108 protein-coding genes and 5 pseudogenes (2 of these 113 only partly in view) are annotated in these 113,183 nt (G+C 60.5%); 58 read left to right on the top strand and 55 right to left on the bottom strand.

The features are described from left to right. The 5 genes in view from FHT82_RS04155 to FHT82_RS04175 are tightly spaced (at most 34 nt apart) and all read right to left on the bottom strand, a layout consistent with a single transcriptional unit that may run on beyond the window. A protein-coding gene (locus tag FHT82_RS04155; RefSeq protein WP_183726555.1) for a hypothetical protein crosses the window boundary here: on the bottom strand, nucleotides 1-70 show its beginning. Its footprint begins 2,720 nt before the window's first position; 70 of the gene's 2,790 nt are visible here — the first part of the coding sequence; it begins with the start codon at nucleotides 68-70; the stop codon falls past the left edge of the window. Between the two features lie 16 nt (nucleotides 71-86). Further along, nucleotides 87-1,562 (bottom strand): cytochrome c, encoded by a 1,476-nt coding sequence (locus FHT82_RS04160; RefSeq protein ID WP_183726557.1) that lies wholly within the window; start codon nucleotides 1,560-1,562, stop codon nucleotides 87-89. Next, a complete protein-coding gene (locus tag FHT82_RS04165) occupies nucleotides 1,559-1,990 on the bottom strand; it encodes a hypothetical protein (protein ID WP_183726559.1) in 432 nt (143 codons plus the stop codon). Before FHT82_RS04165 ends, FHT82_RS04160 begins: the two co-directional genes overlap by 4 nt. Further along, nucleotides 1,987-3,513 carry a cytochrome c gene (locus tag FHT82_RS04170; protein ID WP_183726561.1) on the bottom strand — a complete coding sequence of 509 codons (1,527 nt, stop codon included), beginning with the start codon at nucleotides 3,511-3,513 and terminating at the stop codon, nucleotides 1,987-1,989. The genes FHT82_RS04165 and FHT82_RS04170 overlap by 4 nt, the downstream gene beginning before the upstream one ends. A 34-nt stretch (nucleotides 3,514-3,547) precedes the next feature. After that, nucleotides 3,548-4,933 (bottom strand): NADH:flavin oxidoreductase, encoded by a 1,386-nt coding sequence (locus FHT82_RS04175; RefSeq protein ID WP_183726563.1) that lies wholly within the window; start codon nucleotides 4,931-4,933, stop codon nucleotides 3,548-3,550. An 888-nt stretch (nucleotides 4,934-5,821) separates the two neighbouring features. Between FHT82_RS04175 and FHT82_RS04180 the strand changes: the two genes are divergently transcribed. After that, nucleotides 5,822-7,066, top strand: coding sequence for a hypothetical protein (locus FHT82_RS04180; protein ID WP_183726565.1), 1,245 nt, complete (start codon nucleotides 5,822-5,824; stop codon nucleotides 7,064-7,066). 182 nt (nucleotides 7,067-7,248) lie between these two features. Then, a complete protein-coding gene (locus FHT82_RS04185; RefSeq protein WP_183726566.1) occupies nucleotides 7,249-7,455 on the top strand; it encodes a hypothetical protein in 207 nt (68 codons plus the stop codon). A 156-nt stretch (nucleotides 7,456-7,611) separates the two neighbouring features. On the opposite strand, the gene FHT82_RS04190 is transcribed toward FHT82_RS04185, so the two are convergent. From FHT82_RS04190 to FHT82_RS04225, 8 genes are all read right to left on the bottom strand, one after another. Beyond that, on the bottom strand, nucleotides 7,612-9,606 hold the full coding sequence (locus tag FHT82_RS04190; RefSeq protein ID WP_246698047.1) for a nucleoside-diphosphate sugar epimerase/dehydratase: 1,995 nt from the start codon (nucleotides 9,604-9,606) through the stop codon (nucleotides 7,612-7,614). Between the two features lie 116 nt (nucleotides 9,607-9,722). Continuing rightward, entirely contained in the window at nucleotides 9,723-10,271 is a 549-nt protein-coding gene (locus FHT82_RS04195; protein ID WP_183726568.1) for a sugar transferase, read from the bottom strand. A 360-nt stretch (nucleotides 10,272-10,631) separates the two neighbouring features. Beyond that, nucleotides 10,632-11,843: a plasmid replication protein RepC gene (gene repC, locus FHT82_RS04200; RefSeq protein ID WP_183727294.1), complete on the bottom strand. Its 1,212-nt coding sequence runs from the start codon at nucleotides 11,841-11,843 to the stop codon at nucleotides 10,632-10,634. A gap of 207 nt (nucleotides 11,844-12,050) precedes the next feature. Then, entirely contained in the window at nucleotides 12,051-13,043 is a 993-nt protein-coding gene (gene repB, locus FHT82_RS04205; protein ID WP_183726570.1) for a plasmid partitioning protein RepB, read from the bottom strand. A gap of 190 nt (nucleotides 13,044-13,233) precedes the next feature. Further along, nucleotides 13,234-14,454: a plasmid partitioning protein RepA gene (repA, locus tag FHT82_RS04210; RefSeq protein WP_183726572.1), complete on the bottom strand. Its 1,221-nt coding sequence runs from the start codon at nucleotides 14,452-14,454 to the stop codon at nucleotides 13,234-13,236. 721 nt (nucleotides 14,455-15,175) lie between these two features. Next, on the bottom strand, nucleotides 15,176-16,453 hold the full coding sequence (locus FHT82_RS04215) for an L-fuconate dehydratase (protein WP_183726574.1): 1,278 nt from the start codon (nucleotides 16,451-16,453) through the stop codon (nucleotides 15,176-15,178). A gap of 63 nt (nucleotides 16,454-16,516) precedes the next feature. After that, on the bottom strand, nucleotides 16,517-17,251 hold the full coding sequence (locus tag FHT82_RS04220) for an SDR family oxidoreductase (protein WP_183726576.1): 735 nt from the start codon (nucleotides 17,249-17,251) through the stop codon (nucleotides 16,517-16,519). Beyond that, on the bottom strand, nucleotides 17,248-17,388 hold the full coding sequence (locus FHT82_RS04225; protein WP_183726578.1) for a hypothetical protein: 141 nt from the start codon (nucleotides 17,386-17,388) through the stop codon (nucleotides 17,248-17,250). The genes FHT82_RS04220 and FHT82_RS04225 overlap by 4 nt, the downstream gene beginning before the upstream one ends. A 227-nt stretch (nucleotides 17,389-17,615) precedes the next feature. Between FHT82_RS04225 and FHT82_RS04230 the strand changes: the two genes are divergently transcribed. From FHT82_RS04230 to FHT82_RS04240, 3 genes are all read left to right on the top strand, one after another. Continuing rightward, a complete protein-coding gene (locus tag FHT82_RS04230; RefSeq protein WP_183726580.1) occupies nucleotides 17,616-18,401 on the top strand; it encodes an IclR family transcriptional regulator in 786 nt (261 codons plus the stop codon). Between the two features lie 76 nt (nucleotides 18,402-18,477). Next, nucleotides 18,478-19,302 (top strand): amidohydrolase, encoded by an 825-nt coding sequence (locus FHT82_RS04235; protein WP_183726582.1) that lies wholly within the window; start codon nucleotides 18,478-18,480, stop codon nucleotides 19,300-19,302. A 220-nt stretch (nucleotides 19,303-19,522) separates the two neighbouring features. Beyond that, on the top strand, nucleotides 19,523-19,930 hold the full coding sequence (locus FHT82_RS04240; RefSeq protein WP_183726584.1) for a helix-turn-helix transcriptional regulator: 408 nt from the start codon (nucleotides 19,523-19,525) through the stop codon (nucleotides 19,928-19,930). 45 nt (nucleotides 19,931-19,975) lie between these two features. On the opposite strand, the gene FHT82_RS04245 is transcribed toward FHT82_RS04240, so the two are convergent. The 10 genes and pseudogenes from FHT82_RS04245 to FHT82_RS04285 form a co-directional block, all read right to left on the bottom strand. After that, nucleotides 19,976-20,242: a hypothetical protein gene (locus FHT82_RS04245; RefSeq protein WP_183726586.1), complete on the bottom strand. Its 267-nt coding sequence runs from the start codon at nucleotides 20,240-20,242 to the stop codon at nucleotides 19,976-19,978. 58 nt (nucleotides 20,243-20,300) lie between these two features. After that, entirely contained in the window at nucleotides 20,301-21,047 is a 747-nt protein-coding gene (locus FHT82_RS04250) for a TfuA-like protein (protein WP_183726588.1), read from the bottom strand. After that, nucleotides 21,044-22,306, bottom strand: coding sequence for a YcaO-like family protein (locus tag FHT82_RS04255; protein WP_183726590.1), 1,263 nt, complete (start codon nucleotides 22,304-22,306; stop codon nucleotides 21,044-21,046). Before FHT82_RS04255 ends, FHT82_RS04250 begins: the two co-directional genes overlap by 4 nt. Nucleotides 22,307-22,319: 13 nt before the next feature. Further along, the gene (locus FHT82_RS04260) at nucleotides 22,320-22,463 is read right to left on the bottom strand and encodes a hypothetical protein (RefSeq protein ID WP_183726592.1); all 144 of its coding nucleotides are present in this window, start codon (nucleotides 22,461-22,463) and stop codon (nucleotides 22,320-22,322) included. A 102-nt stretch (nucleotides 22,464-22,565) separates the two neighbouring features. After that, nucleotides 22,566-24,518 (bottom strand): BTAD domain-containing putative transcriptional regulator, encoded by a 1,953-nt coding sequence (locus tag FHT82_RS04265; protein WP_183726594.1) that lies wholly within the window; start codon nucleotides 24,516-24,518, stop codon nucleotides 22,566-22,568. Nucleotides 24,519-24,723: 205 nt separating this feature from the next. Next, nucleotides 24,724-24,941 (bottom strand): annotated as a pseudogene (locus tag FHT82_RS30275) (glycerol-3-phosphate dehydrogenase); the annotation flags it as partial. A gap of 29 nt (nucleotides 24,942-24,970) precedes the next feature. Further along, complete coding sequence (gene nadC, locus FHT82_RS04270) at nucleotides 24,971-25,870, bottom strand: carboxylating nicotinate-nucleotide diphosphorylase (RefSeq protein ID WP_183726596.1); 900 nt, start codon at nucleotides 25,868-25,870, stop codon at nucleotides 24,971-24,973. Nucleotide 25,871: 1 nt separating this feature from the next. Next, on the bottom strand, nucleotides 25,872-27,416 hold the full coding sequence (locus tag FHT82_RS04275; RefSeq protein ID WP_183726598.1) for an L-aspartate oxidase: 1,545 nt from the start codon (nucleotides 27,414-27,416) through the stop codon (nucleotides 25,872-25,874). Then, entirely contained in the window at nucleotides 27,413-28,384 is a 972-nt protein-coding gene (gene nadA, locus FHT82_RS04280) for a quinolinate synthase NadA (RefSeq protein ID WP_183726600.1), read from the bottom strand. Before nadA ends, FHT82_RS04275 begins: the two co-directional genes overlap by 4 nt. A gap of 71 nt (nucleotides 28,385-28,455) precedes the next feature. Next, nucleotides 28,456-29,352 carry a hypothetical protein gene (locus FHT82_RS04285; RefSeq protein ID WP_183726602.1) on the bottom strand — a complete coding sequence of 299 codons (897 nt, stop codon included), beginning with the start codon at nucleotides 29,350-29,352 and terminating at the stop codon, nucleotides 28,456-28,458. Between the two features lie 154 nt (nucleotides 29,353-29,506). On the opposite strand from FHT82_RS04285, the gene FHT82_RS04290 reads away from it, so the two are divergent. Continuing rightward, complete coding sequence (locus tag FHT82_RS04290) at nucleotides 29,507-29,752, top strand: type II toxin-antitoxin system ParD family antitoxin (protein WP_183726604.1); 246 nt, start codon at nucleotides 29,507-29,509, stop codon at nucleotides 29,750-29,752. Between the two features lie 36 nt (nucleotides 29,753-29,788). Beyond that, nucleotides 29,789-30,061, top strand: a complete 273-nt coding sequence (locus FHT82_RS04295) for a type II toxin-antitoxin system RelE/ParE family toxin (protein ID WP_183726606.1) — start codon at nucleotides 29,789-29,791, stop codon at nucleotides 30,059-30,061. A 36-nt stretch (nucleotides 30,062-30,097) separates the two neighbouring features. Here FHT82_RS04295 and FHT82_RS04300 read toward each other — a convergent pair whose 3' ends face one another. The 4 genes from FHT82_RS04300 to FHT82_RS04315 are packed head-to-tail and all read right to left on the bottom strand — an operon-like array spanning nucleotide 30,098 to nucleotide 33,581. Then, nucleotides 30,098-30,901 (bottom strand): 3-methyl-2-oxobutanoate hydroxymethyltransferase, encoded by an 804-nt coding sequence (locus FHT82_RS04300; protein ID WP_183726608.1) that lies wholly within the window; start codon nucleotides 30,899-30,901, stop codon nucleotides 30,098-30,100. A 19-nt stretch (nucleotides 30,902-30,920) separates the two neighbouring features. Further along, nucleotides 30,921-32,147 (bottom strand): FAD-dependent oxidoreductase, encoded by a 1,227-nt coding sequence (locus FHT82_RS04305; RefSeq protein ID WP_183726610.1) that lies wholly within the window; start codon nucleotides 32,145-32,147, stop codon nucleotides 30,921-30,923. An 8-nt stretch (nucleotides 32,148-32,155) separates the two neighbouring features. After that, nucleotides 32,156-32,470, bottom strand: coding sequence for a MocE family 2Fe-2S type ferredoxin (locus FHT82_RS04310; protein WP_183726612.1), 315 nt, complete (start codon nucleotides 32,468-32,470; stop codon nucleotides 32,156-32,158). Nucleotides 32,471-32,492: 22 nt separating this feature from the next. Beyond that, a complete protein-coding gene (locus FHT82_RS04315; protein WP_183726614.1) occupies nucleotides 32,493-33,581 on the bottom strand; it encodes a fatty acid desaturase family protein in 1,089 nt (362 codons plus the stop codon). Nucleotides 33,582-33,714: 133 nt separating this feature from the next. Between FHT82_RS04315 and FHT82_RS04320 the strand changes: the two genes are divergently transcribed. Beyond that, complete coding sequence (locus FHT82_RS04320; protein WP_183726616.1) at nucleotides 33,715-34,743, top strand: LacI family DNA-binding transcriptional regulator; 1,029 nt, start codon at nucleotides 33,715-33,717, stop codon at nucleotides 34,741-34,743. A gap of 219 nt (nucleotides 34,744-34,962) precedes the next feature. Then, complete coding sequence (locus FHT82_RS04325; RefSeq protein ID WP_183726617.1) at nucleotides 34,963-35,775, top strand: TIM barrel protein; 813 nt, start codon at nucleotides 34,963-34,965, stop codon at nucleotides 35,773-35,775. Nucleotides 35,776-35,779: 4 nt separating this feature from the next. Here FHT82_RS04325 and cobM read toward each other — a convergent pair whose 3' ends face one another. Next, a complete protein-coding gene (cobM, locus tag FHT82_RS04330) occupies nucleotides 35,780-36,538 on the bottom strand; it encodes a precorrin-4 C(11)-methyltransferase (RefSeq protein WP_183726619.1) in 759 nt (252 codons plus the stop codon). Nucleotides 36,539-36,542: 4 nt separating this feature from the next. Further along, nucleotides 36,543-37,772 carry a precorrin-6y C5,15-methyltransferase (decarboxylating) subunit CbiE gene (gene cbiE, locus FHT82_RS04335; RefSeq protein ID WP_183726621.1) on the bottom strand — a complete coding sequence of 410 codons (1,230 nt, stop codon included), beginning with the start codon at nucleotides 37,770-37,772 and terminating at the stop codon, nucleotides 36,543-36,545. Here cbiE and FHT82_RS04340 point away from each other — a divergent pair. Next, on the top strand, nucleotides 37,771-38,541 hold the full coding sequence (locus tag FHT82_RS04340) for a cobalt-precorrin-6A reductase (protein ID WP_183726623.1): 771 nt from the start codon (nucleotides 37,771-37,773) through the stop codon (nucleotides 38,539-38,541). The two genes, cbiE and FHT82_RS04340, sit on opposite strands and share 2 nt — an antisense overlap. Here the strand turns inward: FHT82_RS04340 and FHT82_RS04345 are convergent. The 5 genes from FHT82_RS04345 to cobF form a co-directional block, all read right to left on the bottom strand. Beyond that, nucleotides 38,505-39,269: a precorrin-3B C(17)-methyltransferase gene (locus tag FHT82_RS04345; RefSeq protein WP_183726625.1), complete on the bottom strand. Its 765-nt coding sequence runs from the start codon at nucleotides 39,267-39,269 to the stop codon at nucleotides 38,505-38,507. The two genes, FHT82_RS04340 and FHT82_RS04345, sit on opposite strands and share 37 nt — an antisense overlap. Continuing rightward, nucleotides 39,266-39,991, bottom strand: a complete 726-nt coding sequence (locus FHT82_RS04350; protein ID WP_183726627.1) for a precorrin-2 C(20)-methyltransferase — start codon at nucleotides 39,989-39,991, stop codon at nucleotides 39,266-39,268. The genes FHT82_RS04345 and FHT82_RS04350 overlap by 4 nt, the downstream gene beginning before the upstream one ends. After that, the gene (locus tag FHT82_RS04355) at nucleotides 39,988-40,620 is read right to left on the bottom strand and encodes a precorrin-8X methylmutase (protein ID WP_183726629.1); all 633 of its coding nucleotides are present in this window, start codon (nucleotides 40,618-40,620) and stop codon (nucleotides 39,988-39,990) included. Before FHT82_RS04355 ends, FHT82_RS04350 begins: the two co-directional genes overlap by 4 nt. A gap of 2 nt (nucleotides 40,621-40,622) precedes the next feature. After that, nucleotides 40,623-41,984 carry a precorrin-3B synthase gene (gene cobG / locus FHT82_RS04360; RefSeq protein ID WP_183726631.1) on the bottom strand — a complete coding sequence of 454 codons (1,362 nt, stop codon included), beginning with the start codon at nucleotides 41,982-41,984 and terminating at the stop codon, nucleotides 40,623-40,625. 76 nt (nucleotides 41,985-42,060) lie between these two features. Then, the gene (gene cobF, locus FHT82_RS04365) at nucleotides 42,061-42,825 is read right to left on the bottom strand and encodes a precorrin-6A synthase (deacetylating) (RefSeq protein WP_183726633.1); all 765 of its coding nucleotides are present in this window, start codon (nucleotides 42,823-42,825) and stop codon (nucleotides 42,061-42,063) included. 202 nt (nucleotides 42,826-43,027) lie between these two features. Between cobF and repA (FHT82_RS04370) the strand changes: the two genes are divergently transcribed. From repA (FHT82_RS04370) to FHT82_RS04380, 3 genes are all read left to right on the top strand, one after another. Next, complete coding sequence (gene repA, locus FHT82_RS04370) at nucleotides 43,028-44,224, top strand: plasmid partitioning protein RepA (protein ID WP_183726635.1); 1,197 nt, start codon at nucleotides 43,028-43,030, stop codon at nucleotides 44,222-44,224. Then, the gene (gene repB, locus FHT82_RS04375; RefSeq protein WP_183726637.1) at nucleotides 44,221-45,219 is read left to right on the top strand and encodes a plasmid partitioning protein RepB; all 999 of its coding nucleotides are present in this window, start codon (nucleotides 44,221-44,223) and stop codon (nucleotides 45,217-45,219) included. Before repA (FHT82_RS04370) ends, repB (FHT82_RS04375) begins: the two co-directional genes overlap by 4 nt. A gap of 263 nt (nucleotides 45,220-45,482) precedes the next feature. Further along, nucleotides 45,483-46,613 carry an RHE_PE00001 family protein gene (locus FHT82_RS04380; protein WP_183726638.1) on the top strand — a complete coding sequence of 377 codons (1,131 nt, stop codon included), beginning with the start codon at nucleotides 45,483-45,485 and terminating at the stop codon, nucleotides 46,611-46,613. A 179-nt stretch (nucleotides 46,614-46,792) separates the two neighbouring features. On the opposite strand, the gene FHT82_RS04385 is transcribed toward FHT82_RS04380, so the two are convergent. After that, nucleotides 46,793-47,407, bottom strand: coding sequence for a GAF domain-containing protein (locus FHT82_RS04385; RefSeq protein ID WP_183726640.1), 615 nt, complete (start codon nucleotides 47,405-47,407; stop codon nucleotides 46,793-46,795). A gap of 692 nt (nucleotides 47,408-48,099) precedes the next feature. Here FHT82_RS04385 and FHT82_RS04390 point away from each other — a divergent pair. Then, entirely contained in the window at nucleotides 48,100-48,420 is a 321-nt protein-coding gene (locus tag FHT82_RS04390; RefSeq protein WP_183726642.1) for a hypothetical protein, read from the top strand. 591 nt (nucleotides 48,421-49,011) lie between these two features. Continuing rightward, nucleotides 49,012-49,299, top strand: a complete 288-nt coding sequence (locus FHT82_RS04395) for a hypothetical protein (RefSeq protein WP_183726644.1) — start codon at nucleotides 49,012-49,014, stop codon at nucleotides 49,297-49,299. Between the two features lie 120 nt (nucleotides 49,300-49,419). On the opposite strand, the gene FHT82_RS04400 is transcribed toward FHT82_RS04395, so the two are convergent. Further along, nucleotides 49,420-49,842, bottom strand: a complete 423-nt coding sequence (locus FHT82_RS04400; RefSeq protein ID WP_183726646.1) for a DUF3775 domain-containing protein — start codon at nucleotides 49,840-49,842, stop codon at nucleotides 49,420-49,422. Between the two features lie 419 nt (nucleotides 49,843-50,261). On the opposite strand from FHT82_RS04400, the gene FHT82_RS04405 reads away from it, so the two are divergent. Continuing rightward, complete coding sequence (locus FHT82_RS04405; protein WP_183726648.1) at nucleotides 50,262-50,576, top strand: GYD domain-containing protein; 315 nt, start codon at nucleotides 50,262-50,264, stop codon at nucleotides 50,574-50,576. Nucleotides 50,577-50,774: 198 nt separating this feature from the next. Here the strand turns inward: FHT82_RS04405 and FHT82_RS04410 are convergent, their stop codons facing one another. Then, nucleotides 50,775-51,275: a CBS domain-containing protein gene (locus FHT82_RS04410; protein WP_246698048.1), complete on the bottom strand. Its 501-nt coding sequence runs from the start codon at nucleotides 51,273-51,275 to the stop codon at nucleotides 50,775-50,777. Between the two features lie 356 nt (nucleotides 51,276-51,631). Between FHT82_RS04410 and FHT82_RS04415 the strand changes: the two genes are divergently transcribed. Together FHT82_RS04415 and FHT82_RS04420 are read left to right on the top strand one after the other, a co-directional pair. Next, nucleotides 51,632-52,279: a phosphoribosyltransferase family protein gene (locus FHT82_RS04415; protein ID WP_183726650.1), complete on the top strand. Its 648-nt coding sequence runs from the start codon at nucleotides 51,632-51,634 to the stop codon at nucleotides 52,277-52,279. 208 nt (nucleotides 52,280-52,487) lie between these two features. Then, the gene (locus FHT82_RS04420; RefSeq protein WP_183726652.1) at nucleotides 52,488-52,940 is read left to right on the top strand and encodes a pyridoxamine 5'-phosphate oxidase family protein; all 453 of its coding nucleotides are present in this window, start codon (nucleotides 52,488-52,490) and stop codon (nucleotides 52,938-52,940) included. A 294-nt stretch (nucleotides 52,941-53,234) separates the two neighbouring features. Here the strand turns inward: FHT82_RS04420 and FHT82_RS04425 are convergent, their stop codons facing one another. Beyond that, the gene (locus FHT82_RS04425) at nucleotides 53,235-54,059 is read right to left on the bottom strand and encodes a phosphoenolpyruvate hydrolase family protein (RefSeq protein WP_210276652.1); all 825 of its coding nucleotides are present in this window, start codon (nucleotides 54,057-54,059) and stop codon (nucleotides 53,235-53,237) included. A gap of 10 nt (nucleotides 54,060-54,069) precedes the next feature. Beyond that, on the bottom strand, nucleotides 54,070-55,266 hold the full coding sequence (locus FHT82_RS04430; RefSeq protein WP_183726655.1) for a Tm-1-like ATP-binding domain-containing protein: 1,197 nt from the start codon (nucleotides 55,264-55,266) through the stop codon (nucleotides 54,070-54,072). Between the two features lie 130 nt (nucleotides 55,267-55,396). Here FHT82_RS04430 and FHT82_RS04435 point away from each other — a divergent pair, with 130 nt between their 5' ends. The 7 genes from FHT82_RS04435 (at nucleotide 55,397) to ugpC (FHT82_RS04465) (ending at nucleotide 61,826) form a co-directional block, all read left to right on the top strand. Continuing rightward, complete coding sequence (locus tag FHT82_RS04435; RefSeq protein ID WP_183726657.1) at nucleotides 55,397-56,062, top strand: GntR family transcriptional regulator; 666 nt, start codon at nucleotides 55,397-55,399, stop codon at nucleotides 56,060-56,062. Between the two features lie 81 nt (nucleotides 56,063-56,143). Then, nucleotides 56,144-57,397 (top strand): extracellular solute-binding protein, encoded by a 1,254-nt coding sequence (locus FHT82_RS04440; protein ID WP_183726659.1) that lies wholly within the window; start codon nucleotides 56,144-56,146, stop codon nucleotides 57,395-57,397. A gap of 32 nt (nucleotides 57,398-57,429) precedes the next feature. Continuing rightward, nucleotides 57,430-58,392, top strand: a complete 963-nt coding sequence (locus tag FHT82_RS04445) for a sugar ABC transporter permease (protein ID WP_210276653.1) — start codon at nucleotides 57,430-57,432, stop codon at nucleotides 58,390-58,392. Beyond that, the gene (locus tag FHT82_RS04450; protein WP_183726663.1) at nucleotides 58,389-59,216 is read left to right on the top strand and encodes a carbohydrate ABC transporter permease; all 828 of its coding nucleotides are present in this window, start codon (nucleotides 58,389-58,391) and stop codon (nucleotides 59,214-59,216) included. Before FHT82_RS04445 ends, FHT82_RS04450 begins: the two co-directional genes overlap by 4 nt. Nucleotides 59,217-59,218: 2 nt before the next feature. Further along, nucleotides 59,219-60,310 carry a Gfo/Idh/MocA family oxidoreductase gene (locus FHT82_RS04455; RefSeq protein WP_183726665.1) on the top strand — a complete coding sequence of 364 codons (1,092 nt, stop codon included), beginning with the start codon at nucleotides 59,219-59,221 and terminating at the stop codon, nucleotides 60,308-60,310. 14 nt (nucleotides 60,311-60,324) lie between these two features. After that, nucleotides 60,325-60,705 carry a cupin domain-containing protein gene (locus tag FHT82_RS04460; RefSeq protein WP_183726667.1) on the top strand — a complete coding sequence of 127 codons (381 nt, stop codon included), beginning with the start codon at nucleotides 60,325-60,327 and terminating at the stop codon, nucleotides 60,703-60,705. A gap of 23 nt (nucleotides 60,706-60,728) precedes the next feature. Next, a complete protein-coding gene (gene ugpC / locus FHT82_RS04465) occupies nucleotides 60,729-61,826 on the top strand; it encodes a sn-glycerol-3-phosphate ABC transporter ATP-binding protein UgpC (RefSeq protein ID WP_183726669.1) in 1,098 nt (365 codons plus the stop codon). Between the two features lie 209 nt (nucleotides 61,827-62,035). On the opposite strand, the pseudogene FHT82_RS04470 reads toward ugpC (FHT82_RS04465), so the two are convergent. Next, a pseudogene (locus tag FHT82_RS04470) lies at nucleotides 62,036-62,512 on the bottom strand (FAD-binding oxidoreductase); the annotation flags it as partial. 237 nt (nucleotides 62,513-62,749) lie between these two features. Between FHT82_RS04470 and FHT82_RS04475 the strand changes: the two are divergent. The 9 genes from FHT82_RS04475 to FHT82_RS04515 all read left to right on the top strand — a co-directional run bounded on the left by FHT82_RS04475 (nucleotide 62,750) and on the right by FHT82_RS04515 (nucleotide 74,169). Then, entirely contained in the window at nucleotides 62,750-63,781 is a 1,032-nt protein-coding gene (locus FHT82_RS04475; RefSeq protein WP_183726671.1) for a substrate-binding domain-containing protein, read from the top strand. Nucleotides 63,782-63,853: 72 nt separating this feature from the next. Continuing rightward, on the top strand, nucleotides 63,854-65,398 hold the full coding sequence (locus FHT82_RS04480; protein WP_183726673.1) for a sugar ABC transporter ATP-binding protein: 1,545 nt from the start codon (nucleotides 63,854-63,856) through the stop codon (nucleotides 65,396-65,398). Between the two features lie 28 nt (nucleotides 65,399-65,426). Next, a complete protein-coding gene (locus tag FHT82_RS04485) occupies nucleotides 65,427-66,416 on the top strand; it encodes an ABC transporter permease (protein ID WP_183726675.1) in 990 nt (329 codons plus the stop codon). Between the two features lies 1 nt (nucleotide 66,417). Further along, complete coding sequence (locus FHT82_RS04490) at nucleotides 66,418-67,422, top strand: sugar-binding transcriptional regulator (protein ID WP_183726677.1); 1,005 nt, start codon at nucleotides 66,418-66,420, stop codon at nucleotides 67,420-67,422. After that, nucleotides 67,419-68,414, top strand: coding sequence for an aldo/keto reductase (locus FHT82_RS04495; protein WP_183726679.1), 996 nt, complete (start codon nucleotides 67,419-67,421; stop codon nucleotides 68,412-68,414). The genes FHT82_RS04490 and FHT82_RS04495 overlap by 4 nt, the downstream gene beginning before the upstream one ends. Nucleotides 68,415-68,427: 13 nt before the next feature. After that, nucleotides 68,428-70,176 (top strand): glycerol-3-phosphate dehydrogenase/oxidase, encoded by a 1,749-nt coding sequence (locus FHT82_RS04500; protein WP_183726681.1) that lies wholly within the window; start codon nucleotides 68,428-68,430, stop codon nucleotides 70,174-70,176. Further along, the gene (locus FHT82_RS04505; RefSeq protein WP_183727298.1) at nucleotides 70,173-70,991 is read left to right on the top strand and encodes a class I fructose-bisphosphate aldolase; all 819 of its coding nucleotides are present in this window, start codon (nucleotides 70,173-70,175) and stop codon (nucleotides 70,989-70,991) included. Before FHT82_RS04500 ends, FHT82_RS04505 begins: the two co-directional genes overlap by 4 nt. Before the next feature lie 32 nt (nucleotides 70,992-71,023). Beyond that, the gene (locus tag FHT82_RS04510) at nucleotides 71,024-72,553 is read left to right on the top strand and encodes an FGGY-family carbohydrate kinase (RefSeq protein ID WP_183726683.1); all 1,530 of its coding nucleotides are present in this window, start codon (nucleotides 71,024-71,026) and stop codon (nucleotides 72,551-72,553) included. Next, on the top strand, nucleotides 72,550-74,169 hold the full coding sequence (locus FHT82_RS04515) for a GMC family oxidoreductase (RefSeq protein ID WP_183726685.1): 1,620 nt from the start codon (nucleotides 72,550-72,552) through the stop codon (nucleotides 74,167-74,169). The genes FHT82_RS04510 and FHT82_RS04515 overlap by 4 nt, the downstream gene beginning before the upstream one ends. 266 nt (nucleotides 74,170-74,435) lie before the next feature. Here the strand turns inward: FHT82_RS04515 and FHT82_RS04520 are convergent, their stop codons facing one another. Continuing rightward, a complete protein-coding gene (locus FHT82_RS04520) occupies nucleotides 74,436-75,452 on the bottom strand; it encodes a helix-turn-helix domain-containing protein (protein ID WP_183726687.1) in 1,017 nt (338 codons plus the stop codon). A gap of 141 nt (nucleotides 75,453-75,593) precedes the next feature. Between FHT82_RS04520 and FHT82_RS04525 the strand changes: the two genes are divergently transcribed. From FHT82_RS04525 to FHT82_RS04545, 5 genes are read left to right on the top strand one after another with little or no spacing between them, the layout of a single operon-like run. Further along, entirely contained in the window at nucleotides 75,594-76,454 is an 861-nt protein-coding gene (locus tag FHT82_RS04525) for a sugar phosphate isomerase/epimerase (RefSeq protein ID WP_183726689.1), read from the top strand. Beyond that, entirely contained in the window at nucleotides 76,451-77,968 is a 1,518-nt protein-coding gene (locus FHT82_RS04530; RefSeq protein ID WP_183726690.1) for a sugar ABC transporter ATP-binding protein, read from the top strand. Before FHT82_RS04525 ends, FHT82_RS04530 begins: the two co-directional genes overlap by 4 nt. Then, entirely contained in the window at nucleotides 77,965-78,942 is a 978-nt protein-coding gene (locus FHT82_RS04535; RefSeq protein ID WP_183726692.1) for an ABC transporter permease, read from the top strand. Before FHT82_RS04530 ends, FHT82_RS04535 begins: the two co-directional genes overlap by 4 nt. Beyond that, entirely contained in the window at nucleotides 78,939-79,922 is a 984-nt protein-coding gene (locus tag FHT82_RS04540) for an ABC transporter permease (RefSeq protein ID WP_183726693.1), read from the top strand. The genes FHT82_RS04535 and FHT82_RS04540 overlap by 4 nt, the downstream gene beginning before the upstream one ends. A gap of 54 nt (nucleotides 79,923-79,976) precedes the next feature. Next, nucleotides 79,977-81,107: a substrate-binding domain-containing protein gene (locus FHT82_RS04545; protein WP_183726695.1), complete on the top strand. Its 1,131-nt coding sequence runs from the start codon at nucleotides 79,977-79,979 to the stop codon at nucleotides 81,105-81,107. Between the two features lie 92 nt (nucleotides 81,108-81,199). Here FHT82_RS04545 and FHT82_RS04550 read toward each other — a convergent pair. The 7 genes and pseudogenes from FHT82_RS04550 to FHT82_RS04580 form a co-directional block, all read right to left on the bottom strand. Continuing rightward, nucleotides 81,200-81,398 (bottom strand): annotated as a pseudogene (locus FHT82_RS04550) (IS6 family transposase); the annotation flags it as partial. Between the two features lie 114 nt (nucleotides 81,399-81,512). Next, a complete protein-coding gene (gene ugpC, locus FHT82_RS04555; RefSeq protein ID WP_183726697.1) occupies nucleotides 81,513-82,556 on the bottom strand; it encodes a sn-glycerol-3-phosphate ABC transporter ATP-binding protein UgpC in 1,044 nt (347 codons plus the stop codon). Nucleotides 82,557-82,570: 14 nt separating this feature from the next. Further along, nucleotides 82,571-84,277, bottom strand: a complete 1,707-nt coding sequence (locus FHT82_RS04560) for a GH32 C-terminal domain-containing protein (protein ID WP_183726699.1) — start codon at nucleotides 84,275-84,277, stop codon at nucleotides 82,571-82,573. 2 nt (nucleotides 84,278-84,279) lie between these two features. Then, a complete protein-coding gene (locus FHT82_RS04565; RefSeq protein WP_183726701.1) occupies nucleotides 84,280-85,173 on the bottom strand; it encodes a carbohydrate ABC transporter permease in 894 nt (297 codons plus the stop codon). Further along, on the bottom strand, nucleotides 85,166-86,098 hold the full coding sequence (locus FHT82_RS04570; protein WP_183726703.1) for a sugar ABC transporter permease: 933 nt from the start codon (nucleotides 86,096-86,098) through the stop codon (nucleotides 85,166-85,168). Before FHT82_RS04570 ends, FHT82_RS04565 begins: the two co-directional genes overlap by 8 nt. Nucleotides 86,099-86,162: 64 nt before the next feature. Beyond that, a complete protein-coding gene (locus tag FHT82_RS04575) occupies nucleotides 86,163-87,455 on the bottom strand; it encodes a sugar ABC transporter substrate-binding protein (RefSeq protein ID WP_183726705.1) in 1,293 nt (430 codons plus the stop codon). 54 nt (nucleotides 87,456-87,509) lie between these two features. Continuing rightward, nucleotides 87,510-88,520: a LacI family DNA-binding transcriptional regulator gene (locus FHT82_RS04580; protein WP_183727300.1), complete on the bottom strand. Its 1,011-nt coding sequence runs from the start codon at nucleotides 88,518-88,520 to the stop codon at nucleotides 87,510-87,512. A gap of 368 nt (nucleotides 88,521-88,888) precedes the next feature. On the opposite strand from FHT82_RS04580, the gene FHT82_RS04585 reads away from it, so the two are divergent. The 7 genes and pseudogenes from FHT82_RS04585 to FHT82_RS04615 all read left to right on the top strand — a co-directional run. After that, nucleotides 88,889-89,854: a sugar-binding protein gene (locus tag FHT82_RS04585; protein ID WP_183726706.1), complete on the top strand. Its 966-nt coding sequence runs from the start codon at nucleotides 88,889-88,891 to the stop codon at nucleotides 89,852-89,854. Between the two features lie 78 nt (nucleotides 89,855-89,932). Further along, nucleotides 89,933-91,474: a sugar ABC transporter ATP-binding protein gene (locus FHT82_RS04590; protein ID WP_183726708.1), complete on the top strand. Its 1,542-nt coding sequence runs from the start codon at nucleotides 89,933-89,935 to the stop codon at nucleotides 91,472-91,474. 43 nt (nucleotides 91,475-91,517) lie between these two features. After that, nucleotides 91,518-92,555, top strand: a complete 1,038-nt coding sequence (locus FHT82_RS04595) for an ABC transporter permease (RefSeq protein ID WP_183726710.1) — start codon at nucleotides 91,518-91,520, stop codon at nucleotides 92,553-92,555. 309 nt (nucleotides 92,556-92,864) lie between these two features. After that, nucleotides 92,865-93,341: a hypothetical protein gene (locus FHT82_RS04600; RefSeq protein ID WP_246698049.1), complete on the top strand. Its 477-nt coding sequence runs from the start codon at nucleotides 92,865-92,867 to the stop codon at nucleotides 93,339-93,341. A 510-nt stretch (nucleotides 93,342-93,851) separates the two neighbouring features. Continuing rightward, nucleotides 93,852-94,067 carry a CopG family transcriptional regulator gene (locus tag FHT82_RS04605; protein WP_183726712.1) on the top strand — a complete coding sequence of 72 codons (216 nt, stop codon included), beginning with the start codon at nucleotides 93,852-93,854 and terminating at the stop codon, nucleotides 94,065-94,067. Continuing rightward, a complete protein-coding gene (locus FHT82_RS04610) occupies nucleotides 94,061-94,426 on the top strand; it encodes a type II toxin-antitoxin system VapC family toxin (RefSeq protein WP_183726713.1) in 366 nt (121 codons plus the stop codon). The genes FHT82_RS04605 and FHT82_RS04610 overlap by 7 nt, the downstream gene beginning before the upstream one ends. 141 nt (nucleotides 94,427-94,567) lie before the next feature. Continuing rightward, a pseudogene (locus FHT82_RS04615) lies at nucleotides 94,568-94,858 on the top strand (NAD(P)H-dependent oxidoreductase); the annotation flags it as partial. Between the two features lie 84 nt (nucleotides 94,859-94,942). Here FHT82_RS04615 and FHT82_RS04620 read toward each other — a convergent pair. From FHT82_RS04620 to FHT82_RS04635, 6 genes and pseudogenes are all read right to left on the bottom strand, one after another. Next, nucleotides 94,943-96,706, bottom strand: a complete 1,764-nt coding sequence (locus FHT82_RS04620) for a penicillin-binding protein 2 (protein ID WP_183726715.1) — start codon at nucleotides 96,704-96,706, stop codon at nucleotides 94,943-94,945. Between the two features lie 175 nt (nucleotides 96,707-96,881). Continuing rightward, nucleotides 96,882-97,298: a LysR substrate-binding domain-containing protein gene (locus tag FHT82_RS30510; RefSeq protein ID WP_348647581.1), complete on the bottom strand. Its 417-nt coding sequence runs from the start codon at nucleotides 97,296-97,298 to the stop codon at nucleotides 96,882-96,884. Further along, the gene (locus FHT82_RS30630) at nucleotides 97,225-97,680 is read right to left on the bottom strand and encodes a LysR substrate-binding domain-containing protein (protein WP_348647575.1); all 456 of its coding nucleotides are present in this window, start codon (nucleotides 97,678-97,680) and stop codon (nucleotides 97,225-97,227) included. The genes FHT82_RS30510 and FHT82_RS30630 overlap by 74 nt, the downstream gene beginning before the upstream one ends. A 48-nt stretch (nucleotides 97,681-97,728) precedes the next feature. After that, nucleotides 97,729-97,778, bottom strand: a pseudogene (locus tag FHT82_RS30635) (hypothetical protein); the annotation flags it as partial. A 250-nt stretch (nucleotides 97,779-98,028) separates the two neighbouring features. Beyond that, nucleotides 98,029-99,489 (bottom strand): amidohydrolase family protein, encoded by a 1,461-nt coding sequence (locus FHT82_RS04630; protein WP_183726723.1) that lies wholly within the window; start codon nucleotides 99,487-99,489, stop codon nucleotides 98,029-98,031. 59 nt (nucleotides 99,490-99,548) lie between these two features. Then, nucleotides 99,549-100,499 (bottom strand): LysR family transcriptional regulator, encoded by a 951-nt coding sequence (locus tag FHT82_RS04635; protein ID WP_183726725.1) that lies wholly within the window; start codon nucleotides 100,497-100,499, stop codon nucleotides 99,549-99,551. Between the two features lie 410 nt (nucleotides 100,500-100,909). On the opposite strand from FHT82_RS04635, the gene FHT82_RS04640 reads away from it, so the two are divergent. The 10 genes from FHT82_RS04640 (at nucleotide 100,910) to FHT82_RS04685 (ending at nucleotide 109,819) form a co-directional block, all read left to right on the top strand. Next, entirely contained in the window at nucleotides 100,910-101,560 is a 651-nt protein-coding gene (locus tag FHT82_RS04640) for a TetR/AcrR family transcriptional regulator (RefSeq protein ID WP_183726727.1), read from the top strand. A 236-nt stretch (nucleotides 101,561-101,796) separates the two neighbouring features. Next, nucleotides 101,797-102,651, top strand: a complete 855-nt coding sequence (locus tag FHT82_RS04645) for a 3-keto-5-aminohexanoate cleavage protein (RefSeq protein WP_183726729.1) — start codon at nucleotides 101,797-101,799, stop codon at nucleotides 102,649-102,651. Nucleotides 102,652-102,684: 33 nt separating this feature from the next. Beyond that, entirely contained in the window at nucleotides 102,685-103,827 is a 1,143-nt protein-coding gene (locus FHT82_RS04650) for an alpha/beta hydrolase (RefSeq protein WP_210276655.1), read from the top strand. Nucleotides 103,828-103,843: 16 nt separating this feature from the next. Continuing rightward, nucleotides 103,844-104,155 carry a subunit of meta cleavage enzyme gene (locus FHT82_RS04655; protein WP_183726732.1) on the top strand — a complete coding sequence of 104 codons (312 nt, stop codon included), beginning with the start codon at nucleotides 103,844-103,846 and terminating at the stop codon, nucleotides 104,153-104,155. Beyond that, complete coding sequence (locus FHT82_RS04660) at nucleotides 104,143-104,994, top strand: 2,3-dihydroxyphenylpropionate 1,2-dioxygenase (protein ID WP_183726734.1); 852 nt, start codon at nucleotides 104,143-104,145, stop codon at nucleotides 104,992-104,994. The genes FHT82_RS04655 and FHT82_RS04660 overlap by 13 nt, the downstream gene beginning before the upstream one ends. Then, entirely contained in the window at nucleotides 104,987-106,111 is a 1,125-nt protein-coding gene (locus FHT82_RS04665) for an FAD-dependent monooxygenase (RefSeq protein WP_183726736.1), read from the top strand. Before FHT82_RS04660 ends, FHT82_RS04665 begins: the two co-directional genes overlap by 8 nt. Before the next feature lie 3 nt (nucleotides 106,112-106,114). Continuing rightward, nucleotides 106,115-106,891 (top strand): alpha/beta fold hydrolase, encoded by a 777-nt coding sequence (locus FHT82_RS04670; protein ID WP_183726737.1) that lies wholly within the window; start codon nucleotides 106,115-106,117, stop codon nucleotides 106,889-106,891. Nucleotides 106,892-106,970: 79 nt separating this feature from the next. Further along, nucleotides 106,971-108,215: an MFS transporter gene (locus FHT82_RS04675; RefSeq protein ID WP_183726739.1), complete on the top strand. Its 1,245-nt coding sequence runs from the start codon at nucleotides 106,971-106,973 to the stop codon at nucleotides 108,213-108,215. 172 nt (nucleotides 108,216-108,387) lie between these two features. Then, the gene (locus FHT82_RS04680) at nucleotides 108,388-109,104 is read left to right on the top strand and encodes a CoA transferase subunit A (RefSeq protein WP_183726741.1); all 717 of its coding nucleotides are present in this window, start codon (nucleotides 108,388-108,390) and stop codon (nucleotides 109,102-109,104) included. 1 nt (nucleotide 109,105) lies between these two features. Beyond that, entirely contained in the window at nucleotides 109,106-109,819 is a 714-nt protein-coding gene (locus FHT82_RS04685; RefSeq protein WP_183726742.1) for a 3-oxoacid CoA-transferase subunit B, read from the top strand. Nucleotides 109,820-109,965: 146 nt separating this feature from the next. Here FHT82_RS04685 and FHT82_RS04690 read toward each other — a convergent pair whose 3' ends face one another. Continuing rightward, nucleotides 109,966-110,733 (bottom strand): FadR/GntR family transcriptional regulator, encoded by a 768-nt coding sequence (locus FHT82_RS04690; RefSeq protein WP_183726745.1) that lies wholly within the window; start codon nucleotides 110,731-110,733, stop codon nucleotides 109,966-109,968. 317 nt (nucleotides 110,734-111,050) lie between these two features. On the opposite strand from FHT82_RS04690, the gene FHT82_RS04695 reads away from it, so the two are divergent. Next, nucleotides 111,051-112,154, top strand: coding sequence for a substrate-binding domain-containing protein (locus FHT82_RS04695; protein ID WP_183726747.1), 1,104 nt, complete (start codon nucleotides 111,051-111,053; stop codon nucleotides 112,152-112,154). 131 nt (nucleotides 112,155-112,285) lie between these two features. Beyond that, nucleotides 112,286-113,183: the 5' portion of an ABC transporter permease gene (locus FHT82_RS04700; RefSeq protein ID WP_348647576.1), read on the top strand. The gene runs 143 nt beyond the window's last position; only the first 898 of its 1,041 coding nucleotides appear in the window; the start codon lies at nucleotides 112,286-112,288; the stop codon falls past the right edge of the window.

A 113,183-nucleotide genomic window follows, 5' to 3' on the forward strand; every position in this document is an offset into this window, starting at 1 on the left:
CGGCGAGGGCGACGACGGCCGCTGCCGTCCAACCGAGAAACCGTAGGATGCGCTGTCTGACGTTTGCCATCGACCCCTCCTGATGGTCAAAGTGTCTTCAGATAGGAAAGCAGCTGCTCCTTCGCCTCCGCAGGCAAATCCGTGCCCCAGAGATGACCGCCATTGCCGTTGCCCTGAAGGTTCGTATCGTAGAGCGCACCGTGCCGTTCCCCGGGCGTCCCTGCTGCACTCACGAAGCCGCCATTCTCGGCATCCACGAGATCGTAGCCGCGGTAGAACTGCTTCGGCCGCTCGGCGGGCGGAAGAAGCAGGGCGCGTAATGTCGGGACGCTGCCGTTATGCAGATAAGGACCGCGCAGCCACAGGCCGCCATGACCCGTGGCGACATACCCGTCGGTCTTCTGGAAATTGGCAAAACCCCAGGCATAGCCCGGCTCGTAGGCCGCGTAACGGTCGCGGGCAGCAGGCGTCCACATGTCCAGGCGATGGCGGTCCGTGCCGACCTCGACGATCGGGATCGGGGTCCGGTAGCGGGCGCCCTTGGGATCATGGCAGACGGCGCATTGCGCGATATAGATCGCACGGCCGGCGTCGACATCAGCCGCATCGACATGATAGGGATCGCCGGCAGGCCGCAGGGCAGAAAAGGGTGACGGCGGCGGACCCTGCAGGCGGATGAAATCCGTGATGCGGCGCAGCCCCTCTTCGGTTCCCCCGTAAGACTTATAGGTCATTCCGTCGCCGATCGCGCCGGAGACCACCGTCTCGTAGAGATCGGTCTGCAATCCGTCCCAATGGAGCGAGAAGCGGCGCGTATTGGTGGCGGCGAGATCGGCAAGCGACCACAGCGGCATCATGTCGGAATTGCCGATCGTGTGGTCGTCAGCCAGATGGAGGTTCTGGAATTTGACCGGGTTGAAGGGATCGATCCGGCCCGGACCCCAGTCCGGCCTGTCCTTCATCCAGGCGAAGCTTCGCCCCTGTTCCTGAAGGGCTGACCGGGTCGCGGGGATCAGAATGAAGCGGTAGAGCGCCTGCTCCCAGACCGGCATGTCGTAGATCCTGCCGATCTCCGCCATCACCCGATCGGCCGTGAAGCGCGGATCGGCGCCGACATCGATCAGGAAGCGGATATAGGCCTGCGGGTTGACCCTGTTCCCCGGCCCCGCCTCGACCAGCCGCGCCGGCTCGTCGGCGCGGAGGCGGTAGCTGCCCTGATGGCAGAAGGCGCAGTTCGGCGCGACGCGCTCTATGACGCCGAGCGTCCTGACCGACAGGCCGACCGGAACCTCGTCGCCGGCGCGCCAGTAGAGCCCGAAGGCGCCGTAACCGTCCGCATCGGCCGGCAGGCGGTCGGGAAAGAGCTGCGGCAGGACCCGCCAGATCCAGTAGGGAATTCCCTGCGCCTCTTCATTGCCGATAGAACCGTGATTGAAGACTTCTGCGAGATCATTGGTCTTCGGCTGGGCGACGGGCCGGAAGAGCAGGAAGAACAGCGCGAAGGCGCCGACGACGAGCAGGATCAGAATGGCGAAAAGCCATTTCCAGAAGGCGCGCCTCATGCCTGTCTCCCTTCGGCGATGTTCTGTTCGAGCTTCAGGATGCGCAGGAGACAGAAGAGCGTCGCGATGCCGATCGACCCGTCGAGGAAGACGCCGGCGAGATAGCCGATCGGCTGGCCGAAGACGAAGACGGCGAGAAAGAAGAAAACCGTGCCGAGCGTGCGGGAGGGGAAGACCGCAAGCCAGGCGAAAACGCGGTAGCGGTCGATATCGAGCGTCGCCGGAATGTAGAAGATCGACAGGATCCCGAGCAGCAGGCCGGCAAATCGCGGCCAGATCAGCTGGTTGACGGTGATGCCGAAGAGACCGAGGATCCATTCCGGACAGAAGATGAGCGGCAGGACGAAGGCGAAGTTCAGAAGGATGCCGATCCAGACGAGGACCGCATGCCGTGCCTTCCATTTGCTGAGCGAGCGCGACTGGGTCATAGCGTTTTCATATATTCGACGAGGGCGTCTTTTGCCGCGTCCGGCAGCTCGGTGCCGTAGCGATATCCTTCGTGGCCGGTATTGGCGTTGCCGGGCCGCGTCGTGTCGTAGCGAAAGAGATCGCCGCCGGCCGACTGGTCGGAGCGGTAGCCCACCTTGGCAAGGTCGAACTCGTCGCTGCCGCGCAACCAGACGGACGGCCGCCTGGCGCTCGGCTCAAGCAGGTCTCGCAGGGTGGGCACCGAGCCATTGTGCAGATAGGGCGAGCGCGCCCAGATACCGTCGAGCGGGTGATTGGCATAACCGTCCGTCTTGTGGAAACGGCTGAAGCGCCAGGGATAGCCGGCATAGAGCAGGTTCTGCTCGGCGGCAAAATTTTCCGTATAGGAGGTCCAGCGTCCGACATCGGTGCCGATCTCGGCGAGCGGAACCGTCTTGCCAAGGCGCGTGAAGCGCTGCCTGTCATAGCTGTAGCCGTTGACATCCTTGAAGCCGTGGCAATCGGCGCAATAATGCAGGAAGAGCGTCTTGCCCTCGGCCGCCTTCGCCTGATCGATCCTGTCGGCGGCGGGGAACGGCGGCGAGCGCAGATCCCACATCCAGTCTTCGATGCGCGCGATCGACGCCCGGTCGACCGTCACGGGCGTGACACCGGCGCCGAGTGCGGCACTCAGGTTTCGTTCGGCGACGGAATCGTTGTTGCCGTCCCAATGGAGGTTCATGCCTTCGCGCGGGCGCTGGCGCCAGATGGCGGGATAGTCGGAGGAGCCGTTCAGCGCTGCTCCGCTGATATGGGCCTCGTCCATCGGAAAGTTGAACTGCAGCGCCTTGTAGGGGTTGAACGTATCCACGCGCCCCGGCCCCCATTGCTCCTGGCGCTTGACGAAATCGAGTTGGGTGCCGAGGTCGAGAAAGGCGCTCTTGACCCGCGGGAAGACGACGTAGCGGTAGATCAGCCGCTCGAAGATATTGAGGTCGCCGCCGACCTTGGGACTGTCGATCGTCGCAATCAGCGCATCCGCGGTAAAGCCGGGATCGCGGCCGACATCGATGAAGAAACTGATGAATTCCTGCAGGCGCAGATTATTGGAAGGCGCGCCGGGAATGAGACGGCGAACCGGATCGCCGGGCAGACGATAGGTGCCGACATGACAGACGGAACAGTTGAGCCAGACCCGCTCGACGCCTGAGACCACGCGGCGCGACACCCCGATCGGAAGGTCGTCATCCGGCTTTTCGTAGAGGAAGCCGAAACGGCCCAAGCCTTCCGGCCCGAGCTTGTCGGCATACATGACCGGCAGGGCCTTGAAGACCCAATAGGGCGGTCCCGTCGCCGTCTCGCTGCCGATCGAACCATGCATGAAATGGTCCTTCGGACTGACGAAGGCGACAACATATTGGTTGACGAACACCAGATAGTAGACGAGCCCGAGCAAGATTAGCACGACGATCGCCAGCCACCAGCGCCGGTGGCGGGCAACGGCAATCTCGACGGGCGTCTTGCGGTCGTTGTCGCTGCTCATGGGTCCACTCCGAATGCGCGGGCGATGGCGCGGTTCACTGGAAGGTCGGCGGCTCGTAAACGGACATGACCTGCTTGATCATCCTGTCATAACGCTCCTCGAAACTGTCGCCGTCGAAGCGGCTGAAGTCATAGCAGCCGAGCGGGTTTTCGAGGTCGTTGAGAAGACACTTGTTGCAATAGGTGCATTCCTTTTCCGGGCCGTTCTGTCTGGTCAGGATGTCCGGCAGGTCATTGTTGGCAACCAATGGACGCGCCATCGTTACACCGTCGCAAGCCTTGGAGCGGATCGCGTCGGCGATCCTGTCGGCATGCTGGAATCCGCCCGTACAGAGAACCCTGATGTCGGGATCGATCTTGACGATCTCTTCGGAGACGGCGCGCGCATAGTCGAGGTTGATGCCCTCGATGACCTTGCCCCGGCGCCACCGCCACAGCGCCTGGAAGGCGCGCCCCAGGATCGGATTGGAAAAGATCGCATAGTTCATCGGCGCCCGCGTGCCCTGCGAGAGCATGCCGTCATACCAACGTCGCAGGTCGTTCAGCGGCAGGTCGCCGGCCGGATTACGCGGATGGGGAAAGGTCGAACCGCTCGATATATGGAAGGAATCGACGCCCTTGCCGCCGTCGAGCAACATCGTACAGATCTTCACCGTCTCGTCGAGCGTGTTGCCCTTGCCGATCCAGGGATAGAGCCAGTCATTGTGGTCGACGCCGTTGATCTTCATCTGCAGGTGAAAATCCTGGCCGACCTCGCGGCGGATCGCCCTGACGATCTCAAGCACGAAACGTGCCCTGCCCTCCCAGCCGCCGCCATATTCATCCGTCCGGTCGTTGATGCCGGAGCTCAGGAACTGAGTCAGCAGATAGCCGTTGGCGCCGTGAAGCTCGACACCGTCGAGCCCCGCCTGCCGGGCGCGCCGCGCCCCTTGTGCGAACTGTTCCACCACTTCGGCGATTTCGGGTTTCGTCATCGCCTGGGCGAGCAACCCATGGAAATAGTCGCTCTTGTTGGTCGAACTCAAGCCCTTGTTGAACAGGTTCTCGACGCCGCCCATGTCCTGCTGGCGGCCGGAATGGCTGAGCTGCATGATGAACCGACAGTCATAAGCATGAACACGATTGCCGACTTCGCGCCAGAACGGGATCTTGTCGTCATTGTCGATCATCGCGTAGCGCACGAGGATGCGGCCGCGCACCGAGACCGGCGTAAAAGAGGAGATGATGCAGCCGATGCCGCCGCGCGCGAATTTCTCCTCCCAGTTCAGTCGAGCATGGCCGCCATGGCCGTTATAGTCGTCGAACTGGCCGGAAATATTCGACCGAAACAGACGGTTCTTGACGCGCAGGGAACGGAACGTCAGTTCGTTGAAAATAACCGCTGCGTTATCGGCATGTGTATACTGACTGTCTGGATGCATGCGGGGCTTATCCAAAGTAACGTGCCGCGGCAACGAGAGAAAAGGAAAAGAAACCGAAATGCACTGCTGACTGTATAACTTTCAGGTGTGAGCGACGGTAATTCAATCCTATGTAGTTTGCAAATGGATTTCGGACAGCGACGAAATTTGAATACTTGCGATTGCAAATTTCCCGTATTGCTGAACATTTCGGCTTGAAGGGAACCAATGCGCTGCCGCCGGCAAGTCCTTTACCCGCTGTCGACAAGGCGCCCCAAGCGCGTGGCAACCGGAGATCACCGGGATCTGTGCAAAGCGTTTCGGTTACGAGAGCGTGGCGAGATTATGCGTACTGATAAATTAAAATATTGAAATCACTTGTAATTTTGTCGTCACCCGTCTGTCGGGAGGCCGCCCTTTTGGCCGGAATGGCTGGCAGCGTGGCGTCAATGGCAGAGAGGCGCGCCGAGCCGCACGCCGGAGCACAAAAGCCTTGTCATTGCCAAATGGCGCCTTCCATGGCATCGCAACCGGCTGACTTTTGCACGTAGACCATGCGGTCCTTTGCCGGCTCTTGGCGTATCAATGCAGGACAAGGCCGCGCTGGTCTGTGATCTGGCGGGGCGTCGCGTAAGCCCATGATGCTTGCCGTTTGCGGCATTTGATTAATACTAATGCACCGATTCCTGTGATTTGTACTGTTAATTCTCTTTAAAATTGCATTGTATTCGCGCGCCACTCTGTTAAGACTTCAAGGGGATTTCGACTTGGTCGCGGGTTGAGAAGGATGTGGGGTTGGAGTCATCTCAAGATGCCAATGCGACCCGGTCCAGCGGTCGACTGTCTGGTCGTGCTGTGGGAGGCGTCGGCACCGGCGGGAACGAAGCCAAAGATGGAGAAGGATGTCAGATGAGGCTGATTGCATCTTTCCTGATCGTCATGGCCGCAAGCGTCGGCCATGCTGCGGCAGAAGATCTTGAGATCGGCGGGCAGAAACTGGCCGTGACCGGGTTCGGCATCTCCAAGAGCACCAGCGGACGGCTCGTCAACGTGCTGGCCGACGACCCGCTTGCACAGGCCCAGAAGACGATCAAGGGCGTCTATATTCCGGCCGGAACCCGGCTGGCCTTTCTCGATCGTTCCTATCGCGACAAAGGCCGCATGTGGAACCTCGTTTCAACCGAGGACGGCATTCTGGCCTATGTCCGGGCCGGCGTGAATGGACGCGGCGCCCAGTACTGGACCCAAGACCAGATCGGCAACTTCTTCGCCGCAGGGGCGGACCAGATTGCCGTCGTCCAGGCGCCACAGACGATCAAGACGGACAAATACGGGGCCATTTCGCTGACCGCCTCGGAAATCTACCGTGTCGATCCGGAGGCGCCCCAGGACAATGGACAGGTGCCCCTCGTTCTCGATCGGTCGAAACTCGGGGATGCTTGGAGCGCCAACGAGACGATCTTCGTTCCCGAGCAGATGGTTGCCCTGCTCTCTGCGGAGACCTTCAGGAATGCCGGCGACTTGGAGCAGCCGTTCACCGAGTACGACCCGGCTCGCGAGGTTCTTTCGGCGGTCGATACTGCGCTGCAGGCGAAGACCTTGCCCGATGCAGCCGCCCTGCGCCGGCGGGTTCAGGACTTTCTGACCAGCCGTTTCATTACGAGCAAGAGCTGCGAGAGCGAGATCAGCTTCAGCCTGGATGCGGGGGCCGAGGCCGCGCTGGGCTTGAGCGGGTTGTTGTCTCCGGTCGAGGCGAAGCTCAAATTGACGGGGTCGATCGCAGGTGCAACCAAATACGCCAAGGGCGAGGAATTCGATATCGTCCGCGTGCGCCAGGCCGACAATCCCTATATCTACGAGATCAAGACGTCGTCCAACCGGCCCGACTGCGCAAGCGCCCCAAAATCCCGCATCACCGTCGCCGGCACCGATGGAGTCCGCGGCGAGATCAATGAAGCCAATCTGGAGGAGGCAGGCTTCGGAGAAAAGACACAGGGCTCGCCCGTCTATACGTGCCGTGCCGAATTCTTCGCGCTCAGGGACATTCTTGCAAACAAGGCCTTCCTGCCACAAACGATTTCGACCTTCGTCGTGGCCAACCTCGCGGAATTTCGCGGGGCAAGCGACCCCAGCACCTGCGCAGCGAACAAATAAGCTTCCGGATCCCGCATATCCGAGCATTGTGACAGAATCGTCTTCTCGCGCGGGGATACTAAGCCCCTGCGCCGTCTTCCCTTTCTCCATACAACCCGCGTGACCTCGGACCTTAGTCCGTTCCGGACAGGCATGTTTCCGTGCATGATCCAGAGTTGGGTCGCAACTTGGGGAGGAATACTGTGATCTACGAAAGGCGGAATGTTACCGATAGCTCGACAGAACGGACGCGCTTCGAGAAAGAAGCGGCAGAAGCCCTCAACAGGCATTACCGGCGCCCGATCGCTATCTGGTTTTCCTGGCAGCCGGGTCAGAAGCCCAATACCATCGATCTGCGGGCCACGCCCCAGGTTCTATCTCAAGATGAGAGCCAAGGACCGATCAACTGACATCACTGATCTTCGCTTTTTGAAGTGTGCGCCTATCTCGCCGGCTGCCCGCTCGGTCACAGGCGCCGGGACGATTCGACAATGAAGCGAGCGCCTGAAGGGGCTCAGAATATCCGAAGCGGAAAGAGTGGAAGCCGGCGCAAAAACCGGGCTTGATCACGCGGCGGTATTGGCCTCGGCAGCGCTCAGCGCCAGATCCGTCACCTCGCCGGTCGAGGCATAGCCGGAGACGAGCTCGGCAAGCATCAGGCGGGCAGCCGGTATGTCGTTGCGGTCGAGTGCCGCATCGAGAACCTTCAGCCGCTTGGAAAGCTCCGGCCAGAAGAGGAAATCCTCGCGCGCCTTCATGATGCGCGGATGCTGCGTCGTCTCGGGATTGTCGCCGATCAGCAATTCCTCGTAGAGCTTTTCGCCAGGCCTGAGACCCGTGACGGAAAGCTCGATATCGCCTTCGGGATTGTCGTCGCTGCGCAGCGTCAGGCCGGAGAGATCGATCATCCGGCGCGCCAGATCGGCAATGCGCACCGGTTCGCCCATGTCGAGCAGGAAGACATCCCCGCCATCGGCCATGGCGCCGGCCTGGATGACGAGCTGCGAGGCCTCGGAGATCGTCATGAAGTAGCGGGTGATGTCTGGATGCGTCAGCGTCACTGGGCCACCATCCCTGATCTGCTGGCGAAACAGCGGCACGACGGAACCGGAGGATCCGAGCACATTGCCGAAGCGGACCATCGAGAAATTGGTGTGCGTGCGGCCGGCTGCACGCTCGGATGCCAGCGCCTGCAGCACCATTTCGGCAAGCCGCTTGCTGGCGCCCATGATATTGGTCGGGCGCACGGCCTTGTCGGTGCTGATCAGCACGAAATTCGACACGCCGTATTTTTCGGCCGCCTGGGCTGTTATCAGCGTGCCCATGACATTGTTCTTGATGCCTTCGACGGCATTTTGCTCGACGAGCGGCACGTGCTTGTAGGCGGCGGCATGATAGAGCGCCTGCGGCCGCCAGCTCATGATGATATGCTCCATGCGGTCGCGGTCGCGAACCGAACAGAGGATCGGCACGATCTGTACCGTCTGCTGCTCGTAAAGTTCCGAAAGCTTCTGCAGCTCGCCATGGATCGCGTAAAGCGCGTATTCGTTCTGCTCGACGAGGATGAGATGTGTCGGGCCGCTGCGCAGGATCTGGCGGCAGAGCTCGCTGCCGATCGAGCCGCCGGCACCCGTCACCATCACCACCTTGCCCAGCGTCGCCTTATCGAGCAGCTCCTGGCGCGGCGCCACAGCCTCTCGACCGAGAAGGTCTTCGATTTCGAGTTCACGAATATCGGAAACGGCGATGCGGCCCTGGGCGAGCGCCGTCATATCCGGCAGCGTGCGGACATTCACCCTGGACTTGCGGATCTGCTCGAGGATCTCGTTGCGGCGCTGGCGCGATGCCGAGGGCAGAGCCAGAAGCACGTTGCGGACATCAAGCGTCTGGACGAGTTCGGTCAGGTCGGACGGGTCATAGATCGGCAGGCCGGCCATTATGCCGCCCTTGAGCTTCGGGTCGTCATCGAGATAACCGACGACGTTGAGCTCGGCGCTGTTGGTCAGCGCGGCGGCAAGCTGCCGGCCGGAGCTGCCCGCGCCATAGATCAGCACCTTTGCCATCGCGCCTTTGTGCAGGATGCGCTGATAGGTATCGCCCAGCCAATAGCGGATGCCGAGGCGCGAAAGGCCGATCGCGATCAAGAGCAGGAAGGGCTGCAGGATACCGACCGTACGCGGGATGCCGGGAACGCTGAGCGCCGTGAAGATCGTCGCAAAGGCAACGCCATAGATCGCAATCGCCTTCAGCACTGCCAGAAAAGCGGCAATGCCGGCATAACGGAAGATCGCCCGGTACATGCCCATGACGATGAAGATCGGCAGCGCCAGACACAGCGACACGAGAACCGCGAGCCACTGCACGCCCGTCAGCACCGTCCACTCATTCAGGCGGAAACAATAGGCAAGCCAGATGGTGAGAACACAGAGGCTGGAATCGACGATCAGCGCGAGAATACGCTTGGCCGGGCGCGGCATCGCCAATAGCGGTCCAACCAGTGCCTGCATCGACATCCAGGACCGGCTGGTCTTTGATCCGTCGCTCGAGGGATCATCATGCATTTTTATAGTGTCCACCCATCATCCAGCCTGACTTCTTCTTGTCCTTTTCGATCTTAAGTGCAACCGAATAATCGGTAGTCGCTTACGCAATCTGTTTATAACCTTGGGTAGTAGCCTCAATGGGTTATGCCCTTGCTGCCCAATACCTTGCCGACAGTCATCGCCAGAATGCGCATATCCATGAAGAAGGAGCGGCGTTGTAGATAATCAACGTCGAACTTCACCTTTTCGGGAATCGGCAGCTCGTCGCGGCCGTTGACCTGCGCCCAACCCGTCAGCCCCGGCAGCAGCGTATCGACGCCTTCGGCGGTGCGCTGCGCGATCAGGTCGTCCTGGTTATAGAGCGCCGGACGCGGGCCGACGAAGCTCATCTCGCCCTTCAGGATACACCAGAGCTGCGGCAGTTCATCGAGACTCGACTTGCGCAGGAACCCGCCGATCGGCGTCAGGTAACGGGAGGGCTCATCGAGCAGATGCGTGGCAACCGTCGGCGTGTCGATCCGCATGCTGCGGAATTTCGGCATCCGGAAGATCCTGTTGCCGCGCCCTACCCGGTTCGACCAATAAAGCGCGGGTCCAGGTGACGTCAGGCGCACACAAAGCGCCACGATGCCGATCGGAATGATCAGGATCAGGGCTGCCACCAGAGCCAGGAAAAGATCCATTGCCCGCTTCACGTCCGTCCTCGCGTTTCCGGCCCCCGGCGGCCTGCCCTGCCCTATCGTCTCCTGCCAGTTCACGTCAACGACCCTTTCGGGGGCAAGGGCTCTTTATGCGTTGTTCTCAGCCATTTGCAGCAATTCCGCCACTTCTTCCGAAATGATACTTCCACCAAGCCATTGAGAATACTTGTCTTTCTTACCGTTACGGAAGTTAACAAAGCCATCGTTTCCGACACCTGTTCTTCATCCGAAAAATGACACGTCTTCCAATCGTTCCAATGACAGCACCAAAAAGCAAGTCTTACAGCCTTTTAGTGGCCACCAGCAGTCACGGTGACCAGCTCTCACCTTATTTGAAAGTGTTCAAGCCCTTCGAGCGACCGGACTGTTCTGCCGTACCAGAGCCATCAGCATCGGCCCGAGCGAGAATTCTCCTCGCGCTCCCTTGCGGGTCAGGTCACGCAGATAGCCGCCCGGTGAGTTGATATGGATTGCCCGTTCCAGCATGCAGGCGATGACGACAGCAGCATTTTCCCGGCCCAGACTTTCGCAAGCCGCCTGATAGGTCTCTGGGGTGATCCCAAGCATAGAACGCACGGTGATGGCAGCGGTCACGAGATCTCGCCATCCGCTGATCGATCCTCCCTGAGCATAATCGCTGATCTGCGGGCAGGCCTGCAGGATGAGGGCGAGAGGGAATATTTTCTGGGATGCCGCCGTCTGACTTGGCTCAGCCGTCATCGGCAGCGTTTCCACTTGCACCGTGTTATGAGATTCTAATTCAAGAGAGTTTGTATTTGAATTCTGTATATGCGGTTCATTTTGAACCACACTGGCGCTCGTTTTTTTGAAATTATCGAAGCTGGTCAACAGATTGACGATATCGGCGCGAAGGTCTTCGAGCTTCAGGCGCGCGTCATCCAGGTCGGAAGCCGCGGGATTGCGGGGCAGGCATGCGAGATGGCGGATATAGGCAGCCTCGATGTCGTCCCAGTCGCCGGGAACGCCTTCGTCGACTGCGACATCGATCAGCTTGCGGACGTCGCGACGGCAGATTGTCAGAAGCTCGCGCGAACGCCGAAGTGCCAGCCGATCAGCCTCGATCTTTTGAGCCATGGCAGCCAGCTCCTCGCTGCGGGCGAGAAGCGGCGCCAGACTGAAGCCATAGGCATCCTCCAGTTCACCGGAACTCTTTCGACGGGCAAAACGCTTGCCGTTGGCGCTGTCCTTGCGGATGATCAGGCCGACCTCTACCAGAGCCGCCAGATGCCGACGCAGCGTGGTGACTGCAATGCCGTGCGCCCGGAGCATGAGCTGCCGGTTGGACGGAAAGACGACCATGTTCGCGTCACCGGAGAGATGGCTCTCGGGATAGAAGGAGAGAAGGGCGTTCAGGACCGCAAGTGTGCGATCGGAAATGTCGAGCAGCGGGCGTGCTTCGCAGACATTGCGAAACACTTTCCACTTGTCGACGGATTGATCTGGTTTAACTGATTCGACCTGAAGCTGACCTTTCATCAAGGCGAGCGACATCGGCCGCCGCCCGAAAGGCGTCGTCACAAATCCCGTATCCATCATGGTTCACCTTATACAAAGGCAAATCATCAGCGCCCGCCAAAACGGCGTTCAAAAACCTTGACAGCGATTCCGGGAAGTGCGATTCTCTAGGTGCTAAACGAGAGAAGAGGGCTTCCGGATGTTTTGTTCGGGGGCCTTTTTCTTTGCCTATTGGCTCCTTTTCCTAACAGTCAAATCCTCGTCAGCGGCCTAACCCGCCAACAGTTATCGTTGTGACCTGACGGCGCCGAACTCCTCGAAGAGCTCATCCAGACGGGTCGTGAGATAATCGGCAAATTCAGGCACCATGCGCTCATCGAACGTGATGCGCGTCTTGGTTCCGGAGCGTTCGATCTGCGCTGCCTTCTGGCCCTGCCGCGTTTTCCAGGTCTCGCCCGTCGCCTTCTTCGCATCGCGAGCAGCCATTTTCGACAATACGCGCTGCAGGCGCTGATCGCTGTCGAGATCGGCAAAGGCATCGTCTTCGATGATCGCCTCCACCTTTTTCGGCGAGGAAGAGACCGCATCGACGAGAGCTAGCCACCGTGCGCGGCCCGCTTTCGGTGCGGGACCGATCGCCATGATCACCGTCTGTGGCACGCCACGGGCAACGGAGATGTAACGGCTGAGATCGGCCTTGTCGGTCGAGAGTGCTGCTATGATGACATCGCGGGCGTAACCCGCTTCTTCCAAGCGATGGGCAAACAACGCCTTCTCGATGAAGGAGAGATCCTGCCGGTCGAGATTTTCCTTGCCTTGGGCAATCACCAACTCGTTGTCGCTCAAGTTTTGAACGATCGCCTTGACCTTGAGCCCGAGCTTTGCCGCAGCACGCAGGCGACGTCGGCCGTAGGCGATCTGATACTGCCCTTCCTTTTCAGGGTCGGGACGGACTAGGATCGGCACCTTCTGGCCGTGCTCGGCAATGCTTGCCACCAGAGCGTCGAATTCGGCATCGCGCTCGACTGGGATACGATCGCTGATCAACGAATTGGAAATATCCGAGGGGGTGATCTCAAGAACGGAGAACCCGGATGAAATCTGGGCCTGCAGCCGGCCGGCGGCGCGCGCCGCCTCGGTCATTTCCTGCAGCGAGGCACCCATGGCGGAGACGGCTCCGGCGCGTACGCGGTCAGGGTTCTTCTCGACACCGACGGAAGGCGCCGGCATATCCGCCTTGCGCATGAAGATCGAATTGACAGTATCGCGTCTGCTCATCAATTCTCTCCTTTCCAATTGGATGCGGGCAAGCCGAAAGAGCGCAGTTGGGAGCTCCCAACATGCTCATGGGCTGCCGACCGATGGTCGGATTTCTGCCAGGTGCTCACGCGGCGACCTCCGTTGGGAGTTCCCAACAGGTCGGCCGGCCCGCTCAAACCAGATGAATCGGTGTTGATCGGCGAGAACGTCATGTGCGCCCCCATGCCTGCCGGATCAGCGTCTCGACCTCTCCGTTGACGGCATCGAGCGCTTCCATCGCCCGGTCATAGGTCGAGCGGGTCAGGTTCTCGCGGCCAATCTCGTAGAGCGTCTGCTTGGTAAGGCCGGCATCGGAGACCGCCGCCGATTTCACCATCGCGTTGATCATGACGTGATCGTCGAACAGATTGCGCAAGAGGGCCGCGACCTTCGTCTGTGGAGCATCCTGCGGCTCGTAGCGGGTGAGCAGATAACGAATGAAGTCGTAATTGAGCTCGCCGCCGGCTTCCCGCACGACGGAGAGAAGGTCATGCGTCATCAGCAGGAACTGGCTCATGGAGGCCACATCCAGCATTTGGGGATGCACGGTGACGATCATCGACGTTGCGGCGCAAAGGCCGCTCAGCGTCAGGTAGCCGAGCTGCGGCGGGCAATCGAGTACGACGACGTCGTAATGTTCGCCAACATCCTCGAGCGCCTTGGCGACGCGCATGAAGAACACGCCTTCGCCATCCCGGGAGCCGCGCATCAGCGCGCGCGGCGTCGTGTGCTCGAATTCCATGAGTTCGAGATTGCCGGGAATGAGATCCAGCCCATCGAAATAGGTTTTGCGCACAACCTCCGAGAGGGCGCGTCGCTCCTCGTCGTAACGGATCGCCGCATAAAGCGTCTCGTTCGAGCGGACATCGGTCTCCGGCATGACGCCGAGCATGGCTGACATGCTCGCCTGCGGATCGAGATCGAGGGCGAGCACGCGGTAGCCCTGCAGGGCAAGATATTGTGCAAGATGCACCGATGTCGTGGTCTTGCCCGACCCGCCCTTGAAATTGGTGACGGCGATGACCTGGAGATGTTCGTTCTCCCTGCGGTGCGGCAGGAAGTCATGCGCCTCGCGGCCACGGGCGGAGGCGGCGAGCAGGGCGCGCAATTCATTGAGCTGGCGCAGCGAATAAAGGCGTCGGCCGTTGCTGCTGACATCGGGCTGCGGGCCTTCCCCGGCAAGCGTCATCTTTCGCAAGGTCGAATCCGATACACCGATCAGCTTGGCCGCCTCGCCTGAGGTGAAGCGGCGCAAAGTCTTGCTTGCGGTCGGCGGAAACAGGGCTTCGCTGATCGCCTGCAGCTGCGAACTGATCGTCGACGCATGGGCGCCGATCGTCTCGTCGACGCTACGCTGAAGGGTCCGAGAAGTCCTTTGTGGCTTGCTCACGCTCTAATCTTTCATCACGGAAAAACGCCAGAAACGGCCTTTTATCCGTGACGATTACCGATCGGAGCGATTCTGGCAAGGTGCCCCGGTGAAACAAGACCTTAGCGAGCGGGGCGGTGATCAGCATATTACGACAGAAGGATTACAATTTCTCCTGATATCTCTGTATGTTAACAGAAATCCGCAGTGTTTGGCAAAGCTGTGTCACCCTCATATGATTTCTGGGATGAAACTGGCGACGCGACCGTTTTGATCCTACCAAAGTGGTCTGGCGCATCCCATTGGAAAGAATCAGCTATTACCGATTCCTAAACTTTGCCGGCGAAAGATCATGGCTTTGCGACGCGAAAGGACCCGGTCGCGGCGACTGCGTGGGCATTGACGACGGAGAATGACGCTTTCTCCCTGGGCAATTCAGCCGGGTGTGAGGGAGCAGAGACGAGTGAAATTCCTGCTCACATTATTTTCAGGACGCCGATCGTGCCAAAATCGAACACAGAGGTAACGGAATCAATCCGCTTTATTGATTCCGTATCGATCGAAGATGTGAGAAAAAACAGCGCATTAGCAACACGCTAAATGGGCTAGCCACGGCTCGCAAGAAGGCTCCTTATGAACCACTCGCTTACCACCCAATCATAAGAGATTTCAGGCCCTCTTGCAATGACAGGCGTTTGGCTATCCCCAGCGAGAGGGGGACAGCCAGCCTCTCAGAAGTACCCTATTCGCGGAATGTATAGCCGGCAATCGAGGCCGGTTTCATCTCGATCGAGAAGCCCGGCCGCGTCGGCGGCATATAGGCGGCGTCCTTGATGATGCAGGGATCGAGGAAGTGTTCGTGCAGGTGGTCGACATATTCGATGACGCGGCCGTCCTTGGTGCCCGATACCGCCACATAATCGATCATCGACAGGTGCTGCACATATTCGCAGAGCCCGACACCGCCGGCATGCGGCCAGACCGGCAGGCCGAATTTCGCGGCGACCAGCAAGACGGCCAGCACTTCATTCAGCCCGCCCATGCGGCAGGAGTCGATCTGCACGATATCGATCGCGCCTTCGGCGATGAACTGCTTGAACATGATGCGGTTCTGGCACATCTCGCCGGTCGCGACCTTCACCGGTGTTATACCCTGGCGGATCTTGCGGTGGCCGGCGACATCGTCAGGGCTCGTCGGTTCCTCGATGAAGAAGGGTTTGGCGAAGGAGAGCTGGTTGACCCAGTCGATCGCCTGGCCGACCTCCCAGACCTGGTTGGCGTCGATCATCAGGTAACGGTCCGGGCCGATCACCTCGCGGGCGATCCTCAGGCGGCGGATATCGTCCTCAAGATCACGGCCGACCTTCATCTTGATATGGTTGAAGCCGGCATCGATCGCCTCCTGACAGAGGCGGCGCAGCTTCTCGTCCTCGTAGCCGAGCCAGCCGGCCGAGGTCGTGTAGCAGGCATAACCTTCCTTCTCGAGCGTGGCGATGCGTGCGGCCTTGCCGGCTTCCGCCTTTTTCAGGATGGCGATTGCCTCGTCGCGCGTCAGCACGTCGGTGAGGTAGCGGTAATCGACGATATCGGCGATCTCCTCGGCCGGCATATCCGCAACGAGGCGCCAGACCGGCTTGCCGGCCTCCTTGGCGATGAGATCCCACACCGCATTGACGATGGCGCCGGTCGCAAGATGGATGGCGCCCTTTTCCGGCCCGATCCATCTAAGCTGGCTGTCGCTGGTCAGATGCCGCCAATATTTGCCGGGATGGGCTTTCACCTCGGAAAGTTCGGTGCCGACGACCAGATGGCGCATCGCTTCGATCGCCGCGCAGCAGATATCGTTGCCGCGGCCGATGGTGAAGGTCAGGCCATGGCCGGCGAGGCCTTCTCTGTCGGTTTCGAGGATCACATAGGCGGCGGAATAATCCGGGTCGGGGTTCATCGCATCGGAACCATCGAGGCTTTGCGAGGTCGGAAAGCGAAGGTCGTAGACGCTGATATCGGTGATGCGGGTCATGGTCTTCTTCCCGTTGAGTGGGCCGGCATTCTTGCCTTCGAACGAGCCGGTCGTGCGAAAAAGTCAGATCGTCCAGCCGCCGTCGATGGCGTAGGCCTGGCCGGACGTGTAGGTGGCGCCGGCGAGATAGACGGCGAGATCGGCGATCTCCTCGGGCGTGCCGAGGCGGCCCATCGGCTGGCGGGCGATGAAGGCGGCGCGCGCCGTGTCATAATCGCCCTGGGCGCGCATGCGGTCCTGCAGCGACGGGCTTTCCACCGTGCCGGGGCAGATGCAGTTGCAGCGCACGCCCTGCGTCACGTAATCGGCAGCGACCGACTTGGTAAGGCCGATCACGGCTGCCTTGGTCACACCATAGGCAAAGCGGTTCGGCACGCCTTTGATGCTGGATGCGACCGATGACATGTTGATGATCGCGCCATCCTTGCGCTCCAGCATGCCCGGCAGCACCGCGCGGATGGTGCGGATCATCGCCTTGACGTTGAGATCGAAGGCAAATTCCAGATCGGTATCCTTCATGTCGAGCACGGAGCCGTTATGGACGGTGCCGGCGCAGTTGAAGAGCACGTCGACGGCGCCGATCTCTGCCACCAGCGCCTTGACCGCCTCGTCTTCAAGCACGTTCAGCTTGTGAGTGGAAACCTTGCTCTCTTCGGCCAAGGTCGCCAGCGCGTCGGTATTGATGTCGGTGGCGTGCACCTTGGCGCCGGCAGCGGCGAAGGCGAGCGCGGTCGCACGGCCGATGCCCTGACCGGCAGCGGTGATGAGAACGGTCTTGCCGGAAAGATTGCTTATCATGTCATGGCCTCTTCGGGATTGCGCGCGCGGGCGACGGTGCTGAAAATACTGGAAAAGGATCGGTCAGGATAAAGGCCGTGCTCGACCATCTGCCTCATCGGCAAAGGCGGTTTTATGCAGGCGATCACGATATCCATGCACTGCATGGCTTTCCTCCCTCTCCCGTCATCTTATTTTGATCTCGCCTTGGCGAGCTTTCCGGGAATTTCGGTCGTCCGGCGTGCGAACCATGCCGAGCGATGTCTTCAGACTTGATTTGTCTGTTTATAGACAAACAGACGATAGCTTCACGGTCAAGCGCGAACTTTTTCTTTTCCGCCCGCCTGTCTGCGTATATGCAGAATGATATTCACAGGAGGGAAGAATGGAGACCGAAGAGTCAGATCGCTATCGCGCTCCGGCGCTCGACAAGGGTCTCGATATTCTCGAACTTCTGGCTGGCGTCGATAGCGGCCTGACGCAGGCGGAAATCGCCAAGCGGCTGGAGCGCAGCCCGAACGAATTCTACCGCATGCTCGACCGTCTCGTGAAGCGCGGTTACGTGACGCGGCTCGATGGCGACCGTTATTCGCTCACCCTGAAGCTCTTCGGCCTGGCACAGCTGCATGCGCCGGTGCGCCGGCTCGCCTCCTATGCGACGCCGCTGATGCGCGATCTCGCCCAGCGCTCCCGCCAGGCAAACCATCTGGCGGTCTTCGACCGGGGTTCTGCCGTCGTCATCGCCCAGCAGGAGGCGCCGGACTATTGGGGCCTGTCGATCCGCGTCGGTTCCCATATCAGCCTGTTCGATACCGGCTCCGGCCATGTGCTGCTCGCCTTCCGCAGCGACGAGGAGCGCGAGATGATGATCTCGGAGCATGTGCGCAGCCGCGAGGAGGTCGATCTCGGCCCGGAATTTCACGAGCGGCTGAACCAGATCCGTGAGCGTGGCTATGAGATGATGGCAAGCGTCCAGACGGCCGGTGTCTATAATCTCTCGGCGCCGGTCCTGGGGCCGGACGGACGCGGCATTGCGGCGCTGACCTGCCCCTACATCGCTCTCGTCAATGCGCCGGCGGCACCCGATATCACCCAGGCGATCGGCATGGTGCAGAAGACGGCGGCCGAGCTTTCCGCGCTTGCCGGCGCTACGATCGCCGTGCCGGGTTAAGATCAACAGAATTTCTATTTGAACAATTCATTCACCAGAGATAGGTTGCTGCCAACCACTCTTGGAGGAGAAGAGCGTGTTCATCGACACCCATCTGCACGTCATCGACCGGTCGGCGCTGAACTATCCCTGGCTTGCCAATGTGCCTGATCTCGACCGCGATTTTCTCTACGAGACCTACGCGACCGAGGCCAAACGCTGCGGCATCACCAAAGTGCTGCACATGGAGGTGGATGTCGATCCGGTCATCATGCAGGCCGAGACCGATTATATCAGCCGCCTCGGTGATCTCGTGGCCGGCGCGATCGTCTCCTGCCGGCCGGAAGAAGATGGCTTTGCCGCCTATCTGGAGCGCCAGAAAGCCGATCCCTTCGTCAAGGGCTTCCGGCGCGTGCTGCATGTGGTGCCTGATGATATCTCGGAAGGCGCGCTCTTCCGCGAGAATGTCAGAAGGCTTTCCGGCACCGGCCTGACCTTCGACCTCTGCACGCTGCCGCATCAGGTGAGCAAGGTCGTGGCGCTCGCCGACGCCGCGCCCGACGTGCAGTTCGTGCTCGATCATTGCGGCAATCCGGATATCAAGTCGAACGCCTTCGAGCCCTGGAGCCGCGGCATTGCCGAAATCGCCCGGCGGCCGAATGTCGCCGCCAAGATTTCCGGCATCGTCACCAATGCCGATCCGGCAACCTGGACGGCGGAAAATCTGCGTCCCTATATCGAGCATGTCATATCGAGCTTCGGCTGGGATCGTGTGGTCTGGGGCAGCGACTGGCCTGTCTGCACGCTGGCGAACGGCCTTTCCACCTGGGTCGCGGCGACGCAGGCCGTGCTGTCGGGCACGGCGCAAACGGAGCGTTCGCAGCTGCTTCACGGCAATGCACAGCGGCTGTGGAAACTTTGAACTCTTCCTGTCGCTGTGCGCCTCAGAGACGAATTCTGCAGGATTTTCAACTCCGGTGATCCGTCACCACGTGCAATCCGTAGGGGCTCTCGGATGGCGCGATGTTTTGGCTCAGCCGAAACTACATCCAAACAATTGCTAGGTTGAACTAACTCGGCTAAAAGTTGTTACTGCCGGCCGTGTAAGTTGTCGGGCCGGCTTTCGCAGGAGGGAATATCAGATGAAAGAAGAACCGCATTCCGTGGACGTTCACGTCGGCAAGACGATCCGCATACAGCGACTGCTGAGAAAGGTTTCTCAGACGGAACTGGGCGATCGTGTTGGCGTGACCTTCCAGCAGATCCAAAAGTACGAAAAGGGCTCCAACCGCGTCTCCGCCAGTATGCTCGTCGAAATCGCCGGCGCGCTCAGCGTCGATGTCAGAACCTTCTTCGACGACTTGACGGCCACCGCTGCCAACGCAAACGATAATCCCGCTCCGAGCGAAGAATTCGTCATTTCGCGTGAAGGCGTCCAGCTCAACGCTGCCTTCTTCTCGATCAAGAACGAGCAGCTTCGCAAGAAAATCCTCAAGCTCGTCCAGGCAATCGCCAGCACCGAGCAGATGGACGCCGACGCTGCGGAGTAAAACGTCGGCCTGAATTTTTAGCGATCAGTCGCACCCGCATCGGGATTAATGGCGTTCGATCACGATCAGATTTTCGCCAGCGTCCTTCATTGCGATCTTGGCTTTGCTGCCGACGAGTTTTTCGAGGTTCGCATCGAGTTCCCTATCCGGATCGATGCCGTCCCAATCGATGACGACCTGCAGCAGCGCCATGTTTGTGAGGTGCATGAGATTGCGCAGCTGAAGTTTTTCAGCCTCGTCCTTGGCTGCCGACAGCAGCCGGAAGAGTCTTGCGTATTCTCTGCCTGCACCCTGGTCCCTTTTTTCGAACATTGTTTCCGCCCTCGACGATCATTAAATCCCCACCCAGGATATCTTCGGCGCGGAACCGTTATTCGAGCGTTACAGGCGGCGCCTGCCGCGTGACTTCGGCCTGCAGCAGCTCCCAATGCGAGGTTGCTGCAAAGCTCCAGTCACGCTTTGCTAACGCAAAGCCTCCCTTTTCCAGCCATTCCAGCACGAGCCGTGCGTCGGTGCGCTTGCGTTCGACGCGATTGGCGCGGATCGCTGCCAGGATCTGGTCGCGCCGCGGCTTGCGGGCGAGGTGGCACTCGTCGACCACCTTGGCGTAGGTCCGCTCGGAAAAATGCAGGAAGCGGCCGGCGAGCAGCAGCTTCTTGCGCTCGCTGACGGAAATCTCGCCCCTGGCATGGAGGCCTTCGATCGTCGGCTCGAAATCGACCCACGGGACGGAAAGCGGCAGCCAGCCGAGTTCCTGCGGTGCATGGACGAGCGCCACCGCTTCGTCATCGATGAGCTCGCCGGATTCGTAATCGTCGAAGATCGAGCCGATGCCGACCATGCCGAAAGCGGAACATTCGGCAGCGCGCAGCGCGCCCATGCTGGAGCCGCCGGCAACGGCAATGCCCTTTTCCAGCGCAAAGAGGATTTCCTTGTGCCAGACGGACGGCAGATCGCCGAAATAGCCGTCGATCAGGCCGATTGCGCTCGCCCCCTCATGCACGGCTTTCAGAATGTCGCCGCAGGCTGCGGGCGGGCGGAAATCGATATCGGGATGTTGCTTGCGCGCCTCGGCGATTTCGCTTGCAAGGCTCGGACCGACGAAGAGGACTTTCATGCCGCGGCCTCCCTGATGACGTTGACGGCGCGCAGGCCAAGCTGGATGTATTGGCCGCTGATATCGACCTCGAGGCCCGGCACGATGACGCGCACGACGGAAACCGGAAGGGTCGGATGCGGCAGCGGCACGGCGATGATCTGACTGACGCCCGCGGCCCTCAGCCGGCCGGCAATGTGGCGGATCGTATCCTGGATCGTCATCGGACGTTGCGGGCGCATCGGGAATGGTTTCAGCGCCGCATCATTGCTGCAGAGATCGACGACCTGGCGCATGCCGGCGCTGCGGTCGATCCGCTGGTAGATCCTCGGCGAGAAATCGTCACGGCTGCCGGCAATGGCGGTCAGGCGGCTCTGGGCGGCCTCGGTGATGGCGCGAAGAGCCGCGCGCACCGGATCGGGATGGCAGCCGCAACCGCCGCAGACCTGAGCCCAGCGGGCATCGACGCGATCGGAGAGATTGCCGGGAATGATGACGGCGAGAAAGGCAGGCACACCGATATCGGTGGTCATGTCGATCAGGAGCAGGCGCATGCCGGCCTGGCGGATGCGATCGACCATGACGTCGATGACGGCATCGCCGAAGGCGAGCGGATCGACTCTGCTCTGCTTGAGCTGTTCGGGGGATTTGAGCTGGGTGAGAGCCCAGGCATCGCGCTCGACGAGTTCGCAGAGTCCGTGCAGCACGGCTTCGGCCGGCGTATTGCCCGACGCAAGGCCGTCGCTCGACTGTTCGAAGCCCGGCGGGCGGGCGCCTCGATGGTCGAGGCCGACCAGCCACCAGGGTACGAAACTGGTGCTGCCCGAGAGGAGGTCGAGGCCCGAACACCAGGGGATCTGAGCGTTGTCGATCTCGTCGGGGGCGCAGCGCGCCACGCTGTCGAGGTCGATCATCGCGGCCCGTTCGGCCTTCATGGTCTCGAGGCTGGCGAGCGTCAGGTCGGCAGGTACGGTTTCGGCAATCCGGGTCTCGATCGCCTCCATGGCAGCCGAGGTCATCGCCGCTTCTTTGTCGATACCCTTGCCCTGGAAAACCGACAGCGTGTGGCTGTTCGGCCGTGTGGCGAAGGCAACCGGAATGTTCAGCACGTCGAGCCCGGTCAGCAGTCCGACGCGGGTAATCCCGAAATCGCGCAGATGCGGTTTGATCGCCGCAAAGGTCTGCGCCGGGGTCATCGACCGGTCGTGGTAGCTGTTGACGCCTGCCGATGACCGCTGAAGGTCTTCGGCAAGCAAAGCAAGCTCGGTGAATGCTGACATCAGCTGCTATTCCTTAACGGAATTTCAGGGCGTGCGTCAGGTTTTCAAGGCCGTTCGGTGAAACGCTGAGTTCGTCCTGCTTCATGGCAGCCTTGGCGGCAGCGGAGAAACGGAGCGTCGGGGTCTGGATTGCGGCGTTGGTTTCAACGGTCTTCATGATCTCTCTCCAAAAGGTTGGGCGGCTGGCCGCCGTTAACCATTGGAAGAGAGCATTGCCTGCGTCATTCAAGCGTTACAGGCATTGTTAAAATGCGAGCTATCAGGGCAATCCGGCCAGCTGAAGGGCATGAATCAGCCTGTTCGTGTGAACTTGCTCGCGGTCGGGTATGAAGTGACGGATATTCTCGCTGCGGAAATCCGGGAAATTCTCAAGCACGACCTTGGCATATTTCTGCGCCTTCTTGAGGTCACCGGCCATGGCGTGCGAGGCAGCGAGCAACCGGGCCGTAGCCTGTTTGGTCTTCACGGGCTCCAGCGCCTCGATCGCTTCCTCATATTCCTCGCGGTCGAAATGAATGCCGCCGAGGTTCCAGTAATAATAATCCGGCGGCAGCGGATTGAGCTTGAAGGCTGCCTTGCTCAATTCCAGCGCCTTGTCGAATTCGGCATTGTGCAGCAGCGCGTCGGCATAATCGGCAAGGATGTCGGCATCGTTGGGATTGAGCTCGCGCGCCTGCTCGAACATTTCGAGGCTTTCCTCGAAGCGGCGGCGATAAAGCGCCACGAAGCCGAGCTCGCGATAGGCCCGGCCGCTGTTCGGGTCGGTCTGCCGTGCCATCCTTGCGCAGGCGTAGGCTTCATCCAGCAGGTCCCGGTCGTGCATGCCGCGGATCAGCCATTCCATGCCGAGTGCGCGCGACATGCCGGCATGGGCCGGCGAGAAATGCTCGTAACGGCTGAGCGACGACTTGAACCATCTGCGCGCCTGGCGCAGGTGCTGCAGGTCGGTCTGGGCAATCAGCCGCTTGCCTTCGAGATAGAGGCGATAGGCCGAAGCCGGCACGTCGCCGAGCGGCATCGCCAGTTCGTAGCGCTCGATCGTATCGGCGAGCGTCATGACGATGCGCCGCGTGAGCTGGCTGAAGGCTTCGCTGATCTTCTGCATCGCAAAAGGAATTTCGACCGCCCAAAGCACTTCTGATGTCGAGGTGCGCGTCAGCCGGCAGGTGGTATAGACATCCTCGTCGCGCCCCTGGATCGTCACATAAACGGCATAGTCGAAGGACAGGTCGAGCGGGCCGATGGTCGGGCGCGACGGATCGAGCGCGCGGCTCAGCATTTCCAGGCTCGTATGGGCGGCGATCACCTTGAAGCCGCGCTGCTGGCTGAGCCCGATCGTGACATCTTCGAGCAATGCGCGGCCGACACGCTCCATCAGCGGATCGGTGAAGATGCTCTCTGGCGGCAGGATGACGATGCGCGGCTGGCCGGCCGGATCGATCAGCAGCTCGGAGGCGGGACGCGGACGTTCCGTCACCGGCTGTGCTGTGGCCAGGATGCCGAGTTCGCGGGCGAGCGCTGCCGTGGCCTCGTCCGGCTCGATGTCGAAATCGTCCTTGAGCTGGCTGCGATACTTCAAATAGGCCTGACGCGCCGCCGGCAGGTCGTTCATGCGGGCATGGGCGCGCATCAGCGCCCGGCAAGCGATCTCATTGGCGGGATCGAGCTCGATCAGGCGTTTGGCAAAGGCGATCTGTTCCTCGTCCGGGCGTTCGTCTTCGTTTTCCAGAAGGCGGACAAGATGCGCCGAGCGCGTTTCGTTAATCCGCTGGCGCTCGAAGGTCAGCCAGTCTTCTGCCCCCTGCGTCGGAGATTTGACGCTTTCGAGCAGTTCGCCATGCAGGATGCCGCTTTCTTGTCGCCCCAGCACATCCTTCTGCTTGAGCATATCGAGGTCGATCTCCCAGCCGGGCGCGAGGCCGAGATGGGTGCGCGTGGCGGTGAGCAAGGGCGGTAGGTTTTCAGGAATGCTCTGTTCGATGCGCGACAGAAGCTGGCGCAGGCTGCCGGCCCGCTTTTCGGGGAGTTCGGATTGCCAGAGCTGGCATCGGATGGTTTCGCGGTCGACCAGCGGTTCCGACGACAGCGCTAACATTGCCAATAGGAAATAGGACTTTTCGGGCAAGGGCAGCTCAGTCCCGGCGGCCAACAATCGCGGCCTGCCGAGCAGACATAGTCTGTTCGCTTTCACTTCCCCGGTTGACCCGTCCATCACGGTTCTCACCTTCAAAAGCCGGAATGCGCCGAGCGCACCGACCAGTTATCTGATGTTAGAGTGAATAGCGGGCAACGGGAAGCGCTTTTGCTTTGCCGGGGCAAGATTTTCATCGAATATTTACGGTCCTGGCCGGTGCTTGCTGTCAACATACTTTACGAATGTTGCATATGGACGGGAGGCGCTGCTCTGTTTCGGAGCGTCATCCCGCCATGCGGACCGGCGCTGCCGCCATGTATTCGTCCAATGCCGCCGCTTGCCCGGCCGAGAGGTTAAGCCCCTTCCTGCTGCGCCGCCAGAGCTCGTCCTGCGCGTGCCTGGCCCATTCGTATTGGACGAGATATTCGATCTCGGCCTCACAGAGATCGGCACCGAGAGCCTGCCGGGGTCCTCGATCTTCTGGGCGCTGCCCAGCATCAGCCGGCTTGAGGCTTTGTCGGCCGGCCTGATTAGAAGGCCTGAGCAAGCCGGCGCAATGGTGTTGCGCTCTCGGCAGCGGCTTCGACGAAGTCGAGGCCGATATCGAGCACCGGGGCGCTATGCGTCAGCCAGCCGACGGAAATCAGGTCGACGCCTGAAGCGGCAATCGCTGGCGCCGTTGTCGGCGTTACGCGGCCCGAAGCCTCGGTGATCGCGCGACCGGCGACGATGTCGACTGCTTCGCGCAACTGATCGGGCGTCATGTTGTCGAGGAGCACGGCATCGACCCCCTCGCCCATAGCCTCGTGCAACTGGTCGAGCGTGTCGACCTCCACTTCGATCTTGACCATATGGCCGACACCGGCCTTGGCGCGGCGGATGGCTTGCGAAATGCCGCCGGCAATGGCGACGTGATTGTCCTTGATCAGCACCGCATCATTGAGCGCAAAGCGATGGTTCATGCCGCCGCCGGCGCGCACGGCATATTTTTCCAGCGTCCTCAGACCCGGTGTCGTCTTGCGGGTGCAGACGACAGAGGCCTTGGTGCCGCGGATCGCCTGGACGATGCCCGCCGTCACCGTTGCGATGCCGCAGAGATGGCCGAGGAAATTCAGCGCCGTACGTTCGCCCGTCAACAGCCCGCGCGAGGGACCTTCGATGGTGGCGATGACGCTGCCCGGTTGGACGGCGGCGCCATCAGACAGATGCCGCTTCACTGCGATAGCGGGATCGATGAGCTGGAAGGCAAGCTCGGCGGCATCGAGGCCGGCAACGACACCCGGCTGGCGAGCGGCCATGACGACCGTGGAGCGATGGTCTTCGGGGATGACGGCAGCGGAGGTGATGTCGCCGGCAAGGCCGAGATCCTCGGCAAGGGCGGCGCGCACCAGCGGCTCGACAATGACGCGCGGAAGGGAAGCGAGGTTCATCTCAGGCACTCCTTGCAAGGGGATGGGAGGCGGTGGCCCGGGCAATCTTCAGAGCCTCGGCCAGTGTCATCTTTCGCCGCGCGGCTTCGGCGCGCTTCAGCGGGAAATCGGTGCGCGCATGGGCGCCGCGCGATTCCGCCCGAAGGCTGGCGAAAACCGCAATCAACAGCGCAACGACGGCGGGATCGGAGGCCGCGCCATCGTCTTCGGCAAGCGGCAGCAGGCTTGCGATGGCGCCATGGATCGCTCCTGCGTTGCGCAGCACGCCGAGATGGCGCGAGACGATCGGCCGGACCAGTGAAGGATCGGCCGCGGCCGGCAGCGCAATACCGGTCTCAGGCACCGACGGCTTTGCGGCCGGCATCGAGAGAATGTCGCGCGCGGCACGCATGCCCATGACGGCGGCTTCCAGCAGTGAATTGCTCGCGAGCCGGTTTGCGCCATGCAGGCCGGTAGAGGCTGCCTCGCCGGCAACCCAGAGCCCGGCAACGGAGCTGCGGCCGGCAGCATCGGTCGCGACCCCGCCCATGTGATAATGGACGGCGGGACGAACGGGGATGAGCTGACGGCTCGCGTCGATGCCAGCCTCCCGGCAGAGCGCGTCGATGACAGGGAAGCGGGCGGCGAAACGATCGCCAAGCACCTTGCGGGCGTCGAGGAAGACCCGCCCGCCGCGCGCCAGTTCAGCGCTGATGGCACGCGCCACTACATCGCGCGGGGCAAGTTCTGCGCCCGATACGCCAGCCATGAAACGTTCGCCACGCTCGTTGACGAGCACGGCGCCCTCGCCGCGCACGGCTTCGCTGACGAGCGCCAGGGGCCGGCGGCGGGAATCGAGCGCGGTCGGATGGAACTGCACGAATTCCATGTCGGCGAGTTCTGCTCCGGCGCGGGCCGCCAGCATGATGCCCTGCCCGAAATTGCCGGTCGGATTGGTGGTCGCTTCATAGAGCCCGCCGATGCCGCCGGTCGCAAGCACGATCCGCCGCGTCGCCAGGAGAATCGCATTGTTTTCGCCGGCGCAGACGAGGCCGGTGACGCCCTCCTCATCCGTCAGGATACGACGGGCTTCCAGGCCTTCCAGAACGGTGACGGAGGGTGTCGCGATAACGGCGGCGACAAGCGCACGAATGATCTCCGCACCCGATCCATCGCCTTGCGCATGCACGATGCGGCGGCGATTATGGGCTGCTTCCAGCCCCAGCGACAAGGCGCCATCCGCGGTTCGGTCGAAGCGCATGCCCGCCTGTTCCAGCGCGGCAATGGCATCCGGCGCCTCGGCGATGATCCCGGCAGCGATTGCAGGATCGCAAAGCCCGTCGCCGGCAGCGAGCGTATCGGCAAGATGCAGCGCGGCGCTGTCATCAGCCCCCAAAGCGGCCGCGATGCCGCCTTGCGCCCAGGCGCTCGATGTCTCCGTGCCGAGGCCGGCGCGGGTGACGATGACAACGGGTTCGGGCGCCAGGGTGAGCGCCGTCATCAATCCCGCAAGACCGCTGCCGACGATGACGGTGCGGCCGGTTAGTTGGTCAGCAATCTCGCTCATATCGAAAGCATCCTTTCGACAGCGCGCCGGGCAGCTGCTGCAACCGCGGGATCGACCGTCACCTCATGGCGGTTTTCCTCAAGCGCTGTGCGGATATTGGAAAGCGTGATGCGCTTCATGTGCGGGCAGAGATTGCAGGGGCGAATGAATTCGACATCGGGATGACGCACGGCGACATTGTCGCTCATCGAGCATTCGGTGAGCAGCACGACGCGAGCCGGCTTCCTCTGCCCGACATAATCGGACATGACAGCGGTGGAGCCGGCAAAATCGGCTTCGGCGACGACCTCAGGCGGGCATTCGGGATGGGCAAGCACCATCACGCCCGGATGGTTTTCGCGCAGCTGACGCACATCATCGGCGCTAAAGAGTTCATGCACCTCGCAATGCCCGTGCCAGGCGATGATTTCGACATCGGTTTCCTTGGCGACATTCTGGGCAAGATATTCGTCCGGGATCATCAGCACCCTGGGCACGCCGAGGGATTCGACCACCTTCTTGGCATTGCCCGAGGTGCAGCAGATATCCGAGGCGGCTTTGACGGCGGCCGATGTGTTGACATAGGTGATGATGGGCACGCCCGGATGGGCCTGGCGCAGCAGCGCGACATCTTCAGGGGTGATGGAGTCCGCCAGCGAACAGCCGGCGCCCATATCGGGGATCAGCACCGTCTTTTCCGGGTTCAGCAGCTTTGCCGTCTCGGCCATGAAATGCACGCCGGCGAGCACGATCACGTCGGCATCGACCTCGATTGCCTTTCTCGCGAGTGCCAGACTGTCGCCGACGATATCGGCGACGCCATGGAAGATTTCCGGCGTCTGGTAGTTATGCGCGAGAATGACGGCGTTGCGCTTGCGCTTCAGCTCGAGGATCGCATCGACATCGTCCTGAAACGTCATCCATTCGGCTTTGGGAATGACGCGGCTGACGCGGTCATAGAGGGAAGACGCGGAAACGAGGTGGTTCATGGCCGGCTCCATCAATTATGCTCGATTTGAGCATATCATGCGCAAAGAGATATTCTCACAATGAGCATATGTCAATTGCGGGAGAGTGGTAATTTCGTTCCGGCGAGCGCGCGCTCTTCGAGGATGGTCTGCCGAAAGCGGAAGAGCTTGGCCGGCCGGCCGCCGGTTTCGCTCGTCGCCTCGCCGGTTTCCTCCACCAGTTCCTGCTGCTCGATCAGGCGGCGGAAGTTCTGCTTGTGCAGGGTCAGGCCGGCCAGCGCTTCGACGGTCCGCTGCAATTGCAGCAGGGTGAAGCTCTCAGGCATGAGTTCGAAAACGACAGGGCGATATTTGATCTTGGCCCTTAGTCTGGCGATACCGGTTGCGAGAATCCTCCGGTGATCGGCAAACATCGGCCGGCCGAGATTGTCGGCCTTGCCACAACCCGCCTCAGCAACGAGGCCTGCCTCGTAGAGCAGCTCGTAGCGCTGCAGCGTTAGATCCTCGTTCCAGCCGCCGCCATCGAGCCCGAAGGTGAAATCGGCGCGGCGATGACGGTATTCGCGCCTGATAGGATCGACATCGGCCCAGAGACGCAGCCGCGCAATGAGTTCGTCCATGATGGCGGGACGCCCGTCGCGATGGTCTTCCCAGGGGAAATATTCATACCAGCCATGCCAGCCCGGTCGTCCGGCGCCCGACTGTTCGTTGACGAGGCCGAGATAGCTGATCGAGATGGTGCGACCGCCCTGGATATCATTATTCCGGTCGCGGTCGGCGAAAGTGTAAAGCTGCTCCAGGAAGCCGACGGGATGAGCGGTCTGTTCCTGGATCCATTCGCGCAGGCCCGATTGCAGCGTGCGATGGCCCATTTCGAAGGGGCCTGACGGCAGCGCATCGCCATTGCGGATCGTCATGACGCGCGGCTCGTCGCCCGTCACAGCGACGAGAACCGCGATCAATTCCGCATGGGCAAAGCCTATCGTCACCGGCGCCTGAGAATCTGTTCCTGATGGATCTATTCTCTGACATAGGGCGGCATCAATGCCAATCACAGGCTCGCACCCTCCCCAGCAAAGAGGCTCGCGCTGAATTGAGGACTACCAAATTTTGGTATATATTGGTAGTAACAAGGAGGTTCTCATGTCCAAAAACACATCCATTGCTTTGGGTGATCATTTTGCGGGCTTTGTCGAACGGCAGGTTATTGAGGGCCGCTACGGCTCGGCGAGCGAGGTCATCCGTGCCGGCCTGCGGCTTCTGGAAGAGCACGAGGCCAAAGTGAAGGCGCTGCGCGACGCGATCGGCACCGGTATCGATAGCGGCCAAGCCGAAGATTTCCAATTCGATGCATTCCTCGACCGGAAACGCCGGACCCGGAGGAAATGAAAGGTTACATCCTTTCCAAGGCCGCCATCGCCGATCTTGAGGATATCTGGGACCTACACGTTCGACAACTGGGGCCAGGAGCAGGCGGAGCGCTATATCAACAATATTCGCAACGTCTGCGAAGCTCTGGGATCAGGCGCCCGGAGCGGACGGCCGATCGACGATATCTGGCCGGGCGTGTTCAAGCTCGCTGTCAATTCGCACTTCCTGTTCTATCGAGTGCTTGAAGACGGCCGGACTGGTATCGTCCGTATCCTGCACAAGCGCATGAATGTGGAAGCGCGGCTTGGTGAGACGCCTTTGCATTGACGGCGCTTTTCTGCGCGAACGGGAACCCGCAGGCTCTCACCTCTCCGCTTCCAGCCGATGCAGAAAATTGCGCAACTCTGCCTCGTCGATGCCGACGAGATGGCGCTTTTCCGGATAGGCGCCGGAGCGGATATCCTCGGCCAGTTCGGTGAAGGCGACGATGCGCTCGCGCTGCAGCCGGTCATATTCGGCGGCGAAGTTGCGATAGACCTTGGCGTGGCGCGGCGTGTGATCGCGGTTGGCGCCGAGCACGTCATCGGCAAAGAGATATTGCGCATCGCAGCCGCGGCCGGCACCCATCGAGATCATCAGCATCGACGTGTTGTTGGAAATCGCCGCTGCGACATCGCCGGGAACGACCTCGATCTCGGCAGCGAAGGCGCCCGCCTCTTCGAGCGCCTTCGTCTGGCGCCAGACCTCGAAGGCGCTCGCCGCCGTCTTGCCGACCGCGCGGAAACCGCCAGTCCAGGTGGCTTTCGATGGGACGAGGCCGACATGGCCGCAGACGGGAATACCCTCGTCGCGCATACGGCGGATGGTCTGCAGGCTTGCGGCGCAATAAACGGCATCGCCGCCCGCCTTCAATGCCTTGAAGGCCTCGCGCATATACTCTTCCGCCGAGACATGATCGCCATATTCGAGGCCAGGAATGGCAAAGGGCGAGGGTGCTGCCTCGCGAAAAGCCGGTCCCAGCAGAGCGGGCGGCACCGAGACCATATCGATGCCGGCCTTTTCGGAAGCTTCCGCCTCTTCGAGCGAGGTGATGCGCAGCATGGTGAGCTGGCGCCTTCCCTTGAGCGCGAGCAGGTCTGCGACCGTCGCGCGATTATGCTTCTTCATCGCAATATCCTTTGAATCATCAGGCGGCGAGCAGCGTCTTCAGCTTGACATTGCTGGCGGTCAACGCGGCGGGATCGGGATGGGCGCGTGCGGCGATCAGCATTTCCGCCAGCCTGATGTCGCGCGCCACCGCATTGCCCGGCCCGATGCCGCTTGCGGCAAGGAGCCGGCCCTCAGCATCGAGGTGGAAGAGGATGAAGGCCCCTTCGCCGAGATCACGGCGCAGATGCGTAACCGCGCCATCGGCAAGCCCGGCAATCTGCAGCACCATGTCATACTGATCTGACCAGAACCACGGCACGGCTGAGATTGGTGTGTCAGCGCCGAGCATATTGGCGGCGGCGAGCGTGCCCTGTTCCTGTGCGTTGCGCCAGGATTCCAGCCGCACCCGCCGGCCGCCGTAGATATCAAGGGGAAAAGAGCAGCAATCGCCGGCGGCAAAGATATCGGGCGCGGATGTGCGCAGCCGGTCATCGACGGCGACACCGTTGTCGATCACCAGACCGGCCGCCTCGGCAAGTTCGACATTCGGCCGCGCGCCGATGCCGACAAGCGCCAGATCGGCCTCGATCGTCTCGTCGGGTGAAAGCCGGATGACGGCCTTACCCTCCTGCTCCGACAGCGCTTCGATGGAAGCGCCGCAGCGCAGATCGACGCCTTCGGCGCGATGGCGTTCGGCAACGAGTTGGGCGATATCCTCGGGAACGCCGCGCTTCAGCACCCGCTCCAGCCCTTCAATGAGAACCACATCGGCGCCAAGCTTCCGGGCGCTCGCAGCGACCTCCAGCCCGATGAAGCCGCCACCGATGACCGCAAGCCGTTTGCCGGGCTGCAGCATGGCGCGCAACGTCAGCGCATCATGATGGGTGCGCAGCGAGCGGATATGGCTGCTTTCAGCAGGTGCGTTCGGAAAGCCGCGGGCGCTGGCGCCGGTCGTAAGCAGCAGCCGGTCAAAAGTAAGGTGGCTGCCATCCGACAAGGTGATGCGATGAGCTTCGGCGTCGAGTCCGGTTGCAGTCACACCGGTCAGAAGGCGGATATTGCCTGCGGCATAGGTTTCGTGTGCCGCGATGAATTTCGGATCGACACTGCTCGAAAGCCCGGCCTTGGAAAGCAGCGGCCGCTCATAGGGTGCATGCTGTTCGGAGCCGACGAGCGTGATCTCGCCGTCAAACCCCTTTTCCCTGAGCGCAAAGGCGGCGCGTGCGCCGCACTCGCCTGCTCCAATAATGACGAAATGGGCCATGACGCACCTCAGATCGCGATGAAGACGGAACCGTCTTCGATCTTGACGGGATAGGTCTTCAGGTTGACGCAGACCGGTGCGCCCTTGGCCTCGCCGGTCTTGTAGTTGAAGCGGCCATTATGCTTGGGACATTCGATGATCTCGTCCATAACGAGCCCGTCGGCGAGATGGATCTGCTCATGGGTGCAGAGCCCGTCGGTGGCGAAGAATTCGTCGTCGGGGCTGCGATAGACCGCGAAGGTGCGCCCGCCATGGTCAAAACGGATGACATCCTCCTCGTCGATCTCGTTCTTGCCGCAAACCTCGATCCAGTTTCCGCTCATCTCTGTTCCTCCCTTGATCCTGTTATTGAGCCGCGGGCGCCAGTTCGGCGTGGAATTCCTCGCGATAGGGCCGCGCCGTCGCCGGCAGTTCCCGCTTCAGGAAATAATCCTCGTTGCGAAGCTGGCGCAGGAAGGCCGGGATCATCTCCCGGTAGCCGGACCAGATCGACGGATTGGGTGCCGGCAGATCGTGCTTGATCATCGCATGCAGCTTTGGCAGCGCGTGATAGGGCACCATCGGGAACATGTGATGCTCGACGTGATAGTTCATGTTCCAGTAGATGAAGCGGCTGATCGGGTTCATGTAGACGGTGCGGCTGTTCAGCCGGTGGTCGATGACATCGTCGGCAAGCCCGCCATGCTGCAGCAGGCCGGTCAACACGTGATGCCAGGCGCCGTAGAGACGCGGCAGGCCGATCAGCATCAGCGGCAGGATCGAGCCGGTGTAAACGGCAAGCGCTGTTGTGGCGACATAGATGGCCAGCCAGACGCGGGCGATGCGGATCGCCTTCGGCTGCTCCATCTCGGGAATAAAGGTTTTCTCTTCGGCGCTGATGATGCCGGCCGAATTTCTGATCATGTCGACGATCGCATGCCAGACATCGACAATGCCGAAGAAATTGAGGATCAGCCGGAAGAGATCCGGCGGGCGCATGACCGCGATCTCGGGATCGCGGCCGACGATGATGGTGTCGGTATGGTGGCGCGTATGGCTCCAGCGCCAGGTCACCGGATTGCGCATGATCATGAAGCAGGCGATCTGGTAGACGGCGTCGTTCATCCAGCGTGTCTTGAAGGCCGTGCCATGGCCGCATTCATGCCAGCGGCTGTCGGAGGCCGAGCCGTAGAGAACGCCGTAAGCGAGGAAAAAGGGCGCGGCGATCCAGGAGCCCCAGAAATAGATGCCGAGCGCGGCGAAGGCCACCATGCCGCCGAGCCAGAGGGCCGTGTCGCGGATGGCTGTCGCGTCGGACCGCTGCATCAGCGCCTTCATCTCCTTGCGGGCAATATCGGTGTGATACCATTGCGCCGCCGCCAGCCCGGTTTCGACCGCTGTGCGGCTGCTCTCGCCCAAAAGGCTGTAATCGCGTTTTCTTGCCTCGCCAGCCATGCCGTCCTCCTGCTCAGCTCCTGACCCAGAGAATAAGTTGACTTCGGAAGGCGCTCAATGCAGGCTTGATATATTCTATCAAAAGCCATCAGAAATGGCTTTCATTCATGATTGAAAACTATCAGGAAAGACCATGCGCCGCCCGACCATATCCGATCTCGCCCAGGCCTCCGGCGTCAGCGTTGCGACCGTCGACCGCGTGCTGAACGGCCGCCACCGCGTGCGGGAGGAAACGGCGCGGCGCGTCTATGATGCGGCTCAAGCGATCGGCTATCACGCGGTCGGGCTGATCCGTCAGCGCGTCTTCGAGGACCTGCCGCAATATCGCCTCGCCTTCCTGCTGCAGAAGCCGGCGCAGCCCTTCTACCAGGCCTTTGCCCGCGAGATCGAAACGGCGGCCCGCAACGTCACGACCGCCCGCATCCAAACGCAGGTGGAATATCCTGCCGCAGCAACGCCGGCGGCGATCATCGAAAAGATCAGGCTGCTCGGGGCCAGAAACCAGGCGGTTGCCCTTGTCGGGCCGGATTATCCGGCGGTGGCGGCAGCGGTCGAGGAATTGAAGGATCGCGGCATTCCGGTCTTCTCGCTGCTGTCGGATCTCGCGACCGGGATACGGGACGCCTATGTCGGCGTCAACAACCGCAAGGTCGGCCGCACTGCCGCCTGGATGATCGCGAAGGCATCCCGCCGGCCTGGCAAGGTCGCCTGTTTCGTCGGCAGCCACCGTTTTCACGGCCATGAGCTGCGCGAGATGGGCTTCCGCTCCTATTTCCGCGAGGAGGCGCCCGACTTTGAGGTGGTCGAGACGCTGATCAACCTGGAAACGCCCGAAATCACCCATGAGGCGACGCTGACGCTCCTACAGAAACATCCCGATCTCGTCGGTCTCTATGTCTGCGGTGGCGGCATGGAAGGCGCTATCTCCGCATTCCGCGAAGAGGGGATCGGCGGCCGCATCGTGCTTGTCGTCAACGAACTGACGTCGGACAGCAAGGCGGGCCTTGCCGACGGCATCGTCACCATGGCGATCGGCACGCCGCTGCCGGCGCTTTGCAAGGAAGTGGTGTCGCTGATGACGGGCGCGCTGGAACATGGCGAGATCGCCGTCCCCGGCCAATCCTTCCTGCCCTTCGAAATTTTTCTGCCTGAGAATATCTGAAGCAATTCCAGAAAAAGCGCGCAGCGGTTCTTCGTCCGGGATTGCGTAAAACAAGATCAAGAAATGATGGAATTCTATCATTACCGCTGAGATTCTCTCAGCAATGATAGGCTTTGAGGCCTTGCTGCCGATGGACGGTCGGCCGAATTGAAGTAGAGATTCTCTCAAGCGTCAAATTCCCTCGCTCGAGGCAGCGGGGATCAGGAGGAGAGACTTCGCATGGCATCCATTCGTTTCGCGCTGAACCACATGGCAGCGCCCTCGCTTTCGATCGAGGATTTCTTTGCGCTTGCCGTTTCGCTCGGCATCGATGCTGTGGAGATCCGCAACGATCTCGCCGGTAACGCCATTCTGGATGGCACCCGGCCGGAGGTGATCAGGCAAGCCGCTGCCCGTCATGGCGTCGCCATCATCTCCATCAATGCGCTGCAGCGCTTCAATGAATGGAATGCGACCCGCGAGAGGGAAGCCCGTGAACTGATCGATTATGCCAAGGCCGTCGGTTCGCAGGCTGTGGTCCTGGTGCCGAAGAATGACGGTACGGGCCGTGCCGATGGCGAACGCCAGGCCAATCTGCGCCAGTCGCTCGTCGCACTGCGGCCGATGCTGGATGCAGCCGGCCTTGTCGGCCTTGTCGAGCCGCTCGGCTTCGAGATCTGCTCGTTGCGCTCCAAGGCGGAAGCAGCTGACGCGATCGAGACGCTCGGCGCACAGCCGACCTTCCGGCTGGTGCATGACACTTTCCACCATCACCTTGCCGGCGAAACACCCTTCTTCGCGCACCTGACCGGGTTGGTGCATATTTCCGGCGTCAGCGATCCCGCCGTTTCCGTCGCCGACATGCGCGATTCGCACCGCGCTCTCGTCGATGCCGATGACCGGCTCGGCAACGCCGCCCAGATCCGCGCACTGCTGCAGGCAAGCTATAAAGGCCCCTTCTCCTTCGAGCCCTTCGCATCCGAAGTCCATGCGCTGAAGGATCCAGGCGCCGCGTTGAAGGCAAGCATGGATTATCTCGCGGCGAAGGTCTGAACGACTATTCGCGGCCGCGGAAGCGGCGCTGATAGGCGGGATCGTAAAGCGAGCTTTCGCGGAAATCTTCCGATGCAAGCGAGCGGCCGACGAAGATGATTGCCATGCGCGCGATCGGTTCGGCTGCCACCTTCCCTTCGATATCGGCGAGCGTGCCGCGCAAGATACGCTCGTCCGGCCAGGTGGCTTTCACCACGATGGCAACGGGGCAATCGGCGCCGTAAAGCGGTGTCAGCTCCGCGACCACCTGTGCCAGCGCATGAATGGCGAGGTGGATCGCAAGTGTCGCGCCTGTCGCGCCGAATTTCGCGAGCGTCTCTTCATTCGGCATCGGCGAGGCGCGGCCGGATACGCGTGTCAGCACGAGGCTCTGCGCCACGGTCGGGATCGTCAGCTCGCGGCCGAGTGCGGAGGCCGCTGCGGCAAAAGCCGGAACGCCCGGCGTCATCGTGTAGGCGATGCCATGCTTTTCCAATCGGCGGACCTGCTCGGCAACCGCGCTCCAGACGGAGAGATCGCCGGAATGCAGTCGTGCCACATCTTCGCCGGCCGCAGCCGCCCGCAGATATTCGGCCTCGATCTCGTCGAGCGACATCGGCGCCGTATCGATGATGCGGGCACCCGGCGGGCAATATTGCAGGAGTTCGGGCGAGACGATCGACCCGGCATAGAGGCAGACCGGGCATTTGCTGATCAGGTCGCGTCCGCGCACCGTGATGAGATCTGCAGATCCCGGTCCGGCGCCGATGAAATGAACCGTCATTTTCCTATTCCTTGATCCAGTGCCATTGCGTCACCGGCATGGCCGGCCGCCAGCCGCTCATGCCGCCAACAGGTGCGGCGCGGGCGATTTCGATCTTCGTCAGCGAGCCGCCGCGGGCGGCTTGTTCTGCCAGGAGTACCGCCTCCATTTCGAGCGTCACGGCATTGGCGACGAGCCGCCCCGCCGGTTTCAGGGCGGCGATTGCCGCATCCATGACACCTGCCTCGCTGCCGCCACCGCCGATGAAGATCGCGTCCGGTGCCGGCAGGCCGGCGACTGCTGCGGGTGCGACGCCCTCGACGAGGGCGAGCTGAGGTACGCCGAAACCTGCGGCATTTCGGGCAATACGGGCGGCGCGCTGCGGCGACTGCTCGATGGCGATTGCCCTCAGTGACGGATCGGCAAGCATCCACTCGATACCAACAGATCCCGAGCCGGCGCCGATATCCCAGAGGAGTTCGCCATGTCGCGGCGCCAGCGCCGACAACGTGACGGCACGAATCTCCCGCTTGGTGATCTGCCCGTCATGCTCGAAAAGATCGTCGTCGAGGCCGCAGACATAAGGCAGGATACGAGCCCCGGACCCCGCGATCACGTCGAGCGCACAGACATTCAAAGGATCGATATCGACAAGGTCGAAATTGCCTGCCGTGGTGCTCCTGATCCTTTCCCGCTTGCCGCCGAGCGCCTCCAGAACCGTCAGCCGTGTGTCGGCAAAGCCATTGGCGGCAAGCAGTTCGGCAAGCGTCTGCGGTCCCTTCCCGTCCGACGTCAGCGCCAGAATACGCCTGCCCGGATGGAGATGCGGACGGATGAGATCGAGCGGCCGTCCGTGCAGCGAAACACACGCGGTCTCTTGCAGCGGCCAGCCGAGGCGCGAGGCGGCAAGGCTGAAGGCGGATGGTGCCGGAATCGTATAGATCTCTTCTGCTGCGACATGACGCGAGAGCGTCGCGCCGACGCCGTAGAGGAAGGGATCGCCCGAGGCGAGCACGACAACAGGCGTGCCACGCCGCGCCAGGATCGCTTCGACCGATTTTTCGAAGGGGCTCTGCCAGGTGAACCGTTCGCCTGAAATCAGCGCATCAGCAAGGTCGTGATGGCGCACGCCGCCGAAGACGGCGGGCGCGGCTGCGATCAGTCGCTTGGCTTCATCACCAAGGCCTTCTGGACCATCCTCGCCGATGCCGATAAGAGTGAGCCAGCGCGGGTCGGTGGGAGACATATCAGACATGGACAAGACCCGCATTCTGATCTTGGGCGGTACGGGCGAGGCGCGCAGGCTTGCCGCAGAGCTTGCCGGCCGAGACGATCTCGACATCCTGCTGTCGCTGGCCGGCCGCACGCAGGCTCCAGCCGAACAGCCCGTTCCCGTCCGTATCGGCGGCTTCGGCGGGGCGCAAGGCCTTGCCGAATTCCTCGTGGCGGGAGGCTACAATCTGCTGATCGACGCCACCCATCCTTTCGCCGAGCGCATTTCGGCCAATGCCGCGGCGGCAGTGGAACGCACTGGCATTGCCGCCATCGCGCTCGTCCGTCCGGAGTGGATTCCTGAAGCCGGCGATCACTGGCATGTCGTGGCGGACATTGCCGCTGCCATCGCCACGCTCGGCCCGACCCCTCGGCGCGTCTTTTTGGCGACGGGCCGACAAGGTGCCCACCATGCGGAGGTCGCCCCTCAGCATTTCTACGTCGTGCGCAGCGTTGATCCCGTCGATCCGCCGCTCGCTCTGACTGACGTCGAATATGTGCTCGACCGCGGCCCCTTCACGCTCGAAGGCGAGATGGAGCTCATGCGGAAATATCGCATCGACGCTGTCATCACCAAGAACAGCGGTGGTTCGGCCGCTTATGCCAAGATCGAGGCCGCCCGCCTGCTCGGCACCAAGCTTGTCGTGATCGCCCGCGCGCCCGCTGCCGCCATGACGTCGGTCGGAACGGTCGAAGCGGCGCTCGAAGCGATCGATCATCTCTTGTCTCCGGCCATGAACCGCGGCGTATAGATGAGGTCTGCTTGCCCCTCGCGGGCAATCACCCGCGTCTCGGGCGAACCGATGATGACACAGGTCGCCATGTCGGCGAGATCGGCGTCAGCTCTATCAAGCGGCTGAACGGTGATCCGCTCGTCAGGCCGTCCGGCCGCCCGACCGAAGATGACAGGCGTCGTTGCCGGCAAGTGCTGGCGCAGAAGTTCGAAAGCCTTGCCGAGCTGCCAGGGTCTCGCCTTGCTGATCGGATTATAGAGGGCGATGACGAAGCCCGCGCGGGCTGCGAGCTCCAGGCGATTCTCGATAACGCTCCAGGGCTTCAGATTGTCCGAGAGCGATATGGCGCAGAAATCGTGACCGAGCGGCGCCCCGACACGGGCGGCCACCGCCAGCATGGCCGTGATGCCGGGCAGGACGACGAGATCGACGCCGCGCCATTCCGCCGGTCCCCTGTCGATCGCCTCGCAGACGGCAGCGGCCATGGCAAAGACACCAGGGTCCCCACCCGAGACAACACAGACATCAGAACCAGCGGCTGCCATCGTCAGCGCCGCCCCTGCCCTGTCCAGCTCCTCGCGATTGTCGGAGACATGTCGGGTATGGCCGGCGCGCAGCGTCAGGCGGTCGAGATAGGGGCCATAGCCGAAGAAGTCGGTCGCGGCTTCCACTGCCGCCTGGGCTTCCGGCGTCATCTGCCCGGGATTGCCGGGACCGGTACCGATCACGAAGAGCCGGCCGCTCATCGGCTGGCCTCCCAGCCGGGTACGAGCACGATTGAGAAGTATGGCGCTTCGCCTTCATCGCGTTCGGCGAGCTTCACCATTGCGGCATTGGCCATCGTGCCGCGTTCGACATAGAGAGCGTCGCCGAGACGTCCGGCCGCCCGCAGCGCACGGCGGATTTTCGGCAGGTTGCGGCCGACCTTCATGATGACGGCAGCCTCGGTATCCGTAAGCCTGCGGGTCAATTCCTGTTCGGCCATCGTTCCCGGCAGCACCGAAAGCACGTCGTCACCCTGCACGATCGGCATGCCAGCCAGCGACCAGCAGCCGGACATGGCGCTGATGCCGGGGATGACCTCGGTCGGATAACGCTGCGACAGCCGCACATGCAGGTGCATGTAAGAGCCGTAGAAGAGCGGATCGCCTTCGCTGAGCACTGCCACCGTGCGGCCGGCATCGAGATGGCGGGCGACCGCGTCGGCGGAGTCATTGTAGAAGCTGGTGGTGCGGCTCTGATAGAGCGGATCGTTTTTGTCGAGCTCGGTCGTGACCGGATAGTAGAGCGGCAGCAGTTCGACGCCGGGCTTCAGCAGATGTTCGACGATCGCCCTGCCGTTGCCGCCCCTGCCCTGCTTGGCGAAATAGGCAATCACATCGGCGCTCTCGATGGCGCGCACCGCCTTGAGGGTCAGCAGTTCCGGGTCGCCGGGTCCGGTGCCGACGCCGATCAGATGGCCGCTCATAGGCCTGGCCTCGCCAGCGCATTGATGGCGGCCGCGGTCATCGCGCTGCCGCCAAGCCGGCCGCGCACGATGGCGAAGGGAACGCCGTAGGAATTCTCCGCAAGGGCATCCTTGGATTCGGCAGCGCCGACGAAGCCGACCGGCATGCCGATGATCGCTGCCGGTTTCGGCGCACCATCCCGCAAGAGTTCGAGAAGATGGAAGAGGGCCGTCGGCGCATTGCCGATCGCGACGACGCTGCCGGCGAGCCGGTCGAGCCAGAGATGGATGGCGGCAGCCGAGCGGGTATTGCCGGTCTCGTGGGCGAGTTCGTGGGTGCGTGGATCGTGCAGCGTGCAGATCACTTCGTTCTTCGCCGGCAGGCGGGCGCGCGTCACGCCATGCGCTACCATTTCCGCATCGCAGAAGATCGGCGCACCGTCCTGCAGGGCGATCTGTGCAGCATGGACGAAGCCGGGTGAGAAGACGAAGTTCTGGGCCGCTTCCACCAGGCCGCAGGCATGGATCATGCGGACGGCGACATCGGCCTCTTCGGGCGAAAAACGCGAGAGATCGGCTTCGCTGCGAATGATCGCGAAGGAGCGCTCATAGATCGCGTCTCCGCTGCGGATATAGTCGTAGTCTGGCATGTTTATTCCTGTTGTAGCGCCTCGGCGAGGCCGATGACCCCAAGCCTTTTCAAGCTATCGGCACTCGACTCGCCGGCACCTCTCTTGTCTTCGATCAGCCGGGCGAGCCTCTCTATAGCGAAATCGATCCGTTCGCCAGCAATCCTTGCAGCCGGCCTGTCGGCGGCAAGCCCATCGAGGACAAAACCGTAGCCTTCAGCCGAACCGACGATCGCGAGATCTGCGTGTCGGTGCGCACACCCTTTTGCGCAGCCGGAGAGATGAAGCTTCAGCGAGCCGTCGAAGAGATCAGGAACCCGATCGATCAGCTGGCCAGCCAGAGCCCTCGTATCGTAGAAGGCCGAGGCGCAGGCCCCTGCCCCGGCGCAGGCTGCGATCTGCTCGGCCGGCTCGTGTGCCGTGACGCTGAATCCATGATCGATAGCCGCTTGTTGCATAGCGGGCATTTCTGTCTCGCCGATGCCGATCAGGAAGAAGCCACGATCAGGCGCCAACCGGAGTTCCGGCCCACCTGCACTCTCGGTGGAAGCCAGGAAAGAGATCAGATCGGCGGTTCTGGCCTGGCCGAACTTCAGCCGCACGCCGAGGACGGCGCGGCCATTCCCAAGCCTTGTGACGCCGACGAAGGAGGACTTCTGGGGCGCCGGACGGGTAGATCGGATGCTGTCGATCTGCGGAAAATGGCCGCGCAACGTTGCTGCGTCGATGTCGCGAGCGCGTGTCTGCCGGCCGCGCGCGATCAGGATCTGAAGCAGATCGCCGACCGCGTTGACGGCTGTATCTGCGCCGCCGAGGGCCAGCGGTGTCGCGCCCTGTCCGTCGCCGGCTATCGAGACCAGCCACTGGCTAGCATGTTGCGCGACGATGCGGATATCGGCAACGAGAGTGGAAAGCGAAAATTGCCCGCCGCCATCGATCAGGATCGAGAGTTTCGGAGCAAGGCGCGGAGAGCTGAGAAACGCGCCGAGCCTGTTGCGCAGTGCCGCTTCCATCTCCGCCGCATCGGCGATCTCATCGGCATCGACGCCATGCAGCGGTGAAATCTCGATCGCGACGCCATCAGGCACGGTGATACCGGCGGCGTCGATATCCGCCGCCAGCAGTCCGACGGACCCGGCACGAAGGCCACGGATCTGCAGATTGCCGCGGGCGGTGATTTCCAGAATGCCGTTCCCATGGCGCACGGCTGCCAAAGCCAGCGCCTGAAACTGGGAGACGGTAAGTGCGCCGCCGGCCGGCCTCAGGCGCACGAGCAGGCCGTCGCCGGTTTGCATGGGTGCTGCAAGCGCTGGGCAGGCGCCGCGATGCATGCTCGTTATATCGAGCCTCTCTGCTTCAAAGATCTTGCCGGTAACGCTATGCATTCATCCATCCTTTGGCCATGTCTTACATGATCGCGCCGGATGCGGCAAAGCGAGATCGGTCCGGTGACCGGGACATTCAGTCGTCGAAATCCCGTCCCTTACGGAGGAGATAGATGTCCATGATCCAGCCATGACGTTTGCGCTCGTCGGCACGGAGCTGGACGATGTCGTCGGCGATATCGTCAAGCCGGCCTGAGCGAATGATTTCATCTTTCGTGCCGAGATAAGCGCCCCAGAAGATCTCGGCATCGGGATCGTCGATCTTGGAAAAAGCCTGTTCGCCGTCGAGCATGACGACGGTGCTTTCACGCGTCAGCCCTTCCTCCACCAGCCGCCGCCCGGTGGTGATTTCGACCGGCTTGCCGACGAGATTGACAGGAATGCGGTGGCTGGCCGCCAGTGCCTGGATGCTCGTGATGCCGGGAACGACGTGATAGTCGAAGGCACAGGTACCGGCATTACGCACGCGTTCGATGATGCGGATCGTGCTGTCGTAGAGGCTCGGGTCGCCCCAGACGAGGAAGGCACCAGCACCGGTTTCCGGCAGATTGCCGATCAGACCCTCATAGATACGGGCGATCGCCGCATGCCAGTCCTCGACGCTCTGGACATAAGTTCGGTCCTCGACCGCCCGCTTCGGCACCTCGAATTCGATGATACGGACACCTTCGCGGGTCAGATACCGCTCGCAGATTTCCCGGCGGACCTCGGCGAGATCCGCCTTCGCGGCCCCCTTGGTCGGGATGAACACAACGTCTGCCGCGTTCATGGCGTTAATCGCCTGCACGGTCAGATGCTCGGGATTGCCCGTACCGATACCGATGATATGGATGTGCCGCATGTTTTCCGCCCTCGCGATTTCCAGCGGTTTGTGCCGCTAAAGCAGGTCTTTCGCAAGGGCGGACCGAAGAGTTGGCCGCGGCCAACTTTCAATCTGTGTGGTTAGCGAACCGTTTATTGTCGCTACATCCGAATCATGTCATCTTCGATACGCTTTTTGACGCTATGTTGACCGAAAAGCGCTTTAAGAAGGGGCAAGTGTTTTGGACAACATTAGCGTATCAACCACGGACATTCGCATCGAAAGGCACGCCACGCAGCTCTCACGCCAGCTGAAACTGCTGCGGGAAAGGCTTTTTCCGCCGCTTTCACAAAAGACGCTCCGGACATTCACATCAGGCGAAGCCGCGCAGATGATCGGTGTCTCCGACGGCTATCTTCGCCAGCTTTCGCTTGATGGCAAAGGTCCGCAGCCGGATGTTTCGCAGAATGGCCGCCGCTCTTACACGCTTGGCCAGATCAACGAGTTGCGCCAGCATATGGCGAAGATCAAGCCGAAGGATATGCTCTCCTACCTGCCCTGGCGGCGGGATGGCGAGAAGCTGCAGACGATTGCCATTACCAATTTCAAGGGCGGTTCGGCCAAGACCACGACCACGCTTTATCTGGCCCAGCATCTGGCGCTGGAAGGTTACCGGGTTCTGGCGATCGATCTCGATCCGCAGGCTTCGCTTTCCTCCCTGCTCGGCGTTCAGCCGGAATTCGACCTCGGAGATGGTGACACGCTTTACGGTGCCATTCGCTACGATGCGCAGCGGCGCCCGCTGAAGGATATCGTCCGCAAGACCTATTTCGACGGTCTGGATCTGGTCCCCGGCAATCTCGAGCTGATGGAGTTCGAGCATGAAACGCCGCGTGCGCTGAATGATCGTCAGAAGCCGGAAGAGCTGTTCTTCCGGCGTGTCGGCAATGCAATCGCGGAAGTCGAAGGGGACTATGATATTGTCGTCATCGATTGCCCGCCGCAACTCGGCTACCTCACGCTTGGCGCCGTCTGCGCCGCCACGTCATTGTTGATCACCGTTCATCCGCAGATGGTCGACGTCGCCTCCATGTCGCAATTCCTGCTGATGACATCGGACCTTCTGTCGGTCGTGCGCAAGGCCGGCGGTGACTTGCAGCATGATTTTATCAAATATGTCGTTACCCGCCATGAGCCTTTCGACGGACCGCAATCGCAGATCGTTGCACTCTTGCGCAGTCTCTTCGGCGATGATGTTTTGACGGCGACGATCTTGAAATCGACGGCAATCGCCGATGCAGGTCTGACCAAGCAGACCCTCTATGAAATTGAAAAGGGGCAGGTTCGCCGCTCCACTTATGACCGGGCACTGGAATCGGTTAACGCCGCCAATGGCGAAATTCTAACCAGCATCCATAAAGCATGGGGTCGCATATGAGCCGACGAGATCGACTGAAGGGATTGTTCACTGATACGGCGCAGGAGTTGGCCGCGGCCAACTTCGAGGAGACATCCGTGCGCGGCGCCGCCGGTCCGGTACGCACCATGGCGCTGACGCTCGGCCGTATGGAGGAGGAGAGCAGGGCGATGGAAGAGGCCCTGCTTTCAGGCGAACATGTTGTCGAACTCGATCCTGATCTGATCGATTCCTCCTTCATTCGCGATCGCCTCGGCGACGAGCCGCTCGATATGGACGACGAGCTCGTGCAGTCTATTGCCGAAAACGGTCAGGAAGTGCCGATCCTCGTGCGGCGCAATCCGCATCATGATGGACGCTATCAGGTCGCCTATGGCCATCGCCGCCTTCAGGCCGTGAAGCTGCTTGGCCGCAAGGTGCAAGCGGTCATCCGCAAGCTCGACGATACCGATCTCGTCATTGCCCAGGGCATTGAAAACTCGGCGCGGCGCAATCTGTCCTACATCGAGCGGGCCGTCTTCGCGCTCAATCTCGAACTGAAGAAGTTCGATCGTCCCGTCATCATGAAGGCACTCTCGACCGACAAAACGGAACTCTCGAAGCTCATCTCCGTGGCGAAAGCTATTCCTGCCGATATCATCCAGGCCGTCGGTGCTGCTCCCGGCATCGGCCGCAGGCGATGGATGGCGCTTGCCCAGGATTGGACCGATTCCGCCGTCTTGCGGCTGACCAAGCTGGTTGCGTCCTCCACTTTCAATGCTGTGGAGAGCGATCGCCGTTTCGAACTGGTCATTGCCGAGCTTTCCAAGAAGGAAGAGACGAAGCCCGAGAGCACTGAATATGACTGGAAGCCTGCGAACGGCGGCAAGATCGTCGGCCGTATCAAAAGCACCGGCACGTCTTTCACGATCGCGCTGAAGACCGGCGATGCGCCTGATTTTGGCGCCTATCTCTCAGGCCGCCTCGATGAGCTTTACGAGGCTTACAAGGCCGGGAATCCGAGCACTGTAAAGTAAGCTGCAAGGGGCGCGGCTAATTGGAGCCGAACCGGATCGCAAGGAAGCGCCTTGGCGGATGGCTCGATCAACATCCAACAGGCGGGTGATTGCTTTGTCCGCCTGTGCCGTTCATCGATACAGGCAAACGATCCCATCGGAAAACCGGGTGAAAACCTTGAGCTTGTCCGCCATGATGTTGTCCGCGTGTTTCCGTCATGCGATAACTGACGGAAGGTAATGCGTGTTTCGCTTCCCTTTGTGAGAATTCATTAAGCCTAACAATGCGCTATGATATCGACGCCGCAACGCTCCAGACGCTGCTTCCGGCCATCGCCGGGGCAGAGGATGCTCTGGCGCGCCTCGATGAGCGGGCGGCGCGTTCACCGGTAGGGCAAGGCTTTGCAGAGCGAAGCCATTTCTTCGATGCGGCCGGCGCACTGTGGGTGGCGGGCGAGCTCGTGCATGTCGAAGATCTCGTCCTGCATGACGCCCATATGGACAGCCGCGCGCCGAGCCACGAGCTGACGATCGCCCATTCCGTCCTGCGCACACGGCGGCGGATCGAGACGGCCGATCCTGGTTGGGCGCTCAGCCCGACAGGTCTTGGCGTGCTGACCGCCAGCACGCTGGAGGGGGAGGAGAGCGTGCCGGAGGCGGGAGCCTTTGCGCCTTCCGAGAGCGAACCTGATGATGAGGATGACGAAGCGCCGCTCGCCGCCGAAATCGCCGAGCTCGACGCCTTGCTCGCCCGCTCGCAGAGGCTTCTCGACCGGCATGCGGGCAAGACCGCCGAGGAGGAGCCGGCGGAGGCTGCACCCCCGCAGCGGGATGACGATCCGCTCGGCCTGTTCGGCGATGACGAATGGAACGAGGAGGAACGGCTGCAGGAATGGCGCGGTCTGATCCCGTTCGCCGATGAGCTGCCGCCCAGTCTGGCGGCTGCGGTTCTTTTCGACGCCTGGGAGCGGATCGAGCCGTTGCGCCGCCAGCATTGGCTCGGCGGCCTGCTGATCGCCAGCAGCCTGCGGGCCAGAGGCAAGGTCGCCTCGCATCTCTTTTCTTTTCACACCGGGCTGAAGCAGATCCGCCATGAGCGCCGGCGCTCGCGTGATCGGCTGACGCGTCTGCAGGCTTTTCTCGGTGCGATGCGGGAGAGTGCCGCCGCGGGCCTCAAGGAGATCGATCGCCTGTCGCTCGCACGCACGCAGATGGAGTTGCGCTTTCGCGGCCGCCGATCGAACAGCAGCCTGCCGCAGCTTGCCGATTTCGTCCTGTCGCGCCCGATGGTATCGGCCGCTATGGTTGCCCGTGAGCTTGGCGTCACGCAGCGCGGCGCGCTGAACCTGATCAACGAGATCGGCATCCGCGAATTCACCGGCCGTGGCCGCTACCGGGCTTGGGGCATAATCTGATCCAGCCGGCCGTCGCATCGATGGGATTCCAAGAAGCCTCGGATCGCCTCCGCACGCCGACAGGCCCCATCCCAGCGCCTCGTCAACCTCATCGGGAAACATATCGCTCATGACAGACACGTGCGAGAAATAAGGACGTCCGTAGACAGTACAGAACGCCTCTGTGTTGCAAGCCGCCCTTATAAGAGATCTTGAAACAGTGCCGCGAGCCTCACGCTGTAGGCATGAACAAGTAGATAATCACTATCATTATACGTCCGCATCCAGCGATAGTGTAGAGAATACGTGCCAAGGCACCGGCCATCCAAGCCAACCAACGGACTGGAGACGATAGAGCGGATTCGCGCGTCGCGGGCGAAGTCCCGGAAGGGAGCGAAGTTTTCGTCCTCGTCGATATCGTAGACGAAAACCGGCTTCTGCAACGCTAGAGCACGCTGGCTGACTGTGCCATCACCCTGTCTCACCTCCGGGAAGCGATCGATAAACTCAGTGTCAAAATTCGTCTGAGCAAACAGCGAGAGGCAATGCTTCCGTTCGTTCCAGATCCGTAGGCTTCCATGATCGGCTTGATTAGCTCGAACGGCGTGGTCGAGGGTCAATTCCGCGTCCTCACCGACCTTGAGAGGTACCTCGATCTGAGGACAGGTGAGAAGCCAGAGGTGTTCCAGCCTTGCGAGCTCGCGCCGGGCATCTTCGATCAGTTCGCGCAAGCGTTCTCTACGGACCACACCTCTTTCGTTGGCGAGCTGTTCTTCGTACTGCACCAGGTTTTGCCGAAGAATAAAGCGGCGCATGTTATTTCACCGGAGCTGATTGAGCACAGGCAAAACACACCTCAAAAAAGTCCGTTGGATGAGACGGACCTAAGCGAGGTGGAATGATGTCTTTTTATGATGACTCGGCGCTGAAACGCTGTCAATCACACACAACTCTGGCGGTAAGGGGGCCGTATAACGAGTGCTTCAGCTGGGACGTCAGGCAGTGATCGAACAGAGGATCGCCCGGTATTGCCGCACGCCTCCCGATTAAGTTGCTGGAAACGTCGATCGCCTTCGTTGCCCTAGATCAACGCACCTAGCAGTCGGGATGGACAAGCTAGGGCAAACTTCGCCCGATCGGCCTAAAATATTCTGTCGTCAGCCCATTGAGACGGGCTTTCCTGAGGAACACGTTCGCAGCAGCACGCGTCAGCACTTGGTCTTCGCCCTGCCAATCTCCATCGACAGACCTCAGTCAATAATGACCGCGTATCGAAACGACCCGCAGGTACAGGGCCTGGTGTCCAAAATGCATCGCCAGAGCGGAAAGGCGAAGACGAGATTAGGAGCAAGTAATACGCTTATTGACAGGAATCAAAGCGCCTCGAGGAGATTGGATAGACTATGAAATTCTTCGGGGCACGCCAGATTGGGCGATATCCGGAAGATGAGCATCATTACGTGGGGTCAAAAAATCGCTGCGTGACAGATGCGAGGGAGGTGTACTCGTGCTATCGGATTTGCTGAAATATATCCTCCAGATCGCACTGATTTCGTTCATGCTCGGCAGCTTGGTCGATGTTGGCCTGAAGCTAGAGGTCAAGGATGCCTTGGCTGCACTTCGCGACCGGCACTTCGTCGTGGCGAGCATTCTGTCCGCGTTCCTCGCTGGACCGCTTCTTGCCGTCCTCATCGTGTGGGCGCTTGCGTTACCACAGCCTTACGCGCTCGGCCTCCTCTTGCTGGGTTTTGCCCCCTGCGCCCCCTCATGCCCGCTCTTTCGGATTTGGCGAAGGCTGATCCTGCCTATGCAACGGCATTCATCATGATCGCTGCGCTCGAGATCAGATTATAGTCCGTCTGGTAGCTGGCGGGAAAATTTCGGTTGTCGTCCAATCGGCTGGGCCAGACCATTTGCAGGGAGAACATTACCTCCTGCAGGCAGGCACGAGAGGAGCGCCGGGGCCGATGCGGCTGACAGCCCGCCCTCGTACGAGAAGGCGATGGTGTGGTTTTGTGGTCTCGCAGCTACGATTTGAACGAGCTTTCCAGCGGTCGACGGAGCCGGAATCGGCAATCGCCAGCGACGTCGCACGAGACGTCGCGGCAACTCTTCAAGTCTCGAACTCATAGCACGCTGGACGGAAGTTGGGGCAATACCGATGCACCGAACAGCTCGCCGAGCGAGATCGCCGCACCGGAAGAGGCAAGTAGAATTGGATCTACCCCGTGGCGAAACGCAATCGGGAAAGCTGCTGATATCGCGACCACGTAGTGGGCTCGCCGTTCTTATTGCTCTTTTGATGTGCGTCAAGGAAGGATTTTGGCTGATCCCTTAGACTGTTTTGCATCCATCGGACCTCGGCTGGCGTTCAACCAAGGCCTGTCCCGGGAGCGCAAAATTCATAAGGTCGCCGCTCATGTCGTTGAAACTGGTCAGTGGAATGATGAAGTCGTCCGGCGAGGAAGCTCTGCTCTTGATGGAGACTGCCGGGGCCGAGCATATTGTCCTTGTCAGCAAAGAGGCCCTCATGGCGGTTGCAGAGCCACCGCGCTGTGATGAGAGCCGCTTGCAGGAAAACATTGATGTTTTCAGCCAAATCGCTGACGCCAAATACGCCGACGGAGGCGCGGAGCCTGACGGTCGCATTCGAATCACGGCAGACGATGTTGGCGCCTGGTTCCGTTCACGACAAGCGGCAACCTGATCGCCGGAGGTTTCGTTACCGATCGCGAGCGACTTTGCTTCATGGCCGATGTCCGATGGCTTCGACAATCGCATCTCGATGAATTGGTCGAACTGGAAGGCGCGGTCCGACATCGCCTTGTCAACCTTCCATCAAGGTGGCCTCTGTCTCGCCGAATTGATCAAGCGCCTCTTCAAGGTAATCCGACAGTAGCGGCATGCCCAGCAGATAGGAGGCAGTGCGTCCGTTGCGCGCGTCGGCGGCCTGCTGGCGAAGGTCGTCCCAGTCCGCGGCATCCCCATCGCCACGCCCAAGCCAGGAAAGAGCCACAAGGTCGATCTGTTCATCCTCGTTAAGCGCCCAGATCACGCTGCGCAATTCCTGCTCCACCGAGTCGTCGGCGTGTTCTTCAAGGATTTCGATCATGTTGTCATCCGTTGGATTGGAGCCCGGATCCGGCTCGGTCATGACATCTTTGGCGTCGAACTCTCTTGCCTTGAGAATGAGGTAACGCACTTTCTCGGGCGAAATGCCCGGTTTCCATTCTTCGCCTACGCCAGTCATCGACAGCCTCCTTTCGTGAGGATTTCAAGCATCTTGATCCGGATCGCATGTCACGCTTTGCGTTGGGTCAAACGGGACGCCTATGAGCGGAAATAAGGCGGTCATGGATGACGCAAATGGCCGCACGCCTGCAGATTCTAGACTCAGGGCGCTATGCTGGTGCTTATGGGCGTCGGTTCCTCGTCGGTGCTGCATGCTCTCATCGCTGCTGACCGCCCCGATGAGAGCAGAGCCGTGACGGGCGGCTCGACAGGATGTGTCTTTAAAGCGGCCGCCCGCTGACCGCGGCGGATATCTGCAACGCTCGAGAACGCGCCCGCAAAGCCAGGTCGTGCGGCATTTCAGTTTCCAATTGACGCCCATCAATGTCCTCACCGCAGCTCGGATCCACGCTGATCTCCTTATCAAGGAGGTATAAGATGTCGACATTCATCATGCTCACCCGCTTGAGCCATGAGGCTCTGAGAAACCCCCGCGCCATGAAGACCCTGAGCCATGAACTCGCTCAATATATACGGCGTGATTGTCCCGAGGTGCGTTGGATTTCAAGCTTTGTAGTGCTTGGTCCGGCAGACTATGTCGATATTTTTTCCGCGCCCGATATGCTGTCTGCGATGAAGGTGGCAACACTCGTACGGACGTTCGGCCATGCCACAACGGAGATCTGGCCCGCGACCGAATGGCCCGAGTTTGAGAAATTGCTTCAACAGCTTCCATCATTGATTACCGAATAGTCGGCTCAATCAGAGGCGTTGATCGTTTCAAGGCTCAGGCGAAGCAGAATGCGTCAACGACTTCAGAGCTGCAGGATATGATCCGGATTGAACAGGATCTGCTCCAAGTGCCAGAGAGGATGTTCTTCGATCGATTGACTTTTCGTGTGAGCTGAAACTCCCGCCATGCAGGCATGGCGGGAGGAAATGCAGAGCTTATCAGGCGTGATGGCCGCTGACCGCTCTCAGCAGTTCTTCAGCAAGCGGCCGACTGCCGCAATGCGTAATGTCGCCGATGGCAAGCATACCAACGATCTCGTCTTCTGCATTCATAACAGGCAGGCGTCGGATCTTATGCTTTTCCATCATGCGCACCGCTTCCTCAATGCGGTCCGACGTGTGGCAGAATGTGGCGCCCGGCGACATGACCTCCCGTGCCGTAATCCCGGAAGCATCGTGACCATCAGCAAGGACGCGTACGGTGAGATCGCGGTCCGTGATCATCCCGATCATGCGCCCGTTCTCGGTGACGGGAACGGCTCCGATATCCTGCTTTTTCATCAGTTTGGCGACCTCATTGATACGCGTGGTCGGCGAAACTGATTGAACCTGCTTGTGCATCGCTTCTGATACATGCATGATATGTCCTCCTGGTCCAAAACAGAACGTACCTGTGGAAGTTTCCAGGAACGGGTCGGCAACTGCATTGATCAGGGTCAATGCGCTTACACACGGATTTGCCCCTCGCTTCCGCAACATTAAACCAGGTAGACCACACGAGCACGGTCTCTTTCCGTCCCGCGAACTTGACGGAGATCAATGCAACAAAGTCGTCATCGTGTTGTCCTGTTCAGGTAACGATCTTCACATGTGGCCCCCGAACCTAGACCTGAGAGGACGCGGCATCGATGCCGCTGATGTCTTAGCGTTGTCGCTTGACCGAGAGCCATAGCCGGTGCGACCGGCGTGGGTGGCCAGATGTCGCCGGTGGCACTTTTTCCAACGCCGGTGTCTTCGCCCTGCAGGCGACCGCAGGGATGGTGGCGGATGCGGCCCGCGTCAGAAAGGAGCCGCCGATGTTGTTCAATGACCGAACCGACGCGGGCAGGAGGCTCGCTCAAGCTCTTGAAAGATACAAGAAGGATCATGTCGTCGTGCTCGCGCTTCCGCGTGGAGGCGTGCAGGTAGCGACCGAGATAGCAAGATATCTGGATGCCCCGCTTGACCTGATTCTGGTACGAAAAATCGGCGTCCCCACGCATCCGGAGCTCGCGATGGGAGCGATCGTCGACGGATTGGAGCCAATCGTCGTCCGTAACGAGCACGTTCTCCGCCTCGCAGGTGTGCCCGAATCCTCGTTCGAGGACGTGCAGCGCCGCGAATGGGAGGAGATTGAACGTCGTCGGCGTCGGTATCTTGGCGTCAGCCCTCATCAGGAAGTCTTCGGGCGCATCGTCGTGATCGTTGATGACGGCATTGCCACAGGTGCGACAATGATGGCGGCCATTCGTGCATTGAGGCAACGCAAACCGAGTAAGATCGTCGTGGCTGTGCCTGTCGCGCCTCTTGAAGAGCTCGCGCAATTGAGCCAGGCAGCCGATGAGACTGTCTGCCTGTACGCCCCCGCTTCTCTTGGGGCAATAGGTGCCTATTATCAGGACTTTCGGCAGCTGAGCGACGATGACGTCATCGCATTGATCCAGTCGCTTCCGGCCACGCCATGATACCCGTTATGCGTCACGCCTCAGTGGAGCAGATCGCCCGATCGCTCCCAGACGATCGGCATCAATGAACATTTGGTGCAGTTGTTGCTGATGGAAGGCGGTCCTGGGGGTGTCAGATTACTGCCTGCCGCCGCTGAAGTATTGCACTGCGTTGGTTGAGGTATCGCGAGAACGCCGCTCCATTGCGTTTTTACCAGAGGCAATAGCCATGACCATTGAGGAACTGAACGCAGAGGACTGCTTTAATGTGCTTCAACAGGCAAGAACCGGGGTGTTGGCATGCAGTCACCATGACAGGCCCTACGCGGTGCCTATTCAAATCGCCTATGACGAACGAAAGATTTATGCGTTTTCCTTGGAGGGCAAGAAGATCGAAATCATGCGTGCCAATCCGCAAGTTTGTCTGCTCGTGCAGGAAAAGAAGGGACCCAGAGACTGGTACACTGTCGTTGCTTGCGGGCGGTTTGAAGAATTTCGCGAAGAGGATGGCTTCGCCGGTGAGATGCATCACGCCTGGAGCCTGCTGCAGAGGGACAGCGAGTGGTGGGAGCCGGGGGCCATCAAGCCCGAGGGCTACGGAAATGATCGCCCCTATAAGCACGTCTTCTTCGGGATTTGGATCGAAGAAATCTCAGGTAGGCATGGCAAGGAGATCGAATGACATCGCCGGCTCAGACGGTATCGCTGCCTTACACGCCACTTTGACGCAGATCAAAGGTCTCGAAGCAGCTTTCTGATACTAATTTCTCTCATGGTTGGCGCCCACCTGAACCATGATCGGGCGTGGTGAGATTCATCATTCGCGCGCAGCCTTAAGTCGCTGCCGGAGGGTGCTCCAGCAGAGCGCGGCTGCGCGCGACACCGGCAATCCGCGCGAATGCATCTCACATGTCACCACGTGATCTTCACCTTTGCTTGGGCGTGCCGGCCCGTTGGCTGCGTTGCACCGCGACACCTACATCTTCGCGAAGTCCTCGACCTGCACTCTGATCGCGACCTCGGTTGGCAGACGTTCCATCGAGCTTGCACCGTAGAAACCGTTGCAACCCTTGCAGCCGGCGAGCACATAGGCCGCATCCGCCGGCATCGCGATCGGGCCGCCATGGCAGAGGACGATGACATCATGGCGCACCGATCTTGCGGCGTCCGCCCATTCGTTGATCTTCTCCACGCATTCGTCGAGTGTCGCCGCCGTTTCGGCGCCGATTGCGCCCCCAGTGGTCAGGCCGAGATGGCAGACGATGATGTCGGCGCCGGCCTCGGTCATGGCAACAGCGTCCTCGCTCCTGAAGACGTAAGGCGTCGTCAGCATGTCCATGGAGTGCGCACGGGCGATGATGTCTATTTCCAGATCAAAGCTCATGCCGGTCTCTTCGAGATTGGCGCGGAAAGTACCGTCGATCAACCCGACAGTCGGAAAGTTCTGGATGCCGGCAAAGCCCATCGCCTTCAACTCTTCGAGGAAGTGATCGGGCAGCATGAAGGGGTCAGTGCCGTTGACGCCGGCAAGTACGGGCGTGTGGCGCACGATAGGCAAGACCTCGCGGCCCATTTCTTTGACGATCTCGTTGGCATTGCCATAGGCAAGCAGACCGGCAAGAGAGCCGCGCCCGGCCATGCGGTAACGGCCGGAATTATAGATGACGATCAGGTCGATGCCGCCGGCCTCCTCGCTCTTGGCCGAAAGGCCGGTGCCTGCGCCGCCGCCGATGATCGGCCGTCCTTCGGCGATCTTGCGGCGAAGCTTGTTCAGAATGTCGTTTCTGTCGATGCGGGTCAAAACTCTCTCCTCAGGCATGGATGTGGTGGAAGCTGGCGACGAGTGCGGCAGCGAATTCCGGACTGTTGATATGGGCGTCTATCTCGACGAGGCGCCTGTTCGGTGCATCGCGCCAGCCCGTTCGGATAGCCGAGAACAGCGCCTCATCGGCTTCGGGATCGTGGAACGGCTGACCGGCGGCATCGATTGCCGAAACGCCCTGAAGCGGCAGCAGAAAGCGGACCGGGCCTTGCATCCGGTTGAGCCGTTCGACGATGAAGGCACCGATCCGGCCATTTTCCTCCGGCGTGGTGCGCATTAGGGTCACCTGCGCATTGTGCACGTGGAGCCGGCGGTCGCGGAAGGGTGCCGGCACCGTTTCCCGCGCGCCGAAATTCACCATGTCGACGGCGCCGACCGAGCCGACATAGGGCAGGCCGGTGCGGATGATGGCGCCGAAGCGGTCCTCGGTCGCAGGAAAGACGCCGCCGACAAGGAGATCGGGAACCTCCGTGGTCGTCACATCGATAACGCTCTGCAGCAGACCTGAATCGGCAAGCTTCTCCATCGATTGGCCACCGACGCCGGTCGCATGGAAGACGTAGATTTCATGCGTCTTGCTGAGCAACTCGCGCACTTGTGTGACGCAGCCGGTGGTGACGCCGAACATGGTCATGCCGATGCCCGGCCGATCGTCCGTGGAAGCGGTAACGGAACTGCGAGCCATGCCGGCCGCTGCATTCGCCGCATTGCCGATCACCTTGCGCGAGATCGCATTCAGGCCGGCGACGTCGACGACCGAATACATCATGGTGAGATCGTTCGGCCCGACATAGGGCGCCACGTTCCCAGAGGCGACGGTCGAGACCATCAGTTTCGGCAGGCCGATCGGAAGCGCCCGCATCGCTTCCGTGACCAGCGCGGTATTGCCGGTTCCGCCGAGGCCAAGCACGGCGCCGACATCATCACGTGATTTCAGGAACGCCGTCAGCGCCTTGGCCATTGCCGAGACCGCCGTTCCTCTGTCCGTCTGCCCGAGCACGGCTTCCGCCCCCTCGGGATGAAATTCGGCGACTTCGCGCGCCCGGATATCGGCGGCGGCCTCCTCCCCAAGTGTGCCGACATTGACCAGCACGGCATCGGCGCCGGCCGTGCGAGCCACCTCCCTAGCGTAGTTCAGTTCCGCTCCCTTGGTGTCGCATGTACCGACGACATAGACTTTTCCCATTGGTTTTCCTCCTCTTTTCGATTTTTCCCCGGTCGTTTTCCGAAAAGCACCAGTTTTTGTATTTTCCATATTGTATATTCTTTCGCATATTGCATACTTAAATCATGAAAGCCAGACGGAAATGGAGACCATGAACGCACCGCGCCACCTCACCCTTCGCGAGCGGATCTACGAGGAAATCGTTCGCCTGATCGTCTCCGGCGAGTTGCCGAGCGGTGTGTCGATCGACGAAAAGGAATTGACGGAACGCCTGCAGGTCAGCCGCACGCCGTTTCGCGAGGCGATCGGCACGCTTGCCAAGGAAGGGCTGATCGAGATCAAGCCTTATCGCGGCTTCTTTGTGCGCAGCTTCACGCCCAAGGAGATCGACGACCTCTATAATCTGCGCAAGACGCTCGAATGTTTCGCCGTCGAGCTTGCCGTTCCCGAGATGAGCGACCGGCATATCGCCAGCTTCGAACGCATCCTGGACGAAGCCGTGGCGGCGCTGCGCCGCGGCGACATGGCGACCTACGGCATCCGCGACAAGGAATTTCACGAGACCATCGCCGAGCTTTCGGGAAGTGCGCCGCTCATCGAAACGCTGGCGCGACTGGCGCTGCAGATCCAGATCTGCCGCTCGATCGCCAATGAGAGCCGCGATCTCGCCGAGAGGGCAGCCGAGGAGCGCGATCAAATCCTGCAGGCCTTCCGCTCGCGCGACGTAACTCGCGCCAAGGCGTTGATGCACGCGCATATCAGCGACGTCCAGCAGGCCGTCATGGCGCGCTTTCAGAAGGGAAATCCGGCGAGCTGACTGGATGCATGAAGGAGAGGGAGGTCTCCTTTTCGACAGGCGAAAAACGTGGCCGTGGAGCGGCCCCAAGAGGAGGAAACAATGCTGAAATTTCTTGCCCGCGGAACGGCGCTGGCGGCGATGATCGCCGCAAGTTCGTTGGCGCATGCCGAGACCCTGAAGATGTGGGGTCCGGAACAGATCACAGAACCGCTGGTCGCGCAGCTGTGGAACGGCATCAAGGCCGATTTCGAAAAGGCCAATCCCGGTGTAACCGTCGAATTCATGCCGCCGACCGGGACGATCAGCAACGGCGCGGTACAGGCAGCGATCCAGTCGGACGCCGGTCCCGACGTCATCCTCACCAATTCGGGCATCGGCCGCATCAGCGTCGTCAAGAACGCCAAGCAGGTCATGCCGCTGACCGAGCAATATGAAAAGCGCGGGTGGAAGGACAAGATCTATCCCTGGCTCTACACCGAGCTGAAAGGTCAGTTCGGCGGCGAGATCTATGAAGTTCCCGACGGCCTCGATGCGCTTGGCATCTGGTATCACAAGGATCTTTTCGCGCAGGCAGGTTGGAATATCCCCGCGACCTGGACCGAATTCGAAGCGCTGATGAAGTCGATCGACGAGACCGGCCTGCAGCCGATTGCCATCGGCCCGCGCACGACGGGCAGTGCCGGCCACCTCTTCGGCAACTTGCTGCAATCAGCAAGCGGCAAGGAGGTGATCGGCAAGGCGCTGCGCCGCGAGATCGCCTGGGACGACCCATCAGTTGCTGCCGGCGCCGTCCGGCTGCAGAAGCTAGTCGAAGCGGGCTACATCAAGAAGGAAATGGCGGGTCTCGATCTCGATGGAGCCTCACGCCTCTGGTTCAACAAGCGCGCCGTCATGTTCGTCGCAGGTCCCTGGTTCACCGCTAATGCCCGCAAGGCAGGCTACGACCTCGCCAATGCCGGTTATGCGCCCATGCCCTCCGACATCAAAGGGGCGGCGATGCCAACCGGCGGCGTCGGCTGGAGCTGGCTCGTGCCTGTTAACTCCAAGCAGCCGGAGCTTGCGATGAAGTGGATCGACTTCATGCTGTCGGACGCAGTGATAAAGAAACGAGCTCAGGATCCGGCGAGTACGATGATCTACCCGCGCGAAATCCCAGGCGTCGAGCCGCCGACTCCCGTGTTGAAGGATATCTTCGCGGCTGCCGCCGGCGGCGTCGGCTACAATCCGAGCGTCTATCTGCCCGGTCCCGTGCTCGACACCTATTTCCAGGTCATCCAGGGCCTGATCTCCGGCCAAATCGGCGGCGAGGATGGCATGAAACAGATCCAGGCGAAGATGGCAGAGGCGAAATAGTGGTCATTCCAGAAACGCCGGGAAGCAAGGTCATGGCTCCTCTCAGCACTGCACCTGCCGTGGCGGGACATACGGGCGGCAAGCCCGCCCGTATGTCCAGACCACGAACGGCGGGGTCGATCTCAGCCGATGGCGATGCCAGGACCGCATTCTGGCTGATGGCGCCGGCGCTCGCGCTCTATGCCGTCTTCACGCTGCTGCCGATCGCCGCCACCTTCTGGCTGAGCTTCAACAGCTCCGCCGGTTTCAACACCTCCGCGAGCTTCGTCGGCGCCGGCAACTACGCCAAGGCGGCGCAGGATCCGATCGTCTGGAAGAGCCTTGCCCATACCTTCATCTGGCTGGCCTACCATGTGGCGATGGCAGGTGGGCTCGGCCTACTGCTGGCGCTTGCCGTTAGCAGGCTCAGGATCACGCAAGTCTTCTTCCGCACCGCCTTCTTCCTGCCGCATCTGGTCTCGCTCGCGGTCGTCGGCGTCATCTGGGCCAATATCTACGATCCGTTCTTCGGCCTGCTGAATACCGCGCTGACGCGCATCGGGCTCGGCGCCTTCACCCAAGGCTGGCTTTCCGATCCCGCGTTGGTGCTGTTCTCCGTCAATGTCGCAAGCTCGTGGCAGGGCTTCGGTCTCTACATGCTGCTCTTCATCGCCGGCCTGCAGAATATCGACCGTTCGCTCTATGACGCAGCCGAGGTGGACGGCGCCAACGCTCTCCAGAAGCTGATCTATGTGACGCTGCCGGGGCTTCGCGAGGTCATGACCTTCGTCGTCTCGCTGGCAATGATCAACGGGCTCAAGGGCTTCGCCACGGTCTTCGTCATGACCAATGGCGGGCCGTTCTATCAGAGCGAGCTGATCACGACTTATATCTACCGGCTTGCCTTCCAGTCCCAGGATCACGGGCTTGCGGCGGTGCTCTGCATCCTGCTCAGCCTGCTCGCGATCGTCATCACCATCGTCTTCAACCGCTGGCGCGCGAGGCTTTCCCAATGAGTGTGCGCAATCGCGAATGGCCGGTGGCGCTTGCGCTGACACCGGTCTTGATCCTGATCCTCGCCCCCTTCGTCTGGCTCTTGATCTCGAGCTTCAAGACCGAGGCCGAGATCGGCCGGGCCGATCCCTTCACCTGGCCGGCCGATCTGATGTGGCGGAATTATCTCGACGCCTGGCAAATTGGTGGCTTCGGCGACCTCGTCGGCAACAGCCTCATCAATCTCGTCGGCGTCGTCCTCCTGTCGCTCATCACCTGCGCGCCGGCCGGCTATGCGCTTGCCAAGATCCGTTTCCCCGGCCGGGAGTGGCTGTTCTATGCCTTCATCCTCGGCCTGACCGTGCCGGTCCAGGCGATCGTCATTCCGCTCTACCAGGTGCTCTTCGGACTGAACCTCGTCAACACGCTTGCTGGTATCGTGCTGGTGCAGGTCAGCAACGGCATTCCCTTCGGCATATTCCTGATGCGGAGCTTCTTCATCGGCGTACCTGACGATTTGATCGAGGCGGCCAAGATCGACGGCGCTTCGCATTTCCAGATCCTCACTAAGGTCTTTCTGCCGATCTCGACGCCAGCGGTTCAGGCGCTGGTCATCATCAGCGCGCTCTCCACCTGGAACGATTTCTTCCTGCCGCTGATCGTGCTGATCAGCCCCGACGTGCAGACGCTGCCGCTCGGGCTGGTGCGTTTCGCCAGCACCTACGCTTCCGATTACCGGCTGGTCTTCTCGGGCACCGTCATTTCATTCCTGCCGATCATTCTTCTCTACATCCTGATGCAGCGCCGCTTCACCGAGGGGCTGACGCAGGGAGCAATCAAGGGCTAACCATGTCGCATCACGTCCAGCGGGAAATCCGCTACAATTTTGAATTCGATCACCGCATCAAGGCCTGCTTCATCGGCGCCGGCGGTCATGCCTACCGAAATGTCTATCCAGCGCTGCGCTACGCACCGGTGGAACTCGCCGCCATCTGCGATCTCGATCTCGGTCGCGCCGAGAAATTCGCCAAGCTCTTCGGCGCCGGCAAAGCCTATACCGATCACCGCGAAATGTTGGAACGAGAAAAGCCGGAACTGGTCTTTCTCGTCACTGCCTATCATCACGACGGCCGGGTACAGGCCACCGATCTGGCGCTCGACGCGCTTGCATCAGGCGCTCACGTCTGGATGGAAAAGCCGACGGCGGCAAGCATCGACGATATCGAAAGGCTGCAGGCGGAAAGCGTGGCGGCCGGCCGCATGGTGATGACCGGTCTCAAGAAGACCTTTTTCCCCACAATCGAGAAACTTAGAGATTTGATCGGTTCGCCCGGCTTCGGCAGGCTGACCTCGATCAATGTCCGCTATCCCCAGAGCCTGCCGAGACCGGAAAACCGCGCCGATCTCGTGAAGATGCAGAGCTTCCTCGACCACATCTACCATCCGGGCGCGATCCTCAATTTCCTCGGTGGCGAGATCGAACGCGCTGGTTATGAATGGGAAGCGCTGACGGGGGCGAGCGTCACCAGCTTGCGCTTCCGCTCCGGCGCGATCGGCACACTGCATCTGGCCGCCGGCCAATCGGGCGGCAGCATTTTCGAGCGGGTCGAGATTATCGGCGAGGGGGCCAACGCCATCGTCGAGAACGGCAGCCGACTGACTTATTTCCGCAAGGCGGACCTGCCGTCATACGGCCGTGCCGCAAGCTTCATCCAGCCGGACGAGAATGCGGCGCTGTTCTATGAGCCCGAACATTCGCTCGGCCAGCTTTATAACAACAACCTCTTCTATCTCGGCTATGTGCCCGAAATCCTGCACCTAACCGATGCGATCCTTGCTGGCACGCAGATCACGAGAGGCACGCTCGAAATCGCCCGCGAGATCATGAAACTCTTCGAATTCTACAGACGCACAGATGCCGGCGTCACTTCCAATCTCTGACCGGAGGCACAGTCTTGAGCGAGACCGACATCATTTTCAGGAAAGCCGGCGGCGAATTCATGCCGACTAGCTGGGGCGAACTTAACTGGAAGATCACCGGCGACAGCACGCCAGGTGCCGAAATGACCTTCGGCACCTGCCGCATCAATCCCGGCGAGCGCAACCAGCTGCACTCGCATCCTGACTGCGAGGAGATCCTCTACGTCGTCTCCGGCAGTTGCGAACACAAGCTCGGCGACGCCCTTTACCGGCTCGAAGCCGGCGATGCGATCCGCATTCCGCGCAACATCAGGCACTGGGCGCGCGCGCTCGGTACCGAACCGCTTTTCGCCCTGATCATGTTTTCCTCCGGCACCCGCACGGCGGTCAATCATGAAGGCGAAGGCGCAGCCTGAATGCTGTCTGAAGGGGAAACATCATGGCTTCGATTGCGCTTCACAATATCCGCAAATCCTACGGCACGCTGTCTGTCATCCACGGCGTCGACGTCGACATCGAGGACGGCGAATTCATCGTGCTCGTCGGGCCGTCCGGCTGCGGCAAATCCACATTGCTGCGTATGATCGCCGGCCTGGAGACAATCTCCGACGGTCGCCTTTCGATCGGCGGCCGCATGATCAACGACCTGCCGTCGAAAGAGCGCGACATTGCCATGGTGTTCCAGAGTTATGCGCTCTATCCGCATCTGACGGTGGCCGAGAATATGGGTTTTTCCCTGAAGCTGCGCGGCACCTCCAAGGATGAAATCGGCCGCCGGGTGCAGTCCGCGGCGAAGATCCTGGCTCTGGAACCCTATCTCGACCGTCATCCGCGCCATCTCTCCGGGGGCCAGCGCCAGCGTGTCGCCATGGGCCGGGCCATCGTGCGCGATCCGGAAGTCTTCCTCTTCGATGAACCGCTTTCCAATCTCGACGCGAAGCTGCGCGTGGCGATGCGCGCCGAGATCAAGGAGCTTCACCAGCGGTTGAAGATCACGACCGTGTACGTCACCCATGACCAGACCGAGGCGATGACCATGGCCGACCGCATCGTCGTGATGCGCGATGGCATCGTCGAGCAGATCGGAACGCCGCTGGAGATCTATGATCACCCGGCAACCACCTTCGTCGCCGGTTTCATCGGCATGCCGGCGATGAACCTGCTCCAGGGCCGCATCCAGGCAGACGCCCCTTCGATCTTCCGCACGAACAGCGGCGTCGCCATACCGTTGTCGCTGCGTCCCGGGACGGCCGATCCCGGTGAAGAGCTCCTCTACGGCATCAGGCCGGAACAGTTCCTCATCGCCGACCAGGGGACGCCGGCAAAGATCGTCGTCGTTGAACCGACGGGTGCGGAGACGCAGGTCGTCGCCCAGATCGGCGAAGAAAACGTCAATATGCTGTTTCGCGAGCGAATTGCCGTGAGGCCTGGCGACACCATCCGCTTCACCTTGCGGGCGGCCGGCGAACATCTGTTTTCGGCCGCCACGGGCAGGCGTCTTCCCGAAGTAGGCGCCCGAAGCAGACGTTTTCCTTGAGTTTTGCCGAGGCTCTGACGATTGGCGCGTCCCTCGATCGGTACCATAGATTATCGCAGACAGTCGCTGCGGGTCGGGGTTCATATCCCCTCAACTGCCGCCACACGGCGAATTGACGAGGTCTCGGGTTCTACTCACATCAACTGCAACTCGACTACAACTGCAGGCGGACCTCAGAGTCTCAAGTCCACAGGGTGATTGGACCGAACTCAAAACTCAGCCACCTTGCCCCAAGCCGAGGCCCTGAAGCGGCGGGGACGATATGGCTTCGGATCGACGATAGGTCCCGCACCCGTCACGATATCGGCAATCAGATGGCCTGCCCCGGGGCAGATGTCGAAGCCGTGGCCGGAAAAGCCGGCGACGAGGATGAAGCCCGGCAGGCTTTCGGCTTCTCCGATCCCAGACACACCATCCGATATGGAATCGATATAGCCGGCCCAGTTCGCGGTGATCTTCGTCTTCTTCAATTCGGGAAGAGCTCCAGCGCGCGCTCACGCGTCTGGGGGATCGTTACCGGGTCCGGCGCTGGATCGAGTTTGCGAATGCGCTCCATCGGCCTCGGCCGGTCGAGCCGCCAGGGGCAAGCGTCTCATGGCCGCTCTTCAAGCCTTCGAACCCGCCAGGTGCGAATCTTCCAACGCCATCGGCAGGAATTGCGGCGAGGATCGCAGTTGCTGAGCCGTCAGTTCATTGGGGTCATCCGTGGGGCATATCCGCCTGCAACGAGGTATCTCTACGAATTATCCCGCATCGCAGGAATGCTCATGAAATATATTTCATGCCTTGAATTATATTGACAGTTCGACCTGTTGCAGTCTAACTATGATTACCGGGGCTCGAGGAGGAGGTCCGGGTTCACGAACAAGGCGCGGCATAGGCCGTCGGCTTTTGGGAGGGGCGAGAGCCCCGAGGAGGAACTTTTGCGCAATTTTTTGAGCACGGCAGCGATGGCTGTTTTGGCTGTCGCGACATTGAACACGGCTGCGTCAGCGGCGGAAACGGAGGATCCGTTTCGCTGTAAGCCGGGTGAAAAATACGTCATGAACGTCATGGTTTCGGGCGTCGAATATTGGTTCCCGGTCTATGAAATGTTCAAGCAGGCCGGGCGGCAGTTGGGTTGCGAAACCGCCTATACCGGCACGCCGGAATATGACGTCAACAAGCAGATCGCCACATTCGATCAGGCGCTCGCTCAAAATCCGGCAGGCATCCTCGTCCATCCAATGAATTCCGACCCGTTCATCGAGCCGATCAACCGCGCCATCGATCAGGGCACGGCGGTCGTCACTTTCGCGGCGGACTCGCCGCTCTCCAAACGCATTTCCTTCATCACTTCGGACAATACGCGCGAAGGCACCTACGCTGCCGATGCGATCGCCGAGAAGCTTGGTGGCAAGGGTGAATATGCCGTTCTGGAAAATCCAGGCCAGGACAATCACGATAAGCGCATCGCCGCTTTCATCGCTCGTATGGAAACAAAATATCCTGGTATGAAGCTCGTCGGCCGGGCTGCGTCGAACCAGGACCCCAATAAGGCCTATCAGGGTCTGATGAGCCTGGTGCAGGCGCATCCAAGCCTGAACGCCGTGTTCATGCCCGAGGCAAACTCGGCAATCGGCGCGGCCCAGGCCAATAAGGAAAGCGGCGGCAAAATCCTCGTCATGTGTGCGGACGTCAACGCCAACATCCTCGACATGATCAAGGCGGGCGAAGTGTTTGGCTCGATTAACCCGAACCAGGGCATGCAGGGCTACATGGGCTTCATGTTGCTGTGGCTTGCCAAGCATCCGGAGCTTATCGATCCGATGAATGACGCCAAGCGCGTCGGCTTCAACCCGATGAGTATCCCCTTCGTCGACAACGGTCTGTCGATCGTCACTGCCGATAATGCCGATGACTTCTATTGGGACAAGTACCTGAAGCGCCGTGGCACGAAAGGCATCGAGGAGTAAGCCTTGCAAAGCGTCGGCCGGGATGACGAGGTCCCGGCCGGCCGATGCGAGGGAACAGAGGGAGAGGATGCCATGCTGCGACCACCGGTCTTGGAGATGCGCAATGTCAGCAAACGTTTTGGCGCCATCAGGGCGCTGACGGATGTGGCATTCACTCTTGAAAAAGGCGAGGTGCACGCGCTCTGCGGTGAAAACGGCGCAGGCAAGTCGACGCTTATGAACATCATCGCCGGCGTGCTGCAGCCCAACGAAGGCGACATCCTTATCGATGGCGCACCCGCGAAGATCGCGTCTCCAGCCGCCGCACAGTCTATGGGAATAGGGCTCGTCCATCAGGAAATCGCACTTTGTCCGGATGCGACCGTTGCCGAGAACATGTTCATGGCGGCAACGAACCGGCGCCGGTCGCCCCTCATGAATTTTGGCAGGCTGGAGCGCGACGCGCAGGCTGTTATGAATCGTCTTGCTGCCATTGATGTAAGCCAGAAGGTCTGCGATCTGCCGATTTCCAGCCAGCAGCTTGTCGAGATCGCCAAGGCTTTGACCCTCGACTGCCGCATCCTCATCTTTGACGAGCCGACGGCGGCGCTGACCGAAGCGGAAGCCCAAGTCCTCTTCGGCATCATCAAAGACCTGAAAGCCCACGGCATATCCATCGTCTATATCAGTCATCGCATGGCGGAGATCTTCAGCCTTTGCGACCGCGTCACTGTCTTTCGCGACGGGCGATATGTTTCGACTGACCGCGTGTCCGATATCACGGCGGAAGATGTGGTGCGCCGCATGGTCGGTCGCGAGATTACGCAGCTTTATCCGGAAAAGCAGCCCGAGGCGGAGCGTACCGGCGAAAGCATTCTTTCCGTGCGCAATCTCGGCGACGGCAAGCGTTTTCGGGATATCAGCTTTATTCTGCGCAAAGGTGAAATTCTCGGGATCGGCGGCCTGATAGGCTCCGGCCGGACCGAGATCGCGGAGGGTATTTGCGGACTGCGACGTACGACGCAGGGCGATGTTCAACTGCTTGGCAATACCCTCTCGGCTTCATCCTATGCGAATTCGGTGCGGGCGGGTGTCGTTTACCTCTCCGAGGATCGCAAGGGTTCCGGCGTGTTTCTCGACCTGTCAATCGCGCAGAACATAGCCGCTCTCGATCTGAAGTCATTGACCGGGCCTTTCGGGCTCCTGAATGCAAAGACGGAGGCTGAGCGCGCTCAGGATCTTGCGCGTCGTCTTGGCGTCCGCATGGGCGGCATCGGCATGCCGGTTTCGTCGCTCTCCGGCGGCAATCAGCAGAAGGTCGCGATCGCCAAACAGCTGGCCATCGACCCGAAGGTGATCCTCATGGACGAGCCGACGCGCGGCATCGACGTCGGCGCGAAATCCGAAATTCATCGCCTACTGCGTGATCTCGCGCGTTCCGGGATCGGCATCGTCGTCATCACATCGGAACTGCCGGAACTCCTTGGTCTCTGCGACCGGGCGATCGTCATCCGCGAGGGCACTGTCGCCGGCGAGCTCGAAGGGGCGGCGATGACGGAGGAAGCCATCATGAGGCTCGCATCGGGCATCAGCGCGCAGCCGCTCACGACATCTAAGGCATCAGAGCATGCCGTTTGAGGAAAAGGCAGAAACGGGGGATAAGACAATGACAGATCACCCTTTGGGGGTGACGAGGGAGCGCGCTTCTCCCTGGCGGCGGTTCGCAACCATGCGGGAAGCGGGGCTCATCGCCATCATTCTCGCGCTTTGCGTTCTGATGAGCTTTGCCTCCCCGCACTTTCTGACGCTCGGCAACTTCAGGGCCATGCTGATGTCGTTCTCGGTGGAGGGCATCGTCGTCGTCGGCATGACGATCCTTCTGATCGTCGGTGGCATCGATCTGTCCGTTGGGTCGGTCGTCTGCTTCTCGATGGTTCTATCGGGATCGCTGTTCCTGATGGGGCTGGATCCATGGAGCGCGTCGCTGATCGGCATAGTTGCGAGCGCGCTGGTCGGCTGTGCCATGGGCTTCTTCGTCACCGTCATCGGCCTCAATCACTTCATCACGTCGCTGGCCGCCATGGTGATCGTGCGAGGCCTTTGCCTCATCATCACGCAGGGAACGCCGCTCTCGCTGTTCACTCTGCCGCCATCGTTCAAAGCCGTCGGGCAGGGAACGCTTTACGGGATACCTTACGTCATCCTGATCTTCGTCGCCGTGGTTACCATCTTCGACTTCCTGCTGCGCCGTGCGACAGCCTTCCGCAAGGTTTTCTATACCGGCAGTAATGAGAAGGCGGCGCTCTATTCCGGCATCAAGACCAGCCAGGTAAAATTCTGGGTCACCGTCCTCTGCGCCACGCTGTCGGGCGTTGCGGGCGTCATCTATATGTCGCGGTTTGGTGCTGCGACCCCCACCTTTGGCGTCGGAATGGAGCTCAATATCATCGCGGCAGCCGTCATCGGCGGCGCGTCCCTGAGCGGCGGTTCCGGCACGATCCTCGGCGCCATCCTCGGTATCGCCCTCTTGTCAGTGGTCACAAGCTCGCTGATCCTGCTTAATGTTTCCGTCTATTGGCAGGATATGATCAAAGGCTGCATCCTGCTGACTGCTGTTTCCATCGACCATTTCCTGCATAAGCGGAAGGCTGCGTGACATGCCGATTGCAAAACTCAAATCTCCATCTGCGCCCCGCGAGGAAATCGTCATCGCGCGCCAGATGCACCAGGCTCTCGTCCTGCACTTCCTCGAAGGTCTGACACAGGCACAGATCGCCGATCAGCTCGGCATCTCGCACGCCACGGTAAACCGGTTGATCAAGCGCGGCCGCCAGCTCGGCCTGGTCGAGATCAAGATCAAATCCCCCGTCGAGCCGCTGGTGGACATGGAAGAACAGCTTCTGGCGCTTGGCGGCATCAGCCGCGCCATCGTCGTGCCGGCCGTGTCCGACAATCCGCAAACGACGTTGCAGACGGTTGGCGAAGCGGCAGCGCGTCTGCTTCTTGAGCACGTTGCCGACGGTGACACGATCTGCATCACCGGCGGCAAGGGTGTCAGCGCCGTCGTCGCCGGCCTCCAGCCGCCGCGCCGCTTCGACGTCGAGGTCATTCCGGCGACGGGCTGCGTCCAGGGCAAGCACTACACCGACGTAAATCATGTTTCGACTATGATGGCCGACCGCCTCGGCGGTCATTCGTTCCAGATCCATGCACCTCTCTTTGCCGATAGCGCTGCAGAGCGCGACATGCTGATCAACATGCGTTCTGTTGCCGATGTCTTCAGGCGCGCGCGAGAGGCCAAGGTGGCGGTCGTCGGCATCGGCTCCATTCTCTCCGATGACTCCAGCTATTATGATCTGCACCCCTCGTCGAGCACGGACCGCGCAGCAATCGAGCGCTCCGGCGCCTCTTGTGAGCTGCTCGCGCATCTGCTCGATGACCGGGGCAGTGTCTGTGACTACAGCCTCAACCGATCACTGGTCTCGCTGACCCTTCCGGAGTTTGCCTCGATCCCGACGAAGATTGGTGTGGCAAGCGGTCGGAACAAGGCAGGTCCGATCCTCAGCGTTATGCGCGGTCATCATCTCGATACGCTGGTCACCGACGAAGCGACCGGTGCTCGTGTTCTGGCGCTGGCAAACGGTGAAGGACAACGCGCATGAGCGAGCAGCAGTTGATACGCGCGATCGGCAGGTCGGGCATCACCGCTTCGGCTGTCGGCCTCGGAACATGGGCGATTGGCGGCTGGATGTGGGGAGGCACGGATGAGGCGGAATCGATCATCGCAATCCAGGCGTCGCTGGATGCCGGCGTTACGCTGATCGATACCGCACCGGCCTACGGGCTCGGCCGATCCGAGGAGATCGTCGGCAAGGCGCTTGCAGGCCGTCGCGACAAGGCCGTCATTGCGACCAAGTGCGGCCTCGTCTGGCACACGGACAAGGGCAGATATTTCTTCGAACAGGATGCCAGACCGGTTCACCGCTATCTCGGCCGCGATGCGATCATTCATGAAGTTGAAGCGAGCCTGCGGCGCCTCGATACAGACTATATCGATCTCTACATCACCCACTGGCAGGACCCGACGACGCCGATCGAGGAGACGATGCGGGCGCTGGCAGACCTGAAAACATCCGGTAAGATCCGTGCGATCGGCGCCAGCAATGTCAGCGCCGCCGATCTTGAAGCCTATATTTCCGCTGGCGGCCTGGATGCCATCCAGGAGCGGTTCAGCATGATCGACAGGGAGATCGAGGCCGATCTATTGCCGTTGACCCGACCAAACGGCGTTTCGACCCTCAGCTATTCATCGCTCGCGCTCGGTCTTCTGTCAGGCGCCATCGGCCCCGAACGGAAGTTTTCCGGCGACGATCAAAGGCGCGACAATCCGCGCTTTTCCGTCGCAAACCGTGAAAAGGTGATGGATTTTGCCGATGCGATCCGGCCGGTTGCCGACAAACATCAGGCCAGCATCGCGCAGACGGTGATCGCCTGGACGCTCGCCCAGCCGGGTATCACCTTTGCTCTTTGCGGCGCCCGCAACAGAGCGCAGGCGCTCGACAATGCCCGAGCCGGAACCATACGGCTGGATGCAAATGACCAGTCAGCCATCGATGCAGCTATTTCAGCAAAACTGACCGCCATGGACAGGTAAACGGATCGTCATCATGAATCGTGAAGAGACCTTGGACGGGCTTCGCCAGAGCCCGAAGGTGGACGTGTGTGTCATTGGCGGCGGTATCAACGGCATCAGCGTCTTCCGGGAGCTGGCGCTGCAGGGGCTCAATGTGCTCCTGGTCGAGAAGCACGACTACTGTTCCGGCGCGAGCGCTGCACTGTCTCGCATGGTGCACGGAGGCCTTCGCTATCTTGAGAACGGCGAGTTCAAGCTGGTTCAGGAATCGCTGGCCGAGCGCGACCGGCTGTTGCGCAACGCCCCGCATTACGTCGCGCCTCTGCCCACGACGGTTCCGATCTTCGACATGTTTTCCGGTCTCGGCAACGGTCTCGTCCGCTTCCTCGGGTTGACCCGGCGACCAAGCCGCCGCGGTGCTCTGGCGATCAAGGCCGGGCTCAGCATCTACGACTTTCTCACGCGCAAACGGGCGATGATGCCGCCTCATCAGTTTCGCGGGCGGCGCACAACGCTTGCAAAATGGCCGGTGCTCAATCCCCAGATCAAGAGTTCCGCGACCTATTACGACGCCTGGGTCAGCCATCCGGAACGCCTTGGCTTCGAACTGCTGGAGGACGGTTTATCGGCGGGACCGGAGGCACGGGCACTGAACTACAGCGATATCCGGGCAGCCGGCGAAGGCCGCTATCTCGTCCGCGACACCATAACCGGCTCTTCGGCAACGATCGAGCCCACGCTCATCATCAATGCAACTGGCGGATGGATCGACATTACCAACGGCACGCTCCTTACCTCGGACATACGACCGGCATCCCTGATGGGTGGAACCAAGGGATCTCATCTCATTATCGACAATGCAGCGCTTTACGAGGCGCTCTCAGGCCACATGATCTACTACGAGAATGAAGATGGCCGGATTTGCATCCTGTTTCCTTATCTGGGCAAGGTGCTTGTCGGCTCCACCGACATTCGCGTCGCCGATCCCGATACCGTCCGCTGCGAAGCGGACGAGCGCGACTATATACTGCAGTCCCTGTCGTTCGTTGTCCCCGGCATTGATATCCGGCCGGAAGAGATCAGCTTCCAGTTTTCGGGCGTGCGGCCGCTGCCAGCCAGCACGGACAGCTTCACCGGTCGCATTCCGCGCGATCATTTCTGCACGGTCGTGGATGCTGCCCACGGCGGGCCATCGATCGTATGCATGATTGGCGGCAAGTGGACGACCTTTCGTTCATTCGGCGAGCTGGCCGCCGATCTCGCATTGGAGCGGCTGGGCAAAGAACGCCGCATCTCCACGACAGATCGCGCGATCGGCGGCGGGCGCCGGTTTCCGCTGGATCGTGCTGCCTGGATCGCTCGCATGGCTGCGGAAAAGGGAATTGCTGGCAGCCGCATGGCGACGCTTTTCGGCCGTTACGGCACACAGGCGGAGGCGATCGCCGATTTCATTGCGATGGCGCCGGATGCGCCCTTGCCGCATCCCGATTATTCGAAGCGCGAACTGCTCTTTCTTATCCGCAACGAGGCGGCGGAGCACCTGGATGATCTGCTGCTGAGACGTACCACGCTTGCCATATCAGGCAACCTCTCGCAGCAGATGGTGGATGCGGTGCTCGATCTTCTGACGGAGCACAAGGCTTGGACGCCTGCGCAGCGTGGCGTTGAGCGAGAACGCTTTCTCACGCTTTTGCGCGAGCGCCACGGCGTCACAGAAAAGATCCTTTCCGAACGGAACGAACAAAGGAGCATGGAATGCGAAGCAACAGAAAAGTCCGGATGAACCGGCTGTTTAGTGGCGGCCGCTGCCTGGACGTGGCGATCGATCATGGTGTCTGCAACGAACCATCGTTTCTCAGCGGTCTCGAAGATATGCAAGCTGTGGTCAAGGCTCTCGTCGATGCGGGGCCTGATGCGATCCAGATGAATTATGGCCAGGCAGACTTGCTGCAGGAAGTCGCAGGAAGAGACAAACCGGCTCTCGTCATGCGCGTCGATATGGGAAATCCCTACAACCGTATACGACATCGGCACATGTGGGCGGTGCTGCAGAACGAGGAGCAGCCTTTGATCGGCGCCATCGAGATGGATGCGGCCTGTATTGTGGTCAATCTGTTCATGCTGCCGGACGAGCCCGACCTCTTCCGCCAATGCGTGCAGAACATCGCTCGCGTTCGAGCCGACTGTGACAGATATGGCATGCCGCTGATGATCGAGCCGCTTGTCATGCAGCCTGTCGACAAGGCCGGTGGCTACATGGTTGATGGCGACGCCGGCAAGATCGTGACCTTGACCCGGCTTGCTCGCGAGATGGGGGCGGATATCATCAAGGCGGACCCGACCACCAACGCCGAAGATTTTCACCGCGTCGTGGAAACGGCCCGCTGCCCGGTTCTCGTGCGCGGCGGCGGTAAGGAGGATCTGCGGGGTGTCTTCGACAAATCGGCGGCCTTGATGCGCCAGGGCGCCGTGGGCATGGTCTACGGGCGTAACATCTACCAGCACGCTAATCCCAGCGCCGTCGTGCGCGGGTTAATGGCAATCGTGCACGATGATGCCGGCGGCGAAGAAGCGTTTGCGCTCTATCAGCGCGGCTGAGGGTGAAAAGCGGAATCTTGGGAGGGGTTCGGATGCCAGAATATCTATTGGGGCTCGACGCCGGTAACACCGTTATCAAAGCGGTGATCTTCGATCGCGCCGGCAATGAAATCGCCGCTGCGTTGGCGGAGGGACATAGCCGCATGCCATGCCCGGGGCACGTGGAACGCGATCTCGACGAACTCTGGGCGAATGCGTGCAATGTCATTCGCAGCTGCATCGAGCAAGCAGAAATCCAACCGAGCGAGATCGCCGCGCTCGGTTGCGCCGGCCATGGAAACGGACTTTATGCCCTGGATCTTGACGGCCAGCCGCTGCTCGGCATCCAGTCGCTGGATACGCGGGCTGCAGCTCTCGTCGAGGAATGGCAGGCGCAGGGCGTTGGGGATCGCACCTATCCGATCGCACAGCAGCGGCCATGGCCTTCTCAGACGCCGACCTTGCTTGCCTGGCTGAAGCGGCACCGGTCGGAAACCTTCGCCAAGATCGGTACGATCTTCCTGTGCAAGGACTTCATCGTCAACCGCCTGACCGGCATGCGGTTAAGCGAGGTGTCCGACATGACCGGCTGCGGACTGCTTGATGTCGCCGCCCGCCGCTACGATCGGACGTTGATGGAGGGCTATGGCCTTGGTGACTGCATGGAGCTATTGCCGTCGCTCATCGAAAGCTCCGATATTGCGGGATATATCACCGCGGAGGCTGCGGCTCAGACGGGCCTTGCCGTTGGAACGCCTGTCGTTGGCGGTCTCTTTGATGTGGTCGCCTCAGCCATCGGTTCCGGGGTTACCCGCACCGGTGCCGCTTCAATCATAGCCGGAACCTGGAGCATCAATCAGCTGATCATCGACATGCCCCGGCTGGCTGCGCCGGTCTTCATGTCTTCCACCTTCGACCGGCAGCGCTATATGGCGATCGAATCGAGCGCCACCTCGGCCGCAAATCTCGAATGGCTGGTGCGGGAATTCTTTGCCGACGTTCCGACCGGCGGCCGCTCTCCCTTCGATCTTTGCGGCGACCTTGCCGCGGCGATCGAACCGGCGGCGGATGATCCGCTTTACCATCCCTTCCTCTATGGGGCGCAGCAGAACGGCAATGCTCGAGCCGGCTTTTATGGCGTTGGCGGCTGGCATACGAGGGGACATCTCGTGCGCGCTGTCCTCGAAGGCGTTGCTTTCGGTCACCGTCAGCACATCGAGACAATGCGCCGGGCGGGAGCCGTCTTCAATGAAGCGGTGCTTTCCGGCGGCGGTTCTCGGAGCCCGATCTGGCCCCAGATATTTGCCGACGCGCTGGGTCTGCCGGTATCGATCGCGCGCTCGCGTGAGACCGGGGCGCTCGGGGCAGCGATCACCGCAGGAACGGGCACCGGCATATTCGCGGATTTTGCCGCCGGCGCGGCCGCGATGGTGCGGATGGAGCGCCATTACGTTCCGGACACGCGTCTGGAAGCCCACTATGAACGGCGTTACGGCATCTACCTGGATATCGCCGCGGCGATGACTCCGATCTGGCGTCGTCTCGCCTCCCGCAACGAACCAGTCACAGGAGCCACACAGTGAGCAAGGCTTCGAGCGAGGCGATTGCGGACGCCGGATCCTATGACTTCATCATCGTTGGCGCCGGGTCGGCCGGATGCGTGTTGGCCAACCGCCTGTCCGCCAATCCTTCAAACCGGGTGCTGTTGCTCGAGGCGGGTGGCAGCGACCGGTATCACTGGGTTCATATTCCGATCGGATACCTGTTTTGCATGGGCAATCCGCGGACGGACTGGATGATGAGGACGGCGTCTGAGCCTGGCCTCAACGGCCGTTCGCTTCCTTACCCACGCGGCAAGTTGCTGGGCGGCTGTTCCTCCATCAACGGCATGATCTATATGCGTGGGCAAGCCGCCGATTATGACGGATGGCGGCAGGCCGGCAATGCCGGGTGGGGCTGGGACGATGTTCTGCCTTATTTCCTCAAATCCGAAGACAACTACCGGGGCAAGACGGCTATGCACGGGCAGGGCGGCGAATGGCGCGTCGAGCGTCAGCGCCTCTCATGGCCCGTTCTCGACGCATTTCGAGATGCGGCCGAGGAACTCGGCATCCCGAAGACGGATGATTTCAACAGCGGGGACAATGAGGGCTCAGGCTATTTCGAAGTGAATCAACGCGGTGGCCTGCGCTGGAATACAACCAAGGCGTTTCTCCGCCCCGCTATGAAGCGGCCCAATCTGCGGGTCTTGACGGGTGCCGAAACGGAAAGGCTGCAGTTCGAGGGCCGGCGCGCCACTGGCGTCCGGTTTCGATCGAACGGCAAGATGCATGAAGCGCGCGCCCGCCGCGAGGTCATTCTTTCCGCCGGCGCTATTAATTCACCGAAGATCTTGGAACTCTCCGGGATCGGCAGGCCCGATGTGCTGCAGCCGGCCGGAATTGACGTCATTCATTCGCTGAATGGTGTCGGCGAAAACCTGCAAGACCATCTTCAGATTCGCACGGTCTTCCGCATTGAAGGCGCAGAGACCTTGAACGTGCTTTATCACAACCTCTTTTCACGCGCAGGCATGGGTTTGGAATATGCCCTTCGCCGCTCTGGCCCGCTTTCCATGGCGCCAAGCCAGCTGGGCATCTTTGCAAAGAGCGATCCGAGCTTGGCCACCGCGGATCTCGAATACCATGTCCAGCCTCTCAGCACTGACAGGCTCGGTGAACCGTTGCATCGCTACCCGGCCGTTACGGTGTCGGTTTGCAACCTGCGCCCGGAAAGCAGAGGCACCGTGCATATCTCAGGGCCGGATGCATGGGCGGCACCGGAGATAAGGCCAAATTATCTCTCGACCGCTGGAGATCGTATCATTGCCGCAAGATCGATACGCCATGCGCGCAGGCTGATGCAGACAAGGGCGATATCGCAATTTGAACCCAAGGAAATGCTGCCAGGCGTCGAGTTTCAAAGCGATGACGAACTGATCCAAAGGGCAGGGGATATCGCAACGACCATTTTTCATCCCGTTGGAACGTGCAGGATGGGAAGCGATGACAATGCTGTCGTCGATCCAGAGTTACGCCTACGTGGTGTCTTGGGGCTGAGGGTCGTTGATGCGTCTGTCATGCCGACCATTGTCTCAGGCAACACCAATTCGCCAGCTATTATGATCGCTGAGAAAGCGGCAGACATGATCGCCAATTGAGAAAACGCGTCTCCCAGACGATGCGCAGGCCACTCGATCTGTGAGCGCGAGAGAATTTCTCAGCCGGTTTTTCGCCGCATAAGGCGATCAACGGCACTTCCTTTGAAACCGATGCAGCAATCCTCCAACCCTTGCCCACTTCCATAAGATCGCCGTGCGTTGTGTAAGGGTTGCGCTGACAACATTGCTGAGATGGTCATCGCACCAAGGTCACGAACGCCCTGGATCACTTTACAGACCGTCTTCATCTGCCGGAAAGCAGTCCTCTATCTGTAGCTGCTTGGGGAGCGCCCGTACCGTTTCTTGAAGGCGTTCGAGAAATACTGGCTCGAACTGAAGCCGCAGCTCAATGCGATCTCAGTGACGCTGGTGTTGCGCGGTTCCTGGAGGAGGCGCGAGGCGTGCTCCAGCCGCAAATGCTGGAGGTACTGGCGAGGAGCCATGTTAGTGAGCTTCTTGCAGTAGTCAGAAAAGCGGGTGCGCGAGAGCCCACATTCCTCCGCCATGCTTTCCAGCGACCACTCTTCCTCAAGTGCATAGGCCAGCCGGCGCAGAAAGATCGCGACAGTATGTTGCGAGGTCGAAAGATCGGGGTTGAGTGTCGGAACCTGTTCGTTCATCCGATCGATCAGGCTCAGCATCATCGCGTTGATTGCCACCTTCAGGCGCGTCTCGCCATCCTCCGGGCTGCGGTCGAGCAGGATGGACGGGATCGCCTCGAAGGCGCGGCAGAGTTCCGCCCCGCCGTCCCAGACCGGCTGGTTGTTCTGCGTCAGGATCTCGTCGAGCCGTTCGGCCTCGTCCCTGGAGAAGACGAGCCAGTCCGGCCAGTCGGGCGTCTCGCTCGGCCGACGAAGGCCCGCGTCGAGAATGATCCACAGGAGCCGGCTGGGGCCGACAGTCGGATTGCCGATGGCATGCAATTGCCACGGACGGATGACGATGAACTGGCCCTGCTCGAGCGCGTAGGTCCGCTCGTCCACAACCAAATCAAGGCTGCCGCGCGCGAGATAGGCAATCTTGAAGCCTTCGTTGCAGTGCCGGTCGAGCCCCCAGGACTGGTTGTGGCGCGCATCCCAGAAACCGACGGTGCGGATGCCCGGCAGGCGCTCGCCGAGCGAAATGCCGGGATAGCTGCCGCGCGTCCAGGCGTGAAGCTCGACCTCGCCCTGACGGGCGGCGGCCTGCAGTTCCTTGCAGTTGTTCGCATACATGACCGAGTCGGGCTGGCGGAAGACCGAGGGCCGGTAATCGGCCGTGGAAATTACGGCATGTTTGTTCACTTCGCGCCTCCCAACACAAAATGACTTAAGAAATTTACCACTGTTGTCGTCCGCAAGAATTGCCGAGTCAAGCCTGCCATTGTGCCTTCGTCGCGGATGGCTTGATGGAGACGGGCCAACGCGGCAAGGGGGAGGACATCAGTGAAAATCGCATTCAACCTGCTCGTCATCGGTGCGGACATCGGTCTGCAGCACGCACGCCGGCTCGAGCGGCTGAAGGCGCTTGGTTATGACGCGGTGGAAATTCCCGTGTTCTCCGGCATCGAGCAGCACTATGCGGCGCTCGGGCGGCTGCTTGCCGATATTGGTCTCACGGCAGGCGCCGCCGCCGCCGCGATGCCCGAGGCCAATCCTGTAAGTGCGGAGGCATCCGTACGCGCAAAGGCGCGCGATCATCACCGCTGGATCGTCGATTGCACGGCTGCGATGGGCGGCGAGATCATTGCCGGCCCGCTCCATTCGCCCGTGGGCGTTTTTACCGGCGTCGGACCGACGCCTGAGGAATTCGACCGCTGCGTCGAGGCGATGCGCGCGATGGCGGACTATGCGGCGCCTGCCGGCATTCGCATTTCGGCGGAAGCCGTCAACCGTTTCGAATGCTACATGATGTCGACCATCGCCCAGGCATCGGCGGTCCACCGTGCCGTCAACCACCCCAATTATGGTTATATGTTCGACACGTTCCACGCCAATATCGAGGAAAAGGATCCGCCGGCGACCTATGAGCGCTATCACGGGGAGATCAATCATTTCCATGTATCCGAAAACGACCGCGGCGTTCCCGGTTCCGGCCATGTGCCTTTCGCGGCGCATTTCGATGCGTTGCGCCGCTGCGGCTATGAGGGATGGCTGACGGTCGAATCTTTCGGCCGCGCTCTGCCGGAGCTTGCCGGCGCGACGCGGGTCTGGCGCGATCTGTTCGACGATCTCGACAGCCTGTTTGTCGAAAGCATCGCCTTTATCCGCCGGGAATGGGCGGCGGCGGGAGAGAGGCTGGTATGACAGCTATTCCCGCTCTCAGCATGACTGGTATAAGCAAGGCGTTTCCAGGTGTTCGCGCGCTCGATGGCGTCGATTTCGATTGCTTGCCGGGCGAGGTCCACGCGATCTGCGGCGAAAACGGCGCCGGAAAATCGACGCTCATGAAGATCCTCGGCGGCAGCTACCGGCCGGATGCTGGCTCCATTCATCTGGCCGGGAAGGCCGTGCATTTCACGCACCCTCGGCAGGCGGCGGAGGCCGGAATCGCGATCATCCACCAGGAACTCAGCCTGCTGCCGCATCGTAGCGTGGCGGAAAACATCTTCATGGGACGCGAGATCGCAAGGCGCGGCATCCTGGACAAGGCGGCGATGCGGGAGAGGTCGGCAGCGCTTCTTCGCCGCATCGGCGCGCAGGTCGATCCGGAGGTGCTGGTTTCCTCGCTTTCCATCGCGCTTCAGCAGATCGTCGAGATCGCCAAGGCGCTCCTCCTCGATGCACGAATCCTCGTCATGGACGAACCCACGGCCGCGCTCGACGAACGGGACAGCCGCACACTGCTCGCGCTTGTCGAAGGTCTCAGGCGCGAGGGGGTCTCGATCGTCTATATCTCCCATCGCATGCCCGAGGTCACGGCCATTGCCGATCGCATCACCATCCTCAAGGACGGCCGGAAGATTTGGACGCGGCCGCGCGATGCCGCCCCGATCAACGAGATCGTGCGCGCCATGGTCGGCCGCGACGTCAAGGACTTCTATCCTGCCTCACCGGTTTATGCGCCGGGAGGGGTGCTCCTTGCCATAGAGGGCGGGGCGAACGCCGGCTTGCGCGATATCGCCTTCGACGTCCGAGCCGGCGAGATCATCGGCGTGGCGGGGCTGGAGGATTCCGGCAAGGGCGCACTGGCGCAGGCGCTCGTCGGAGATGTTCCCTTCACGAGGGGCAGGGTCGCGCTTCGTGGCGAGCCAATCGCCCTTCGCACCCCGCGGCAGGCGACGGCCGCCGGCATCGGCTACCTCCCAGGCGACCGCAAGCGCGAGGGGCTGGCGCTACGCCAGTCCGTCCGCGACAACGCGCTCCTGACGCTGCGTTCCATGGCCAGGCTTTTCGCCCGGCCGCAGCGCGGCGCGCTCGCGCCCGATGTCATCGACGAAAGGCTTCGCATGATGGATGTGCGTGCTGCGGATTTCGGACAGGAGATCGGAACGCTTTCGGGCGGCAACCAGCAGAAGGCGATCATCGTGCGCTGGCTGGCCCGGGCGTCCGACATTCTCGTATTCGTGGAGCCAACGCGCGGCATCGACATCGCGGCCAAGGCGGCGATCTACGAGACAATGCGACGCCTTGCCGATTCCGGCCGAGGCATCGTCGTCATCTCCTCCGACATGCCTGAACTCATCGGCATCGCCGACCGCATCCTCGTCATGCACCAGGGGCGCCTGTCCGGCGAATTGCCGAGGGGAGCAAGCGAGGAGGACATCATGCATCTTGCCCTTGGCCTTGCAGATGCAGCGCGCGGGGAGGTAAACCCATGACGATCGATATCGAGAAGCCGAAACCGGCCCTTCCGGGCCTATCCATCGCCGTTCTGCTTGCGGGGCTCTCCATCGGGTTTTTTGTCGTCGTTGCGCTTGCCACCGGCGAAACCGCGCAACTCACCGGTCAAGGCGTTGCGGGTCTGCTCCAGCGCATGGTTGCGCTCGGACTTGTCGCGATCGGCCAGACCTTCGTGATCCTCGTCGGCTCGATCGACCTTTCGGTCGCTGCGCTGATCAGCGCCGTTGCCGTCCTCGCCTCGCATGTCATGCAAAGCGATCCGGCGATGATCCTGCCAGCTGTGCTCATCTGCCTCGGTCTTTGTCTTGCGGTCGGGCTCGTGAACGGCGCCCTCGTCGCCTATGCCGGCATCAATCCGCTGATCGCAACGCTCGGCACAGGCCTCGTCATCCAGGGCGTGCTTGCCGCTTCATTCGGCGCGTTGCAGGGCGCGGTCGCGCGCGAGTTCCAGATCATCGCCTATGGCGGCGTGCTGGGCGTGCCCTATTCCATCCTGCTTCTCGTCGCCCTGTCTCTCGTAGCCGCCTTCGTGCTCTACCGCACGTTGTTCGGCGCGCGGCTCTATGCCGTCGGCGGGAATCCTGACGGTGCGCGGCTCGCCGGCATCCGCACAGAACGGGTCATTCTCTCCGCCCATATGGTCGCCAGCCTCTTTGCCGGTGCGGCAGGGCTCTATCTCGCCGCGCGGCTGCAATCCGGCACGCCATGGATCGGGCGCGACGGCATCTACGATCTCGAATCCATCGCAGTCACGGTCATCGGCGGCACGATCCTTGCCGGCGGCAAGGGCGGTGTTGCTGGCACGCTCGCTGGCGTCCTGCTTTTTGCCAGCCTCGATGCGGGTTTCAACATGCTCGGCATCGACGCCTTCCTGAAACAGGTGCTGCGCGGAGCCATCGTGATCGCCGCCGTCGCCGTCCATGCCGTTCGCACAAGGGGGCATGTCGCATGACGACCGTTCCGCAGATTTCTTCGTCAGTTCGCCGTCCGACGCGCATCGCCGCCAATGCCGGTATCGTCATCTTCGTCGTGCTCTATGCGGCCATCGCCTTTCTCCAGCCGAGCTATCTGGAGCCGAGCCTCTTCATGAACTTCATGCGGCGGGCAGCGCCGCTCGTCATCCTCGCCTGCGGGCAGCTCTACGTCATCCTGACGGGTGGCTTCGACCTCTCGATGGGCGCGGTGGCCACCCTGGTGGTGCTGGCCGCTTCGATCCTCATCAATGGCGATCCCGGCGTGACCTGGGTGGTCATCGGCGCGCTCTATGCCATGGGCATCGCCGTCGGCCTCGTGAATGGTTTCGTCGTCGCCTTTCTCAAGGTGCCCTCGATTATCTCCACGCTTGGCACCATGCTGCTCGTCAACGGGCTGGCGCTGGCCTGGTCGGGCGGAGCGCCGCGCGGCGACCTGCCGGACAATTTCCGCAATCTCGGCCGGCTTGTCTGGCGTGACATTCCCGTTGTCGGCACGCTGCCGCTTGCGGTGATCGTCATCGCCGGCTTCGTGGCATTCGCCTGGTGGGGCTTGAATGGCACCGTCTATGGCAAGCGGGCGTTGGCCGTCGGCGACAATCCGCGAGCGGCGGAGCTTGCCGGCACGCCGGTTGCCGCGACGCGCATCCTCGCCTTTGTGGTCTCGGCGGTCTCCGCCGTCACGGCCGGCATCCTGCTCGGTGGCTTTTCGGGAGTGTCGGTCAATGCCGGGGAGGGGCTCGAGCTGCAGGCGATTGCCGCCTGCGTCATCGGCGGCGCGCAACTGCTCGGCGGACGCGGCTCCATCTGGAGCGCGGTCTTCGGGGCGCTCAGTCTCTTCGCGCTCTTCACTTTGCTCAACGTCCTCGGATTGCCGCAGGCGCTGCGCGACAGCATCCAGGGGCTGATCCTGATCGCCGCGGTGGGCGCCAGCGTGCGGCACAACCGCCGGCTCACCTGAGCGATATTCGTCATCAACCGCCGGGGCGACCGGCTTCGTGGAGGAGGAGAAAAAATGAAACTCAGGACAATACTGGCGACGACCGTGGCGCTCACATTCACCGGCCAGGCACTGGCGCAGGATTTCAACGATCCGGTCGAGTTCAAGAAGCAGCGCGAGCAGCTCTCGATAAAGCCGCAGGGGCCGGAAGGCCAGCCCTGGGCGCAGCATCTTGGCGACGGCATGGTCGACACGGCCAAATACAAGAAGGACGGCCAGGTCACGATCTGCTTTTCCAACGCCGGCGTCTTCAATCCCTGGCGCGTGGTCGGGCTCAACAACCTCAACGCCGAGGCGGATCTGCACAAGGATCGCCTCAAGGAACTGATCGTCGTCGATGCCGAAGGCAAGGACGACAAGCAGATTTCCGACATCGAGGCCTTGGTCAGCGGCGGCAAGTGCGATGCGTTGATCGTCTCGCCCAACACGACGGCGGCGCTCACCCCGGTCGTCGACGCGGCCTGCGGCAAGCTTCCCGTCATCGTCTTCGACCGAGGCGTCAACACGCAGTGCCCGGTGACCTACATCCATCCGGTCGGCGGCTACGGCTTCGGCATCACGTCCGGCGAGTTCATCGCCAGCAAGCTGAAGAAGGGCGCCAATGTGCTGGCACTGCGCATCATGCCGGGCGTCGACGTGCTGGAAACCCGCTATTCGGCCGCCAAGAACATCTTCGACGAAGCCGGTATCAAGGTGATCGGTTCGGAGTTCACCGGCAGTGACCGGGCCAAGACCAAGTCGATCGTCGAGGACTACATCAACCGCGGCGAGAAGATCGACGCGGTCTGGATGGACGCCGGCGACACCGCGACGGCAGCGCTGGAAGCCTTCGAGGATGCTGGCCTTCCCTATCCGGTGATCAGCGGCGAGGATCAGCAGGACTTTCTGCGCAAATGGCAGTCGGAAAAACTGACCGCGATCGGCCCTTCCTACCCGACCTACCAGTGGCGCACCGCCATCATCGCGGCCCTCGACGTGCTGGATGGCAAGCAGGTCCCAGGCCCTGAGTGGGTGCTGCCACAGCCGGCAATCACCGAGGACGTGTTAGCAAAATATGTCGACGAGCGCATGCCGCCGCTGCACTACAGCCTTTGCGGCTGCCAGGAGTTGCCAGATTATCCGGAACGCTGGGGCGGAAAGATGTAGCGGTTGCCCCAGCCGAAGGGGTGAGCGCCGCATCCGGCATCATAAACTTAACAGCTGAGAAGCCAAGGTGAGGCTCCGGCAGCAAGTATCGCCTATGCGCGGGCGATTTTCGCCCACAGGCCCATCGCGGCTGCTTGCAGTTCGCGATGATGGCCAGAGGGGATGTCGTGGCGCGGGATGTGAAACAGGTTGGCAATCGGATCATGGATGGAGACGAAGCGTTGTAGATGTCGCTGTGACTTGAAGCGCTTCATGATCCCGCTCTCGTCGCCGGGTCGGCTGGTGAGAATGATTAGTGTGGAATTCGCGCCATTGCGACCAATGCGTACGCCCGACGGAGAAATGCAAGAATCGAACCGCACCCGTTGGGCAGAATGAGCGCGGCTCGATGGGTGGGCCGGAAGATCAGTTGATTCTTCTACCTGCGGCGGAGAAGAGATGGATTTTCCCGGATTTGGGGGCGAGATGGATTTCCTCACCGGGCCTGAAATCCATCCGGCGGTGCAGGACGATGGCGGCCGTCTGGTTGCCGAGGCGAACGCAAAGATGGGTTTCCGCTCCGGTCGGCTCGACGGTCAGCACCGTGGCCGGAATACCGGCATCCGCCACTTCGAGATCTTCCGGGCGTATTCCATAGGTGCATGCCGCCTTGTCGGTTTCGGCCGGCAGCGGCAAGCTGACGCCGCCCTTGATACGGAACCAACCCCCACTGATGCTGCCCTCAAAAAGGTTCATAGCGGGCGAGCCGATGAAGGTGGCGACGAAGGTGTTATCGGGGCGATCATAGAGGTCGAGCGGCTTGCCGATCTGCTCGATGCGCCCGGCGCGCATCACCACGATCTTGTTGGCCATGGTCATCGCCTCGATTTGGTCGTGTGTGACGTAGACGATGGTGGTGCCGAGGCGCTGGTGCAATTCCTTGATCTCGCTGCGCATGGTGACGCGCAGCTTGGCGTCGAGGTTGGAAAGCGGCTCATCGAAAAGGAAGACCTTGGGGTGGCGCACGATGGCGCGCCCCATGGCGACACGCTGGCGCTGGCCGCCGGAGAGCTGCTTGGGCAGCCGTTCCAGCAGCGGCTCGAGCGCGAGGACGCCGGCGGCTTCATTGACCAGCTTGTCGATGGTCGCCCTATCGTGGCCCTGCAGCTTCAGGGCGAAGCCCATGTTCTCTCGGACCGTCATATGCGGATAGAGCGCATAGCTCTGGAACACCATGGCGATGTCCCGTTCTTTCGGCGCCACGTCGTTGACGATGCGCCCGCCGATGCGGATCTCGCCGCCACTGATGTCCTCCAACCCCGCAAGCATGCGCAGGAGCGTAGATTTGCCGCAGCCCGACGGCCCGACGAGCGTGACGAACTCCCCGTCCTCGATATCCACGGAGACTCCATGGATGACAGAGACCGCACCATATTGCTTAAGGACGCTATCGATCGTTACCGATGCCATTGTCTATTCCTCCCTCAAAGCTTGAGCTGCCAGATCCTGGCGGCAGAGATCGCACCGGCGAGCTTCGCCGAGCGAGCGGCGGCAAAACTCGGAATACGCTTAGTTGCTGTCCAGCGGCCGTTGTCGGCGAAGACTTCAATGGAGCCGGCATCGAGGAAGATGCGCAGTTCCGAGGGCCTGGCGCCCGCGGCAAGATAGCGCGGTGGTGCCTTGCCCGTGCCTGCGTCGAAGACAATGGCAAGGCCATCGGCGTCGAGTCTGACGCCGATGGCGACGTCCGGATGGTCTAAGGCAAGATCGAAGGCCGCGCCGGGGACGGCGAGGCTGAGCGCGATTTCCACCGCTCCATCGCCGAGCAGCACAGTCTCGCCGGCGGCGAGCGACGTGTCGTCGATGAGCCTGTGACGTAGGCTCTCGGCCGCGGCGACGGGCGGGGTCAGCACGCTGTTGTCTTCTACAAGGACGCGGCGCGGCAGGGTCATGGCCGTCGGGAAGTCGTCCTTCTGGGAGAAATCCGTCCAGTTGGCCAGCCAGGCGATGCCGACCGGCTCTTCACCGTCGACAAAGGCCTGAAAAGCATAGGCGTCGGAGCCAAAATCCAGCTCCTGCTCGAAATCCGATGTGAAGCTGCGTCCGTCGAAACGGCCAACCGTGACAAAGGTGAGATTGCGGCGGCCGGTCGCGGGGTCGCGGCTGGTCAGCAGGCCGAAGATCAGAGCCCAGCGGGTCTGTGGATCGTCCGCCCTGCCGCCGACCGGCACCATGCAGGGGCACTCCGCCGCCGTCATTCCGAAGCGATCCTCGCGGTGGATGACGCCGAGGAAGGTCCAGCCGCCGGCGCCCTCGGAATCGATGGTTTCGTAAAGCAGCACGACGCCCCCCTCGCGGTCGCGGCTGCCGAGCAGCATCTTCCACCGGCCGTCTGGCCCCTTGAAGACATATGGATCACGGAAATCGGTGGTGAGGCCGAGGCCTTCCGGGCGCAAGGGCAGAACAATTTCGCTAGCACTCGCGACAATGCCGTCTTGGCTGACGGCGGAAAGCTGAATCTGCTCCTCCGGCTTCCGGTCACGCACATGCTCGGTGTAGAAGACGCGAATTTCTTCGCCTTCGGGGCCGGAGAGGGGAATGGCCGAGCCGGAGAATGCGCCACCGCGCCCGTCGTCCCTTTCCGAGAGATGATCAGCTGGAAAGAGGAACATCGGCAGATGCGTCCAGCGTAGGAAATCCCTCGAGACGGCATGCCCCCAGTGCATGGTGTTCCAGCGCGGCTGGTGCGGATAGTGCTGGTAAAAGAGATGCGCGCGGCCGGCGAAGCGGCCGAAGCCGTTCGGATCGTTCATCCAGCCAAAGGGCGGGCGGAAGTGATAGGCGTGCGGCAGTTGCGGCGGCGCGGTGCGGGCATCGTGATGAAGCACGCGGATGCCCTCCTCCAGCACCGTTTCCGGCCGGAAGGCGTAGGCGACCGACAGCATGGTGTCTGCTTCGTCATAGGCCAGCACCGCGCGGCCGCTCTTGCCGAGGGTCACGGCGAAGAATTCGAATTCCTGCGTGCGGCGCGTGGCTGGATCGGCCACGTCCTCGTGATCGACGGTCACGAAGAGCCTGGCTTCGCCGCCGGCGCGCCGCGCCTTCAGCCAGAGATGCAGCACCGTGTCGGAGGGAAAATCGGCCTCGATTGACTGAAGCACGGCGACTGCAGATTTTGCTGCGAGAGACATGGTTAACCTTTCACGGCGGAGCCGATGAACGAACTTACGAACCAGCGTTGGAAAGAGAGGTAGAGGATGAGCACGGGGATCATCATCAGGACCGAGGCAGCCATGGCGCGGTCCCAATAGATGCTGTCTTGCCCGAAGAAGGTGGCGATGGCGACGGCAATCGGCCGGGCATAGTCGGTCTGGGTGACAAGCGTCGGCCAGAGATACTGGTTCCAGCTCTCGATGCCCATGAGGATGGAGACCGTGGCGAGCGCCGGCAGACTGAGCGGCATGTAGATGGACCGATAGATGCGGAATGCCGAGGCGCCGTCCATTTCTGCTGCTTCGTAGAGTTCCTTCGGCAGTTGCGCGAAGAACTGGTAGAAGAGGAAGACATAGAGCGGGCTTGCGACCCAGGGCAGGATCTGCACGGCAAACGTATCGGTGAGTCCCGCCCGCGACATCATGACGACGAGCGGCATGATGATGCTTTCCTGCGGAATGACGTAGAGCGCTACGACGAGGGCGAGCAGCACCGCCTTGCCGCGCAGCGAGCCCCAGGCGAGCACGAAGCCGGCCATGGAATTGATAACGAGGCCTGAGACCACCGTGACGACAAGGATCACCAGCGAGTTGAAGAGATAGCGGCCGAAGGCGAGCTCACCGGAGAAATTGGCGATCTCGCGATAGTTCGACAAGGTCGGGTCGCTCACCCAGAAGGCGCGAAAGCTGCCCATGTCGGCGAGGATCCGGAAGCGGTCGTCCTTCAGGCTGGCGATCAGCAGCATGAAGAGCGGCGAGATCATCACGAGCGCGATGACGAGAATGCAGAGGCTCTGCACGAGACGCAGGCCCGTCTTGCCGTTGCCCCTGGGAATTGCCAGCGGGGCGGGCTGGCTCAACGCGATATCAGACATCGAAACGCCTCAGGAGTTTGCGTTGGACGAGCGCGATCAAGAGAACGATGACGAAGAGGATGACGGAAACGGCCGATGCATAGCCGAGTTTCTGTTCCTCGAAGCCGGCGCGTACCATGTAGTGGACGACGGTTTCCGTGCTTTCCTTCGGCCCGCCCTGGGTGAGGATCGCCACCTGCGTATAGAGCTTGAAGGCCTGGATGGTGGTGATGACCAGCACGAAGACATGAGTGGGGCGCAAGCCCGGCATGGTGACGTGCCAGAAGCGGCGCAGCGCGCTCGCCCCGTCGATGCGCGCGGCATCGTAAAGCTCGTCCGGAATGCCTTGCAGGCCGGCGAGGTAGATGATCATCTGAAAGCCATAGGCCTGCCAGGCCGACAGCAGTACGATGGAGAACATCGCCCAGTTAGGATCGCCGAGCCAGTCGATCGGCTGGATGGCGCCGCCCGAAAGGAAGCCGACGATCTGGTTGAGGGGACCGCTCGGATACTGGAACAGCGTGCCCCAGATGACGCAGACCACTACCATGGAGGTGATCGCCGGCAGGAAGAAAAGGCCGCGCAGCAGGTTCTTCATCGGCAGCTTCTGGTGCAGCAGCAGCGCGGTGAGGAAGGCGAGACCGCACTGGACGGGCAGAACCCAGATGGTGAAGCGCGTGACGTTCCATAGCGATGTCCAGAACAGCGGATCGCTGAAGACGCGCTGGAAATTCAGGAGGCCGACGAATCGCACCGGCGTCGGGCGGGGCACGAGCGGCTGGTTGGTCATCGCCGTCCAGAACGACAGCAGAAACGGTGTGATCAGGAAGGTGGCGAGCAAAAGCACGGCCGGCGCGATCATCGCGACTTCCTGCCAAAATCGCTGGCGGTCGCGCCGTCTGCCGGGGCGCGGCAATGCGGGCGCTGAGGTCTGTTGCAAGGTCATTGTCTCCTCCTCATCGATCATCCTCCGGGGCGGGACCAGCCTGAGAGCCGGCCCCGCAAATGCCTTAATGCTGTTCGTCGAAGGGCGGGTAGCCGGCGTTGTCCTCGATATCCTCGTCAATCTTCTTGGCCGCCGCCGTCAGTGCCTCCTGTACGTCGCCGCCATTGAAGACCTTGTCGACGGCCTGCATGAAGGCCGAAGTGATCGTTGGATAGGCCGGATGCGGCGGACGGGCGATGGCCGTCTTCGAGGCCTGTTCAAAGGCGACGGCGAGGGGGCCGCCTTCTGCGTAGAGCGGGGATTCGGCGGCGAAGCTCTTGAGTCCCGGATAGGCGGACTGGCTCTTGGCATAGGCGCGGTAACCCTTGTCCTTCAGCATGAAGCTCAGGAACTTGCCGGCGATATCAGGGTTCGCGGACGTCGCGGAAATGCCCCAGATCCAGGTGCCATTCGGGCTCACGCCCTTCTCGCCGATCTTCGGCAGCGGCATAACGACGATATTGTCCTTCATCGCCGCGGCGGCCTCGGCATAGAACCAGTGGCCGCCCATGGCGAGCGCCGCCGGCTGGCCTTCGGCGTAGAACTGGTTGGTGCCCGATGAGGTAGGCACGAGCCAACCCTTCTTCAACCAGTCCTGCATCATGGTCAGCGCCTTGACGCAGGCCTCGCCGTCGAGCGTGCCGCTGGCAGTCCAGGTCTTCCGGTCGATCAGGGTGCAGCCGGCGCTTTCGAGCAGCGGGCCATAGGCATAGGTGATCCATTCTGTCTTGATGCCGTAGCCGCGGAACGTGTCGATCGGCCACTTCACGCCGTCGAGCTTCGAGAGCTTATCGAGGTAGCCTTCGAATTCCTCGCGCGTCCAGGCGTCGTCCACGGACTTTGGAATGCGCGCACCGATGGCTTCGAGATACTTCTTGTTTCCGTAGAGTACGACGGACGAGTCCGTGAGGCCAACGGCATAGAGCTCTTTGTCGATCGGATAGGTGCCCTGCGCGACGTTCGAGTCCGTCATATCGCCGAGCACGTCCTGCTCGAGCAGCGGCTTGACCGGCTGCAAATAGCCTGACCAGACGTAATTGGCGAGGAACGGCGCGTCGAGCTCCATGATGTCGGGCAGTTGCTTGGACATGACGGCGGCGCTGAACTTTTCGTTATAGGCGTCATGCGGCGCGTAGATTAGCTCGATATCGACATCCGGATTGGCCTCCTCGAAGCGCTTAGCTACGTCGCCGTAGGTATTCACCCAGCCCGGATCGCCTTGATGCATGATATGGATGACGGTCTTCGCCTCGGCGATACCCGCTGCCGCGACCAGCGCGGCGGTCGTAAACATTGTGGAGAGTAAACGATTACTCATTCTTGCGGTCATTTTGGTAGTCTCCTCCTGTTGAATACGATTACATGCGAATGTTCAGACGGACGCCCGTTCTACGAGATGGAACGGGAGTTTGCGCAGAGACTGCGGTTCTGGCTCTCCGGCGAGGAGAATCTCCATCGCGAGACGGCCCATGGCGCGGTGTGGCAGGGCCATCGTCGTCAATGGCGGGTCAAGCCGCGAGGCGAGTTCGACCTGATTATCAAAGCTTGCCACCGCGATATCGTCCGGTATGCGAAGGCCGGCACGGGCAAGCGCGGCATAAACCTCCATCGCTACGCGGTCGTTGCCGCACAGGATGGCATCGGGCCTTTCACCGGATGCAAGAAGCGCCTCCAGATGGATGGGGACCAAGCTCGGCGCACGATCGCTGTAAATCCTGCGGCGCACGGCCGGGAAGACACCGAGGGGGGCAACGCCCGCCTCCTTCAGGGCACCGCGAAAACCCTTCTCGCGGAGCATGCCGGCGAGAATGCCCGGCAGGTTGATGAAGGCTATGCGGCGTCGGCCGGCAGCGAGAAGATAGCGCACGATCTCCCGCGCGCCACCCTCCTCGTCCGGCACCAGCGAGGTGACTCGGCCGGAGGTCTCGCGGCAGTTGATCATCACGCCGACGGAGCCGGTCAGCTTTTCCGGCAGGGCGACATCCTTGTGGTACATGGCGGCGTAAGCGACGGCGCGAGGACGGAACTGCTGCACCTCGCCGAGTACCGACCCAATCGACTGGCCGCTGCTGTGGTTGATCGCGAAGACCGCCATTCCGGCACTGCGCGCCGCGCCATCAAGGCCGCGCACGATCTCCGTCGCAAACGGCGAGGTGATGAGGCCGTCGGAGATGACGCCGACCAGCGGCAGCCAGCCCTGGCGCACTCCCCGCGCTGCCAGGTTTGTGACGTAGCCGAGTTCCTCGGCGATGGACTTCACCTTCTGGCGCGTCTCGTCCGACATACGGGCGGAGCCGCCATGCAGCGCGCCGGAAACCGTCTTCACCGAGACGCCGGCACGCTCCGCGATGTCAGAAAGCGAGACTGCCAAGTCCTTCACCACCATTATTGGGTTATCGATTACTCAATCGTATAGGCGTGTGGTGTTTGTCAAGTAGATATTGAGGCTGATCGTGCGATCGGATGTGATCGCCTAATTCGCAAGCGAGGCCCCGGCAACTAGATCCAACTGAAAGGCTCCCCGCACGCGAAGCTTTTGCAGTTGTGCCGCCGCGGGCGGATTTGACCCAGCATCGACATGTTTTGATCGACATTAATATTACTATTTACTAATTTAGATTCTGGTATACCGTCGTGGTGCGATCGGCACATATGCCACACGTCGCTTCGCGACGGACCTTGGAGGGGGCGCATCGGCCGGCCGTAAGTCGCGAACGGGCCCTCGCAACCGCGGCCCTTGGGAGGAGTATTATGAAACAGCTGAAACGGAAAAATGCAGCCTTGTTTTTCGCCGCGTTGATGCTGAGTACGGCGCCGATGGCTGTATCACATGCCGCCGACAAGCCGACACTCGCATTCGTCGTCAATGGAGCATCCGACTTCTGGAAAGCCGCCGAGGCGGGGGTGAAGAAGGCCCAGGGCGAGATGCCGGACTACAACATGGAGCTGAAATATCCTGAGCAGGCGGCCGTCGCCATTCAGCAGCGTCTCATGGAAGATCTCGTCAGCGCCGGCGTCAAGGGGATCATGGTCTCCGCAGTCGATCCCAAGACCCAGACGGATGGCCTCAACAAGATCGGCTCGCAGACGGCTCTCTTCACCACCGACAGCGACGCGCCGAAGACCAACCGCGTCGCCTATATCGGTTCTTCGAACGTCGACGCCGGCAAACAGGCCGCCGAAATCGCCAAGAAGGCGATGCCGGACGGCGGAAAGTGCATGGGCTTCGTCGGTCTGCTGGGCGCCGATAACGCCCGCGAACGCATCGAAGGGATGAAGGAAGGGCTCAAGGGTACCAAGATCGAGCTGGTCGATGTCCGCGGTGACGACATCGACCAGACGCGCGCCAAGAAGAACGTGGAGGATGCGTTGGTGGCCAGCCCCGACTTGACCTGCATGGTCGGCTTCTACTCCTACAACACGCCGCGTATCTATGAGGCGCTGCGTGACGCGGGCAAACTCGGCCAGATCACCGTCGTCGGCTTTGATGACGATCCGATCACGCTCGGCGGCGTCAAGGAAGGTACGATCGCGGCAACCGTCGTGCAGCAGCCGTTCGAATGGGCCTATCAGGGCATGAAATTGATGGCCGCCTACCTCAAGGGTGACAAGTCCGGCATTCCCGCCGACGGCTTGATCATCATTCCGACGGTGATCATCGGCAAGGATGACGTTGACAAGTATGCTGCCAACCTGAAGGCCATGGCTGGAAAATAACCTCTTTCGCGGCGGCGGTACTCATCGCCGCCGCGAAAGGCATTTCGTGCCGCCAGCATCAGCAGCCATGGACAGCCGATGAACCATAGTTCCGATATTCCGCCACCGGGCGCGCCCGGAACGCCATTCCTGTCGCTTTCCGGCGTTGGCAAGACCTATCCAGGTGTCGTTGCGCTCGAGGGCCTGTCAATGGACATCATGCCAGGCGAGGTCATCGGCCTTGTCGGCGAAAACGGGGCCGGAAAATCGACACTGATGAAGATTCTCGGCGGTGTGATCGCACCGGATCGGGGCACGATCCTGCTCGACGGGACAGAACTTCGTTTCCTCACTGTGGAATCGAGCATCTCGTCCGGCATCGCCTTCGTGCATCAGGAGCTCAATCTCTTTGAGAATCTCGACGTCGCTGCCAATATCTTCCTAGGGCGCGAACCGCTGAAGGCGGGACCTCTTAAGCTCGTCGATCGCGATCGGCTAAGGGACATGGTGAAGCCGCTCTTGAGGCGCGTGGGCGCGCATTTTTCCGCCGACACACGCGTGGCGTCGCTTTCGCTGGCCGAGCAGCAGATGGTGGAAATCGCCAAGGCGCTGTCCATCAACGCGAGGCTCGTCATCTTCGACGAACCCACGTCCAGCCTGCCGCTGGCTGAAACCGAGCGGTTGCTCAGCATCATCAAATTGCTGAAGGCGGATGGCATCAGTGTTATTTTCATCTCGCATCGGCTCCACGAGGTTGAGCGCGTAGCCGACCGGGTCGTCGTACTCCGTGACGGCGCGCTTGTGGGCACGCTCGCCAAGACGGACATCGGCCACGACCAGATGGTCAAGCTGATGATTGGCCGGATGCTTGCGGCCCGTACTGCAAAGCCGCAGCGCTCACCCGGCTCGATTGCGCTGAAGGTGAGTGCCGTGCGCACCGAGGCCTATCCCGGCCGTCCCGTTGATCTGGAAATCAGGTATGGAGAAATCCTGGGACTTGCGGGCCTCGTCGGGTCCGGCCGTACCGAGCTTGCCAGAGTGCTCTTTGGCATTGATCGCAGTTACGGCGGATCCATCCTGCAGGACGGGCAGAAAATTGCAGTCCGTTCCGCGCGGGACGCCGTTGCTCGCGGCATTTTCCTGGTGCCGGAGGATCGAAAGCGCAACGGCATTCTTCTTGATTTCTCGATCGCCCAGAACATAACCCTTGCCGATCTCCCCATGCTCGCCAGCCGCTTCTTGCTTTCCGCCGAGCGGGAGACGGCGGCGGCCGAAAAACAGCGCGTTCGCCTCGGCATCAAAGCGCCCTCTATTTCGAGCCGAACCGGCACTCTGTCCGGCGGCAACCAGCAGAAGGTGGTACTTGCCAAATGGTTGTCGATGAGCCCGAAGGTGATGATCTTCGACGAGCCGACACGCGGCATCGATATCGGTGCGAAGAACGAGATCTACGGCCTGATGCGGGCGCTTGCCGATGCCGGTGTCGCAATCCTGATGATCTCCAGCGACATGGAAGAGGTGATCGGCGTTTCTGACCGCATTGCCGTCATGCATGAGGGCCAGATCGCCGGCATTCTCGATGAGGACGAATTCAGTCAGGAAAGCGTCCTTTTGCTTGCTGTCGGCAAACGCGTAAAATAGCCGCCGCGGCAACATAATTAGGTATCGGGGGGATGGATCTCGAATGATCAAAAAAGATCTTGGACTGCTGCTTTTGATCGTCGTCGTCGGCATCGTCGTCGCCATCATCAATCCGCGCTTCCTGCTGCCGATCAACCTGGCGAATACCGCCAACCTGATCGGTCTTTTCGGCATCCTGTCGATTGGCCAGGCCTACGTCATCATTACAGGCGGTATCGAACTTTCCGTGGGTTCGCTCGTAGCGCTTCTTGGTGTGCTGTTTGTCGATTTCGTCGCGGTCCAAGATATGTCATGGATGCTGGCGCTGCCACTCATTCTAGTGCTCGGCGCGGCCATAGGTGCCATTCACGGCTGGCTGATCACCCGGCTGAACCTGCAACCCTTCGTCGTCACTCTCTGCGGCCTCCTTATCTATCGCGGGGCGGCGCGCTTCTATACGGCCGACGGAACGGCGGGTTTTGCGTTCGGCCAAAATTTCCCGGATCTTGAGTTCATCACCGCCGGACGGTTCTACGGCGTTCCCAATACCTTCATAGCGCTCGTCATCATTTCCGTGGTCATGTGGGTGGTGCTGCATCGGTCTGTCTTCGGGCGTTACCTTTACGCGATCGGCAAGAACGAGGAGGCGGCCCGATATTCCGGTATCCGCACCGGCCGGATGGTGATGTCGGCCTATGTCATCTGCGGACTGCTTACGGCGCTCGCGGCAATCTATTTCGCCATGTACACACGCTCGATCTCGCCGGCCAGCCATGGCCAGTTCTATGAGCTCTACGCGATCGCCGCTGCCGTACTCGGCGGCTTTTCGCTCCGCGGCGGCGAGGGATCGATCGTTGGCGTCGTGCTCGGGACGGTCCTGCTCCAGGAGTTGCAGAACCTCGTGAATCTGCTCGGCATCCCCTCGTCGCTGAATTTCGCCGTCATGGGTGGCGTGATCCTCATCGGCGTGCTGATCGACCAACAATGGAACGCGATCCGCGCACATCGCCGACTCATCTCCGCCGCCCGGCAGACCGAAGCCCGTGTTCCAGACGAAGGCAAATTGCCGGTGGTTGCCAATCAGGACCAGGTCGGTGGATGAGACCAGTGTATCAGGCTGCCGCTAGCGAATCTTGCGGCCTCTTCCGGCACTGGCGTGCTGGATGTTGGTGCCTTGCTGCTCGCCGATCTCAGCCAGTTCCAATTCGTTTGATCTTCTCGGTATTGAATTTAAATGAGGTTTTTGCCTCGACATATGTATTCGACGGGCGGGCTTCCCGGTCTCGCCGTTGTGTGATGCGTGAGCGAGGCAAGAAATCCAAGTCGCCGTGTGATCAGGTCCGGGATTACGTGGGGCGAGGAGATCGAGGAAGCCTTCAGGTACACATTGGATCCGTCCAATGGCGCAAGCATGCTGCACGTTCCCTTCGCGCAAACGATAGACGCCTTGTCGTTCGTAGTCGGCGAGGACTTCCGCAGTGTCTCAGGGACTTTGGCCAGCCGTCGCCCGACGATCAGGATAGCAGAGAGCAAGGAAATCATCCCGTTCAACGTCGCCGACCAGATCGCGTTCAATGGCAAGCTTTCCTCCGGCGCGCTGGTGACGAGCCATTTTCGGGGCGGGCTGTCGCGCGGGACAAATTTCCACCTGGAGATCAACGGCAGCAGGGGCGACTTGGTACTCACGAGCCCAGTGGGCTACGTCGGTCTGGGCGGGTTCAAGCTGGTGGGCGCGCAGGGAGGCGAGACACTTCATCCGATCTCCATCCCGCAGGATTTCGACAGCAACGAGGACGTCCTGACGGGTAACGTCAGAAAGCTCTACGAACTTTTGCTTCCGACGCGACGTCCGGCACCCGACTTAGCCCGGGATTCCAAGATGCCGTGAAACTGCATCGGCTGATCAATGCGATCGAACGAAGCGGAGGAGTGACCCGCCATGTCTAATAAGATCCGACCGCTCGCGAGGTATGTGTTGATTTGCTGAGAGTTGATGGAGTGGATTCCTCCCGACGGCATTGCAATGTGCCAAAGTGATGATCGCCAGAACGTCACTCAGAGGAGAGCATTCATGAAGTTAGCATTGTCGGTCTGGACTTAGCAAAGCGGGTGTTTCAGGTTCATGCTGCCGGAACCAACGGTGGTGTGATCTTGTGCACGAAACTGTCTCGCGGCCATCTGATTTCATTCTTTACAAAACTGCTCAAATGCTCGTCTGGGAAGGCATCCGGGTCAGTGAGCGCTGAGTTCGTAGAGCTGATTATGCACCAGACCCGCGTAGATGCCGAACATCGGTCGTACTCTCCCCGCGCAACAGGCCCCATACACGACCGCGCCCATTGAAGATACTGATCAGCGATGATATATGTTGCCGATATCATATATCGGAGTTCATTACATGAGAACGTTGGTGGACATCGGGGACCCAGAAGTCAAAGCGCTGGACCGGCTGGCACAGCGAGAAAAAATGTCGAGGGCAGCGCTGATCCGAAAGGCGATCAATGACTTCCTGGCTAGGAACAATGCCGATATCGAATCAGAAGCTTTCGGGCTCTGGGGCGATCGAAAGGTGGATGGTCTGACCTATCAAGAAAACATGCGCAGCGAATGGTAAAGTCTCTGTTCGATACCAATGTCCTGATTGACTATCTCAACGCAGTTCCGCAAGCGCGAGACGAACTGACAAGATATCAGGAAAAGGCGATTAGCATTATCACCTGGATGGAGGTACTAGTCGGTGCCAAGCCTGAGGTGGCAATCGGAACGCGCGCTTTCCTGGCTGGCTTTGCGGTCATCGCTGTCGATGACGCCATAGCCGAACGAGCAGCATCTCTGCGACAACTTCATCGTATCAAGCTTTCAGATGCCATCATCTGGGCAACGGCCAATATTCACTCGATGTTGCTTATCACTCGAAACACAAAGGATTTCCCTCGCGAAATGCCGGACATACGTGTGCCTTACGAAATCTAACCGCAATGATGCGCCTTGCCAGCGCGGTAGTAGGCGAGCCCCATCACGTAGCAGCGGTTCGATTCCCTTCAAGGCGGGCATCTCGACAGCGGCGCTATACTATATTCGAGAAGTTAGTATAGCTAGAATCACGGTGGCTAGGGCAGCTATCCCGGCCTTTTCAAGCACCTGATCGATCTTCTCGATCCTCATGAACTGAAATCGAAACCGGTTATCATCGCTGCGACCGGAGGAGGGGAGCGGCACGCGCTCATGGTCGAACATCAACTTCGCCCTCTCTTTGGTTTCTTCATGGTTCATACCCTTCCGACGGCGATCTATGCCTCGGATCGAGATTTCACGGATTATCAGGTCTCCTCAGGACAACTGGCCAGTCGAATCAATTCGGTTGTGAGCGAACTGGCAGCCTTTTTCCCCACGCGGCGGCGCTAGCTCTGCACGAAGACAGAGGCTTGATGCGCCTGACGAAATTGAAGGGCGCTTCTCGTCTGTGCAAACGGCGGATTAAAGGCAACCTTAAAAGCCCTCTATCGTATAGGGAGCATCCCTCAAACCGAAATGAGGCTGAACGCCGAGCAGCGGGGCTATGCGACCGATGATCTCTTTGACCATCGGTGCGGCAGTAGAAGCGGCTGTTCGACCGCCGTGCTCGCCTGTCGTCGGCGCATCGATAATCGAAAGAACCATATATTTCGGCTTGTCCATCGGGAAGGCTGCGACGAAGGCGTTGAAATTCAGGTCACTGGCATAGCGTCCGTTGACGACCTTATCGGCGGTGCCGGTCTTGCCGCCGACATTGAAACCCTCGACCTGGGCGGCACGGCCGGATCCCTTCAGCCCGTTCCAGCTAAAGAGGGTGCGCATATCCGCGCTCGTACTCGGTTTGACGACTGATTTCGAGAGCATTGCTGCCTCATTCGGCGATCGCGGTAGGAAAGTCGGCGGTAGAAGGTTGCCGCCGTTGATAAGCGCTGCGGCCGCTGATGCGGTCTGCAGTGGAGTCGTCGCCACGCCGTGACCAAAGGAAATCGTGACCGAATTGATCTTCTTCCAGGTGCGCGGCTGGGTCGGCGTGGCGACGCCCGGCATTTCCGTCTCCGTTTTCGACAGAAGGCCGAGCTTGGTCAGGAACTCTTGATGACCCTCGATACCGACCATGTCCGCGACGGCTGCGGTCCCGATATTCGACGAATACTGGAAGACCTCCCGGATCGTCAAAGGCCTGTTCTTGCCCTTGAAATCCTTGATCGTGAAACCGCCCATGCGGATCGGACGAGATGCGTCGACGACCGAGTTTAAGGTGATCTTCTCGGCATCCAGGCCCATGGCCAGTGTGAAGCTCTTGAAGGTGGAACCCATCTCGAAGGTGGCGTTGCTGATCCGGTTGAACCAGCCCTTCTCGTACTCCTTGTCCACGCTGCCGTCAGCCAATATGCGCGACGGTTCGTTAGGGTCGTAATCAGGGACGGAAGCCATCGCCAGGACTTCGCCGGTTTCGACGTCGAGAACGACGGCGCCGGCGGCCTCCGCCTCATAGGCGCTGATCGCCTTGGCCGCGACCTGGCGCGCAATATTCTGCACGCGGATATCGATCGAAAGCTTGACGGGCTCGAGCGAGATACCCGACGTCATGCCGATGGCCCTCAGGTCCGCGAGACCTTGCTGGTCGAGATAGCGCTCCATGCCGGCAAGGCCGAGATTGTCGACATTCACGTGACCGACGATATGTGCAGCCGACCGACCACCGGGATAGAAGCGGCGTTTTTCCGGCCTGAAGCCTAGACCGGGAAGACCGAGGGCCAGGATGTCGGCCTGCTGCTTGGGTGTCAATTGCCGTCGCAACCACTGGAAGCCGCTGTCCACCCTCAGCTTCCGGTGTGTATCCCTCCAGTCGAGGTTCGGTAGGATGGCGGCGAGCTTCTCCACCACCTCGTCGGCGTCGACGATGCGGCGGGGATCGGCATAGAGGGACACCATGTCGAGATCGGTAGCCAGGAGCTGGCCGTTACGGTCGACGATGTCAGGCCGGGAGGCGACCACATTCGGGTTTCCAAGCGAGGCGGTGATCTGCTCCTCGGCAAGCCCGTATTGGACGAGGCGCCCACCGATTAGCAAGAATCCGCCGACGAAGATGCCAATCACGACTCCCAGACGTTGCCTAGCCTGGTTTCCGCGCTTCTTTTTCATGCCGATAATTCGGTCCGGAAAGCCGCTTGCTTGGCGGGTGATCAGGATATGCGACCGACTTTTGACCTTTAGAATGCGGGAAATGAGACTCATCGAGTTGATCCACAGGTGACGGCTGAAGTCGAAGAAACGCCACCGAAATCGCGAAGCGGTTTCGGGCTGTCTCTCCTGGGGCAACTGATGACTAGAAAGGCACTTAATCCGTTAGGAGATCGTTAACGCCCTGTGTTTCCAGATCGTCCCCACTAATCGAACTGTGTGAGAAACCTCACTTACGGACCACATTCGCGGGGACGATTCGACTACCTTCCGCTCCCAGGAACGCAGATGTCAATTGCTCTACTACAATGCTCAGGCGCGCGCTTAAGGATCGATCCTTCTGCCAGAATACCACAGTGGTAAGTCGCGCCGGGCTCAACCGCCGGAAATCAACATTGAAGTGACGATATTCCTTTGCGAGGATCTCGTTTGTGATCGACACGCCCACGCCTGCCGCGACAAAGCCTGCGTCATGCCCGTGCGCATCATACTCGACAGCGATGTCTGGATGGATGCCCATATATCGCGTGGCGTTCACATTCATCTGATGGGATGCGAACTGCGGGTCGATGTCAATCAGTGCCTCTCCGACAAGATCCTCGGGCGTGATGACGTCCTTCTCTGCGAAACGATGAGCCTTTGGAATATATTGACGGCGTCCCGACCGGCCGCCACTCGAAGATTCTTTCGTCCAGCCGCAGCCGCGAGATCCCTATGTCGGCCTTGCCGTGAAGGATGTAATCCCCGATTTCCTGATAACTGCCCGTCCTGAGCTTTATGGAATAGGACCGTTTGAGTTCCCGGATCCTACCGACGACCTCCGGGATCAGCTTCAACGAAAAAACCGCCGGCGCTGCGATGCTGACAACACGCGTGTCGCTGCTCTTCAGGAAAGCGATGGACTTGCCGATCTGATCAAATCCGGCGAAGGCAAGGTCAATACTTTGTAAAAGTTCCCAGGCCGCATCTGTCGGCACAAGCCGATTGGTCTCGTGCTTAAACAGTGTGAGGCCAATTGCAGCTTCCAACTGCTCACATTTTGGCTGACTGCCGGTTGGCTGATGCGCAAAGCCCGGGCCGCCTGCCGCTCGGAGCCGTTCCGCAATACCTCCCTGAGGACCTGCAACTGCCGGATGGTAGCGTCAGAAGCACTGATAATCGACCGGCATCTACACCTGGGATGCCGAACGGATTTCGATCGCTGCGCCTGCCAGCTGGGCTACGGCGGGTCGAGCAAGTTCTCGCTCCGTTCGCCCTTAGCGTACGAATTCGCACTCCTCTTGTCCGCCCCCCTGCTTCAGGATGAACGCCTTCTGCGCGTCCAAAAAATGCGATGCCTTCATCGCGCTTGCACGACCGCTGCAGGCCCTTACACATCAAAGAGAAGTATCAAGAACTGGCAAGTTTGCCCGTTTGCGGATTGCCTCTTGAGCCCGCGCCGCTTTCTCTACGACGCCGTCGATATCGACCCCCGTCAGCTTGCCGTTGCGCTTCCGGATTACACCATCAATAATCACCGTATCGACATTTACCGGATCAGCATGCTGAACAATCTGGAAAGCTGGATTGGTGTTGGCGGCCGGCAACATGTTGGCTTGATCGGTACGCACGAGAATAACGTCTGCTCTTTTGCCAGGCGTCAGCGATCCAACGTGATCGGACAGACCAAGTACGTGCGCACCGCTCAATGTGCCCACGCGGATGGCATCGCGGTAGCTGAAAACCCATTTCAAGCCCTTCTGGGCAATTCCAATCAGGTCTCCGGTGAGTTTGTTGGCCTCCACCTGCTGTATGCGGCCGGAATTAACAAGAGTTCTGAGGCTTGCGAAGGGATCGACGGGAGACTGGCAGGAAACATCGATGCTGAAACTGATATTATCCAGTGGAACACCGCCCTTTATCAGGTCATAGACCGGCGGCAACCCGTTCCCGATCATCGGATCCGTTCCGGGGCACAGAGCAATGCCCAGTTTCTTTCTGGCGATCATGGTGACGGCCTCCGGCGCGATACCGGCGCCGTGGGTAAAGATAAATTCAGGCCCGATGAGATCGGGAAAGGCCATGAAGCTTCCATGGTCGGTAATTGGTCGCAGTCCCAGCTTGCGGGCCACCTGAACCTGGGGAGCAAAATGCTCGCCTGCCCCATCCAGTGTCATGCCAAGGCCAAGCCGTCCATTGCCATTGGCGGCAATCCAGTCCAGTGCGCGCTGAAGATCGGCCGACGGTGTCGGCACATTGCGAATGACGCCGGAATAACTCAATTTGGCGCGAATTCCGACCTCGGCCAAGGCAGACAGTTCCGCCTGAACGTCATCGTAGTTCCGCAGACCGTGCGCCCAGTTATGGCAGGTAGTAATACCAGCGTTAATCCCCTCCAGCGCAGCATATTGAACGGCTGTGTGGTGGTCCTCGACGCTGTAATAGGGCAGTAGATCGTGGCGGGTGAAGTATTCCGTGGCGTCGTTAACCATTCCACGCCAGATGCTGTTCCACATATGCCAGTGAGTGTCTACAAAACCCGGCAGGACAACCATGTTGGAAGCATCGATAATTTCCGCATTCGGTGCATTTATTTGCGCCGCAACAGCGACGATTTCGCCGTCCTTGATATGCACGTCGCCCGCAATGAGATCCGCCATCACCGGATCGACCGGCATGACGTAACCTCCACGGATCAGGATTTCGCGTGGCGATCCTTTCGGCCCGGTCTGATCTGCCGCGACTGCCGGCTTTGTCAGGCCAGTGGCAATAAAGGGACCCAGAAGGCCGGCGCCCAAAGCAACCATGGTGTGTCGGCGAGTGAGATTCAGTTCAAGTCCCTTGCAGTTTTCGCACATGGCTACTTTCTCCGGCAGATGGCTTCAGAGGAGGAAGTAGCAGCGCGCAGCAGTGGCGCTCAAATCGTTTGCGGCGCGAGACGGTATAAGCGGGATTTATACTGCCGGTTCATGGCTTCCAAATAATGCTTTATGTTGGTGCGCAGCCAGGTCAGGCCGGGATCGCGATTGGCACGCGCATGCCATTGCATCACCAGGCGGACTGGGGGGATCGCCAGCGGAGGTTCAAGCAGCTTGAGGTCTGTAAACGACGTGTACAGTTCGGCGGTCATGCCGGGAAATGTCGCCAGGCGCCTGGTGCCGGCGAGGAAAAACGGCACGAGGGAAAAATGGTCCAGCTTCACAGTTATCCGCCGGGTAATCCCATGACGTGAAAACAGATGGTCCGGCAAATAGGGTCTTTGCAACGGACCGATAAAGACCTCTACATGGTCCGCGGCGGCATATTGCGCCAAGGTCAGGGCGTCAGCGTCAAAGCACTTGCCACAGGCAATGACGCAGTGTTCTTCCTCAAGAATCAGTTCCCTTGGGTGATCTGGGGAACAATGAACTTCGGGAGCTATGATCAGATCAACATGGCCCGCCTCCAGCTTCTCAACAAGGTCGCCATGCGGAGTTGCGATCTCCATGCGCAGCTTGGGCGCCATTTCTGAGATTTTTTGTAACGGATTTGCCAGGACCCCGGCCACAATCGTATCGGCAGCCAAAAGACTAAAATCGCGGTCGTCTGAACTCGGATCGAAGGCGGGCTGCGTAATGATCGTGCGATCAATGGTTCTGAGCGTGTCGAAGACGGGCGCTGCCAGTGTCTCAGCCAGCGGGGAAAGAACGGATTTGCCATGGCGGCTAATCAGGAGGGGATCGCCGAAATATTGCCTGAGACGCGCCAGCGCGGAACTCATGGCCGGTTGGGTGATATTTACCGCATTCGCCGCCCGGGAAACATTCCGAGTCCGAAGCAGGGCGTCCAGAGCCACCAGAAGATTGAGGTCGAGTCCCCGATATCTCATCGATTAACGCCTCGCTTGGTCAATGTCTATTGTCGAATTCGTCTACATTACATCAGCAATGCGTACGGTTGATAGGGCGGCTCCAGTGTCGAACTCGTTGCCGGCCCGGCGTGCCTTCAGGTCGATCGCTCCCGATAAAGTCACTGCGCGCCGATTTGGCTGTTGGTGTGCCGCGATCCCAAAGCCGCTTTTTTACGGCATGTAACGCATCGGTTCGCATCCTTCCCGTGTAGTGGCTTTGCCTCGTTACCATAGGCGACGTCGGCACTTTGGTAACTTGATCATTGCGGCTGCGGTCAGGTAACCTCATCGAGCTGTCAACGGCCGCCGCGTCATCAATGCATGTTTGAGACAAGTAGCCCACGACATACGCCTTAAGCGGGAATGTTAAAGGACAGGATTTGGGCTCGATGAAGCGCGAGAGCGTGCGGGAGAAGAACAAGGAAGACAAGCTGCTCCGCATCAAGAGTGCCGCGTTCGACCTGTTTCTTTCCAAGGGGTTCGACGACACGACGACGCGCGAGATTGCCGCCGCGGCAGGCGTGGGCATGGGCACTGTCTTCGTCTATGCCGAGACAAAGCGTGACCTTTTGTTTCTTATCGTCAATGACGGTCTTGAGCAGTGCATCGAGGATGCCCGGGTCATGATTCGCCCGGACCAATCTTTGCTCGCCAATTTGTTGGTCATTCTAAAGCGTCATTACCAATATTTCGCGGAAAATCCTACCTTGTCGCGGGCGGCCTTGCGGGAGATGTATTTCTATCAGTCCGGCACGCAGGCAGAGCGTTTCAACCGCACCCGTCATGCATTACGCCATCTGCTGATCCACCTCGTCGAGGACGCGCTCAAGTCAGGCGTTATCCAAGCCGATGAAACGCCGGAGATCATCGCCCAGACCATCTTCGCGATTTATCAGGTTGATCTCCGTCTTTGGCTCTCAGATTCGGACCTCAATTTGAAGCAGGGAACCGAGAGGCTAAGGCGACAGATCGAAATCGTCATGAAGGGCCTGTCTCCCCATTCGTCCGCCTTGGAGCTTGAAAGCCTGACTGTCAGCTGATCATGGCAGACTGGTGATAATGTCGCCCATCAGCCATACCCCCCTTCGAGTACGCTTCTTTCTTCAATGGGGCCTCAAAATAAAAAATGAGCATGATCAAATTGACAGCTCGCGAGCTTTGTGCGAATTTTGATCATGCTCAAAAATTCGGTGGAGGCCGGAGATTTGAGGAGCCGGAAGCGTGTTCCGGCCTCAGGCCACGCTAACAAGGCGTGGGCATAAGGAGGATTGCTGTCATGCAGGATTTAGCGGCCCCGGCTGATTGCCGGCGTGGCATTGCGCTTGCCATTGCGCCAAATGGTGGACGACGCACAAAAGCGGATCATCCAGCATTGCCGATTGGGCCGTCCGAACTTGCGGAATGCGCACAGGCGTGCCTGGAGGCCGGTGCCAGCATGATTCATGTTCATGTGCGGGATGACGCAGGTCAGCATTGTCTGGAAATCGATCGTTATCAGGCCACCGAACAGGCGATCCGTCAGCGGGTTGGCGAGCAGTTGATCGTGCAGGTCACGACAGAAGCTCTTGGCCGGTATACACCGCAGCAACAGAGCGATCTCGTGCGTGTGTTGCGGCCGCAAGCCTGTTCAATGGCTTTACGGGAAATCGCACCTGATGTTCCGCACGAAGTCGCTTTTGCCTCTCTTCTTGAATGGATGCGCAGGGAGCGGATCTTTCCGCAAATCATTCTTTACGATGCCGTTGATGTGGCGCGCTTGCAGGACATGCGACTGCGGGGGGTCATACCGGCGGATGATATTCCGGTCCTTTTCGTACTTGGCCGTTATACGGCAAGCCAGCAGTCACACCCGGCAGACCTGGACGAGTTTCTCGGCGTAACGCGGCAAGCTCCGTTCTCGCATTGGACCGTCTGCGCCTTTGGGCGAGATGAAGCCGCCTGTGCCGTGACGGCAGCGCTTCGGGGCGGACATGCGCGCCTTGGCTTCGAAAACAACCTCTTTCTCCCCGATGGCACGGTGGCTTCAGACAATGCGGCGCTCGTTGCGCCGGTTGCGAACGCTCTTCGTGACTTGGGACGATCCCTTGAAACCGCGGAATCTCAACGGGCCTCACTGGAAGCCATCTGGTGACGGCGCCTGACGACAAAACCTTGGAGAATGCTGATGTCGAACATAGCACAGGCTACCGGCGAACTGATCGGGCCGCGCTCACTGGAAAACGCAAAGGCTTGGATGCGTGATCGGCTTGCCAAGCGCATTCATCCGTTTGGCCTGACCGATCCGCAGGCAACGCTGGAAACGATCGAGGCGCTGACCGGGCTGGATGGTAAGCGCTGGGCACAGGCCTGGATTGCAGCAGGCCACCGTTTCATAATGACAGCCGATGGCCATATGGCCGCCGGTGATGTTTCAGCCGCGCGGGACGCCTATTATCAGGCCTATGGCTTTTACTTTCTGGGCCGTTTTCCCTGTCCGAACCATCCCGCCAAGGAAGAAAGCTACCGGCTGGAGTTGGAGGCTTACGCAAAATTCGGAGCGCTGGCGGAGCCGCCCATTGTGCCGGTGAGCCTGCCTTTCGAGGCTGAAGGTGCCCTTTCCGATCATATCCGTTTTTACCTGCGCAAGCCTGCGGGCGTTGAGAAGCCGCCCGTTCTGATCATGTGGGGCGGTGTCGATGCCTGGAAGGAGGAAATGACCGGGCTTTCCAATGCTCTCATTGCCCAGGGCATCGCCACGATTGCCATGGATAATGTCGGCACGGGAGAATCTCCCCTCAAGGCACGGCAGAATGGCGAAATCCAGTTTTTGCCGGTCATCGAATGGGTGATGACGTCCGAAGAACTGGATGGCAGCCGTATCGGCCTGATCGGCCGCTCCTTCGGTGGTCACTGGGCGACGAAACTTGCCCATCTGAAGCCCGAAATTCTGCGGTGCGCCGTCAATTGGGGTGGCGGCGTGCATTACATGTTTCAGCCGGAATGGGTGGAAGCCTCGCGTTATCCCGACAGCTACCTGATGGAGCTTGTGGAGACCCGAAGCCGGATGCTGGGTGCTCGAAACGACGCCGAATACATCGAAGGCTTCAGGGTTCTTTCCCTTCTTGACCAGGGGCTTCTGTCGCGTCCCTCCACGCCTCTGCTGCTGGTGAACGGCAAGGAGGACAAGCAGTGCCCGATTGCCGACATTCATCTGCTTCTCGAACACGGAAGCCCCAAGTCCGTCCGGTTGTTTCCGGGCGGCCACATGGGCTTTGGCCCGCACACCGTTCCCACGATCGTCTCGTGGGTGCGCAACCACCTCATTTAACAAAAAGGAGTACGCCATGAGCAATTGGCGGCTGATGATGCCCACTACGGAGGCCTATCTTCTCGATAAGGTTCTCTACGAACTCCACCACAAGCCCGATGATCTCGCAGCCTACAATCAGGACAAGGCAGCCTATCTGGCACGCTTCAAGCTCAGCCCTGAGATGGCTGAGAAGATCAGCGGCAATGACGTTGCCGGTCTCTACGAGACCGGGGTGAACCCCTATCTACTGCGCGCCCACTGCATCGGCGTGCGTATTCCCGAAGATGTATCGCTTGCCGCACTGCGCAGCCTGATGAAAGAAGGAGATGACAAATGGCTGAACTGACCGGAATCTACACGGCAAGTCATACGCCCGTCATGCTGAACTTTCCCGACCGGATTCCGGGGGATCTGCGCACCGAAATCTTCGGCGCTTACGAGGCCATGGGCCGTGACTTCGAGGCTGGAAAACCGGATGCGCTGGTCGTTCTCTCCAACGATCACCTGCATAATTTCTTTCTCGATAACTTTCCGGCGCTGTGCATCGGCGTTGGCGAAAGCTATGAAAGCCCCATCGAACATTGGCTGAAGGCCAAGCGCCGGGTCTTTACCGGCAATCAGGTCTTCGGTGCATATCTTCTCCAGGAAGCGTTGAAGGCAGATTTCGATCCGAGCTTTTCAATGGAAATGGTGCTGGATCACGGGTCCTTGACTCCGCTGGAACTGGCAGGGCTCGATCCCGATCTGCCGATCGTCCCGGTTCTCTTCAATTGCGTGCAGCCGCCCATGCCCACCATGCGACGCTGCTATCAGTTCGGCAAGTTTCTGGGGGATGCCATCCGCCGTTATGATGGCGTGGAACGGGTCGCCATTCTGGCCACGGGCGGCATAAGCCATGACATCGCCACGCCCCGTATGGGCATGGTCAACAGGGAATTCGATGAAAACCTGCTGAACCTTTTGGAGGCAGGCGATACCGATGCCGTCATCCAATATGCCACTGAGCAGGTTCATACTGCCGGCAACGGAGCCGAAGAAATCCGCATGTGGATGGCCGCCATGGGGGCCGCCAACGGACTGCCCTTCCGCCGCGCCTATTACCGTGCGGTCAATGATTGGTATACCGGCATTGGTATCGGCCATTTCGGCAAGAGCCAACTGGCAGCGGCAGCCAGCCATGGATGATCCACGCCGGGTACTCATCATCGGCGGCGGCATTGCCGGAATGTCTGCCGCCATCTCGCTTCGCGAAGCAGGGCTCACTGTGGATCTTTGCGATCAGGACCCGCACTGGCGGGTTTATGGAGCGGGCATCACTATAACCGGGCCGACCCTGCGAGCCATGGGTCGTCTCGGCATTCTGGATGCCGTTCTGGAGCGCGGTTACACCGCCGATGGTATCGATATCCGCTCGGCGGAAGGCCAGACGCTCTTCCAGATCGATACTCGTAGCGCGGCCCTGGGTGCGATACCCAGCGCGGGTGGCATTTTGCGGCCCGTTCTGCACAATATCTTGTCTGAGCGGTTGCTGGCTCTTGAGCCGAAAATCATGTTGGGCGTGACGGTTGAGGACATCAATCGGGATGGTCCCCTCGCGGGCGTGCGGTTCAGCAATGGCAGCTCTGCCCGATATGATTTGGTGGTGGCGGCCGACGGCATTTACTCCCGCACCCGGCAGCAGATGTTTCCGCGAGCGCCGAAACCACGCTATGCGGGCCAGATGTGCTGGCGGCTGATGATGGAACGGCACCCGGACATCTCGCGCCGCACATTTTTTCTGGGCGGTCCGGCTAAAGTCGGCCTGAACCCGATCGCCCCGGATCAGATGTACATGTTCTATCTGGAGGCTCAGGGCGAGCCGGTCTGGCGTGACGAAGCCAATCAGCATGAGGTTCTGCGTGAACTGCTGCAAGGTTATGGAGGCGTTCTCAAAGAAATCGCGGAAGGGCTGAACGCTCAGTCCAGCATTATCTGTCGTCCGCTTGAAACGGTTCTGGCGGGTGAGAACTGGGTCCGATCCAACACGGTGCTGATCGGCGATGCGGCCCATGCCACCACCCCGCAGCTTGCGTCGGGCGCGGGCATGGGCATTGAGGACGGGCTGGTGCTGGGTGAGGAAATGGCCCGTCACGCGCATGTGCCGAGGGCACTCGAGAGCTTCATGCGCCGCCGTTACGACCGCTGCAAGCTGGTGGTCGATTCCTCCCTTGAGATCAGCCGGCTCGAGCGCGAACAGGCCGCGCCAAAAGCCCAGACCGCAGTTGTTGAAAAGGCGCTGGCAGCCTTGAGCGAGGAGTTCTAGGCGATGTTCCTGAACATAGGCGATCATAATCTGCACGTGGCTCTGTACGGCTCCGACTGCAATCCTACGCTCGTTTTGCTTCACTCGCTGGGAACCTCCCATGCCGTCTGGCAACGTCAGGTGAGAGCGCTGAGGGATCAACATTTCATTATTGCTCCCGATTTCCGGGGGCATGGCCTGAGCGACTTGTCGTGCACCCCCGTGACCATTGAAGCCCTGGCTGACGATGTGGTTTCCGCGTTGACGATGCTGGGGGTGAATGCCTTCCATCTGGCGGGCATCTCCATCGGTGGTCTTGTCGCGCAATGCGTGGCGGCGACACTCACGGATCAGGTGCGCGCCCTGACGCTGCTGGATTCCAATATCGTCAGCCTTGCCCCGCAAATGTGGAAGGATCGCGCCACCAAGGTTCGTGGCGAAGGTCTGGCTGCGATTGAGGAGGCCGTTCTTTCCCGCTGGACGACGGAAGAGGGGCGCGCGACACCGGAAGGCCGCGGCCTGGCCGTCATGCTGCGGCGCACACCTTCGGAAGGTTATGCGGCGGGCTGTGATGCCCTGGCAGTCGCGGATTGTCGGCATCATGCGGCAAGGTTGACAATGCCTGTGACGGTTGCGGTCGGGGAGCAGGACGAAGCCACGCCGCCTGCTGCTGCGCGCGCGCTGGCCGAAGCCATCACGGGCGCACGTTTCGAAATTATTCCCGGGGCCGCGCATATCCCGCTTTTTGAGAAAGCGGACGCGGTTAACACCATCCTGCAGCGATCTGCCGGAGGAACCTGATTTGCAGGGTTCTCGCGCAAGGGTCTCGGACAGGCACCTGCGTATTGCTTTCATCCATGATCATCAGGGAGGAGATCATATGAGCGAAAATATCCCGTCAGTGGCCGGTCAACCGCCGGCCACTGTTTCAGACAGCGCCAGCCACTCGGCAATCGGAGCAACGCTTGCGTCAACAATCGGGCTGGTCTTTGGACCAAGTACATTCTTGCTTTTCGTATTCGGAGTCTTCGTAGAACCGTTATCGAACACTTTCGGATGGTCAAAACCTTCGATTCTGTTTGCGGCAACGATCGTTTCTCTGATGATCATGGTTGTATCCCCCATTCAGGGGTATTTGATCGATCGATATGGGGTGCGGCCTATCGTGCTGTCCTCATGTCTGGCCTTTGCCGTTGGCCTGGGAGGTATGTACTTCCTGAGCAACAATATCAGCGGCTTCTACCTGATGTACGGCCTATTGCCTTTGCTGGCAGTCGGGCTTTGGCCAGTTTCCTATTTAAGGGTTGTCAGCACGTGGTTCGAGCGGCGTCTTGGGTTGGCAATCGGTATCGCAAATGGTGGCATTGGATTGGGAGCAGCCTTGCTGCCTCCGATCATAACCTACATTATCCTCAACGGTTCCGTTCAGTGGGCCTATGTCAGTCTGGGCATCATCGTGCTTTTGATTGTATTGCCGCTGAATTTCATGCTGCTGTTTGAGGCGCCGCAGGCGCGTCCGTCGCGAAGCGCAAACCCGGTTGCTGGCCAGCAGCACCGGAGCTTTGGAGATCTGGTGAAAAGCCGGAGCTTTATTCTTCTTACGGTCTCCTTTTTTCTGCTGGGCTTCGTGAACACGGGTCTGGTGACGAACCAGATCTCGTTGTTGATAGATGGCGGTGCCACGCCGCAACAGGCTGCTCTTGTACAATCCGTCTTCGGTCTGGCGGTATTGATAGGCCGGTTTTTGACAGGCGTTCTGTTGGACTATGTTTTGGCCAGAAGGTTGATGAGTATCGTCTGCGTCGGTGGCGCTGTAGCTTGTGGCTTCTATGCCTTTGGTCCGACCGGCGGAGTGGTCTATCTGGCGGCCCTTCTCATTGGGATGGTGTACGGTGCGGAGTTCGATGTACTGAGCTACATTATCAAGCGCAGTTTTGGACTTGCGTCCTTCGGGCGGGTCTACGGTACAATTTTCGCCGTTTTCCAACTCGGGGCCGCTCTTGGAGCAACATTGCTGCCGTTGAGCCGCGCGCATTTTGAGAGCTACGGCCCGGGTCTTGCCGTTTATGGCGGCGCACTCATCATAAGCGGTCTCCTCTTTTTGGTGCCTGTCCGACAAAATTGATAGGCCAGTATCGCTTGGGGCGGAGGTCGTGATCCGGCTGCTCGAAGATATCGATAACAGGCCCGCCGCTGCGCACGCGGGGTTGTCGAGCACTGTTCGCTATCAGATGGCAAATACCGTTCGGGTCCAGCGCTACCGTCGCAGGGCTATCCGGGTAGTATTGGAGGGATAATTGCGTAAGATCATTACAAATGCGGCTGAATCGCTGGCTGGGGTTCTAACCTGCGGCATGACGATCATGTCCGGCGGATTTGGACTTTGCGGCATTCCAGCGACACTCATTGAGGCCGTCCGCCTTTCAGGTGTTCGCGATCTCACGGTTATTTCAAATAACGCCGGCGTCGATGGCGCAGGTCTCGGAACCTTGCTTAAAACCCGACAGATCCGGAAGATGATTTCGTCCTATGTTGGCGAGAACAAGCTCTTTGCCGAGCAGTTCTTGTCCGGCGAGCTGGAGCTGGAATTCAATCCACAAGGAACTCTTGCCGAGCGCATCCGTGCCGGTGGTGCCGGAATAGCGGCCTTCTATACCAAGACTGGCGCGGGCACATTGATCGCGGAGGGCAAGGAAGTCCGCCAGTTCAACGGTGAGGACTATGTGATGGAGACCGGACTTGTTGCGGATATCGCGCTCGTCCACGCTTGGAAGGGTGATACAGAAGGCAACTTAATCTATCGCAAGACCGCCCGTAATTTTAACCCGATGATGGCGACTGCCGCCAAAGTTACTTTCGCCGAGGTTGAACATCTCGTGTCAACGGGTGAGATCGACCCCGATGCGATCCATACGCCAGGCATATTTGTTCAGAAAATTCTTCATGTTCCCAATCCGGAAAAGAAGATCGAGCAGAGAACGGTTCGCCCGAAGACCAAGGCGGAGGTGGCTTGATATGGCTTGGACACGTGAACAGATGGCTGCTCGCGCAGCGCGTGAACTTCAGGATGGTTTCTACGTCAATCTTGGCATAGGCATTCCAACGCTCGTCGCGAACTTTATCCCTGAGGGCATAGAGGTGACACTGCAGAGCGAAAACGGCATGCTGGGCATGGGACCCTTCCCATTTGAGGGAGAGGAAGACGCGGACCTGATCAATGCGGGCAAGCAGACGATCACGGAGTTGAAGAAAAGTAGCTACTTCTCCTCAGCTGACAGCTTTGCGATGATCCGCGGGGGGCATATCGACCTGTCAATCCTGGGCGCCATGCAGGTGTCAGAAAGCGGTGACCTCGCCAACTGGATGATCCCCGGCAAGATGGTCAAAGGCATGGGTGGCGCCATGGACCTCGTGGCCGGCGTCAAACGCGTGGTTGTTGTGATGGAGCATGAGGCCAAGGGCGAGCCGAAGCTTGTCAAGGAATGCAGCCTTCCGCTGACTGGTCGTCGCGTTGCCGATCTGGTCATTACCGATCTCGGGGTCATTGAAGTGGCGCGGTTCGGTGATCCCCGTATGACACTGATCGAACTGGCTGACGGTGTCACAGTCGAGGAGATTGTTGCCAAGACGCAAGCTGCCTTGGCAATAGATCTGACGTCGCATAGCCCTTTCTCAGGGAGTAATGCATTTCTTCCGAGGCCATGCGGGAAAAGCTGGTTGATTGGCTAGCGCCCGCATAAGCGTCTTCGGCCTGCTGCCGGTTTCCTGGAAACTGAGTTAATGTGTTCCGCATGAAACCGGAGAGCATGAATGCAACGACGACAGCTCTGTCGGGAATCAAGATGAGGCCGTAAAGCTCGTCAAGGAACGCGGTGTCAGCGTGGCACAAGCGGCCCGCGATCTGGAGAGCTTTCTCCTGATGTTTGTTCCTCATTCGATCCTTTGAGGAGCAAGGTCAAACGGTTGGCCGCACCGCGCAGATGATCCTCCGCCGCAAGCCGAGCCTCCTGCGGGTTGGCCTTGGCGATGGCATTATAGATCGCGATGTGCTCGGCCTGTACCTGTTTGAGGAGGGCGTTGCGTAACGTGCTGGCACGCGCCTTGCGGATGAAGTTGCGGACATGGGATTCGAGAAAGTCCGACATTTCCCGGAAATGCGGATTGCCGCAAGCGTCGACGATCTCCCGGTGAAACGCCAGGTCCTCCTCAATGCCGGCCTCACCGTTGTCGAATGCCGTCTGGATGGCGTTGAGCCGCCGCTCGATCTCGCCAAGCTGCTCTTCGGAACGCCGCTCTGCCGCCAGCGCCGTCGCGGCGGCCTCAACCGCCATCAGCAGCTCGATGACGTTCTGGACATCCAGGGCATCGGTCAGATCGACGCCTGCCAGCCGGAAGGCAACCTCCTTCGTCTCGATGACGAAGGCGCCAAGCCCCTGACGGGTTGCGACCAGACCGTCTCGCTTCAGTAAGCCGATCGCCTCACGTATGATCGGTCGGCTCACGCCATATTTCTCAGCAAGATCGCGCTCTGTCGGAAGCTTGTCGCCCTTTGCATAGGCCCCCGACGTGATATCGGCACGGATGCGGCCGGCGACCGAATCCGCAAGCGATGGGCCACGAGTTACCCTGTCATCTAGCACCATGCGCGTCCTCCGAGCGTTTCCGTTTACCTGACTTTATCATCCGCAGACTGTTTTATCAGGCTTTGCCGTCTCCAAATGCCCCATTGCATCTTTTTCCAAAACAATAGCATAATTAACTTGTCAGGCAACCAAGTAATATGGTTCACTGGTTACAAGAGGAGGGTGGCTGACGGTCACCACGACGGATTTCCGGCTCATAGAAGCGGCAAGGCGTTGGCCGTGGGTCGAACGCTGCCGGCGACGTGTGCCCTGCCGTCGTCCGGTGACGACAAGCGCCGGGCCTACCGGGTCGAAATCCGAAGCACAGGGAGGAAAACATGAGCTTCTTTGACGATACAGAACGGCTACGAAAACTGGCCCAGGAGGCCACCGAATATGCGCAATTCAGTCGCCGCACGCTCTTGATGGGCGCCGCCGGCGTTATCGGCGGCGCGGCGCTTGCGGGATCTGCGACGGTCGCGAGGGCGGAAGAGATCACGCCGCCCGCGCCGGGCAAGAAGGTGCGCATCGGCGTGCCGCTGACCTATGGGCCTTTCAACCAGCCGTGGCGTCGCGGCTGCTGGCAAATCGTCAAGGCGGTCCTTGATGCCGGCGGCGAAGTCGTCACCGTTCGCGGCGAGCCGACGAAGGCGAGTGAACAGGCCGCCGCCCGCGCGCTGCTTGATCGCGGCATCGACGCTCTCGTGATGGGCATCTACTCTCAGGAGTCTGAGACGGCCTATATCGCAGACGAAGCGCACAAGCGTGGCATCAAGACTGTCGGCTTCACCATCCCCGTGAAGGATTCTCCAGCCGTCATGGACGATGTGTGGGGCACCGCCACCACGCTCGGCTATTTCGTGCAGAACTATTGCAAGCGTCAGGGCACTTTCGCGCAGACCGCCGAGCAGCGCGGCTACTTCACGCCGTTCGACATGGAAGTCGACATGTTCGAGCTGATGTGCCGCTACGAACCGCGCATGAAGGTACTTCCCTTCATTGACGGTGGGCAGGGAACGACCGACGAAATCTCCGTGGGTCGCAAGAACATGCTGTCGCTCTTGCAGGCCAATCCCGAGCCCGGATCGCTGGCTGCCTTCATCTCGTGGTGGTGGCCCTTCACGCTCGGTGCGGGGCAGGCGCTGAAGCAGATGAACCGCGACGACGTCCCGCTGTTCAATCATTATCTGTCGACCCAGTTTCTCGAAGCATGGGCCGCCAAACAGGTTCCCGTGGTCTTCAGCTGCGACTCGCCGTTCCCCGAGATCGGTCGGAAGACCGGCGAACTGGCGGTCAAACTGGCCCGCGGCGAGGACGTGCCGAACCTCGTTTACCGTATCCCCGTGATCACCAAGACGCCGGATCAGGCGGCGGAAGCCCTGGCTGAGCTCAAGAGTATGGACGAGCAAGCGATCGCCTTGCTCAAGCAGTTCGGCGGCTAAGGGCCAGCCTGGCATGCGGCGGGCATCGTCTTCCCGCCCGCCGCATGCATCTCCCAACGAACAACGCACAGGCAAGCTGTTGCGGTGCAGACCGGCGCTTGCCCTCTATCAAGAACGACTGGAACAGAACAGTGACGCAAGCTGAGCAGGAAAGCCTCGCGAAGGCGAAGACGATGCAAGACGCCGTGGCGAAGACACAGACCGTCGCACGAAAGGAGTCCTCCGCCATGCGCTTTCTGCGGCGCTGGGGGACGATCATTGTGCTCGTGATGGCTGCGGTCGGCTTTTCCATCGCCTCGCCCTATTTCGCGACCGTGTCGAACCTCAACAACATCCTGTTCTCGATGATCGTCAGCGCGCTTGTGTCGCTCGGCCTCACATGGGTGGTTATTTCCGGCAGCTTCGATCTGTCGATCGGCCTGACCGTGACCACGTCATCGATCCTTGTCGCCTTCCTCATTCCGATCCTTGGGCCGTGGGCCGCGATTACCGTCGCGCTCGTTGCCGCCTGCCTGATCGGCGCGGTCAATGGCATTCTCGTCACCTATGGGCGACTCTCCGGCATCGTGGTGACGTTGGGAGTGATGTTCGTTCTTTCGGGCATCAACATCTTCATCACCGGCGGTTATCAGGTACCCGTCGGCTACGACGAAACGGCCTTCCTCTATCTGGGCCAGGGCAAGCTCGGCATCATCGGCGTTCCGGTCCTCATCCTGCTTGCAGTCTTCCTCGTTGCCCTGATCGCCGCCACTCGCACGCGCATCGGTCATTACATCGCGGCCGTCGGCGACAATCCGATGGCGGCCTTCTATTCCGGCATCAATGTCTATCGCTGGGTCATCCTCGCCTTCATACTGTCTGCACTCATGTCGGGCATTGCCGGGGTGATCGTGACGTCGATCTCCTCCTCAGCGCAGCCCGTCGGTGGCGAAGGCTATCTGCTGGAGGCATTCGCTGCCGTGTTCCTCGGCGCGACCGTGCTCGGCAAAGGCAAGCCGCATCTGCTCGGCACGCTGGTCGGCGTTTTCT

Source organism: Rhizobium sp. BK275, from assembly GCF_014193555.1.
Taxonomy (GTDB): domain Bacteria; phylum Pseudomonadota; class Alphaproteobacteria; order Rhizobiales; family Rhizobiaceae; genus Rhizobium.

Bases quoted from the DNA above. Each gene is read 5' to 3' on its own strand.
- FHT82_RS04160 (WP_183726557.1), bottom strand. From the start codon at position 1,562: ATGAGGCGCGCCTTCTGGAAATGGCTTTTCGCCATTCTGATCCTGCTC.
- FHT82_RS04165 (WP_183726559.1), bottom strand. From the start codon at position 1,990: ATGACCCAGTCGCGCTCGCTCAGCAAATGGAAGGCACGGCATGCGGTC.
- FHT82_RS04170 (WP_183726561.1), bottom strand. From the start codon at position 3,513: ATGAGCAGCGACAACGACCGCAAGACGCCCGTCGAGATTGCCGTTGCC.
- FHT82_RS04175 (WP_183726563.1), bottom strand. From the start codon at position 4,933: ATGCATCCAGACAGTCAGTATACACATGCCGATAACGCAGCGGTTATT.
- FHT82_RS04180 (WP_183726565.1), top strand. From the start codon at position 5,822: ATGAGGCTGATTGCATCTTTCCTGATCGTCATGGCCGCAAGCGTCGGC.
- FHT82_RS04190 (WP_246698047.1), bottom strand. From the start codon at position 9,606: ATGCATGATGATCCCTCGAGCGACGGATCAAAGACCAGCCGGTCCTGG.
- FHT82_RS04195 (WP_183726568.1), bottom strand. From the start codon at position 10,271: ATGGATCTTTTCCTGGCTCTGGTGGCAGCCCTGATCCTGATCATTCCG.
- repC (WP_183727294.1), bottom strand. From the start codon at position 11,843: ATGGATACGGGATTTGTGACGACGCCTTTCGGGCGGCGGCCGATGTCG.
- repB (WP_183726570.1), bottom strand. From the start codon at position 13,043: ATGAGCAGACGCGATACTGTCAATTCGATCTTCATGCGCAAGGCGGAT.
- FHT82_RS04215 (WP_183726574.1), bottom strand. From the start codon at position 16,453: ATGACCCGCATCACCGATATCAGCGTCTACGACCTTCGCTTTCCGACC.
- FHT82_RS04220 (WP_183726576.1), bottom strand. From the start codon at position 17,251: ATGATAAGCAATCTTTCCGGCAAGACCGTTCTCATCACCGCTGCCGGT.
- FHT82_RS04225 (WP_183726578.1), bottom strand. From the start codon at position 17,388: ATGGATATCGTGATCGCCTGCATAAAACCGCCTTTGCCGATGAGGCAG.
- FHT82_RS04230 (WP_183726580.1), top strand. From the start codon at position 17,616: ATGGAGACCGAAGAGTCAGATCGCTATCGCGCTCCGGCGCTCGACAAG.
- FHT82_RS04240 (WP_183726584.1), top strand. From the start codon at position 19,523: ATGAAAGAAGAACCGCATTCCGTGGACGTTCACGTCGGCAAGACGATC.
- FHT82_RS04245 (WP_183726586.1), bottom strand. From the start codon at position 20,242: ATGTTCGAAAAAAGGGACCAGGGTGCAGGCAGAGAATACGCAAGACTC.
- FHT82_RS04250 (WP_183726588.1), bottom strand. From the start codon at position 21,047: ATGAAAGTCCTCTTCGTCGGTCCGAGCCTTGCAAGCGAAATCGCCGAG.
- FHT82_RS04255 (WP_183726590.1), bottom strand. From the start codon at position 22,306: ATGTCAGCATTCACCGAGCTTGCTTTGCTTGCCGAAGACCTTCAGCGG.
- FHT82_RS04260 (WP_183726592.1), bottom strand. From the start codon at position 22,463: ATGAAGACCGTTGAAACCAACGCCGCAATCCAGACCCCGACGCTCCGT.
- FHT82_RS04265 (WP_183726594.1), bottom strand. From the start codon at position 24,518: ATGGACGGGTCAACCGGGGAAGTGAAAGCGAACAGACTATGTCTGCTC.
- nadC (WP_183726596.1), bottom strand. From the start codon at position 25,870: ATGAACCTCGCTTCCCTTCCGCGCGTCATTGTCGAGCCGCTGGTGCGC.
- FHT82_RS04275 (WP_183726598.1), bottom strand. From the start codon at position 27,416: ATGAGCGAGATTGCTGACCAACTAACCGGCCGCACCGTCATCGTCGGC.
- nadA (WP_183726600.1), bottom strand. From the start codon at position 28,384: ATGAACCACCTCGTTTCCGCGTCTTCCCTCTATGACCGCGTCAGCCGC.
- FHT82_RS04290 (WP_183726604.1), top strand. From the start codon at position 29,507: ATGTCCAAAAACACATCCATTGCTTTGGGTGATCATTTTGCGGGCTTT.
- FHT82_RS04300 (WP_183726608.1), bottom strand. From the start codon at position 30,901: ATGAAGAAGCATAATCGCGCGACGGTCGCAGACCTGCTCGCGCTCAAG.
- FHT82_RS04305 (WP_183726610.1), bottom strand. From the start codon at position 32,147: ATGGCCCATTTCGTCATTATTGGAGCAGGCGAGTGCGGCGCACGCGCC.
- FHT82_RS04310 (WP_183726612.1), bottom strand. From the start codon at position 32,470: ATGAGCGGAAACTGGATCGAGGTTTGCGGCAAGAACGAGATCGACGAG.
- FHT82_RS04315 (WP_183726614.1), bottom strand. From the start codon at position 33,581: ATGGCTGGCGAGGCAAGAAAACGCGATTACAGCCTTTTGGGCGAGAGC.
- FHT82_RS04320 (WP_183726616.1), top strand. From the start codon at position 33,715: ATGCGCCGCCCGACCATATCCGATCTCGCCCAGGCCTCCGGCGTCAGC.
- FHT82_RS04325 (WP_183726617.1), top strand. From the start codon at position 34,963: ATGGCATCCATTCGTTTCGCGCTGAACCACATGGCAGCGCCCTCGCTT.
- cobM (WP_183726619.1), bottom strand. From the start codon at position 36,538: ATGACGGTTCATTTCATCGGCGCCGGACCGGGATCTGCAGATCTCATC.
- FHT82_RS04340 (WP_183726623.1), top strand. From the start codon at position 37,771: ATGGACAAGACCCGCATTCTGATCTTGGGCGGTACGGGCGAGGCGCGC.
- cbiE (WP_183726621.1), bottom strand. From the start codon at position 37,772: ATGTCTGATATGTCTCCCACCGACCCGCGCTGGCTCACTCTTATCGGC.
- FHT82_RS04345 (WP_183726625.1), bottom strand. From the start codon at position 39,269: ATGAGCGGCCGGCTCTTCGTGATCGGTACCGGTCCCGGCAATCCCGGG.
- FHT82_RS04350 (WP_183726627.1), bottom strand. From the start codon at position 39,991: ATGAGCGGCCATCTGATCGGCGTCGGCACCGGACCCGGCGACCCGGAA.
- FHT82_RS04355 (WP_183726629.1), bottom strand. From the start codon at position 40,620: ATGCCAGACTACGACTATATCCGCAGCGGAGACGCGATCTATGAGCGC.
- cobG (WP_183726631.1), bottom strand. From the start codon at position 41,984: ATGCATAGCGTTACCGGCAAGATCTTTGAAGCAGAGAGGCTCGATATA.
- cobF (WP_183726633.1), bottom strand. From the start codon at position 42,825: ATGCGGCACATCCATATCATCGGTATCGGTACGGGCAATCCCGAGCAT.
- repB (WP_183726637.1), top strand. From the start codon at position 44,221: ATGAGCCGACGAGATCGACTGAAGGGATTGTTCACTGATACGGCGCAG.
- FHT82_RS04380 (WP_183726638.1), top strand. From the start codon at position 45,483: ATGCGCTATGATATCGACGCCGCAACGCTCCAGACGCTGCTTCCGGCC.
- FHT82_RS04385 (WP_183726640.1), bottom strand. From the start codon at position 47,407: ATGCGCCGCTTTATTCTTCGGCAAAACCTGGTGCAGTACGAAGAACAG.
- FHT82_RS04395 (WP_183726644.1), top strand. From the start codon at position 49,012: ATGTCGTTGAAACTGGTCAGTGGAATGATGAAGTCGTCCGGCGAGGAA.
- FHT82_RS04400 (WP_183726646.1), bottom strand. From the start codon at position 49,842: ATGACTGGCGTAGGCGAAGAATGGAAACCGGGCATTTCGCCCGAGAAA.
- FHT82_RS04405 (WP_183726648.1), top strand. From the start codon at position 50,262: ATGTCGACATTCATCATGCTCACCCGCTTGAGCCATGAGGCTCTGAGA.
- FHT82_RS04415 (WP_183726650.1), top strand. From the start codon at position 51,632: ATGTTGTTCAATGACCGAACCGACGCGGGCAGGAGGCTCGCTCAAGCT.
- FHT82_RS04420 (WP_183726652.1), top strand. From the start codon at position 52,488: ATGACCATTGAGGAACTGAACGCAGAGGACTGCTTTAATGTGCTTCAA.
- FHT82_RS04430 (WP_183726655.1), bottom strand. From the start codon at position 55,266: ATGGGAAAAGTCTATGTCGTCGGTACATGCGACACCAAGGGAGCGGAA.
- FHT82_RS04435 (WP_183726657.1), top strand. From the start codon at position 55,397: ATGAACGCACCGCGCCACCTCACCCTTCGCGAGCGGATCTACGAGGAA.
- FHT82_RS04440 (WP_183726659.1), top strand. From the start codon at position 56,144: ATGCTGAAATTTCTTGCCCGCGGAACGGCGCTGGCGGCGATGATCGCC.
- FHT82_RS04445 (WP_210276653.1), top strand. From the start codon at position 57,430: ATGGCTCCTCTCAGCACTGCACCTGCCGTGGCGGGACATACGGGCGGC.
- FHT82_RS04450 (WP_183726663.1), top strand. From the start codon at position 58,389: ATGAGTGTGCGCAATCGCGAATGGCCGGTGGCGCTTGCGCTGACACCG.
- FHT82_RS04455 (WP_183726665.1), top strand. From the start codon at position 59,219: ATGTCGCATCACGTCCAGCGGGAAATCCGCTACAATTTTGAATTCGAT.
- ugpC (WP_183726669.1), top strand. From the start codon at position 60,729: ATGGCTTCGATTGCGCTTCACAATATCCGCAAATCCTACGGCACGCTG.
- FHT82_RS04480 (WP_183726673.1), top strand. From the start codon at position 63,854: ATGCTGCGACCACCGGTCTTGGAGATGCGCAATGTCAGCAAACGTTTT.
- FHT82_RS04485 (WP_183726675.1), top strand. From the start codon at position 65,427: ATGACAGATCACCCTTTGGGGGTGACGAGGGAGCGCGCTTCTCCCTGG.
- FHT82_RS04490 (WP_183726677.1), top strand. From the start codon at position 66,418: ATGCCGATTGCAAAACTCAAATCTCCATCTGCGCCCCGCGAGGAAATC.
- FHT82_RS04495 (WP_183726679.1), top strand. From the start codon at position 67,419: ATGAGCGAGCAGCAGTTGATACGCGCGATCGGCAGGTCGGGCATCACC.
- FHT82_RS04500 (WP_183726681.1), top strand. From the start codon at position 68,428: ATGAATCGTGAAGAGACCTTGGACGGGCTTCGCCAGAGCCCGAAGGTG.
- FHT82_RS04505 (WP_183727298.1), top strand. From the start codon at position 70,173: ATGAACCGGCTGTTTAGTGGCGGCCGCTGCCTGGACGTGGCGATCGAT.
- FHT82_RS04510 (WP_183726683.1), top strand. From the start codon at position 71,024: ATGCCAGAATATCTATTGGGGCTCGACGCCGGTAACACCGTTATCAAA.
- FHT82_RS04530 (WP_183726690.1), top strand. From the start codon at position 76,451: ATGACAGCTATTCCCGCTCTCAGCATGACTGGTATAAGCAAGGCGTTT.
- FHT82_RS04535 (WP_183726692.1), top strand. From the start codon at position 77,965: ATGACGATCGATATCGAGAAGCCGAAACCGGCCCTTCCGGGCCTATCC.
- FHT82_RS04540 (WP_183726693.1), top strand. From the start codon at position 78,939: ATGACGACCGTTCCGCAGATTTCTTCGTCAGTTCGCCGTCCGACGCGC.
- FHT82_RS04545 (WP_183726695.1), top strand. From the start codon at position 79,977: ATGAAACTCAGGACAATACTGGCGACGACCGTGGCGCTCACATTCACC.
- ugpC (WP_183726697.1), bottom strand. From the start codon at position 82,556: ATGGCATCGGTAACGATCGATAGCGTCCTTAAGCAATATGGTGCGGTC.
- FHT82_RS04560 (WP_183726699.1), bottom strand. From the start codon at position 84,277: ATGTCTCTCGCAGCAAAATCTGCAGTCGCCGTGCTTCAGTCAATCGAG.
- FHT82_RS04565 (WP_183726701.1), bottom strand. From the start codon at position 85,173: ATGTCTGATATCGCGTTGAGCCAGCCCGCCCCGCTGGCAATTCCCAGG.
- FHT82_RS04570 (WP_183726703.1), bottom strand. From the start codon at position 86,098: ATGACCTTGCAACAGACCTCAGCGCCCGCATTGCCGCGCCCCGGCAGA.
- FHT82_RS04575 (WP_183726705.1), bottom strand. From the start codon at position 87,455: ATGAGTAATCGTTTACTCTCCACAATGTTTACGACCGCCGCGCTGGTC.
- FHT82_RS04585 (WP_183726706.1), top strand. From the start codon at position 88,889: ATGAAACAGCTGAAACGGAAAAATGCAGCCTTGTTTTTCGCCGCGTTG.
- FHT82_RS04590 (WP_183726708.1), top strand. From the start codon at position 89,933: ATGAACCATAGTTCCGATATTCCGCCACCGGGCGCGCCCGGAACGCCA.
- FHT82_RS04595 (WP_183726710.1), top strand. From the start codon at position 91,518: ATGATCAAAAAAGATCTTGGACTGCTGCTTTTGATCGTCGTCGTCGGC.
- FHT82_RS04600 (WP_246698049.1), top strand. From the start codon at position 92,865: ATGCTGCACGTTCCCTTCGCGCAAACGATAGACGCCTTGTCGTTCGTA.
- FHT82_RS04605 (WP_183726712.1), top strand. From the start codon at position 93,852: ATGAGAACGTTGGTGGACATCGGGGACCCAGAAGTCAAAGCGCTGGAC.
- FHT82_RS04610 (WP_183726713.1), top strand. From the start codon at position 94,061: ATGGTAAAGTCTCTGTTCGATACCAATGTCCTGATTGACTATCTCAAC.
- FHT82_RS04620 (WP_183726715.1), bottom strand. From the start codon at position 96,706: ATGAGTCTCATTTCCCGCATTCTAAAGGTCAAAAGTCGGTCGCATATC.
- FHT82_RS04630 (WP_183726723.1), bottom strand. From the start codon at position 99,489: ATGTGCGAAAACTGCAAGGGACTTGAACTGAATCTCACTCGCCGACAC.
- FHT82_RS04635 (WP_183726725.1), bottom strand. From the start codon at position 100,499: ATGAGATATCGGGGACTCGACCTCAATCTTCTGGTGGCTCTGGACGCC.
- FHT82_RS04640 (WP_183726727.1), top strand. From the start codon at position 100,910: ATGAAGCGCGAGAGCGTGCGGGAGAAGAACAAGGAAGACAAGCTGCTC.
- FHT82_RS04645 (WP_183726729.1), top strand. From the start codon at position 101,797: ATGCAGGATTTAGCGGCCCCGGCTGATTGCCGGCGTGGCATTGCGCTT.
- FHT82_RS04650 (WP_210276655.1), top strand. From the start codon at position 102,685: ATGTCGAACATAGCACAGGCTACCGGCGAACTGATCGGGCCGCGCTCA.
- FHT82_RS04655 (WP_183726732.1), top strand. From the start codon at position 103,844: ATGAGCAATTGGCGGCTGATGATGCCCACTACGGAGGCCTATCTTCTC.
- FHT82_RS04660 (WP_183726734.1), top strand. From the start codon at position 104,143: ATGGCTGAACTGACCGGAATCTACACGGCAAGTCATACGCCCGTCATG.
- FHT82_RS04665 (WP_183726736.1), top strand. From the start codon at position 104,987: ATGGATGATCCACGCCGGGTACTCATCATCGGCGGCGGCATTGCCGGA.
- FHT82_RS04670 (WP_183726737.1), top strand. From the start codon at position 106,115: ATGTTCCTGAACATAGGCGATCATAATCTGCACGTGGCTCTGTACGGC.
- FHT82_RS04675 (WP_183726739.1), top strand. From the start codon at position 106,971: ATGAGCGAAAATATCCCGTCAGTGGCCGGTCAACCGCCGGCCACTGTT.
- FHT82_RS04685 (WP_183726742.1), top strand. From the start codon at position 109,106: ATGGCTTGGACACGTGAACAGATGGCTGCTCGCGCAGCGCGTGAACTT.
- FHT82_RS04690 (WP_183726745.1), bottom strand. From the start codon at position 110,733: ATGGTGCTAGATGACAGGGTAACTCGTGGCCCATCGCTTGCGGATTCG.
- FHT82_RS04695 (WP_183726747.1), top strand. From the start codon at position 111,051: ATGAGCTTCTTTGACGATACAGAACGGCTACGAAAACTGGCCCAGGAG.